The organism is Bradyrhizobium sp. RP6 (assembly GCF_003837805.1).
In the GTDB taxonomy this organism is placed as follows: Bacteria; Pseudomonadota; Alphaproteobacteria; order Rhizobiales; family Xanthobacteraceae; genus Bradyrhizobium.
In genome coordinates this window covers 608,113-723,215 of the sequence record NZ_RQIT01000001.1, presented here as the reverse complement: position 1 = coordinate 723,215, position 115,103 = coordinate 608,113, and the positions used below count along the sequence as shown (strand labels likewise).

Annotated in this window: 104 protein-coding genes and 2 tRNA genes (1 of these 106 running past the window's edge); 36 read left to right on the top strand and 70 right to left on the bottom strand. The window is 64.5% G+C overall.

Annotated elements, in window-relative coordinates; translation table 11 throughout:
- Positions 1-152 precede the first annotated feature (152 nt).
- Positions 153-2,885 carry a bifunctional diguanylate cyclase/phosphodiesterase gene (locus tag EHH60_RS03835; RefSeq protein ID WP_124158125.1) on the top strand — a complete coding sequence of 911 codons (2,733 nt, stop codon included), beginning with the start codon at positions 153-155 and terminating at the stop codon, positions 2,883-2,885.
- Between the two features lie 106 nt (positions 2,886-2,991).
- Here the strand turns inward: EHH60_RS03835 and EHH60_RS03830 are convergent, their stop codons facing one another.
- Positions 2,992-4,329, bottom strand: a complete 1,338-nt coding sequence (locus tag EHH60_RS03830; protein WP_124158124.1) for a S41 family peptidase — start codon at positions 4,327-4,329, stop codon at positions 2,992-2,994.
- Between the two features lie 303 nt (positions 4,330-4,632).
- Here EHH60_RS03830 and EHH60_RS03825 point away from each other — a divergent pair, with 303 nt between their 5' ends.
- From EHH60_RS03825 to EHH60_RS37385, 6 genes are all read left to right on the top strand, one after another.
- On the top strand, positions 4,633-5,766 hold the full coding sequence (locus EHH60_RS03825; RefSeq protein WP_124158123.1) for an alpha-hydroxy acid oxidase: 1,134 nt from the start codon (positions 4,633-4,635) through the stop codon (positions 5,764-5,766).
- Between the two features lie 29 nt (positions 5,767-5,795).
- On the top strand, positions 5,796-6,419 hold the full coding sequence (locus EHH60_RS03820; protein WP_124158122.1) for an HAD-IA family hydrolase: 624 nt from the start codon (positions 5,796-5,798) through the stop codon (positions 6,417-6,419).
- Between the two features lie 169 nt (positions 6,420-6,588).
- The gene (locus tag EHH60_RS03815; RefSeq protein ID WP_124158121.1) at positions 6,589-6,795 is read left to right on the top strand and encodes a hypothetical protein; all 207 of its coding nucleotides are present in this window, start codon (positions 6,589-6,591) and stop codon (positions 6,793-6,795) included.
- A 208-nt stretch (positions 6,796-7,003) separates the two neighbouring features.
- A complete protein-coding gene (locus EHH60_RS03810; RefSeq protein ID WP_124158120.1) occupies positions 7,004-8,215 on the top strand; it encodes a molybdopterin molybdotransferase MoeA in 1,212 nt (403 codons plus the stop codon).
- 176 nt (positions 8,216-8,391) lie between these two features.
- On the top strand, positions 8,392-9,093 hold the full coding sequence (gene lexA / locus EHH60_RS03805; protein WP_028177622.1) for a transcriptional repressor LexA: 702 nt from the start codon (positions 8,392-8,394) through the stop codon (positions 9,091-9,093).
- Positions 9,094-9,618: 525 nt separating this feature from the next.
- Positions 9,619-10,053, top strand: coding sequence for a hypothetical protein (locus tag EHH60_RS37385; protein WP_199751275.1), 435 nt, complete (start codon positions 9,619-9,621; stop codon positions 10,051-10,053).
- A 123-nt stretch (positions 10,054-10,176) separates the two neighbouring features.
- Here EHH60_RS37385 and EHH60_RS03795 read toward each other — a convergent pair whose 3' ends face one another.
- From EHH60_RS03795 to EHH60_RS03780, 4 genes are all read right to left on the bottom strand, one after another.
- Positions 10,177-12,456 (bottom strand): ComEC/Rec2 family competence protein, encoded by a 2,280-nt coding sequence (locus EHH60_RS03795; RefSeq protein WP_124158119.1) that lies wholly within the window; start codon positions 12,454-12,456, stop codon positions 10,177-10,179.
- Positions 12,457-12,552: 96 nt separating this feature from the next.
- A complete protein-coding gene (locus EHH60_RS03790; RefSeq protein WP_024341296.1) occupies positions 12,553-12,786 on the bottom strand; it encodes a DUF2171 domain-containing protein in 234 nt (77 codons plus the stop codon).
- A 188-nt stretch (positions 12,787-12,974) separates the two neighbouring features.
- Positions 12,975-13,361, bottom strand: coding sequence for a YybH family protein (locus EHH60_RS03785; RefSeq protein ID WP_124158118.1), 387 nt, complete (start codon positions 13,359-13,361; stop codon positions 12,975-12,977).
- A 7-nt stretch (positions 13,362-13,368) separates the two neighbouring features.
- Positions 13,369-15,045, bottom strand: coding sequence for a glutamine--tRNA ligase/YqeY domain fusion protein (locus EHH60_RS03780; RefSeq protein WP_124158117.1), 1,677 nt, complete (start codon positions 15,043-15,045; stop codon positions 13,369-13,371).
- Between the two features lie 155 nt (positions 15,046-15,200).
- On the opposite strand from EHH60_RS03780, the gene gltX reads away from it, so the two are divergent.
- Both gltX and gltA read left to right on the top strand, forming a co-directional pair.
- Positions 15,201-16,625, top strand: a complete 1,425-nt coding sequence (gene gltX, locus EHH60_RS03775; RefSeq protein WP_124158116.1) for a glutamate--tRNA ligase — start codon at positions 15,201-15,203, stop codon at positions 16,623-16,625.
- 144 nt (positions 16,626-16,769) lie between these two features.
- Entirely contained in the window at positions 16,770-18,074 is a 1,305-nt protein-coding gene (gene gltA, locus EHH60_RS03770; protein WP_124158115.1) for a citrate synthase, read from the top strand.
- 63 nt (positions 18,075-18,137) lie between these two features.
- Here gltA and lpxB read toward each other — a convergent pair whose 3' ends face one another.
- The 3 genes from lpxB to lpxA are packed head-to-tail and all read right to left on the bottom strand — an operon-like array spanning position 18,138 to position 20,981.
- Positions 18,138-19,316 carry a lipid-A-disaccharide synthase gene (lpxB, locus tag EHH60_RS03765; protein WP_124158114.1) on the bottom strand — a complete coding sequence of 393 codons (1,179 nt, stop codon included), beginning with the start codon at positions 19,314-19,316 and terminating at the stop codon, positions 18,138-18,140.
- Complete coding sequence (locus EHH60_RS03760) at positions 19,313-20,170, bottom strand: LpxI family protein (protein WP_158626710.1); 858 nt, start codon at positions 20,168-20,170, stop codon at positions 19,313-19,315. The genes lpxB and EHH60_RS03760 overlap by 4 nt, the downstream gene beginning before the upstream one ends.
- Before the next feature lie 19 nt (positions 20,171-20,189).
- The gene (gene lpxA / locus EHH60_RS03755) at positions 20,190-20,981 is read right to left on the bottom strand and encodes an acyl-ACP--UDP-N-acetylglucosamine O-acyltransferase (protein WP_124158112.1); all 792 of its coding nucleotides are present in this window, start codon (positions 20,979-20,981) and stop codon (positions 20,190-20,192) included.
- Between the two features lie 176 nt (positions 20,982-21,157).
- Between lpxA and EHH60_RS03750 the strand changes: the two genes are divergently transcribed.
- Complete coding sequence (locus tag EHH60_RS03750; RefSeq protein WP_124158111.1) at positions 21,158-21,481, top strand: KTSC domain-containing protein; 324 nt, start codon at positions 21,158-21,160, stop codon at positions 21,479-21,481.
- 25 nt (positions 21,482-21,506) lie between these two features.
- Here EHH60_RS03750 and fabZ read toward each other — a convergent pair whose 3' ends face one another.
- The 15 genes from fabZ to EHH60_RS03675 all read right to left on the bottom strand — a co-directional run bounded on the left by fabZ (position 21,507) and on the right by EHH60_RS03675 (position 42,338).
- Positions 21,507-21,968, bottom strand: a complete 462-nt coding sequence (gene fabZ, locus EHH60_RS03745) for a 3-hydroxyacyl-ACP dehydratase FabZ (RefSeq protein WP_024341283.1) — start codon at positions 21,966-21,968, stop codon at positions 21,507-21,509.
- The gene (gene lpxD / locus EHH60_RS03740) at positions 21,965-23,032 is read right to left on the bottom strand and encodes a UDP-3-O-(3-hydroxymyristoyl)glucosamine N-acyltransferase (RefSeq protein ID WP_124158110.1); all 1,068 of its coding nucleotides are present in this window, start codon (positions 23,030-23,032) and stop codon (positions 21,965-21,967) included. The genes fabZ and lpxD overlap by 4 nt, the downstream gene beginning before the upstream one ends.
- A gap of 124 nt (positions 23,033-23,156) precedes the next feature.
- Positions 23,157-25,697, bottom strand: a complete 2,541-nt coding sequence (gene bamA / locus EHH60_RS03735) for an outer membrane protein assembly factor BamA (RefSeq protein WP_124158109.1) — start codon at positions 25,695-25,697, stop codon at positions 23,157-23,159.
- Positions 25,698-25,872: 175 nt separating this feature from the next.
- Positions 25,873-27,024 (bottom strand): RIP metalloprotease RseP, encoded by a 1,152-nt coding sequence (gene rseP, locus EHH60_RS03730; RefSeq protein ID WP_124158108.1) that lies wholly within the window; start codon positions 27,022-27,024, stop codon positions 25,873-25,875.
- Positions 27,025-27,068: 44 nt separating this feature from the next.
- Positions 27,069-28,292 (bottom strand): 1-deoxy-D-xylulose-5-phosphate reductoisomerase, encoded by a 1,224-nt coding sequence (dxr, locus tag EHH60_RS03725; protein ID WP_124158107.1) that lies wholly within the window; start codon positions 28,290-28,292, stop codon positions 27,069-27,071.
- A 4-nt stretch (positions 28,293-28,296) separates the two neighbouring features.
- Complete coding sequence (locus EHH60_RS03720; protein ID WP_124158106.1) at positions 28,297-29,139, bottom strand: phosphatidate cytidylyltransferase; 843 nt, start codon at positions 29,137-29,139, stop codon at positions 28,297-28,299.
- Positions 29,136-29,894, bottom strand: a complete 759-nt coding sequence (locus EHH60_RS03715) for an isoprenyl transferase (RefSeq protein ID WP_124158105.1) — start codon at positions 29,892-29,894, stop codon at positions 29,136-29,138. The genes EHH60_RS03720 and EHH60_RS03715 overlap by 4 nt, the downstream gene beginning before the upstream one ends.
- Positions 29,895-29,994: 100 nt before the next feature.
- Positions 29,995-30,558, bottom strand: coding sequence for a ribosome recycling factor (gene frr, locus EHH60_RS03710; protein ID WP_027575609.1), 564 nt, complete (start codon positions 30,556-30,558; stop codon positions 29,995-29,997).
- A 67-nt stretch (positions 30,559-30,625) separates the two neighbouring features.
- Positions 30,626-31,342, bottom strand: coding sequence for a UMP kinase (gene pyrH / locus EHH60_RS03705; protein WP_124158104.1), 717 nt, complete (start codon positions 31,340-31,342; stop codon positions 30,626-30,628).
- Positions 31,343-31,402: 60 nt separating this feature from the next.
- Positions 31,403-32,326, bottom strand: coding sequence for a translation elongation factor Ts (gene tsf, locus EHH60_RS03700; protein ID WP_124158103.1), 924 nt, complete (start codon positions 32,324-32,326; stop codon positions 31,403-31,405).
- Positions 32,327-32,458: 132 nt separating this feature from the next.
- Positions 32,459-33,454, bottom strand: a complete 996-nt coding sequence (locus tag EHH60_RS03695; RefSeq protein WP_124158102.1) for a 30S ribosomal protein S2 — start codon at positions 33,452-33,454, stop codon at positions 32,459-32,461.
- 211 nt (positions 33,455-33,665) lie between these two features.
- The gene (locus tag EHH60_RS03690) at positions 33,666-36,302 is read right to left on the bottom strand and encodes a caspase family protein (RefSeq protein ID WP_124158101.1); all 2,637 of its coding nucleotides are present in this window, start codon (positions 36,300-36,302) and stop codon (positions 33,666-33,668) included.
- A gap of 461 nt (positions 36,303-36,763) precedes the next feature.
- On the bottom strand, positions 36,764-37,507 hold the full coding sequence (locus EHH60_RS03685) for a carbonic anhydrase (RefSeq protein WP_124158100.1): 744 nt from the start codon (positions 37,505-37,507) through the stop codon (positions 36,764-36,766).
- Between the two features lie 130 nt (positions 37,508-37,637).
- Complete coding sequence (gene dnaE, locus EHH60_RS03680) at positions 37,638-41,141, bottom strand: DNA polymerase III subunit alpha (RefSeq protein WP_124158099.1); 3,504 nt, start codon at positions 41,139-41,141, stop codon at positions 37,638-37,640.
- A 471-nt stretch (positions 41,142-41,612) separates the two neighbouring features.
- Positions 41,613-42,338, bottom strand: coding sequence for an outer membrane protein (locus tag EHH60_RS03675; RefSeq protein ID WP_124158098.1), 726 nt, complete (start codon positions 42,336-42,338; stop codon positions 41,613-41,615).
- A gap of 254 nt (positions 42,339-42,592) precedes the next feature.
- Between EHH60_RS03675 and EHH60_RS03670 the strand changes: the two genes are divergently transcribed.
- Positions 42,593-42,901, top strand: coding sequence for a DUF3551 domain-containing protein (locus EHH60_RS03670; protein WP_124158097.1), 309 nt, complete (start codon positions 42,593-42,595; stop codon positions 42,899-42,901).
- Position 42,902: 1 nt separating this feature from the next.
- The gene (locus EHH60_RS03665; protein WP_124158096.1) at positions 42,903-43,160 is read left to right on the top strand and encodes a DUF3551 domain-containing protein; all 258 of its coding nucleotides are present in this window, start codon (positions 42,903-42,905) and stop codon (positions 43,158-43,160) included.
- A gap of 51 nt (positions 43,161-43,211) precedes the next feature.
- Here EHH60_RS03665 and EHH60_RS03660 read toward each other — a convergent pair whose 3' ends face one another.
- Positions 43,212-43,850 carry an HD domain-containing protein gene (locus tag EHH60_RS03660; RefSeq protein WP_124158095.1) on the bottom strand — a complete coding sequence of 213 codons (639 nt, stop codon included), beginning with the start codon at positions 43,848-43,850 and terminating at the stop codon, positions 43,212-43,214.
- Positions 43,851-43,892: 42 nt separating this feature from the next.
- Complete coding sequence (locus EHH60_RS03655; RefSeq protein WP_124158094.1) at positions 43,893-44,354, bottom strand: carboxymuconolactone decarboxylase family protein; 462 nt, start codon at positions 44,352-44,354, stop codon at positions 43,893-43,895.
- 114 nt (positions 44,355-44,468) lie between these two features.
- Between EHH60_RS03655 and pdxR the strand changes: the two genes are divergently transcribed.
- On the top strand, positions 44,469-45,875 hold the full coding sequence (gene pdxR, locus EHH60_RS03650) for a MocR-like pyridoxine biosynthesis transcription factor PdxR (RefSeq protein ID WP_199751274.1): 1,407 nt from the start codon (positions 44,469-44,471) through the stop codon (positions 45,873-45,875).
- 244 nt (positions 45,876-46,119) lie between these two features.
- On the opposite strand, the gene EHH60_RS03645 is transcribed toward pdxR, so the two are convergent.
- Positions 46,120-49,269: a GAF domain-containing hybrid sensor histidine kinase/response regulator gene (locus EHH60_RS03645; RefSeq protein WP_124158092.1), complete on the bottom strand. Its 3,150-nt coding sequence runs from the start codon at positions 49,267-49,269 to the stop codon at positions 46,120-46,122.
- A gap of 275 nt (positions 49,270-49,544) precedes the next feature.
- Positions 49,545-50,318: a helix-turn-helix transcriptional regulator gene (locus EHH60_RS03640; RefSeq protein ID WP_124158091.1), complete on the bottom strand. Its 774-nt coding sequence runs from the start codon at positions 50,316-50,318 to the stop codon at positions 49,545-49,547.
- Between the two features lie 107 nt (positions 50,319-50,425).
- Between EHH60_RS03640 and EHH60_RS03635 the strand changes: the two genes are divergently transcribed.
- Entirely contained in the window at positions 50,426-51,505 is a 1,080-nt protein-coding gene (locus EHH60_RS03635; RefSeq protein ID WP_199751273.1) for a zinc-binding dehydrogenase, read from the top strand.
- A 93-nt stretch (positions 51,506-51,598) separates the two neighbouring features.
- Here EHH60_RS03635 and EHH60_RS03630 read toward each other — a convergent pair whose 3' ends face one another.
- The 9 genes from EHH60_RS03630 to EHH60_RS03595 all read right to left on the bottom strand — a co-directional run bounded on the left by EHH60_RS03630 (position 51,599) and on the right by EHH60_RS03595 (position 60,585).
- Positions 51,599-52,303, bottom strand: coding sequence for an ABC transporter ATP-binding protein (locus EHH60_RS03630; protein ID WP_061879531.1), 705 nt, complete (start codon positions 52,301-52,303; stop codon positions 51,599-51,601).
- A 7-nt stretch (positions 52,304-52,310) separates the two neighbouring features.
- Positions 52,311-53,591, bottom strand: a complete 1,281-nt coding sequence (locus EHH60_RS03625; RefSeq protein WP_124158089.1) for a lipoprotein-releasing ABC transporter permease subunit — start codon at positions 53,589-53,591, stop codon at positions 52,311-52,313.
- A gap of 73 nt (positions 53,592-53,664) precedes the next feature.
- On the bottom strand, positions 53,665-54,984 hold the full coding sequence (gene proS, locus EHH60_RS03620) for a proline--tRNA ligase (RefSeq protein WP_124158088.1): 1,320 nt from the start codon (positions 54,982-54,984) through the stop codon (positions 53,665-53,667).
- A gap of 104 nt (positions 54,985-55,088) precedes the next feature.
- Complete coding sequence (locus EHH60_RS38530; protein WP_283811792.1) at positions 55,089-55,220, bottom strand: hypothetical protein; 132 nt, start codon at positions 55,218-55,220, stop codon at positions 55,089-55,091.
- A gap of 194 nt (positions 55,221-55,414) precedes the next feature.
- On the bottom strand, positions 55,415-55,951 hold the full coding sequence (locus EHH60_RS03615; RefSeq protein ID WP_124158087.1) for a copper chaperone PCu(A)C: 537 nt from the start codon (positions 55,949-55,951) through the stop codon (positions 55,415-55,417).
- Between the two features lie 27 nt (positions 55,952-55,978).
- Positions 55,979-56,476 carry a TlpA family protein disulfide reductase gene (locus EHH60_RS03610; RefSeq protein ID WP_124158086.1) on the bottom strand — a complete coding sequence of 166 codons (498 nt, stop codon included), beginning with the start codon at positions 56,474-56,476 and terminating at the stop codon, positions 55,979-55,981.
- Entirely contained in the window at positions 56,473-57,684 is a 1,212-nt protein-coding gene (locus tag EHH60_RS03605; RefSeq protein WP_124158085.1) for a sialidase family protein, read from the bottom strand. The genes EHH60_RS03610 and EHH60_RS03605 overlap by 4 nt, the downstream gene beginning before the upstream one ends.
- A gap of 26 nt (positions 57,685-57,710) precedes the next feature.
- Positions 57,711-60,101, bottom strand: coding sequence for a TonB-dependent receptor family protein (locus tag EHH60_RS03600; protein ID WP_124158084.1), 2,391 nt, complete (start codon positions 60,099-60,101; stop codon positions 57,711-57,713).
- 94 nt (positions 60,102-60,195) lie between these two features.
- Positions 60,196-60,585, bottom strand: a complete 390-nt coding sequence (locus EHH60_RS03595) for a DUF2946 domain-containing protein (protein WP_124158083.1) — start codon at positions 60,583-60,585, stop codon at positions 60,196-60,198.
- A gap of 599 nt (positions 60,586-61,184) precedes the next feature.
- Here EHH60_RS03595 and EHH60_RS03590 point away from each other — a divergent pair.
- From EHH60_RS03590 to EHH60_RS03575, 4 genes are all read left to right on the top strand, one after another.
- Positions 61,185-61,433 (top strand): globin, encoded by a 249-nt coding sequence (locus EHH60_RS03590; protein WP_349629044.1) that lies wholly within the window; start codon positions 61,185-61,187, stop codon positions 61,431-61,433.
- Between the two features lie 141 nt (positions 61,434-61,574).
- Entirely contained in the window at positions 61,575-62,597 is a 1,023-nt protein-coding gene (locus EHH60_RS03585; protein ID WP_199751272.1) for a sugar ABC transporter substrate-binding protein, read from the top strand.
- A 21-nt stretch (positions 62,598-62,618) separates the two neighbouring features.
- On the top strand, positions 62,619-64,121 hold the full coding sequence (locus EHH60_RS03580; protein ID WP_124158081.1) for a sugar ABC transporter ATP-binding protein: 1,503 nt from the start codon (positions 62,619-62,621) through the stop codon (positions 64,119-64,121).
- 11 nt (positions 64,122-64,132) lie between these two features.
- Positions 64,133-65,158, top strand: coding sequence for an ABC transporter permease (locus tag EHH60_RS03575; protein ID WP_124158080.1), 1,026 nt, complete (start codon positions 64,133-64,135; stop codon positions 65,156-65,158).
- Positions 65,159-65,481: 323 nt separating this feature from the next.
- Here the strand turns inward: EHH60_RS03575 and EHH60_RS03570 are convergent, their stop codons facing one another.
- The gene (locus tag EHH60_RS03570) at positions 65,482-66,342 is read right to left on the bottom strand and encodes a LysR family transcriptional regulator (RefSeq protein WP_124158079.1); all 861 of its coding nucleotides are present in this window, start codon (positions 66,340-66,342) and stop codon (positions 65,482-65,484) included.
- Between the two features lie 286 nt (positions 66,343-66,628).
- Between EHH60_RS03570 and EHH60_RS03560 the strand changes: the two genes are divergently transcribed.
- The 3 genes from EHH60_RS03560 to EHH60_RS03550 all read left to right on the top strand — a co-directional run bounded on the left by EHH60_RS03560 (position 66,629) and on the right by EHH60_RS03550 (position 68,986).
- Positions 66,629-67,453, top strand: a complete 825-nt coding sequence (locus tag EHH60_RS03560; protein ID WP_124158078.1) for an oxidoreductase — start codon at positions 66,629-66,631, stop codon at positions 67,451-67,453.
- A 51-nt stretch (positions 67,454-67,504) separates the two neighbouring features.
- A complete protein-coding gene (locus EHH60_RS03555; protein ID WP_124158077.1) occupies positions 67,505-68,353 on the top strand; it encodes an alpha/beta fold hydrolase in 849 nt (282 codons plus the stop codon).
- Between the two features lie 102 nt (positions 68,354-68,455).
- Positions 68,456-68,986 carry a VOC family protein gene (locus EHH60_RS03550; protein ID WP_124158076.1) on the top strand — a complete coding sequence of 177 codons (531 nt, stop codon included), beginning with the start codon at positions 68,456-68,458 and terminating at the stop codon, positions 68,984-68,986.
- A gap of 243 nt (positions 68,987-69,229) precedes the next feature.
- Here the strand turns inward: EHH60_RS03550 and EHH60_RS03545 are convergent, their stop codons facing one another.
- Positions 69,230-69,931 carry an L-2-amino-thiazoline-4-carboxylic acid hydrolase gene (locus EHH60_RS03545; RefSeq protein WP_124158075.1) on the bottom strand — a complete coding sequence of 234 codons (702 nt, stop codon included), beginning with the start codon at positions 69,929-69,931 and terminating at the stop codon, positions 69,230-69,232.
- 45 nt (positions 69,932-69,976) lie between these two features.
- Positions 69,977-70,369 (bottom strand): RidA family protein, encoded by a 393-nt coding sequence (locus EHH60_RS03540; RefSeq protein WP_199751271.1) that lies wholly within the window; start codon positions 70,367-70,369, stop codon positions 69,977-69,979.
- Between the two features lie 128 nt (positions 70,370-70,497).
- On the opposite strand from EHH60_RS03540, the gene EHH60_RS03535 reads away from it, so the two are divergent.
- Positions 70,498-71,127, top strand: a complete 630-nt coding sequence (locus EHH60_RS03535) for a LysR family transcriptional regulator (RefSeq protein ID WP_124158073.1) — start codon at positions 70,498-70,500, stop codon at positions 71,125-71,127.
- A gap of 4 nt (positions 71,128-71,131) precedes the next feature.
- Here EHH60_RS03535 and mtnK read toward each other — a convergent pair whose 3' ends face one another.
- Entirely contained in the window at positions 71,132-72,421 is a 1,290-nt protein-coding gene (gene mtnK / locus EHH60_RS03530) for an S-methyl-5-thioribose kinase (RefSeq protein ID WP_124158072.1), read from the bottom strand.
- A 315-nt stretch (positions 72,422-72,736) separates the two neighbouring features.
- Between mtnK and EHH60_RS03525 the strand changes: the two genes are divergently transcribed.
- The gene (locus EHH60_RS03525) at positions 72,737-73,186 is read left to right on the top strand and encodes a YidB family protein (protein ID WP_124158071.1); all 450 of its coding nucleotides are present in this window, start codon (positions 72,737-72,739) and stop codon (positions 73,184-73,186) included.
- Between the two features lie 32 nt (positions 73,187-73,218).
- Positions 73,219-73,482 carry a GlsB/YeaQ/YmgE family stress response membrane protein gene (locus EHH60_RS03520; protein ID WP_036010147.1) on the top strand — a complete coding sequence of 88 codons (264 nt, stop codon included), beginning with the start codon at positions 73,219-73,221 and terminating at the stop codon, positions 73,480-73,482.
- 103 nt (positions 73,483-73,585) lie between these two features.
- Here the strand turns inward: EHH60_RS03520 and EHH60_RS03515 are convergent, their stop codons facing one another.
- The 23 genes from EHH60_RS03515 to EHH60_RS03405 form a co-directional block, all read right to left on the bottom strand.
- Positions 73,586-74,194, bottom strand: coding sequence for a class I SAM-dependent methyltransferase (locus EHH60_RS03515; RefSeq protein ID WP_124158070.1), 609 nt, complete (start codon positions 74,192-74,194; stop codon positions 73,586-73,588).
- A 133-nt stretch (positions 74,195-74,327) separates the two neighbouring features.
- On the bottom strand, positions 74,328-74,681 hold the full coding sequence (locus EHH60_RS03510) for a hypothetical protein (protein WP_124158069.1): 354 nt from the start codon (positions 74,679-74,681) through the stop codon (positions 74,328-74,330).
- A 101-nt stretch (positions 74,682-74,782) separates the two neighbouring features.
- The gene (locus EHH60_RS03505; protein WP_124158068.1) at positions 74,783-75,058 is read right to left on the bottom strand and encodes a DUF1467 family protein; all 276 of its coding nucleotides are present in this window, start codon (positions 75,056-75,058) and stop codon (positions 74,783-74,785) included.
- A gap of 9 nt (positions 75,059-75,067) precedes the next feature.
- Positions 75,068-75,472 (bottom strand): methylmalonyl-CoA epimerase, encoded by a 405-nt coding sequence (gene mce, locus EHH60_RS03500; protein WP_124158067.1) that lies wholly within the window; start codon positions 75,470-75,472, stop codon positions 75,068-75,070.
- 42 nt (positions 75,473-75,514) lie between these two features.
- On the bottom strand, positions 75,515-77,185 hold the full coding sequence (locus EHH60_RS03495; RefSeq protein ID WP_124158066.1) for a ribonuclease J: 1,671 nt from the start codon (positions 77,183-77,185) through the stop codon (positions 75,515-75,517).
- Positions 77,185-77,991 carry a biotin--[acetyl-CoA-carboxylase] ligase gene (locus tag EHH60_RS03490; RefSeq protein WP_124158065.1) on the bottom strand — a complete coding sequence of 269 codons (807 nt, stop codon included), beginning with the start codon at positions 77,989-77,991 and terminating at the stop codon, positions 77,185-77,187. Before EHH60_RS03490 ends, EHH60_RS03495 begins: the two co-directional genes overlap by 1 nt.
- 1 nt (position 77,992) lies before the next feature.
- The gene (gene nuoN, locus EHH60_RS03485) at positions 77,993-79,429 is read right to left on the bottom strand and encodes an NADH-quinone oxidoreductase subunit NuoN (RefSeq protein WP_124158064.1); all 1,437 of its coding nucleotides are present in this window, start codon (positions 79,427-79,429) and stop codon (positions 77,993-77,995) included.
- Between the two features lie 22 nt (positions 79,430-79,451).
- The gene (locus EHH60_RS03480) at positions 79,452-80,960 is read right to left on the bottom strand and encodes an NADH-quinone oxidoreductase subunit M (RefSeq protein ID WP_124158063.1); all 1,509 of its coding nucleotides are present in this window, start codon (positions 80,958-80,960) and stop codon (positions 79,452-79,454) included.
- Positions 80,961-83,063, bottom strand: a complete 2,103-nt coding sequence (nuoL, locus tag EHH60_RS03475) for an NADH-quinone oxidoreductase subunit L (protein ID WP_124158062.1) — start codon at positions 83,061-83,063, stop codon at positions 80,961-80,963. It lies immediately after the preceding gene.
- A gap of 8 nt (positions 83,064-83,071) precedes the next feature.
- Entirely contained in the window at positions 83,072-83,380 is a 309-nt protein-coding gene (gene nuoK, locus EHH60_RS03470) for an NADH-quinone oxidoreductase subunit NuoK (protein ID WP_008547737.1), read from the bottom strand.
- Positions 83,377-84,015, bottom strand: coding sequence for an NADH-quinone oxidoreductase subunit J (locus EHH60_RS03465; protein ID WP_061027048.1), 639 nt, complete (start codon positions 84,013-84,015; stop codon positions 83,377-83,379). Before EHH60_RS03465 ends, nuoK begins: the two co-directional genes overlap by 4 nt.
- 137 nt (positions 84,016-84,152) lie before the next feature.
- Positions 84,153-84,641: an NADH-quinone oxidoreductase subunit NuoI gene (nuoI, locus tag EHH60_RS03460; RefSeq protein WP_024341235.1), complete on the bottom strand. Its 489-nt coding sequence runs from the start codon at positions 84,639-84,641 to the stop codon at positions 84,153-84,155.
- 14 nt (positions 84,642-84,655) lie between these two features.
- Complete coding sequence (nuoH, locus tag EHH60_RS03455) at positions 84,656-85,723, bottom strand: NADH-quinone oxidoreductase subunit NuoH (RefSeq protein WP_124158061.1); 1,068 nt, start codon at positions 85,721-85,723, stop codon at positions 84,656-84,658.
- A gap of 10 nt (positions 85,724-85,733) precedes the next feature.
- Positions 85,734-87,809, bottom strand: coding sequence for an NADH-quinone oxidoreductase subunit NuoG (gene nuoG, locus EHH60_RS03450; protein WP_124158060.1), 2,076 nt, complete (start codon positions 87,807-87,809; stop codon positions 85,734-85,736).
- A gap of 5 nt (positions 87,810-87,814) precedes the next feature.
- Positions 87,815-89,140, bottom strand: a complete 1,326-nt coding sequence (nuoF, locus tag EHH60_RS03445; RefSeq protein WP_124158059.1) for an NADH-quinone oxidoreductase subunit NuoF — start codon at positions 89,138-89,140, stop codon at positions 87,815-87,817.
- A gap of 15 nt (positions 89,141-89,155) precedes the next feature.
- On the bottom strand, positions 89,156-89,362 hold the full coding sequence (locus tag EHH60_RS03440; RefSeq protein WP_124158058.1) for a hypothetical protein: 207 nt from the start codon (positions 89,360-89,362) through the stop codon (positions 89,156-89,158).
- Positions 89,362-89,973 carry an NADH-quinone oxidoreductase subunit NuoE gene (nuoE, locus tag EHH60_RS03435; protein WP_091885987.1) on the bottom strand — a complete coding sequence of 204 codons (612 nt, stop codon included), beginning with the start codon at positions 89,971-89,973 and terminating at the stop codon, positions 89,362-89,364. The genes EHH60_RS03440 and nuoE overlap by 1 nt, the downstream gene beginning before the upstream one ends.
- Positions 89,974-89,984: 11 nt before the next feature.
- Complete coding sequence (locus EHH60_RS03430) at positions 89,985-90,947, bottom strand: FkbM family methyltransferase (protein WP_199751270.1); 963 nt, start codon at positions 90,945-90,947, stop codon at positions 89,985-89,987.
- Positions 90,947-92,143 (bottom strand): NADH-quinone oxidoreductase subunit D, encoded by a 1,197-nt coding sequence (locus tag EHH60_RS03425; protein WP_124158056.1) that lies wholly within the window; start codon positions 92,141-92,143, stop codon positions 90,947-90,949. Before EHH60_RS03425 ends, EHH60_RS03430 begins: the two co-directional genes overlap by 1 nt.
- A 2-nt stretch (positions 92,144-92,145) precedes the next feature.
- Entirely contained in the window at positions 92,146-92,757 is a 612-nt protein-coding gene (locus EHH60_RS03420; RefSeq protein WP_124158055.1) for an NADH-quinone oxidoreductase subunit C, read from the bottom strand.
- Positions 92,758-92,768: 11 nt separating this feature from the next.
- Positions 92,769-93,350, bottom strand: a complete 582-nt coding sequence (locus EHH60_RS03415) for a NuoB/complex I 20 kDa subunit family protein (RefSeq protein ID WP_370140969.1) — start codon at positions 93,348-93,350, stop codon at positions 92,769-92,771.
- Entirely contained in the window at positions 93,347-93,712 is a 366-nt protein-coding gene (locus EHH60_RS03410; RefSeq protein ID WP_008136158.1) for an NADH-quinone oxidoreductase subunit A, read from the bottom strand. Before EHH60_RS03410 ends, EHH60_RS03415 begins: the two co-directional genes overlap by 4 nt.
- A 743-nt stretch (positions 93,713-94,455) precedes the next feature.
- Positions 94,456-96,702 carry a TonB-dependent siderophore receptor gene (locus tag EHH60_RS03405; protein WP_124158053.1) on the bottom strand — a complete coding sequence of 749 codons (2,247 nt, stop codon included), beginning with the start codon at positions 96,700-96,702 and terminating at the stop codon, positions 94,456-94,458.
- Between the two features lie 404 nt (positions 96,703-97,106).
- Between EHH60_RS03405 and EHH60_RS03400 the strand changes: the two genes are divergently transcribed.
- The 4 genes from EHH60_RS03400 (at position 97,107) to pepT (ending at position 99,425) form a co-directional block, all read left to right on the top strand.
- Positions 97,107-97,310: a hypothetical protein gene (locus EHH60_RS03400; RefSeq protein ID WP_124158052.1), complete on the top strand. Its 204-nt coding sequence runs from the start codon at positions 97,107-97,109 to the stop codon at positions 97,308-97,310.
- A gap of 161 nt (positions 97,311-97,471) precedes the next feature.
- Positions 97,472-97,548 (top strand) — tRNA-Asp (locus tag EHH60_RS03395).
- A 192-nt stretch (positions 97,549-97,740) separates the two neighbouring features.
- Positions 97,741-98,070 (top strand): HU family DNA-binding protein, encoded by a 330-nt coding sequence (locus tag EHH60_RS03390; RefSeq protein ID WP_124158051.1) that lies wholly within the window; start codon positions 97,741-97,743, stop codon positions 98,068-98,070.
- A 104-nt stretch (positions 98,071-98,174) separates the two neighbouring features.
- Complete coding sequence (gene pepT / locus EHH60_RS03385) at positions 98,175-99,425, top strand: peptidase T (RefSeq protein ID WP_124158050.1); 1,251 nt, start codon at positions 98,175-98,177, stop codon at positions 99,423-99,425.
- A 57-nt stretch (positions 99,426-99,482) separates the two neighbouring features.
- On the opposite strand, the gene EHH60_RS03380 is transcribed toward pepT, so the two are convergent.
- Positions 99,483-100,370 (bottom strand): hypothetical protein, encoded by an 888-nt coding sequence (locus tag EHH60_RS03380; protein ID WP_124158049.1) that lies wholly within the window; start codon positions 100,368-100,370, stop codon positions 99,483-99,485.
- Between the two features lie 367 nt (positions 100,371-100,737).
- On the opposite strand from EHH60_RS03380, the gene EHH60_RS03375 reads away from it, so the two are divergent.
- The 6 genes from EHH60_RS03375 to EHH60_RS03350 all read left to right on the top strand — a co-directional run bounded on the left by EHH60_RS03375 (position 100,738) and on the right by EHH60_RS03350 (position 107,943).
- The gene (locus EHH60_RS03375) at positions 100,738-100,977 is read left to right on the top strand and encodes a hypothetical protein (protein WP_124158048.1); all 240 of its coding nucleotides are present in this window, start codon (positions 100,738-100,740) and stop codon (positions 100,975-100,977) included.
- Between the two features lie 120 nt (positions 100,978-101,097).
- Positions 101,098-101,457 (top strand): hypothetical protein, encoded by a 360-nt coding sequence (locus tag EHH60_RS03370; RefSeq protein ID WP_124158047.1) that lies wholly within the window; start codon positions 101,098-101,100, stop codon positions 101,455-101,457.
- Positions 101,458-101,512: 55 nt separating this feature from the next.
- Entirely contained in the window at positions 101,513-102,787 is a 1,275-nt protein-coding gene (gene ihpA, locus EHH60_RS03365; protein WP_124158046.1) for a divalent metal ion exporter subunit IhpA, read from the top strand.
- Entirely contained in the window at positions 102,784-103,761 is a 978-nt protein-coding gene (gene ihpB, locus EHH60_RS03360; protein ID WP_124158045.1) for a divalent metal ion exporter adaptor subunit IhpB, read from the top strand. The genes ihpA and ihpB overlap by 4 nt, the downstream gene beginning before the upstream one ends.
- The gene (locus tag EHH60_RS03355; RefSeq protein ID WP_124158044.1) at positions 103,754-106,972 is read left to right on the top strand and encodes an efflux RND transporter permease subunit; all 3,219 of its coding nucleotides are present in this window, start codon (positions 103,754-103,756) and stop codon (positions 106,970-106,972) included. The genes ihpB and EHH60_RS03355 overlap by 8 nt, the downstream gene beginning before the upstream one ends.
- A 2-nt stretch (positions 106,973-106,974) precedes the next feature.
- On the top strand, positions 106,975-107,943 hold the full coding sequence (locus tag EHH60_RS03350; protein WP_199751269.1) for a cation diffusion facilitator family transporter: 969 nt from the start codon (positions 106,975-106,977) through the stop codon (positions 107,941-107,943).
- 26 nt (positions 107,944-107,969) lie between these two features.
- Here EHH60_RS03350 and EHH60_RS03345 read toward each other — a convergent pair whose 3' ends face one another.
- Entirely contained in the window at positions 107,970-108,830 is an 861-nt protein-coding gene (locus EHH60_RS03345) for a class I SAM-dependent methyltransferase (protein ID WP_199751298.1), read from the bottom strand.
- A 251-nt stretch (positions 108,831-109,081) separates the two neighbouring features.
- On the opposite strand from EHH60_RS03345, the gene EHH60_RS03340 reads away from it, so the two are divergent.
- On the top strand, positions 109,082-109,441 hold the full coding sequence (locus EHH60_RS03340; protein WP_124158043.1) for a hypothetical protein: 360 nt from the start codon (positions 109,082-109,084) through the stop codon (positions 109,439-109,441).
- A gap of 217 nt (positions 109,442-109,658) precedes the next feature.
- On the opposite strand, the gene EHH60_RS03335 is transcribed toward EHH60_RS03340, so the two are convergent.
- The 4 genes from EHH60_RS03335 to clpX form a co-directional block, all read right to left on the bottom strand.
- Positions 109,659-109,735: transfer RNA gene (locus EHH60_RS03335), tRNA-Val, on the bottom strand.
- Positions 109,736-109,798: 63 nt separating this feature from the next.
- On the bottom strand, positions 109,799-110,203 hold the full coding sequence (locus EHH60_RS03330; protein ID WP_124158042.1) for a GFA family protein: 405 nt from the start codon (positions 110,201-110,203) through the stop codon (positions 109,799-109,801).
- A 70-nt stretch (positions 110,204-110,273) separates the two neighbouring features.
- Positions 110,274-112,697, bottom strand: a complete 2,424-nt coding sequence (lon, locus tag EHH60_RS03325) for an endopeptidase La (RefSeq protein ID WP_124158041.1) — start codon at positions 112,695-112,697, stop codon at positions 110,274-110,276.
- A gap of 321 nt (positions 112,698-113,018) precedes the next feature.
- Entirely contained in the window at positions 113,019-114,290 is a 1,272-nt protein-coding gene (gene clpX / locus EHH60_RS03320) for an ATP-dependent Clp protease ATP-binding subunit ClpX (protein WP_008547851.1), read from the bottom strand.
- A gap of 179 nt (positions 114,291-114,469) precedes the next feature.
- On the opposite strand from clpX, the gene EHH60_RS03315 reads away from it, so the two are divergent.
- A complete protein-coding gene (locus EHH60_RS03315; protein ID WP_124158040.1) occupies positions 114,470-114,709 on the top strand; it encodes a hypothetical protein in 240 nt (79 codons plus the stop codon).
- Positions 114,710-114,735: 26 nt separating this feature from the next.
- Here EHH60_RS03315 and EHH60_RS03310 read toward each other — a convergent pair whose 3' ends face one another.
- Positions 114,736-115,103, bottom strand: partial view of an ATP-dependent Clp protease proteolytic subunit gene (locus tag EHH60_RS03310; protein WP_124158039.1) — the 3' portion only. 268 nt of this gene lie beyond the right edge of the window; only the last 368 of its 636 coding nucleotides appear in the window; the start codon falls outside the window, past its right edge; the stop codon is at positions 114,736-114,738.

The window sequence follows — 115,103 nt, the reverse complement described above, 5'->3', positions numbered from 1 at the left end:
TCTCGCGCGGCGCGCTTCGATTGCATTTGTGCGCCGCCCTTCATGTTGCGTTAACCGCGCTTCCTAACTTTGCCTCCACACCGTTCCCGTAAACCAACGGGTGTTTCCAGGGCCAAGCATTGATCCTGAGGTGTGCCCGGCAATGATCCAGCATGATGACGAAATTCGGCAGTCGCCTCTTTGAACAGGCATTCGTGCGCGGCGGACCGGTCCGCTGGCTGGTGATGGGCGGCACGCTGCTGATCGTGGCCATCGCCATCGGCTCGGTCCTGATGGCGCAGAACTTCCGTGAGCGGGCGCTGCGCAACTCCGGCCGCGAGCTGGAAAATACCGTCCTGCTGCTCGCGCATCATTTCGATCAGCAATTGCAGGATTTCGCGGTCATCCAGAAGGATTTCGTCGACCATGTCCGCACCGCCGGAATCACGACCGGCAGGGAATACCGCAAGCACCTCTCAGGCGAGGATGTCCACCGGATGCTGCGATCGAAGATCGAGGCGCTGCCCTACATGGGCGGCGTCAACATCATCGATGCCGAAGGCAATCTGATCAACTCGTCGACGGCATGGCCGGCTCCAAAGGTGAACGTTGCCGATCGCGCCTACTTCCGCACCTTCAAATACGATCCCTATTCACCTGACGTCCTGATCGAGCCGCTGCACAGCCGCATCTCCGGCGCATGGACCATTCTGGTGGCCCGGAGGATCGTCGCACCAAGCGGCGAGTTCCTCGGTGTCGTCGGACGCGGGATCGAGCCCGCCAACTTCGAGAAATTCTTCGCCTCCGTCGTGCTCGGCGAAGGCGCGACGATCTCGATGCTGCATCGCGACGGCACGCTGCTCGCCCGTTACCCCCATTCCAGCGAATTGATGGGACGTAATTTCAAGATCGGCTCGTTCGCCAATCAGAGGGTGTTCGGGCTCGATCATTTCGCCGGCCGCTTCAACAGCCCCGTCGACGGCGAGGACCGGCTGATCTCCTCCCGTGCCCTGCCCCACTTCCCGATCCTGATGATGGCCACCACGACGCGCGCGGCGGCTCTGGCGGACTGGCGCGAGCAGATCGGCATTCTGATCTCGATCGCCGTCTCTTCCGCGCTCGCCATCGCAGGCGTGCTGATAGCGATCGTGCGCAAGCTGCTGGAGCAGCACCGCCTTTCCCGGGAACGGCTGACTCTGGAGAAGCAGCGGCTCGACCGCGCCGTCAACAACATGACGCAGGGCCTCTTGCTGTTCGACGCCGAGCAGCGCCTCGTGGTCTGCAACCAGCGCTACATCGAGATGTACGGATTGTCGGCCGAGGTCGTGAAGCCCGGCTCCAGCTTCCACGACATCATCACCCACCGCAAGGCAACCGGCTCGTTCACCGGCGACGTCGACGCTTACGTCGGGCTCGTGCTGAAGGACATCCATGTGCGCAATTCCATGGTGGTCGATACCTCCGACGGGCGCTCGATCCACATCCTCAACGAACCGCTCGCGGATGGCGGCTGGGTCGCGACCCATGAGGACATCACGGAGCGCCGTCGCATCGAGGAGCGCATCACCCACCTCGCCCATTACGATGCGCTGACGGATCTGCCCAACCGCACCATGTTCCACGACCATCTGCGCGAAGCGCTGGCAGCGGTCCGCGACGGCAAACAGATCGCGGTGCATTACATCGACATCGACGAGTTCAAGGGCGTCAACGACGCGCTCGGCCATCTCGTCGGCGACGAGCTGCTGAAGTCGGTAGCGGCGAGCCTCCAGCGCTGTGCAGGCCCGGCGGACTTCGTGGCGCGACTTGGCGGCGACGAATTCGCCATCGTACAGAGCGCGGTGACGTCGCCGGACCAGGTCAATAAGCTCGTCGCGCGGGTCTTCGAAGCCATCCGCACGCCGTTCGATTGCATGGGCCATCATCTCACCACCGATGCCAGCATCGGCATCGCGCTCGCACCGGAACACGGCACGGTGCTGGACCAGATCCTCAAGAACGCGGACATGGCGATGTACGCGGCGAAATCCGCCGGACGCCGCACCTACCGCTTCTTCGAGCCGGAGATGGACGCCAGGGTCCGCGAGCGTCGCCAGCTCGAGAGCGACCTGCGCCACGCCATCGCCCAAGGCGGTTTCGAAGGAGGGCTCGAGGTCTATTACCAGCCTTGCCTTAGCCTGAAGGACGACCGCATCACCGGCTGCGAGGCATTGGTGCGCTGGCGCCATCCCGAGCGCGGCATGGTCTCGCCGGCCGAGTTCATCCCGATCGCCGAAGACACCGGCCTCATCAACGAGATCGGCGAATGGGTGCTGGCCACCGCCTGCCGGGACGCAGCCGCCTGGCCCGACGACATCCGCCTCGCGGTCAACGTCTCGCCGGTGCAGTTCAAGAGCGGCACGCTGGCGCTGAAGATCATGGCGGCGCTCGCCGCGTCGAACCTGCCGGCGAGCCGGCTCGAGCTCGAGATCACCGAGGCGGTCCTGATCCGCGACGACGATGCCGCGCTTGCGATCCTGCACCAGCTCCGCGCCATCGGCGTGCGCATCGCGCTCGACGATTTCGGCACCGGCTACTCATCCCTGAGCTATCTGCACCGTTTCCCCTTCGACAAGATCAAGATCGACCGCTGTTTCGTCGACGACATCGCCCGCCCCGACGGCTCCGCCAGCATCGTTCAGGCCGTCGTCAATCTGGCGGCCTCCCGCCGCATGACCACCACGGCCGAGGGCGTCGAGACCGAGGAGCAGCAGCGCCTGCTTCGCGCGCTCGGCTGTTCCGAGATGCAGGGTTATCTGTTCAGTGCCGCCAGGCCGGCCGACAAGATGCCGGAGCTGTTTGCACTGCATCGCAGCCGGCTCGCCCGGCGCGAAGGCAACGAGAGGCGTCGCCGCGAGGCCGGTTAGGGCTTCCGCCGCGATGGAGGGGATGACTCCGAGGGCGTTCCTAAAAAACATTCACCCGGGAGCGGTCATCCACCCCCGGGCGATTCATACCTGGAGATCGTAAGGTCTAGTTCGGAACCGCAGCCTTCGACGCGGGCTTCGAGGCGACGGCATTCGCGGTCACGCCGTGGAGGAAATCGTAGGCCGCATGCAGGGCCTTGTCGTCCTTCTCTTCCGGCGGGACATAGGACTGCGATCCGGTCTGCTCGGTGCCGTCGGAAGCCGACAGATGGCCGCGCATCTGGGATTCCGCCATGGTGTCCATCCGGCCCTTCAGCTCGGGCGGCACGTCCTGGAGGATCTCGATGTCGGGCGCGATGCCCTGAGCCTGGATCGAGCGGCCCGACGGCGTGTAGTAGCGCGCCGTGGTCAGCGCCAGCGCGCCGTTGCCGGAGCCGAGCGGAATGATGGTCTGCACCGAGCCCTTGCCGAACGAGCGCGTGCCGATCAGCGTCGCCCGCTTGTGGTCGTGCAGCGCGCCGGCCACGATTTCCGAGGCCGAGGCCGATCCGCCATTGATCAGGACCACGAGCGGTTTGCCCTTGGTGAGGTCGCCGCCATGCGCGGTGAAACGCTGAGTCTCGTCCGGATTGCGGCCGCGTGTCGAGACGACCTCGCCGCGCTGCAGGAAGGCGCTCGACACCGACACGGCCTGATCGAGCAGTCCGCCCGGATTGTTGCGCAGATCCATCACGTAACCTGCGAGCTTCTCCGCCGGGACCTGCTTGGAGATCGACGCGATCGCCTTCTTCAGGCCGTCGGTGGTCTGCTCGTTGAAGGAGGTGACGCGGATATAGCCGATGTCGCCGTTCTCGATGTGGAAGCGCACCGGACGCACATGGATGATTTCGCGCGTGATCGAAACGTCGAGCGGCGCATCGGCGCCCTTGCGCACGATGGTAAGCTTGGTCTTGGTATCGACGGGACCCTTCATCTTGTTGACGGCCTGTTCGAGCGTCATCCCCTGCACGGCCTCGCCGTCGATCTTGCTGATGAGGTCGCCCGACATGATGCCGGCCTTCGAGGCCGGCGTGTCGTCGATCGGCGAGACCACCTTGACGAGGCCATCCTCCATGGTGACCTCGATGCCGAGCCCGCCGAACTCGCCGGAGGTGGTCTCCTGCATCTCGGTCCAGGCCTTGGCGTTCATGTAGCGCGAGTGCGGATCGAGTGAGGTCACCATGCCGGTGATCGCGCCCTCGATCAGCTTGGCGTTGTCGGGCTTCTCGACATAGCTGGCCTTGACCCGCTCGAACACCGCGCCGAACAAATTGAGCTGGGAGTAGGCATCGTCCGCGGTCGCTGCTGCCCGTGCCGCCCATACGCCGCTGTGCGGGCCGGCTACCAGAAGGGTCAGACACGCTCCGGTGAGCGCGCCGAGGGGGAACAGCAGGGTTTTCCGCATGGATGAGGTAGCCTTTTGCTTGGCGGTTCTCTTGGGGTTGGGAGCGCCCTGGAAATGGCGATCCAGCCCACTTCTCACAATACCATTCCGGTTTCTTCAAGGCCGGGATGCCACGCTGGCGGGTATACGAAGAAATCCCTTCGCCTTGGCCTAAACTTTTGGCAACGTTCCGAAACTGTTTCGCGCGAAGCGCAAACCGGTCGGGCCGCCCACGCCTCGCAGCTATGCGATTTTAGGATGGTTTTGGAGGGCCGGACGCGATAGGCGATGACGATAAGAGTTCAAATTCTCGGGAGGACAACAATGAACGAAGCGCCCCGCATCCGGCCTGAAAGGAACGTCGAGCTCGGCGCCAGCAACGAGCCGTTCCAGAACCTGCACGAGTTCATCCGGAAAGCGCGCGCCAACCTGAACCAGAACGCCTGGGACTACATCGTCGGCGCGGCCGAGACCGAGACCACCATGCGCCGCAACCGGATGGCGCTGGACGAGATCGCCTTCCGCCCGCGCGTGCTGCGCGATGTCCGCAAGGTCGACGCAGGGGTCGATCAATTCGGCCGCAGGATGCGCCTGCCGGTGGTGCTCGCCCCGGTCGGCGCCCTCGAGATCTTCGATCCGGATGGGGCGGCAAGCGTGGCACGCGCCGCCGGTACTTTCGGTGCCGCGCACATGCTGAGCTCGGTCTCCGAGCCTGGCCTCGAGAAGACCGCCGAAGCCGCGCCCGATGCGCTGCGGCTCTATCAGCTCTATGTCCGCGGCGACGACGCCTTCGTCGCCGATGTCGTCAGCCGGGCCGAGAAGAACGCCTATGCCGCTTTCTGCCTGACCGTCGACACCGCCCATTACAGCCGTCGTGAGCGCGACATCGCCAAGCGCTACGTTCGCGAGAGCCGCCTGCGCGCCACCGGCGGCGATTTCCAGAAGGGCCTGGAGTGGCGGACCGTGAAGATGATCAAGGACAAGTTCAAAATACCGCTGATCCTCAAGGGCATTGCCACGGCAGAAGATGCGCTGATCGCGCTCGATCACGGCGTCGAGTGGATCTACGTCTCCAACCATGGCGGCCGCCAGCTCGACCACGGCCGCGGCGCCATGCACGTGCTGCCCGAGATTGTCGATGCCGTGAAGGGCCGCGCCAAGATCATGCTCGACGGCGGCTTCGGCCGCGGCACCGATATCGTCAAGGCGATCGCGGCGGGTGCAGACCTCGTCGGCATCGGCAGGCTGCAATGCTGGGCGCTGGCGGCTGCAGGCGAGGCCGGAGTCACACGGATGCTGGAGCTGCTGGAGGACGAGGTGCTGCGCTGCCTTGGCCTCCTGGGCGCCACCTCGTTCGCCGAGGTCGACAAATCCTGCCTGCATCCGGCGACCGCCACCAATGCGCCCAGCGTGTTCAGCGCGTTCCCGCTGTTCGACCACGAGCCCTATCGCTACTGACTTGCCGATACTGAAGTGAAAAGGACGCAATGACATCGCTCTTTCCCGGCAGCGCGGATGCGCTTCTGTTCGATCTCGGGCGCGTGGTGCTCGACATCGACTTCTCCAAGGCGATCGCCTGCTGGGCGGGACATGCCGGCTGTCAGCCCGAGGCCATCGTCGCGCGCTATGTGCGTGACGAGGCCTACCGGCTGCACGAGATGGGCAAGATCAGCGACGAGGACTATTTCGATTCGCTGCGTGCTTCACTCGGAATCGGCATTTCGGATGCGCAGTTCCTGGAAGGCTGGAACGCGATCTTCGCCGGCGAGATGCCAGATATCACCGAGCTGTTGCCGCGCGCGGCGAAGCAGATGCCGCTCTACGCCTTCTCCAACACCAATCGGCCGCATGTGGACTATTTCTCGAAGGAGTATGCCGGCGTGCTCGGCCATTTCCGCGAGCTGTATCTGTCGTCCAGCATCGGCCTGCGCAAACCGGATGCGGAGGCGTTCGACCACGTCGTCGCCGCGATCGGAGTGCCGGCCGGTCGTATCGTGTTCTTCGACGACCTCGCCGAGAACATCGAGGGCGCGCGGGCGCGAGGTTTGAACGCCGTGCACGTGACGTCGCCTGGCGACGTCGGGAACGCATTGAGGGCGCTTGGCATCTGACGACAACCGGGTGGCGCGAGAGGTCCGCCGAGCCCCTCGGTTCCGGAACTCAATTTGCTGAAGATGAGGAACCCAACGCCTCTGTGCATTTTTGTACGGAGTTCCGGGAACGGAATACCACCCTTCGGACTCATGAGTCGGTTGGGATTTCTACATCGGACGGATCGACGTGCTCGGCAAAACCTATCTCACCAAGCAAGCCTCTCTCCTGCTTGAATTCGCCAGAACCACCTCGGATTCTGATCTTTCCGCCAAGCTGATCAGCAAGGCGGCCGACCTGAAGTCCATGGCCGATCCGCTGCCCGACAAGGATCAGGATCCCAGAGCTCCCGACATCGCACTGGACGTCGGTCCAAGCGATCCGGCAGAACGTTGACCGATGTTGGCGGTGGCGCTCGTCATTCTCGTCCTCGCCATGGCTATCCTCGTACCGGTCTGTCTCGCCTTCCGGATCATGCCGCGGCGGACTTGAGCTCCCTGCTCCACGACGGAAATCGCGCCGGATAAATCATCCTGCGTGCTGCTTTGCCTCGCGCCTGCACTCGGCTAGAACTCTCGCCATCCATTTGCAGGAGTTTCCGCCCGTGGCCCTCATGCCCGTTTCTGACGCGCTTGCCGCGGTGCTGGCGGGTGCAGAGCCGCTGCCTGAAGAGATGGCTTCCCTCGATGAGGCCTACCATCGCGTGCTCGCCCGCGACGTCGCGGCGCGGCGCACGCAGCCGCCGCAGGCGATGTCGGCGATGGACGGCTATGCCGTGCGCGCCGCCGATGCGGCAACGGTCGACTCCAGGCTCGCGGTCGCCGGCGAGGTCGCGGCGGGTCGACCGTTCGCGGGAAGGGTTGGGCCCGGCGAAGCCGTGCGGATCTTCACCGGGGGCGTCGTTCCCGACGGCGCCGATGCGGTCGTGATCCAGGAGGACACCGTCGCGGAAGGCAAGCTCATCACGATCAAGGAAGCGGCGATTCCCGGTCGGCACATCCGCCCCGCCGGCATCGACTTCCGCGAGGGAGATGTGCTGCTCCGCAAGGGAAGCCGTCTCACGGAGCGCGATCTCGCGCTGGCCGCCGGGATGAACCACCCGCATCTTGCCGTCTGCCGCCGTCCAAGGGTCGCGATCCTCGCCACCGGCGACGAATTGGTGATGCCGGGCACCACGCCGGGTCACGGCCAGATCGTCTATTCCAACGGCTATGCCCTACACGCGCTCGCCCGCAGCGAGGGCGCCGAGACCATCGACCTCGGCGTTGCCGCCGATACCTTGGAGGCCACTTCCGCCGGCATCCGTCGCGCCCGGGAGAGCGGTGCCGACATCCTGATCACGACCGGTGGCGCGTCGGTCGGCGACCACGATCTGGTCCAGCAGGCGCTCAAGGACGAAGGCATCTCGATGGCCTTCTGGAAGATCGCGATTCGGCCCGGCAAGCCGATGATGCACGGACGACTCGGCGCAATGCGCGTGATCGGCCTGCCCGGCAATCCCGTATCCTCTTATGTGTGCGCCTTCCTGTTCATGGTGCCGCTGATTCGCGCCCTGTCGGGCCGATCAGTGATTCATCATCGCCGCGAGCTCGCCGTGCTGGGCCGCGATCTCGGTGCCAACGACCAGCGCGAGGATTATCTGCGTGCGCGCCTGGAACAGCGTGACGACGGTACGCTCGTCGCTCTTCCCGTGGGCCATCAGGACTCCTCTCTGCTTGCGAATCTGGCTGCAGCACAGGTACTTCTCGTGCGCGCACCGTTCGCGCCGAGGGCCGAGGCCGGCACGCCTTGCGAGGTGCTGCGCCTGCCCGCCTGAGCTGCACGGCCACACGCATCGCGCGAGCTTCGCTCTGTTCACCGTAAATTAAGCAGTTGCGGAACACATATCGAACATATAGTGTCCGTTCATGATTTGTTTCGAGGATGTAGCGGTTTATCGCCCGGCTTCCTCGTCTCGAATTGAACGACATCAACCGGGGGACTTTGGTCGAGATGTTGACGCGCAAACAATACGAGCTTCTGCGGTTCATCAGTGAACGTCTGAAGGAGAGCGGCGTGCCGCCGTCCTTCGACGAGATGAAGGATGCGCTCGATCTGCGCTCGAAGTCAGGCATCCATCGCCTGATCACTGCGCTCGAGGAGCGCGGCTTCATCCGCCGCCTGCCCAACCGCGCCCGTGCCATCGAGGTCATTAAGCTGCCCGAGCTGCAGGCCGCCGCCGGCAGCCGCCGCGGCTTCACGCCGAGCGTCATCGAGGGCAATCTCGGCAAGGTGCGCGCGACCTCCAGCCCGCCTGTGGACGAGGGCGAGCGTCCCGTCGCGGTGCCCGTGATGGGCCGCATCGCGGCCGGCACGCCGATCGAGGCGTTGCAGACGCGCAGTCACACCATCAGCGTGCCGCCTGACATGCTCGGCTCGGGCGAGCACTACGCACTCGAAGTGCGCGGCGATTCGATGGTCGAGGCCGGCATCCTCGACGGCGACATGGCGCTGATCCAGCGCAACGAGAGCGCCGACACCGGCGACATCGTGGTGGCGCTGATCGACGACGAGGAGGCCACGCTCAAGCGCTTCCGCCGCCGCGGCGCCTCAATCGCGCTCGAGCCCGCCAACGCCGCCTACGAAGTCCGCATTCTTCCGCCGAACCGCGTGAAGATTCAGGGCAAGCTGATCGGGCTGTACCGGAAGTACTGAGCGGTCCTGCGCTCGTTACACTGATTGGAGCGGGTCATTCTCCGCTCCGGCTGGATGGTCTTTCCGGTTCTGCTCAGACTATCCGGCCCCCTCCTCCGGCGCGACATCCTCGACACGCCGCGCGCAGCAGCATCGCTTCGCGGCCCGGGAGTTCGAGGAAACGTCATGCGCCAGCGCTGACCGCAACACCAGCGCGCCGCAAGCCGTTGCCACACAATCGCACCGCCAAATGCGAACGGAATTGGGCCAGCGAGCCGCAAGTGCGAAATGCAATCGCACAGCCTCTGCAATCGAGCCGGCAATTCACGTTGGTTGGCAGCCGCGGGGCGCTGACGCACGCGCCTTCCGAACACGCATGCATCGTCTTTGTTCCTATCGAATCCGGGAAAGATAATGTGATCGCGGCTTGCGGACGCAGCCGCAGATTTGCCTACAACAGAGCAGAGCGTTGCGTGCTTCCACCCTGATAGAGGCCTGCGCCTCCAAAGGAGGTGCGGGTCGCTATCTTCGCATGAGGAGCACCCGATGTGTGACTACAGCCTGCATGCCGTCGCGACACGCCCCGCCGAAGTCGGCGAGACGATCGTCACAACAACGTTCCGCGGCACCTCGACGCGCGGCTTCGCCTCCGAAGCCGATCTCTCGGTTGCGGTCTGCCTGCTGCCGGGAACGGAGCTCGCGTTCGCCGACAACGTCCGTTACGACAATCGCTGGATCTGGACGCGTACCGTCAATTCCCGCGTCGGCAAGTTCGGCAAGATCGATCCGCACATTCCCGATCGCCATCATGACGCGATCGAATTCCCCGACGGCAAATACGTGCTGGTGACACAGCTCGTCGAAGGCCAGCGCGCGACCGTGCTGCAACTGCCGGTGACCCAGCCGGTTGCCGAACGCGAGCACAAGCCGCAGATCGCTGCCGACACGCGGTCCACGATCACGCGCCTGCCGATCGGCTGACGTCGTCGCCCCCGGCCGATGGTCGTGGGCCAGGAATGAAATGCCATCGCCGGCCGAGGCCGGCGAGATGGTATGGTTTGCGTCCTGCGGATCCCGTCCGATCGACCTCCCCCGCATCGCTCCTCAATCGTCCGCCCGCAAGTCCGTCTCCGATGGCGTCGCGTCCCGGTTGCGGGGCACGGCCGTCTTCGGCGCAAGGCTGCCGTCGAAATCGCCCTCGCCGGCGCCGGCCGGCAGCCAGGGGCGGCTTGTGCCTCTCGCCCTCACTGCCTGAACCGAGAAGCCGTCACCGCTCTGCGTCAGAGCCAGCGCGCCCTGACTGGCGAGCCGCGGCCGATCGACAACCATCGCCGCACAATCAGGCGGCGCGGGCAGCGCCGTCACCACCAGCGCGGCGCGGCTGCAATCGTCGGCCAGTGCGTCGATGCGGAGCGCCAACGCGACCAGCCGACCGTCCGCGAGCGGCGTCACGCAGCCGGACTCGTCACACGACACACCGTTGGCCAGCGAGGCGTTGCCGGCATCGCGCGCATCGGCATCGGCAGCTAACCATTCCCTCAGCAGGAAGCCATCCTTGCTCGCACGGATCACATGCAGCTGCCCGTCCCTGCCCCGCGCGGCGACACTCGCGCCATCCCCGGCAATCAGGATATCGGGTTGCCGCACCGACAGCCCCCAGAGGATCGCTGCCAGCAGCACCAGGGCACCGGACCAGCGCAGGGGCGTGCGCAGCAGCCCCATCACGATGATCCCGAGGCTCGCCACGATCAGCGGCGCGATCCCGAACGCGGGAATGCGGCCGACCGCTCCCGGCAGTGCCGCTACCCAGCGCGAGACCGCGACCATCCAGTCGATGCCGATTCCCATCAGCCACCAGAACACGCCGTCGAGTCCGAACGGGGCTGCGAGCAACCCCAACAGCCCCGCCGGCATCACCAGCGCCGAGACCATCGGCATCGCGCCGAGATTGGCGAGCACGCCGTACGGCGTCACGCGGTGGAAGTGGAAGGCGGCATAGGGCGTGGTCGCAAGCCCCGCGATCAACGAGGCCAGGAACAGCATCGCGATCTCGCGGCCGCCCCACAACGCGATCCGCGCCGTTGTGGAATGATCGGGCGATGCGAGCAGGTTCGGCATGCCGATCTGCACCAGCGCCACCAGCCCGAGCGTTGCCGCAAAGGACATCTGAAAACTCGGATGAACCAGCGCCTCGGGCGCGACTGCGAGCACGATCAGCGCGGCCACCGCCAGCGTCCGGAACGTGATGGCGCGGCGGTCCACCATCACGGCGATCAATACCACCGCCGTCATGAAGAACGATCTTTGCGTCGCGACCTCCGCGCCGGACAGCAGCAGATAGAACGCAGCCGCAACAAGCGCCGCGGCTGCCGACCACTTCTTGATGGCGAAGCCGGCCGCCAGCCCCGGGATCAGCGCGAGGAGCGCGCGAACAGCGAAGAACACGACACCGGCGACGACCGCCATGTGATAGCCGGAGATCGACAGCACATGGCCGAGCCCGGAGACGAACATCGCGTCGTTGACGGGCGCGGTAATCGCGTCGCGCCGCCCCGTCAGCAGCGCGGTCGCGATCGCGCGATTGTCGCCTTCGAGCGTCGCACGGATGCGGGCATCGATCGCATCGCGCAGGCCCTGCATGAAAGCCGCGTAGCGCAGCCGCAAGCCGACGGCATCCGGCGGCGGCGCGGCCGTGATCGCGCCCATCACGAAGCCGGAGGCGCCAATGCCCTGGAAGAACATGTCCCGCGAGAAATCGTAGCTGCCGGGGCGCACCGGCGAGATCGGCGGCAGCAGCCGCGCCTTCAATTGCACGAAGCTGCCGACCTCCGGTGCCGAGCCCTTGCGCACCGAGAGGCGGACACGCTCGAGCTTGACGTCGCTGCGCTGCGCCTCCATCGCGCTGACGCGCAGCACGAAGCGATCGGTACGCTCACGGATGTCGCGCGCCTCCACGAACCCCGACAGCGACACCGAATAGAGCGGCTTGGCCAGCACGGCATGGGCGATGCGCGCCGTCTTCCAGGTCGCAACGGCAAAACCGGCCGCGACCGCCGCGATCATGATCATGGGAGCAAACAGCCGGCGCCGGCGCAGCAGGACCGCACCCAGCATGAGCGCGACAGCCGTTGCGACAACGACCCACAGCACCGGCTCGTGATCGGCGGCGAAATACAGCGCGATGCCCGTGCCGAAAGCGACGGGCACCCAAGGCAACAACCTCCCGGCGCCGGCCTCGGCGCGAGTCCATTCGCGCAGCGTTTCGACGATTGGCGGCCAGACACCAAAGCCCGCCGACGCAAAGCCGCCCGCCGGTTCGGCGCGGCCGACCGGCCACGTCCCCGCAACTCCCTGGGAGCGCACTGGCCGGCCCGGCTCCGCCATTCCCCTGCACCTTACGATACGCGACGGGAATGGAGGCTACCGGAACGCGCGACTGCGCGAATAGCGGCACAAATCAGGAACAGGCGGCGGAGCGCACTACTTTTCCTCTTCCATCGTCACCGCGACCGAGGCCTTGGCCGAGAGCCGGACCTTGTTGCCTTCGACGTCGGCAACGAGGCCTTTGTCGATGAAATGATGGTGCCCCTTGTGGCTGCCCTCGCCGCTGTCCTTCTTGGTCAGCTTGATGCGGTTGCCCTCGACACGGTCGACGGTGCCGACATGGACGCCGTCGGCGCCGATCACTTCCATATGCTCTGCGATGTTCTGCATGGCGGGATCCTTGTTTGGATCCCAGCCAACGCACCAGTCCCACGTTCGTTTCCGCCGCCCGATGACGATGCTGTGTGCGGCTAAAGCGCGATGCGATTAGGATGAATCGTCATCCGCTTTTGGTTGCTGTTCAAGCATGGTCTTTTCGGAAAACCGCTGCGCACTTTTCCGGATCATGCTCAGGCGCGTCAGATCAGCGGCGCCTGCGACGAAGCGTGATGATTGACGATCTTCCACTCGCCGTCCTCGCGGATGAGGACCCAGCTCATCTTGACGACGAGATCGGGGCGCTCCCCGGCGAGATCGAACGCGATGATCGCGGCCATGTTGATCAGATCGGGGCTGGCCTGCACAGCGTTCACCTCGGAGAAGGTCGCGCTGGGTTCGCGCCAGCGCGGCAACCCATTGAAATAGTCAGCGACGCCGCCCCTGCCCCGATAGAGTTTCGGATTGGAGCCGAAGAAGAACGCATCCTTCGCATAGAGCGACGACAGCGCGGCCGCGTCGAGCTTGGCAAAGCCGGCGCACCATTTCGCGATGACGGCGGAAACGATGGCGTCGGCTTCGGTGCTCATGTCTGCCTCAACCTTTCGCGACTTCCTTCGCGAACGTGTCGCGGAGGCCGATGGTGCGCGAGAACACCGGCTTGCCCAGGGTCGAATCCTTGTCGCGGACGAAGTAGCCCTGGCGCTCGAACTGCATCGGCTCGGTCGAATTGCTCTCCGCAACGGAAGCCTCGACCCGCGCCTCGGAGAGGATCTCCAGCGAATTCGGATTGAGATCGGCCGCAAAGTTCGAGGCATCCGGACTCGGATTGGCGAACAGCTGGTTGTAGATGCGGATCTCCGCCGGCTTCGAGGCCGCCGCCGGCAGCCAGTGCATGGTCGCCTTGACCTTGCGGCCGTCGGGCGCGTTGCCGCCCCTGGTCGCGGGATCGTAGGTGCAGCGCAGCTCCACCACCTCGCCCTTGTCGTTCTTGATCACGCCGGTGCACTTGACGAAATAGGCGTAGCGCAGCCGCACCTCGCTGCCCGGCGACAGGCGGAAGAACTTCTTCGGCGGGTTCTCCATGAAGTCGTCCTGCTCGATATAGAGCTCGCGGCCGAACGTGATCTTGCGCGTGCCGGCGCTAGCGTCGTCGGGATGGTTGATCGCCTCGAGCTCCTCGGTCTGCCCTTCCGGATAGTTCTCGATCACGACCTTGAGCGGCTTCAAGACCGCCATACGTCGCTGCGCCGTGCGGTTCAGCTCCTCGCGGATGCAGAATTCGAGCATGCCGACGTCAACCACGCTGTTGGCTTTCGCAACGCCGATGCGCTTGACGAATTCGCGCAACGCCGCCGGCGGCACGCCGCGGCGACGCATGCCCGCCATGGTCGGCATCCGCGGATCGTCCCAGCCCGCGACATGGCCGTCGCGGACGAGCTGGGTCAGCACGCGCTTGGACAGCAGCGTGTAGGTCAGGTTCAGCCGCGCGAATTCGTACTGGTGCGGTTTCGACGGCACCGGCAGCTTCTCGATGAACCAGTCATAGAGCGGCCGGTGGTCCTCGAACTCCAGCGTGCAGATCGAATGCGTGATGCCCTCGATCGCGTCCGACTGGCCATGCGCGTAATCGTAGCTCGGATAGATGCTCCACTTCGTGCCGGTGCGCGGATGATGCGCATGCAGGATGCGGTACAGCACGGGGTCACGCAGGTTGATGTTGCCCGCGGCCATGTCGATCTTGGCCCGCAGCACGCGCGCGCCGTTCGGGAATTCGCCGGCCTTCATGCGGCGGAACAGGTCGAGGTTCTCGTCCACGCTGCGGTCGCGGAACGGCGAGTTCTTGCCGGGCTCGGTCAGCGTGCCGCGCGAGAGGCGGATCTCCTCCTGGGTCTGGTCGTCGACATAGGCGAGCCCGTCGCGGATCAGCTGCTCCGCCCATTCATACAGGCGGTCGAAATAGTCCGAGGCGAAGAACAGGTTCTTGCCCCATTCGAAGCCGAGCCAGCGCACGTCGGCCTGGATGGAATCGATATATTCCTGCTCTTCCTTGACCGGGTTGGTATCGTCGAAGCGCAGATGGCAGCGGCCCGGAAACTCCTGGGCGATGCCGAAGTTGAGTGCGATCGACTTGGCGTGGCCGATATGCAAATAGCCGTTCGGCTCCGGCGGGAACCGGGTCACGATCTCCTTGTACTTGCCCTGATCGAGGTCGGCCTGAATGATGTCACGAATGAAATCGCGTCCAGCCTCAGCTGCCACCGGTTCTGTCATTACGAAAATCCTGCAGGGAAATCAGCGGTCCTTCTGCCAAATTCGCGCGGCCACGCCAAGAGCTTAAGCAAGGGCCGCCGGGTCCGCCGTCGGGCTTTAGTTATGCCCCGTTCCTGCTATACACCACCGCCTCAAATGCATAGGCCCTGCCAAGAATGCCCGATTCCGTCGTCACGCGCTTCGCTCCCTCGCCGACCGGCTTCCTCCATATCGGGGGTGCGCGCACGGCGCTGTTCAACTGGCTCTATGCGAAGAAGCACGGCGGCAAGATGCTGCTCCGGATCGAGGATACCGACCGGGAGCGTTCCACGGAGGCAGCCATCGCAGCCATCCTCGACGGCCTGAGATGGCTGGAGCTCGGCTGGGACGGCGAGGTCATCTACCAGTTCGCCCGCGCTGCGCGCCATCGCGAGGTGGCCGAGCAGCTGCTGGCCGACGGCAAGGCCTACCGCTGCTACGCCACGGCCGAGGAGCTCGCTGCCATGCGCGAGAAAGCGCGCGCGGAGGGGCGCACGCGCCTCTATGACGGCATGTGGCGCGACCGCGATCCCGCGACCGCTCCGAGCGACGTCAAGCCCACCATCCGCCTGCGCGCGCCGCAGACCGGCGAGACCGTGATCGAGGACCAGGTTCAGGGCCGCGTGGTCTGGCAGAACGAGAACCTCGACGATCTCGTCCTGCTGCGCGGCGACGGCAACCCGACCTATATGCTCGCCGTGGTGGTCGACGACCACGACATGGGCGTCACCCATGTGATCCGCGGCGACGACCATCTGATCAACGCCGCGCGCCAGAAGCAGATCTACGATGCGATGGGCTGGGCGCTGCCGAGCATGTCCCACATCCCGCTGATCCATGGCCCGGACGGCTCGAAACTGTCCAAGCGGCACGGCGCGCTGGGCGTCGATGCCTACCGCGCCATGGGTTACCTGCCGGCCGCGTTGCGCAACTACCTCGTCCGGCTCGGCTGGAGCCATGGCGACCAGGAGATCTTCTCGACCGAGGAGATGATCGCGGCGTTCGACCTTGCCAGCGTCGGCCGCGCCGCCGCCCGCTTCGACTTCGCCAAGCTGGAGAACCTCAACGGTCACTACATCCGCCACACCGACGATCAATCGCTCGTGAAGATGTTCGAGGACGTGCTCGATCACGTGCCCGGACGCAACGAGCTTAAGGCCAAGTTAAACGACACCACGCGCGCGCAGCTCCTCAAGGCCATGCCGGCCCTGAAGGAGCGCGCCAAGACGCTGATCGAGCTGATCGACGCCGCCCATTTCATCTTCGCCGACAGGCCACTGGAGCTCGATCCCAAGGCGCAGGCGCTGTTGACACAAGAGAACCGCAAGCTGATCGGCCAGCTTCATTCCGCGCTGGAGAAAGTCGAGACGTGGAGCGGCACCGCCACCGAAGCCGCGCTGCGCGCCTTCGCCGAGGAAAATAGTCTCAAGCTCGGCGCGGTTGCCCAGCCACTGAGGGCGGCGCTCACCGGACGGACGACGTCGCCTGGTATATTTGAGGTTTTGGACGTTCTGGGGCGCCAGGAAACCCTGGGCCGGCTTGACGACCAGTCTACGACGTAAGTCGACCAAGCGTGCGGCGATCTTGCAGCGCACATAGCAATAATATACCCATCTCCCCCGTACATTCTGGAACATCCGGCCTGCCCCATGATCTGCCTAGGGGCCTCCGGCTTCGGCCCGTTTCACCACACATCGGGGACTACGATGGACGCAAAACCAAGCAATAAGACCGCCACGCTGACGGTAGGAAACAAGAATTACGAGCTTCCGATCCTCAGCGGCAGCGTCGGGCCCGATGTCGTCGATATCGGCAAGCTCTACGGCCAGTCCGGCCTGTTCACCTACGATCCGGGCTTCACGTCGACCGCGAGCTGCCAGTCCAAGATCACCTATATCGACGGCGACGCGGGCGTGCTGGAATACCGCGGCTACCCGATCGAACAGCTCGCCGAGCATGGTGACTTCCTGGAGACCTGCTATCTCCTGCTCTACGGGAACCTGCCGACCGCCTCGCAGAAGAAGGATTTCGACCACCGCGTGACCCATCACACGATGGTGCACGAGCAGATGGCCCGCTTCTTCCAGGGCTTCCGCCGTGATGCCCATCCGATGGCGATCATGGTAGCGGCCGTCGGCGCGCTCGCCGCGTTCTATCACGACTCGACCGACATCAACGATCCGAAGCAGCGCATGATCGCGTCCATGCGCATGATCGCCAAGATCCCGACGCTGGCGGCGATGGCCTACAAGTACACCGTCGGCCAGCCCTTCATCTATCCGAAGAACTCGCTGGGCTTTGCCGAGAACTTCCTCAACATGTGCTTCGCGGTGCCCTGCGAGGATTACAAGGTGAGCCCCGTGCTCGCCGATGCGCTCGAGAAGATCTTCATCCTGCACGCCGACCACGAGCAGAATGCCTCGACCTCGACGGTGCGCATCGCCGGCTCTTCGGGCGCCAACCCGTTCGCCTGCATCGCGGCGGGCATCGCCTGCCTCTGGGGCCCCGCGCATGGCGGCGCCAACGAAGCCGCGCTCAACATGCTCTACGACATCGGCACGGTCGACAAGATCCCCGAGTTCATCGCCAAGGTGAAGGACAAGAACTCCGAAGTCCGCCTGATGGGCTTCGGTCACCGCGTCTACAAGAACTACGATCCGCGCGCCAAGATCATGCAGAAGATGTGTCACGCCGTGCTCAAGGAGACCGGCCATGGCGACGATCCGATGCTGAAGGTGGCGATGGAGCTCGAGAAGATCGCGCTCAGCGACCAGTACTTCATCGATCGCAAGCTCTACCCGAATGTCGACTTCTATTCGGGCATCACGCTGAAGGCGATGGGCTTCCCGGTCTCGATGTTCACCGTGCTGTTCGCGGTCGCCCGCACCGTCGGCTGGATCAGCCAGTGGAGCGAGATGATCGAGGATCCGCAGCAGAAGATCGGCCGTCCGCGCCAGCTCTACACCGGCGTGACCAAGCGCGATTACGTGCCGATCGGCGATCGCAAGTAAGTTCGGCCGTCCCGGCTTTCGAAACGGCGCCATCTCACGATGGCGCCGTTTTCGTTTGCGGGTTTACCGCCGGCCCTTGCGCATCGTCGCCAGCACGATGTCGGCGGCGAGCACGCTCGGCGATTTGTTGCCGGTCGACATGATCTGATCGAGCCGGGCGAATGCCGCGACCTGCTCTCGGCGGAGGGGCGAATCCGTCAGTAATTCGGCGAGCGCCGGTGCCAGCTTCTCCGGCGTGCACTCCTCCTGCAAGAACTCCGGAATGACATCCTTGCCGATCACGAGATTGGCGAGGATCACTGAGGAGACGCGGATGGCGCGGCGCAGGATGAAGGCCTCGATGGCACCGACGCGATACGCCGTCACCATCGGAATGCCCGACAGTGCGAGCTCGAGCGTCACCGTGCCGGATTTGGCCAGCGCGGCGTGCGCGATACGGAAGGCGGAACGCTTCTCGTTCTCGCCGATCACGATTTGAGGTTCGACCGGCCAATGCGCGATGCCCTCGCGGATGGTGGCTTCGAGATGCGGCATGGTCGGCAGCATCAGTTCGAACGCACAGCCCTCACCCCTTAAGCGGCCGAGCGTTGCGCCGAACACGTCGAGATGATGCCTGACCTCGCTGCGGCGGCTGCCGGGCAGCACCAGCAGCACCGGCGGCTCACTGTCGCGGCGCGTCTGCTCCTCCGCACTCGGCCGCAGCGAGCCCAATTGCTCGATCAGGGGATGGCCGACATAGCTGCAGGGCGGCCCGCCGAGCTTGCGGTATTCCTCGGGCTCGAACGGCAGCAGGCCGAGCACGTGGTCGACATAGCCGAGCATGGTCCGCGCCCGTCCTGGCCGCCATGCCCAGAGCTGCGGCGAGACGTAGTCGACGATCGGGATCGCGGGATTGCGCGCGCGCACGCGGCGGGCGACGCGATGGGTGAAGTCGGGGCTGTCGATGATGACGAGGGCGTCGGGCGCGGCCTCGGCCACCGCGTCAGCGGTGTCGCGGATCAGCCGCAGGATCTTCGGCAGTTGCTGCACCACCGCGGCAAAGCCGACGATCGACAACTCCTCGATCGGAAACAGCGATTCGAGCCCCTCGCGCGCCATGGTGCGGCCTCCGACGCCCAGGAACTGTACACCGTCGCCGAGGCGCTGGCGCAGCACCTTCATCAAGGCGCTGCCGAGCCGGTCGCCGGATTCTTCCGTGGCGATCAGGAAGATCTTGCGCATGGGATCGCGCCCCTGCATCACGCGGGCAGGCCGATGATGAAGAGATATTTTGCGTCGGCAAGCGCGATCATCGCTTGCGGCTCCGCGGCGATGGTGTTGCCGGCGATGACGGCGATGCCCGCAAGGCCGGCGGCCGCGACGCCCTCGATCGTGCGCGGGCCGATCGTCGGCAGGTCGAAGCGGAGATCCTGGCCGCTCTTCGGCGCCTTCACCAGCACGCCGCGACCTGTGGCGGCGCGGATACGGCCCTCCTCACGCAGCCGCGCGACGCGGGCGAGCAGCGCGTCGGTGCCCTCGATGTCCTCGACCGCCACGACATGGCCGTCGATCACCACCGCGGCCTGGCCGATGTCGAACGGACCGAGCGCGGTCAGCACCGCGCGCCCGCGCTCGATGTCGGCCTTGCTGGTGTCGCTGGGCCAGGCGCGACTGATGCAGCCCTCGGGCATCAGCAGATCCGGTGCGACGTCCTTGATGCCGACCATGCGAAAGCCGTCCTGCTCGAGCATGCGGCCGACACCGGACAACAGATGATCGTCGCCGCCGCGAAAGGCGCGGATGACATTGCCGAGCAGGCGGAGCGTCTTGACGTCGAAACGGATCTCCGACAGCGAGGGCCGCACCAGGGTGCCGATGAAGATCAGGTCGCGGCAGCCCTCCTCGCGAAACAGCCGCATCGCGCGGCCGAGCTGGCCGACCGAGATCCAGCGATGGCGGAATTTCTCCACCCGCACGGGATCGCAGGCCCCGCGCAGCGGAAACAGCACCGGCGTGATGCCGTGCGCGGCGAGCGACTCGGCGACTGCGAACGGCATGGCGCCGCCGCCGGCGACGATGCCGACCGGTGACGAAACCTGCGAAGCCGCCGATGTCATGCCCGCGGCCATCCCGGACTCACTTCGCGATGGCGGGAAGACAGAGCGGGCGCTTGCCCTTGCCGATGAAATCGAGGATTTCGGCGATCGCGGGATCTTCGCCTGCCAGCGGCCGCGCCGCCTCCAGACGCTCGGCGAACGTGCCGGGACCGTGGAAGAGCTTCTGGTAGAACGCGCGCACGGTCGCGAGCCGTTGCTTGGTGAACTTGCGACGCTTCATGCCGATCAGGTTGAGGCTCTCCAGCACTGCGTACTGGCCGTTGACGAGCCCATACGGGATAACGTCGTCGCGCACACCGCAGACACCTCCGACCATGACATAGGAGCCGATGCGGGTGAACTGGTGCACCGCAGACAGGCCGCCGATGTAGACAGCGTCGCCGATCTCGCAATGCCCGCCGAGTGTTGCTGACGTCGCGAAGATCACGTTGTCGCCGACCATGCAGTCATGGCCGACATGGCTGTTGTTCATGAAGTAGCCGCCGCTGCCGACGCGCGTCAGTCCGCCGCCCTTGATGGTGCCGACATTCATCGTCGCACCTTCCCGGATGGTGCAGCCCGAGCCAACCTCAAGCCGGGTCGGCTCACCCTTATAGCTGAGATCCTGGGGCGCACCGCCGAGCACCGCGAACGGCGAAATTACGCAGCCGTCCCCGATCGAGGTATGGCCGATGATTGTGGCCTGTCCGATCAACTTGCAATTCGCGCCGATCACGACATTCGGGCCGATGATGCAATAGGGCCCGATCTCGGTGCCCTCGCCGATCACGGCGCCGTCCGCGATCCGCGCGGTGGGATCAATCTTGCTCATCAAGCCAATCTTACTCGTCAAGAAGGTCTGGTTATGTGTTGAAGTCGCTTGGTTTTCCGGTGGTTAGCGCGACTATGCCCGATCTGTCCAGTGACGTATCATCTCGGCGTATTTCAAGTGCCGGATGAAGCGGTCCTGCCGGCCCATCAACACGTTCATACGGAGCTTCAGCTATCGTGGTCAGGGCCCTGGTCCTTTTGCTTGCGCAGCTCGCCGGTACACCGATCGTGTCCGAGACGGTCGAGACCGGTGAACGCCAGCTCATCAATCTCGGCACGTTCGAGTGCCGCGACATCACCAGGAGCACGGTGCTTCAGCGGGTCTGTTACGATCGCGCGCGGCAGGATCTCGTCGTCGCAGCTGACGGAGCCTATGACCACTATTGCGGCGTGACGGCTGACACGGTCGAACGCCTCCTGGGCGCGCCGTCCATGGGCCAGTTCTTCAACCGAAATATCAGGCGCGAGACGGCCGGCAGCCGTTACGATTGTCCCGCGTGAGGCCCCTGCGGCAACGCTTGTCCGCTCAGTCCGTCAGCATGGCGCCGACGTCAGCCTCCGCGACGACCTGCCCGTTGACCTTGGCGTCGCCGTGAAACCACCACATGGCCTTGCGGCGCCCGAGCGAGCGCATGTGATATTCGATGGTGTCGCCGGGCAGCACCGGCTTGCGGAACTTGCACTTGTCGATGGTGAGGAAATAGACCGCCCGCGGCTTCTCGGTGCCTTCGACCGACTTGATGCCGATCACGCCCGCGGTTTGCGCCATCGCCTCGATCATCATGACGCCGGGATAGACCGGGCGCTCGGGGAAATGCCCCTGGAAGGCCGGTTCGTTAAAGGTGACGTTCTTGATGCCGATGCCGCTGTAATCGGCCCGGATGTTGATAACGCGATCGATGAGCAGCATCGGAAAACGGTGCGGCAGGGTCTGGAGGATGGCGTTGATATCCACCAGCTCGAACTTAACAGGTGATTCCGCCGTCATTCCCGTCCCTCGTCCTTCGGCTCGGCCTTGCTGTCGCGTACCAGGCGCTCCACCGCGATGATCTCCTTGAACCATTGTTTGGTCGGCTTGGCGAAGTGTCCGCCCCAGCGGCCACCCGGCGGAATGTCGTCCTTGACCGCGCTCATGGCGGTGACCTGAGCCCCGTCGCCGATCTTGAGGTGATTGTTGATGCCAACCTTTGCTCCGAGCGCCACGTTATCGCCGATGGTCAGGCTGCCGGCGAGGCCGATCTGGGCCGCCAGCAGGCAGTGCCGACCGATCGTCACATTGTGGCCGATCTGGACCTGATTGTCGATTTTAGTCCCCTCGCCGATCACGGTGTCCCGCAGGGACCCGCGGTCGATCGTGGTGTTGGCGCCGACCTCGACGTCGTTCTGGATCAGCACCCGTCCGGTCTGCGGCACCTTCAGATGGCCCTCGGGGCCGAAGAAGATGAAGCCGTAGCCGTCCTGGCCGATCGAGCAGCCAGGATGGATCAGCACGTTGTTGCCGATCAGGGCGCACTGGATCGCCGTGCGGGCGCCGACATTGCAGTCCCGACCGATCTTGACGCCGGGGCCGATCACCGCTCCGACGCCGATCACGGTGCCGCTGCCGATCTCGACGTCCGGGCCGATCACGGCCAGGGGATCGACGATCACGCCGTCCTCGAGCCGGGCCGAGGGATCGATGATCGCCGAGGGCGCGATACCGTCATTGCCGACCCAGGATTGCGGCCGCAGCGCGTCCCCATGCCATTCCCGCGCGATCCTGACGAAGGCGCGGAACGGCTGCGCCACCCGCAGCACGGCCACATGGGCGGGTACTTCGGCCTCGAAGCGCGGACTGACCAGACAGGCGCCCGCCTTGGTCGCCCTGAGCTGGTCGGCGTATTTGAGGTTGTCGAAGAATGCCAGATGCATCGGGCCGGCTTCGTCGAGCGAAGCCAGGCCCGTGATGACATGGCCGCCCCTGTCGGGGTCGACCAGTTGCGCCTTGGTCAACGTGGCAATATCGGCCAACGCTGTGGCAGGCGGCTTTGTGAAGAAGATCGGCTGCGCCATTCCACCCCGTCGCGGTCCGGCTTCGGCATGAAGCGGTCGGGCCGCATCATGCCTCATGTCTTGGATTGGCGCGATCCCTTCGGAAACCGGCTCCAGTGATCCGGATCGTGCCGTGCTGATCGAACTAGAACGTGGTGCCGCCGCCGAACCGGAACTCCTGCGTGCGGTCGTACTTGCCCTTGGTGAGCGGCACGGCGTAGTCGAAGCGCAGCGGGCCGAACGGCGACTGCCAGATCAGGCCGACACCGACCGACGTGCGGACCACCTTGCTGTCGTCAAACACGAGACCGGTACAGGTACCCGCACTCGACGGATTGATGGTCGACGGGATACAGCCGGGCGCATTGACTTCGTTGGTCGCGGTCCAGCTCGTCGGTCCCTTGTAATCGTAGAGGCCGCCGGCATCGGCATAGACCGCACCCTTCAGGCCGACTTCCTTGGGCAGGAACCAGAACGGCATCTGCAATTCGAGCGAAGCGCCCCAGTACTTGGTGCCGCCCAGTGCGTCCTGCGTACCGAACGGATTCAGGTCGCGCGGGCCGATGCCGTTCGGGGCAAAGCCACGGACGAGGTTCGGGCCCATCTGGAAGTGGTCGAGCATGCGCAGGTCGCTGCCGATCTTGTTCAGCATGCCGCCCTGCAGGCGCACGAGACCGACGATGTCGGACACCAGCGGAGTGTAATACTTCGCATCGACCACCGACTTCAGATAGGAGACGTCGCCGCCGACGCCCGCGAAATCCTGCCGGAAGTCGACCAGCAGACCGTCGGTGGGGTTCTTGTTGTTGTCCAGCGTGTTGTAGGTGAGCGTGTAGCCGAGCGCCGAGGTCAGGGTCTTGCCGTTGGCGAGCTCCTTGCGCACCGGCAGCGAGGCTTCGCCGTCGTTGTAACAGCCTAGGCCGTTGGTCGACGCAAGGCTGATGCCGTTGGCATTGGCAAATGCCGGGCTCGGATTGAACAACGGATTCGCACTGCCATCGGGCAGGAACTGCACGTTGTTACAGTTCGCCAGGTAGCTCGGCAGCGTGATTTCCTGCTGGTAGATCGAATAGCGCAGCTGGAGCGCCAGATCTTCACGCAGAGAGAAGCCGAGGCGCGGCGAGAAGCCGAGCGTCTTGGTGCCGTAGGAGATGTAGCTGTTGGCCAGCTGCTGGCGCTGATAGAGGTCGAGGCCGAGCGCGACGCGGTAGTCGAGCAGATACGGCTCGACGAACGACAGCGAGTAGCCGCGGGCGTACTGACCATAGGTCACCGACGCCTTGGCGAACAGGCCGCGGCCGAGCAGATTGCGCTCGGAGACCGACACTTCGGCCAGCGCGCCGTCGGTGGTCGAGTAACCGCCCGAGATCGAGAAGTCGCCGGTCGATTTCTCTTCCATGTCGACGTTCAGGATGACGCGATCGCTCGACGAGCCCGGCTCGGTCGTGATCTTGACGCTCTTGAAATAGTCGAGGTTCTTCAGACGCCGCTCGGCACGATCGACCAGCGCGCGGTTGTAGGCATCTCCTTCCGAGATGTCGAACTCGCGGCGGATCACGTAATCACGCGTGCGGGTGTTGCCGCGCAGGTTGATGCGCTCGATATAGGTGCGCGGGCCCTCGTCGATGTTGAAAACGACGGACACCGTGTGCGCTTCGAAATTGCGGTCGCCGCCGGGCCGGACCACGGCGAAGGCATAGCCGCGGCGCGAGGCCTCGATCTGCATCTCCTCGACCGACTTCTCGACCGATTCGACGTTGTAGAGCGAGCCGACATTGACGCGCGAATAGGCGCGCATTGAGGACGGATCGAAGTTCGGAATGCTCGAGCGGAAGTCGACCGCGCCGACGCGGTACTGCGCGCCTTCCTCGATCTTGAAGGTGACGTTGAAGCCCTTCTTCTCCGGGTCGTATTCGGTGAGCGCGGCCACGACCTGGACGTCGGCGAAGCCGTTCTTGAGGTAGAAGCGGCGGATCAGGTCGCGGTCAGCTTCGACGCGGTCGGGATCATAGATGTCGCCGCTGGCGAGGAAGCTCAGCAGGTTCGATTCGCGCGTCTTGATGACGTCCCTGAGGCGGTAGGACGAGAACGCGTTGTTGCCGACGAACTCGATGGACTTGACGCCGGTCTTGGCGCCCTCCTCGATTGTGAAGATCAGGTCGACGCGATTGTTCGGCTGCTCGATGACCTCGGGCGTGACGCGCACGTCGTAGCGGCCGGACCGGCGATAGATTTCGGCGATTCGCAGCGTGTCGGACTGCACCATGGCGCGGGAGAAGGTGCCGCGCGCCTTGGACTGGACTTCGGCGGAGAGCTGCTCGTCCTTGATCTTCTTGTTGCCCTCGAAGGCGAGGCGCCCGATCACCGGATTTTCCACCACGGAGACGATGATCTGGCCGCCGGCGCCGCGGTTGATCCTGACGTCCTGAAACAGGCCGGTCTCGATCAGCGCCTTGAGGCCGTCGTCGATGGCGGCCTGATCCAGGCGGCCGCCCGGACCCGGCTTGAAATAGGAGCGGATCGTCTCGACCTCGACCCGGCGATTTCCCTCGACGGAAATCGACTGGACGGTCTGAGCGAATGCAGACGAAGACACGAAAACAGCCCCAACCGGGGCAATCACCGGCGCGCCGAACATGATCAGGGTTGCGAGCAAGCCCCCCCGGAGTCGCAGTCCAAACTTCATCGCGCAACGCGCCCTTATCATTCCCTGCCAGACCCAACCCCAACGCCGGTCTGGAGATTCCCCAAGTTCAGGCCGCTTGTAGCCAATTTCACCGACGGCGCAAACGGCCGAAAGCGCCGTGATTTCAATTTCATTCGGGACGTTGCTGAACAGCAACGCCACAAAAATGCCTCTATCAGGAGGCGGCCATCCGCAGGATGTCGTTGTAGGTCGCAAACACCATCAACATCAGCACCAAGCCCAACCCGATTCGGAACCCCATCTCCTGGGTTCGCTCGGACAAGGGCCGGCCACGGACCACCTCGGCCGCATAGAACATCAGGTGGCCACCATCGAGCAGCGGGATCGGGAACAGGTTCAGCAGGCCGATCGAGACCGACAGCACCGCGCAGAGATTGATGACGAACTGGAACCCGGCGCTGGCCGCCTGCCCCGACATCTTGGCGATGCCGAGGACGCCGCTGACCTCGTTCGGATTGCCCTGTCCGACGAACAGCGAGCCCAGGAACTTGAATGTGCTGGTGATGATGAACCAGACCTGCTCCACCCCGATCTTGAGCGCTTCCCCGACGCCGACCGGCGCGGTCGAGGCCTCACCGGCCTGCGACTTGTGCTCGATACCGAGCACCCCGAGACGATGGCTGTTCCCGAACGGATCCTTGCGCTCGAGCAGCGCCGGCGTCGCGTTCAGCGAGACGACGGCACCGTCGCGCTTCACCTGGAACACAAGCGTCGAACCCGCGTTCATCGCAACGATTCGCTGCATGTCGGCAAAGCTCTCGATCGGCTTGCCGTCGATCTGGATGACGACGTCCCCAACCTTGAAGCCGGCCGCGGCCGCCGCACCATCGGCAACCACACCGTCGACACGCGCGATTGTGCTCGGCTTGCCGTAGTAGAGGGCCATGCCGGCGAAGATCAGCGCGCCCAGGATGAAATTGGCGATCGGTCCGGCCGCGACGATGGCCGCGCGCGGGCCGACCTTCTTGTGGTGGAAACTGCCGGCGCGCTCCTCGGCCGTCATCGCCGCGAGCGTCTGGGCCGACGGTGTCGAGGCCTCGCTCTCGTCGCCGAAGAATTTGACGTAGCCACCGAGGGGGATCGCCGAGATCTTCCAGCGGGTGCCATGGCGGTCATTGAAGCCAACCAGCTCAGGTCCGAAACCGAGTGAGAAGGTCAGCACGCGAACACCCGCCCAGCGCGCGACCAGGAAATGGCCAAGCTCGTGGAAGAACACGACGATGGTCAGGACGAACAGGAAGGGAACCGCGTAGCCGAGGAGCCCATGGCTCAACGTATTGAAACTATGGACGAAAAAGTCGATCATCTATTTCCCTCATCCAGCGCCGCAAGGCCCTGGCACCGAACCAACTAGGATGCCTTTAAGGCAATTTGAGGCAATAGGGCGGCAGCCCTATTTCGCGCAACATGGTCAACGGAAATTGCATCGTCGGCGGATGTCAGGGGCGCCTGGTTCCCGCCCTTGATCCAGTCGTCGAGGGTCGCCTCGACCAGCCGGGCAATCGCGCCGAACCGGATCTTGCCCGCGATGAAGGCGGCGACCGCGACCTCGTTGGCGGCGTTGTAGACCGTGGTCGCCCCTTTCCCCGTCCGGAGCGAATCGTAAGCCAACCGAAGCCCGGGGAAGCGCTCGAAGTCCGGCGCTTCGAAAGTCAGCTGGCCGATCTTGGCGAGGTCCAGCTTGGCCGCCGGCCCCTTGATGCGATCGGGCCAGCCGAGGCAATGCGCGATCGGCGTCCGCATGTCGGGCGCACCGAGCTGGGCCACGACGGAGCAGTCGGAGAACTCGACCATGCCGTGGATGATCGACTGCGGATGAACGAGCACGTCGATCTCGTCGGGCGCGAGCGCGAACAGATAGGACGCCTCGATCACTTCGAGCCCCTTGTTCATCATCGAGGCGGAATCGATCGTGATCTTCTGGCCCATGCTCCAGTTCGGATGCTTCAGCGCCTGCTCGAGCGTGGCCTGCTCGATGTCGGCGGGCTTCCAGGTCCGGAATGGACCTCCCGAGGCCGTGATGATGACGCGGACGAGTTCGTCGCGATTGCCTGAGCTCAGCGCCTGGAACAGCGCATTGTGCTCCGAATCGGCCGGCAGGATGCAGGCGCCCGCCTTTGCCGCGCGCTGCATGAAGAAATCGCCGGCGCAGACCAGACACTCCTTGTTGGCGAGCGCGACATGGGCACCGCGATCGACCGCCGCCAGCGCCGGCTTCAGACCGGCCGCGCCGCTTACGGCCGCCATGACCCAGTCGGCCGGACGCGCGCCGGCCTCGATCACCGCGCTTTCGCCGGCGCCGCATTCGGTGCCGGTGCCCGCAAGAGCGGCCTTGAGCTCGGCGAGCTTGGAGGTGTCGGCGATCGCGACATAGCGCGCGGAGAACTCCCTGGCGAGCTTGGCCAGCGCCGCGACATTGCCGTTTGCCGTCAGAGCCTCGACGCGGTAGCGCTCGGGCGAGGCGCGCAGCAGATCCATCGTGCTGTCGCCGATCGAGCCGGTGGCGCCGAGAACCGTGACGCTGCGGACGTCGGACGCCGCAAGCCTGTTGTTACGCAATGGGACCGCGCTCATATCCTCACCAAACCATAAGACCGCTTCCGGCGCTATGCACACCGTGGCGGAGAAAGCCGATAATCCATGCCGCCAGGATGGCGGCGACGAAACCGTCCAGGCGGTCCATAAGCCCACCATGGCCGGGAATTAAGTGACTGGAATCCTTGACACCGAAGCGCCGCTTCACTGCGGATTCGAAGAGATCGCCGAGTTGCGATACCACCGACAGGACGGCGCTGACGAGCAGCAGTGGAACCGCCTTTCCGATCCCACAGGCGGCAAAGCCGGCCGCAACCGCAAGACTCGCCGCAAAGCCGCCGAGCGCTCCGGACCAGGTCTTTTTCGGGCTCACGCGGGGCCACAACTTCGGCCCGCCGATGCTGCGGCCGGCAAAATAGCCACCGATGTCGGTCGCCCACACCACGAGCAGCACGAATATCAGCGCAGCGAAACCGTTGACGAGATCCTGCCGCACCAGGATCGAGGCCAGCAGCGCCGCCGATGCATAGGCAAACCCGGTCGCCGCCCAGATGAACTTCTTCCGCGCAATCAGCGTCACGATCGCGCCGCCGATGAAGCCGCTGATGACTGCGGTCTTCAGGGCGCCGAAGGTCACGCAGAACCCCATGATGGCGATGACGATCGTCCCCGCCCCTGTCAGCGCGACAGAGCTCGCGCCCACGACCATCAGCCATTCGGCGAACAGTCCGATCGAGACCAGGGTGACGAGAAGTGCCCAGAGCCAGCCGCCGGCGTAGGCGAGCGCAATGGCGAGCGGCGCCAGCACCAGCGCTGCGAGGACTCGCAGCACGAGGTTGCTCTGGGCAGGCTGAGAGCCCGCCGGTGCGGCGTTGGGCTCGCTCACGAGGCGGTTTTCGCGACCAGGCCGCCGAAACGGCGCTCGCGCCTGGCAAATTCGGCAATCGCGCTTTCCAGCGCCGCCTTGTCGAAGTCGGGCCAGTGGATCGGCACGAACACCAGCTCGCTATAGGCGGCCTGCCACATCAGGAAGTTGGACAGGCGCTGCTCGCCGCTGGTGCGGATGATGAGATCGGGATCTGGAATGTCGGGCGCATCGAGATGCGCCCCGAGCGTCTCGGCGTCGATCGTGGCGGGATCCCGCTTGCCCTCCGCGACCTCGCGGGCCAGCTTCTGCGCCGCCTTCGCGATCTCCTGCCGCGACCCGTAGTTGAACGCGACGACGAGCGTCAGGCGCGTGTTGTCGCGTGTGAGCTCCTCGGCCTCGTTGAGAAGCGTGCAGATATCGCTATCGAGCCCCTCGCGCTCGCCGATGATGCGAACCTTGACGCCGTCGCGATGCAGGCTCGCCAGATCGTTGCGGATGAAGCGCCGCAGCAGGCCGAACAGATCGCCGATCTCGCTCGCCGGGCGCGACCAGTTCTCCGAAGAGAACGAGAAGATGGTGAGATAGCGAATGCCCAGCTCGTGCGAGGCGCGTACCACGCGGCGCAGCGCGTCCACGCCGCGGCGATGCCCTTCCGCACGCGGCAAGCCGCGCGCGGCCGCCCAACGCCCGTTGCCATCCATGATGATGGCGACATGCGCAGGCGCCTCGGACCGGTCGGGTCCTTCCGTTGCTGGCGCGGCGGCGTTGGACATTATGGCGGCCTCAAAGCATGATCCGGAAAAGTGCGAAGCGGTTTTCCGAAAAGATCATGCGCAAACAATAACCTAAAGCGCGATGACCATTCATCGTGCTTTAGACGGTGAGGATTTCTTTTTCCTTGGCGGCCAGCAACTGGTCGATCTCGGCGATGGTACCGTCGGTCGCCTTCTGCACCTCGTCGGCATGACGCTTCTGATCGTCCTCCGACATCTCGTGATTCTTCTCGAGCTTCTTGAGCACGTCGAGGCCGTCACGACGGACATGGCGCGCGGCGACCTTGGCGGCTTCGGCGTATTTGTGCGCGACCTTCACCAGCTCCTTGCGCCGCTCCTCATTGAGCTCGGGGATGCGCAGGCGCAGCACCTGGCCCTCGGTCGCGGGCGACAGACCGAGATTGGAATCGACGATCGCCTTCTCCACCGCCTTGACCATCGACTTGTCCCAGACCTGCACCGAGATCAGCCGCGGCTCCGGGACGCTGACGGTGGCGAGCTGGTTCAGCGGCATGTGGCTGCCATAGGCCTCGACCTGAACCGGATCGAGCATCGAGGCGGAGGCGCGGCCGGTGCGCAGGCCGCCGAGTTCGTGCTTGAGGGACTGGACGGCGCCCTGCATGCGGCGCTTCACTTCGTTGAGGTCGAAATTACCCGTGGCCATCACGTTTCTCCTTCAAAATCCCGGCGACCGCTCCGCGCCCTTCCCTCGGGGCGCGCAAGACGAGCCGTCAGCCGGCGACGATGGTTCCGTGGCCGACGCCACGCAGAATCGCGCCGATCGACCCCGGCTCCGCGATCGAGAATACGATGATAGGCAGCGATGTCTCGCGGGCAAGCGCGAAGGCGGTCGCATCCATCACCTTGTAGCCGCCCTCGATCGCCTGCGAATGCGTCAGGCGGTCGAACCGGGTGGCGGTCGGATCCGTCTTCGGGTCGGCCGAGTAGACGCCGTCGACATTGGTCGCCTTCAGGACCGCCTGCGCCCCGATCTCGGCGGCTCGCAGCACCGCGGTCGTGTCGGTGGTGAAGAACGGATTGCCCGTCCCGCCGCCAAGCAGCACGATCCGGCCCTCGGCCAGGTATTTGTGTGCCGCTGTGCGGGTAAACAGCTCGGAAATCTCCGGCATGACGAAGGCCGACAGCGTCCGCGCCGGAGTGCCCTTGCGCTCGATCGCCGCTTCCAGCGCGAGGCAGTTCATCATGGTGGCGAGCATGCCCATGGTGTCGCCGGTCGTGCGCGACACCCCGCGGGAGGAGACCTCGACGCCGCGGACCATGTTGCCGCCGCCGATCACGACCGCGACCTCGGTGCCGAGATGGCGGGCCGCGATCAGGTCGTCCACAACCCGGTCGACGGTCGGCTGATCGACGCCAAAGCCTTGCTGTCCCGCGAGATATTCGCCGGACAGCTTGATCACGACGCGACGATAGACCGGATCAGTCATGAGCACTTTCCTTGTCCGGGCGCCGCTTCCGGCGGCACGCCGGAAGGAACGTTCCGGCGCTTACTTCTTGCCGCTGGCGGCGGCGACCTCGGCCGCGAAGTCGCTTTCCTGCTTCTCGATTCCCTCGCCGAGAGCATAGCGCACAAAGCCCGCGATCTTCACAGCGCCGCCGACCTTGCCCTCGGCCTCCTTCACCGCCTGCGCCACCGACTTGCCGGTGTCGTGGATGAAGGCCTGCTCGAGCAGGCAGACTTCCTTGTAGTAGGTCTTGAGGCCGGACTCGACGATCTTCTCGATCACATTCTCAGGCTTGCCCTGCTGACGGTACTTGTCGGCGAGCACGTCCTTCTCGCGCTTGACCACGGCCGGATCGAGCCCGGACGGATCGAGCGCCAGCGGGTTGGCGGCCGCGACATGCATCGCGATCTGACGGCCAAGCGCGGCGAGCTCGTCGGCCTTGCCCGGCGATTCCAGCGCCACGATCACGCCCATCTTGCCGGCGCCCTCGATGACGGCGCCGTGGACGTAGTGCGACACCACGCCCTGGCTGACTTCGAGCTGGGCGGCACGGCGCAGCGTCATGTTCTCGCCGATGGTGGCGATCGCATCGTTGATTGCGGTTTCGATCGTGACGTCGCCGACCTTGGCGGCCTTGATCTTCTCGACATCGGCGCCGACGTCGAATGCGACCTGGGCGATCATCTTGACCAGACCCTGGAACTGGCCGTTGCGCGCGACGAAGTCGGTCTCGGAATTGACCTCGACCACGACCCCCTTGGTGCCCTTGGTGAGCGCGCCGATCAGGCCCTCGGCCGCGACCCGGCCCGACTTCTTGGCGGCTTTGGACAGACCCTTCTTGCGCAACCAGTCCTGCGCCGCTTCCATGTTGCCGTCGTTCTCGGTCAGCGCGGCCTTGCAGTCCATCATGCCCGCGCCAGTCGACTCGCGCAGATCCTTGACCATCGCAGCTGTGATCGTTGCCATCGTTGAAATCCCTTGTGCCTGCCGGTTTGCCGCAGCGTGGCATGGTAGCGCCCCGCCGCGGTCCATCTCAGCAATTCGCGTCAACTGAAATGGTGGCCGGATCCTATCCGGCCAACCCATCGCTCTTTTTGACTATTCCGCTTCCGCGGTCAGCGCCTTGGCCTTGGCGACCCAGGCATCCGCTCGGCTCGGCAGACCGACTTCTTCGCCGATCGTGTGCGCGGTGTCGTGGTCGAGCTCGGCGAGCTGCCAATAGTGGAAGATGCCGAGGTCGTTGAACTTCTTCTCGATCGCACCCGACACGCCCGGGAGCTTCTTGAGGTCGTCGGCGGTGCCGCGCGGACCGGCAAGGCCCTGGAAACCGCTAGAAGACGCCGCCGGCAGCTCTTCGGCGAGCGGACGGGTCGAAGCGCCGATGTCGATGCCCGAATCACCCTGGGCGCGCGAGATGCCGTCGATCGCCGCACGCGCGATGAGATCGCAGTACAGCGAAATGGCGCGGCCGGCATCGTCATTGCCCGGCACCACGTAGGTGATGCCCTTCGGGTCCGAATTGGTGTCGACGATCGCGGCGACCGGGATGTTGAGGCGCTGGGCCTCCTGGATCGCGATGTCTTCCTTGTTGGTGTCGATCACGAAGATCAGGTCGGGCAGACCGCCCATGTCCTTGATGCCGCCGAGCGAACGGTCGAGCTTGTCGCGCTCGCGCTGAAGCGTCAGACGCTCCTTCTTCGTGTAGGAATTGGCTTCGCCGCCCGAGAGCACGTCGTCGAGGTGACGCAGGCGCTTGATCGAGGCCGAGATCGTCTTCCAGTTGGTCAGCGTGCCGCCGAGCCAGCGCGAATTGACGAAGTACTGCGCGCAGCGCTTGGCCGCGTCTGCAACACCGTCCTGCGCCTGACGCTTGGTGCCGACGAACAGGATGCGGCCGCCCTTCGCAACCGTGTCGCTGACGGCCTGGAGGGCCTGGTGCAGCATCGGCACGGTCTGGGCGAGGTCGACGATGTGGATGTTGTTGCGGGTGCCGAAAATGAACGGAGCCATTTTCGGATTCCAGCGGTGAGACTGGTGACCAAAGTGCACGCCAGCTTCGAGCAGCTGACGCATGGTGAAATCGGGTAGCGCCATCGTTCTAATTCTCCGGTTGGTTCCTCCGGAAACGTGTGAGCAAAACGGAGCGTTCTCGCCCCGGTTGCCACCGGACGGCCTTGTGAGCCATGTTTCCGTGTGAGATGGCGCGCTATATAGCGCCATTTCGGCCAGAAGCAAGGAAATAACGGCCGTTGGGGACGCCTCTAGGCTGCCGTCGCATCCTAGCGTCCCCCGCCCCTTGAGCCTCCTAACACTTTGGCTGGCCCGGCGGGCAGCTCTTCGGTGGCGGGCCAGCCGGCCGCGGGGGCGCATGCGGCGCCGGATGCGGCGCGGCGGCCATCGGCGGCGGCGCCGGTCGGGCGACCGGAGGTGGTGGCGGCGGCGCTGGCCGTGCAACCGGCGGCGGAGGTGGTGCCGGCCGCGCCATCGCTGGCGGAGGCGGCGCCGGCCGGGCAACAGGTGGCGGTGGCGCCGGCCGCGCCACGGCCACGGGCGGAGGCGCCACTCGTGGCGGCGGAGGTGGCGCAACGCGCGGCGGAGGCGGCGGCGTCGGCCTTGCCAGAGCCTGGGGACGCGGCGGCGCAGCGGCGGGCCTGGCGGCCTGCGGCGGCGGTGGCGCGGGCCGATGATCCTGAACTCCGGACGGTGTCCGCGCCGCTACGGGCGGCGGCGGAGGTGTCGCGGGTTTGACCGCCGTCGGGGCGGCGGGCTTGCCGGCGGCCGCGCTCGGCGGCGGCAAAGCGCCCGGCTGGGGCCCGGCCGGCCTGCCGCGCAGGTCGGGCACAGGCGGGGTCGTCGTCCCCGGCGGCCTGGGCAGGGCCGCCGACGGGGTCGCCGCGTTTCCGGAAGCTGGCGGCTGATTGGGTGTTGTTGCCGCCTTTGGCTGCGCCGGCGGGACGTTGCCGCTCGGTGCCGTCGCGGTCGCGGCGGGCTTGCCAGGGGACGGGACAGTTCCGGGCGCAGCCCTTGCCCCAGCCGGCGGCGGCCCGCCGGGGGTGCCGGGCACCGGCAGCGTATTGGCCGGCGACGGCTTGGTCGGGACCAGCGCTTGTGGGGTTGCTGCAGCGCTGCCGGCGGGAGCGTTCGCGGCCGGACTGGGCGTGCCGCCGGGCGTCCCCGTCGCGGGCAGCGCTCCGGCCGGCGGGCTGCCGGGAGCTCCCGGCGCCGGCGCGATATTGGCCTGCGGCGGCTTGGCGCCTGCGGGCGGCGGCGCTGTCGTGCCAGGCGCGACATTGGCCGGAGCCGGTGTCGCGACACCCGGCCGCGCCGTCGGCTGGACGGTCGCGCTCGGCGGCATCGGCGCCTTGCCTTGCTGGATCAGCGCGGCGCGCTGCACGACTGCCTGCGGCACGGCGGGACCTGCCGGCGTGGCGCGGCCGGCCACCGCCGGCGCCAGATTGCCCGGACCGGGCGCTGGCCCCGCGGCCGGCGGCGGCGCCGGCGGGCGGTTGATCACCGTGTTGATGACGGTCGTGTTATGGATGTTCTGGTAGATGATGTTGTTCGGCGGCGGCGCGACATAGACCGGCGGCCTGACGAACACCGGGATCGGCACGAACACCGGCTGCGGCAGCACGAACAGGCCGACCACCGGGAGCGGCGGCGGCAGCACGACGAAATCCGGCGGCGGCGGCGGCAGATAATAGACCGGCGGCGGCGGTGGCGGCACGAAGCCGAAATCGGGATCGCTGAAATACAGCACCGGACGGTCGACATAGATCACCTCCTCCGGCGGCGGTGGCGGCACGTCGTAGTCCAGCATCGCGAAAGTCGGCGGCGGCTCGAGCGGCGCAGTCAGGATCGCGAGCCTGCGCCGGGCATCGCCCGCATGCGGCCCGCGCGGGTAGCGGCGCAGATACGACCAATAGGCGTCCGGCGTGTCGGCGCGATAGGTCCGCCGCCAGGTGATCGCTTCGCGGCGCGCCGCCACGATGGCCATCACACGCTTTGCGAGCGGGTCGTTCGGATAGGCCGCGAGAAATTCCTCATAGGCCGCCAGCGTGTCGCGCTCGAGCGCGGCGGCATAGGCATCCTGCACGCCGAGATCGCGGATCGGCTTGTTGCGGATCGCGGCGACCTGGTCGGGCGCAGCCTCCGGCGGCGGCGCGTCGGGCCCACGCTCGAAGAACGAGAATTGCGCCGATATCTTCTGCTCGTTCCAGGGCACCTGTGCGCCCTTGGAGGCCTCGTTGACGCGCAAGCGCACGCGGTCGAACACCTCGGGCAGCGGCAGACCGCCGGTGCGGATCATCTCGGCGAGCGACTGTGCGTAGATGCCGTACGGCCCCGGCTCCTCCGGCGCCACCGTGCCGGGCGCGGCGTTGAAGGCGATCAGCATGTTCGCCTCGGGCTCGACCAGCGCCAGACCGCTCGCGATCGGCTGGCCGCCCTCGATGAAGGGTTGCGCGCGCGCCGCGTCGAGCACCACGATGCTGGCCTTGAGCGGAATGGACGCGAGCTGGCGCGCGTAGTCGCTGATGCGCAGGGCCTCGGTCGGTATGTCGGTGTCGCGGGTGATGTTGGAATCGACCGGGATGAAATAGTTCTCGCCGGCAAGCTGCACGCCGTAGCCGGCGAGATAGATCATCGCGACGGTGCCAGGTCCCGACGCCTGGGCCTTCTGGATGAAATCGCGCAAGCTCTTGCGCAGCGTGTCGCCGTCGAGATCGCGCGCGCCGACCACGTCGAAGCCGGCCGCCTGGAGCGTCTGCGCGATCAGGCCGGCATCGTTGGCCGTCGTCGCCAGCGGCGATTTGGCGTAGGCGCCGTTGCCGACCACGAGCGCGAGGCGCTTTTCCGGCTGCTGCGCGGTCGCGGGGTAAGCCGCCGCAAGCAACAGCATCGGCAGCAGCGCGAAAATGAAGAATCGGTGAGTCCCACGCATGGCTTGTCCGCCGCTGTTTTGAAGCCCCCACCGTACACTAGGCGCGTGGCAGCCTGAACGGAATTTGAACGAAAAGCATTTGAATGCGGCAGCGGATGGCCTGGCCGAACGCCTGTTCTGCAGGCCACCTCACGCGAAGGTGGGAGGCGCACGACACGGCGAGCCGGAGCTGTGGGACGCTCGTCCGCACCACCGCGCCTGCCCCGCCTCAGCGATCCAATTTATTGCATTGCGGTCGCGTGGTCCGGCCCACGCCACTCCGTTTGACAGCCGCACAGCACCGCGGCCGCGGCGAGCAGCGTAACCACGCATCATCCAAGCGCCTGCCTGTCCGAGCGTGAGGCCAGCGCGAAGCAAGCCTCTGATTGCATCAGAGTCAGCATCGTTGCCCTGTGCCGAAATCCGCCGGCCTCTGAAGGAAAAAGAGGCGGGACCGCCAGGCCGCGATGCTTCGGGTGGGCTCAGCCCTGGGCAAGCAGCTCGACGCTTCCCGTGCTCAGCCGATAGATACCGCCGACAACCTTGAGCTTGCCCTGCTCGGCCGCTGCGTTGAGGATCGGGGCGGCCGATTTCAGCTTGGCGACGTTGTCGAGGACATTCTGGCGAATGGCGTTGTCGAGCGCGTTCCCGCTCTGCTGAGCCGCCGTCTTCACCGCCGGCGCGATCGCGGCGACGAGCGAGGGGATGTGCCCCGGCAACGGCTTGTCGTCCTTCAGCGACTTGATGGTCGCATCGACGGCGCCGCAATTGTCATGGCCGAGCACCAGGATCAAGGGCGTGCCGAGCACCGCGACGGTGTATTCCATGCTGGCGACGGTTTCCTCGCCCGCAAAGTTTCCGGCGACGCGGCACACAAACAGGTCTCCGCGTCCACTGTCGAAGGCATATTCGGGCGCGATGCGCGAATCGGCACAGCTCAATACGGCCGCGTAGGGATTCTGACCGCCGACCAGCGCCTCGCGCTCATGCTTGAAGTCGTGGCGGCGCGACACGCCCGAGACATAGCGCGCATTGCCTTCCATCAGCCGCTTCAGCGCCGCATCGGGCGACAACACGTTCTGCGGCTTCGGCGGCGCCTTCGCCTCCTTGGCCAGCGCGGACCCGCCAAAGGCCGCGGACGCAAATGCCGAACCGGCCAACAGCATCATGGCGCGCCGGGAGGGAGTAACGGGGTGATGCAGGTTGTCAGAGCATTGGTCGCACATGATTGTTGTTTTCCCTGGTTTCCCGCCCGAACGAGATTGTCGAGACGACAACTGATAGCTGCGCTCGCTCAAGCTTGAAACCACGTGCGAGGCAAATAGTTAAGCTTTGGTTTGCAGCGATACGGCAATGTCAGAGCTGCTGCACGTCCACCACGCCCGCGACCGCCTTGATCGCGCCCGCGATCTGGGGCGAGACCTTGAAACGGCCGGGCAGCTTCATCTCCACTTCCGTCTCGAGGTCGAGCATCATCACGAGCGAGACCTCGCCGTCGCCGTTGGATCGCGGTGCGATACCGGGACTGCCGACCTTCGGCGCACCGCCGTTGGAGCCCGCCATGTCGGGTCCGGCGAGACGCTTGGCGATCGAGTCCAGCGGCTTGGTGTCGCGCAGGAAGATGCGCAGGCCCTTCTGCGTCTTGGCCGCGGCGTCATCGAGCGGCTCGGCATGCAGCACGCGGGCGCGAACGTCCTCGCCCTGAAGCTCGGCCCCCAGCTGCAGCAGCACGGCCGCGCCCGGCTCCAGCACGTCGCGATATTGCGCGAGCCCTTCGGAGAACAGCACCGCCTCAAAGTGTCCCGTGGGATCAGAGAGCCCCATGATGCCCATCTTGTTGCCGGTCTTGGTGCGCCGCTCCATGCGCGAGACCACGGTGGCGGCGACCTTGCCGGCGGTCGCCCCGGTCTTCACCGCGCGCGAGAACTCGGCCCAGCTCTGCACCCGCAGCCGCTTCAGCACGGTGGCGTAATCGTCGAGCGGATGGCCGGACAGGAAGAAGCCGACGGCGTCGTATTCGCGGCGGAGCTTTTCGGCCGGCAGCCACGGCTCGACCTGCGGCAGCATGATGGTCGGCGCATCCGCCGACATGCCGAACATGTCGTTCTGGCCGATGGTCGCGGCCTCATGCGCGCGCTGGCACGCGGCGAGGATCGAGTCAGCACCGGCAAAGACGCGCGCCCGGTTCGGCTCCAGCGTATCGAAGGCGCCCGCGGCAGCGAGACTTTCGATGATGCGCTTGTTGATCGCGCGCGGCGAGACCCGCGCGGCGAAATCGGCGAGCGAGGTGAACAGGCCGCCTCTGGTCCGCTCCGCGATGATCTGCTCGATCGCCTGAATGCCGACGCCCTTGAGCGCTGCGAGCGCGTAGTAGATCGTCTTCTCGCCGACGTCGAAGGTCGCGCCCGACCGGTTGATGTTGGGCGGCTCGACCTTGATGCCGAGCCGCTGCGCCTCGGAGCGGAATTCGGAGAGCTTATCGGTGTTGTTGAGATCGAGCGTCATCGACGCCGCGATGAACTCCACGGGATAGTGCGCCTTCATGTAGGCGGTGTGGTAGGACACCAGCGCGTAAGCCGCCGCGTGGCTCTTGTTGAAGCCGTAGTCGGCAAACTTCGCCAGGAGTTCGAAGATGGTCTCGGCCTGCCCCTTCGGCACGCCGTTCTTCACCGCGCCCGCGACGAAGATGTCGCGCTGCTTGTCCATCTCGGCGCGGATCTTCTTGCCCATGGCGCGGCGCAGGAGGTCGGCGTCCCCGAGCGAGTAGCCCGACATCACCTGCGCGATCTGCATCACCTGTTCCTGGTAGATGATGACGCCGAAGGTCTCCTTGAGGATCGGCTCCAGCACCGGATGCAGATATTCCGGCTCCTCGTCGCCGTGCTTGCGCGCGCAGTAGGTCGGGATGTTCGCCATCGGGCCCGGGCGATAGAGCGCGACCAGTGCGATGATGTCCTCGAAACGGTCCGGACGCATGTCGATCAGCGCCCGCCGCATGCCCTGGCTTTCAACCTGGAACACGCCAACGACGTCGCCGCGCGCCAGCATCTGGTAGCTCTCGGCATCGTCGATCGGCAGCGTGGCGAGATCGACATGGATGCCGCGCGGCTCGAGCAGTTTGACTGCGACGTCGAGGACTGTGAGCGTTTTCAAGCCGAGGAAGTCGAACTTCACGAGCCCGGCGGGCTCGACCCATTTCATGTTGAACTGGGTCACCGGCATGTCGGATTTGGGATCGCGGTAGAGCGGCACGAGCTCGCTCAACGGGCGATCGCCGATCACGATGCCGGCCGCATGGGTCGAAGCGTGGCGCGTCAGGCCTTCGAGGCGCTGGGCGATGTCGAAGGCGCGCGCCACCACCGGGTCTTCGTCGCGAAACGCCTGGAGCTTCGGCTCGCTCTCGATCGCGGCGGCCAGCGTCACCGGTGCAGCAGGATTTTGCGGCACCAGTTTCGTGAGCTTGTCGACCTGGCCATAGGGCATCTGGAGGACGCGCCCGACGTCGCGCAGCACGCCGCGCGCCTGCAGCGTACCGAAGGTGATGATCTGCGCGACCTGGTCGCGGCCGTAGCGCTGCTGCACGTAACTGATGACCTCGCCGCGGCGGTCCTGGCAGAAGTCGATGTCGAAGTCCGGCATCGAGACGCGTTCGGGATTGAGGAAGCGCTCGAACAGCAGGCCGAACTTGATCGGATCGAGGTCGGTGATGGTCAGCGCCCAGGCGACCAGCGAGCCGGCGCCGGAGCCGCGGCCCGGCCCCACCGGAATCCCTTGCGACTTCGCCCATTTGATGAAGTCGGACACGATCAGGAAGTAGCCCGCATATTTCATGCGGGTGATGACGTCGAGCTCGAAGGCGAGCCGCTTGGCGTAGGTCTCTTCCGTCGTGCCCTGCGACAGGCCATGCACGCGCAGGCGGTTGGCGAGCCCCTCCTCCGCCTGGCGCTTCAATTCAGCCGCCTCGACTGCAGCGGCGTCCGAGCTCGACGCGGCGCCCACGGTGAAGAACGGCAGGATCGGCTTGCGCGTCATCGGCCGGAACGAGCAGCGCTCGGCGATCTCCACCGTCGAGGCCAGCGCCTCCGGGATGTCGGCGAACAGCACCGCCATCTCGGCGCGCGTCTTGAAGCGATGATCCGGCGTGAGCTGCTCGCGCTCGGTCTCGGCGATCAGCCGCCCTCCGGCGATGCAGAGCAGCGCGTCATGGGCTTCGTAATCGTCGGTCGCGGCGAAATACGGCTCGTTGGTCGCAACCAGCGGCAGTCCCTTGGCGTAGGCGATGTCGATCAGGCCGCTTTCGACGCGCCGCTCTTTCTCGGTATTGTGACGCTGCAATTCGACGTAGAGGCGGTCGCCGAACAGGCCGGCCAGACGCTCGCAGCGCGCGCCGGCGAGCTCGGCATGACCGCCCGCGAGCGCCAACGAGATCGGCCCGTCCGGTCCGCCCGTCAGTGCGATCAGGCCTTCGGTCTCGCCCTCGAGCCAATCGAACTTGATGAACGGAGCATGGCTGTCCGGCGATTCCAGGAACGCGCGCGAGTTCAGCCGCATCAGGCTGCGATAGCCGCGCTCCTGCGCTCCCAGCAGCACCACCCGCGACGGCCCCATCGCGTTGCGCGCATTCGGATCCTGATCGCCGAAATCGATGGCCAGCTCGCAGCCGACGATCGGCTGGATGCCGGAACTCGCCATCTTGTCGGAGAACTCCAGCGCACCGAACAAATTGTCGGTGTCGGTCAGCGCCAGCGCAGGCTGGTGGTCCTTCTTCGCAAGCTCGGCGAGCTTGGCGATCTTGATCGAGCCCTTGAGCAGCGAATAGGCCGAGTGAACGTGAAGGTGAACGAATCCGGCGCTCGGCATGGTCGCGTGACGGCCTCTTGCAGATGAAATGGAGCGGTCGCCAGCGCCGGGAGATGTCAGGCAGATCAAAGAGGATCCCGCATCGCCCGGCCGACTCGCCTCACAATGGTGGGGCGTCACTGCTCCAGAGTCCACGCCGGACCGGCGGATCGGCCAAGTCGTCCCGCTTTTCCCCAAGCGCAAGCGGCACGCTCACCGGCCTAGAGCTGCGGAATCACCTGCGCCCAGATCGCGATCATCCCGACGAACAGCGTGATGGACGCCAATGCGGCGGCTTCTTCCACGAAAACCCTGAACATGGCCTGCTCCCTTGCTGGAACGTATGAAGAACATTGTTCTCATTTTGTTCAGGGGAGTCAAGCGATCCGAGACCGCCGCGAAACGCGATGGTTAACTCGCTGAATGCAAACAACAAAAAAGCCCCGGCCGAAGCCGGGGCTTTCGTCAGCCGCTCGCGTTGAGCGAGCTGTCTTAGTAGCGAGCCATCAGCGGGCCGCCGAACTTGTAGTTCAGGCGGACGAGGCCCATATCGACGTCCTGCTTGATGCGGTTGACCGCACCACTGGCGAACGTGACATTCTGGTCGCCGAGGAAGATGTGGTTGTACTCGACACCGACCGTCCAGTTCGGAGCGAAACCGAACTCCAGGCCTGCGCCAACCGTGCCGCCCCAGCGGGTCTCGTCCGCGTTATCGAGGTTTGCACCCGTGGCAACGCTGTAGACGTCGTACTTGTTGCTGACGACAGCCGCACCGCCCTTCACGTAGAGCAGGACGTTGTTCCAGGCATAGCCAACCTGACCGGTGATGAGCCCAAATGCGTCCATCCTGGTCCGGTTACGATTGCCGGGGGCGATCAGGCTGATGTTGTCGCCCGAGAAGTCGGCCCAGTTGCCCTGGCCTTCCACACCGAAAACGAACTGGCCAGTCTGCCAGCGATAGCCGATCTGGCCACCGACCGTCCCGCCGGTCGAGTTGTGCGAACCTTCCGGACCGAAGTTGACGAGGTCCCACGACGTATCCGCCGAACCGCCGCCACCGTTGACGCCGATGTAGAAGCCGCTCCAGTCGTACACGGCTGCGATCGCCGCCGGCGGAGCTTTGGTGTAGGGCCGCGCCGCGAGGTCAGCAGCCATCGCCGGTGCAGCCGCGCTGAGCGCGACGAGGCTGACAGCGGCAAGCAACAAACTCTTCTTCATTTGATTCCCGTTCCAGTTTCTTCAGTAGGCCCCCGGGCCGTGCGCAATGTCTTAGCAGTGGACGACGGAATTGCTGTAACCGCGACGCAACAGTTAGGTCCAAAGGACCTCGCTGATTAACGAATGTTTATCAGCAGGTGTGCGGAAACCCTATGAAACAAGGGTTTTCACGAGTTCCAATGTCGACTAGAGGACATAAACTGCACGTGCGCGTACCGGCATCGCGCGCACATTCGCGTGATTGGAGAATCGAAATGCGCGGTCGAGTTCCGTTGCCCATTGTCGCCACATTTTCGCTCGCATTCGCCACATTTGCGTTCGCATCAGGTGCAAGCACCCCGGCGCACGCATTCGGCAAAAATCATCCATTCTGCCTCACCGGTGATGAATGGCCGGGACTCAGCAATTGCAGGTTCGACACGTACGCGCAATGTCAGGAGAGCGCATCCGGTCGCGCGCTGACCTGCATCGCCAATCCGTATTTCGTCGGACAAAGCGACGATCCATACGCGTATCAGAATCGTCCGCGCGCGCAGACGCCCGGCTATTTCCTGCCACGCTGAGATGCGCCGGGCCCGCCTCGCGCTCATCGCGATCGCCCAGCTCTTGGCCGGCGGACTTGCGCATGCACAGACCTACGATCCGAGCTATCCGGTCTGCATGCAGATCTACGGGCCCGTCGGCTATTTCGACTGCCGCTACGCATCGCTCGCGCAGTGCCGCTATCTCGCCGTCGGGCGCTCCGCGAGTTGCGTGGTGAATCCATATTTTCCGTCAAGCAAACCGGCGCCCCCTCACCGCCCGAGACGCCCCGCCGGATGATCAACCGTTTGGCTGATGCCAGGCATCCCGTGACGGGGCGGCTGCGTCGCCTCAACTTTGCCAGGGCGTGTTGCGGATGCGTGTGCACGCGTTCGGCTTGCGGAAGCTCGGATCGTGATCTTCGATGTAATCGAAATTGACGGTCCCGAACGTCGTCTGCGGCTTCTTCAGCGCTGAGCAGGTCTGCACCTTCAGGAACTCGTTCTTGAAGTCGCCGCGCGGGTACGCGGAGATCACCTGGTCGCGCTGCTCCGGCGTGTACTCGTCATATCCAATGCCCACGACGTCCACCAGGACGCCTGCGTTGGTGAGCGCGATCTCCGGTCTCATATATTGCGGAATGCCGGGGGTGGTGTGTAGCGCGATTGCTTCCCACACCAGGTCGGACTGCGGCTCGGCAATGCCGCGCGCCCGCAGAAAGTCGCGCGCGGCGTCGGCGCCGTCGACCTCAAATCGCTTGGTCTCGGTGTGGTAGCGATCGACGAGACCGAGGTCGTGAAACAGCGCCGCGACATACAGCAGCTCGGGATCGAACTTCAGCTTCTGACGCAGCCCCTTGATCGCGCCGAATATGTAGACGCGAACCGAATGGTTGAACAACATCTCGCCTTCGTAACTGCGCACCAGTTCGGCAGCCTCGCGCGCCAATTGACTGTCGGGAATTTTGACGCCGGAGATCACGCTCGTCATTTTCAGGCTCCTGCTTTCTGTTTCGGCCGATGTCATTCGTCGTCAGGCGGCACTCGCGAGCACGGCCTGCGGCGTTTTCCGGAAGCTGGTCGACATGCGATTGTATGCATTCATCAGGCTGATCGCGATCGTGAGATCGACGAGCTCGCGCTCATTGAAGATCTTGCGGGCGGCTCGATAAGCATCATCTGGAACGCTGGTCTCGGTGACGCGGGTGACCGTCTCGGCCCATGCAAGGGCGGCGCGCTCGCGCTCGTCGAAGAGATCGCCTGCCTCCGCCCACGCCTGCACCAGCGCCAGCTTTTCGATCTTCACGCCACTCTTGAGCAGGTCGCGCGTATGCATGTCGAGGCAATAGGCGCAGTTGTTGATCTGCGACACACGGAGATAGACCAGGGTGACCAGCGTCGCGGGAAGCCCGCTCTGCATGACGTAGCCGTAGACACCGCCCAGCGCCTTCGCGCCTGCCGGTGCAACGTGGTTGTAGTCGAGACGTTCACTCATCTGCTTGCTCCTTCACGATCGGAGGGACGAACACTCCCCGTTGCCCTTTAGGTGCCCCTGCTCTGGTCCACGAAAAAGCACCAAGAATGCACAAAAATCGTGTACCAAGCAGGCATGACCAAGCCGTTGCGCCTGGACCTGGATCGATTTGCGAAGACGCCGTTGGCCGAGCAGATCCACAGGGGAATCAGGGCCGCCATCGAGAGCGGCGTGCTCGCCCCGGGCGCGCGCCTGCCCTCCTGGCAGGATCTGGCCGCTCAGCTCGGCGTCGCGCGCGGCACCGTGCGCGTCGCATACGAAAAGCTCTCAGCCGCCCAACTGATCGTCGCAAGCCGCGCGACTGGAACACATGTCGCGGACCGGCCGCGCCTTCCGGTGCGGCGGGACAAGTCTCCTGCCCCGGGCTCGTTCATGGAGATGTACCAGGAGCTCACGGCTGGCCCGGCGATCTTCCAGATGGGCGTGCCTGCGCAGGAGACGCTTCCCGCGACGTTGCTGGCGCGGATACGCGCGCGGGCGGTCCGTATCGAGACGAGCGCACCGGCGATCTATCCTGATCCGCGCGGCGAGCCGGCGTTGCGGCGCGAGATCGCGGCCTACCTCGCGCTGGCGCGCGGAATCGAATGCGCGCCCTTCCAGATCATCATCACCGGCGGTTTCAGCGGCGGCCTTGGCCTGACGCTCCGCGTCCTCGGCCTCGAGCAGAAGAAGGCCTGGATGGAGGACCCGGGCTTTCCGTTCACCCGGCACGGCCTCACGCTTGCGCGATCATCGATCGTGCCGATCCCCGTTGATGCCGACGGCATCGATGTCGATTTCGGCCTGAAGCATGCTCCTGATGCCGCACTGGTGGTCGTGACGCCGGGTCAGCAGGCGCCGCTCGGAGCGACATTGTCGCTGGCAAGACGCTCACGCCTGCTCGACTGGGCCACGCAAAGCAAGGCGTGGGTGATCGAGGATGACTATCTGAGCGAGCTTCAGCTCGAGGGCCGGGCGACACCGGCGCTTGCCTCGCTCGACCGCGCCGGTCGCGTCATTCACATAGGAACTTTCAGCAAGACCGTGACGCCGGCCCTGCGACTGGGCTTTGTGGTTGCACCCGCCGCTCTGGCGTCGCGATTCGCCGAAGTTGCGGCGTGCCTCGCGCCTGCGCCTGGACGCGCGGTGCAGCTTGCGCTGGCTGATTTCATGAGCGACGGCCATTATCTCCGGCATCTTCGGCGCACCAAACGGATCTACGCAACGCAAGCCGATGGTTTGCTGAAATACCTGCGCCCGCGCACTGCAAACGTTGCGATTGCCGGATTGGCTGCGATCCTGCGCTTGCCGGAGGGAGCACCCGATCTGGCCATCGCCAGGGAAGCGGCACGGCTTGGCCTCGCGCCTACGCCGCTATCGCTCTGGTCTGCGACGCATGCTTCTGCGCGCCCGGGATTGTTGCTCGGCGTCGCAATGTCTCCTCTCAAGAAGATCGAGGCGTCCTGCGGTCGGCTCCTTCAGATCATCGATCGACTGACGTGATCAATGCGCGTCGGCATATTCCTCAAAGGTCTTCTGGCGAAAGCCGGGACAGCGCCCTCTGAAGGCGACATGCAAGGGGACATATCTATCCGAAGATCGTCGGGTACGAGCTTCACCGCCGGATCGACATCGCCGCAAAGCGCAATGGGATGAAGCTCGATGCCCGCGGCGATCGATTCAACCTGAAGCCATTCGCTTTGGAAGCCGGCGTGCTTCGAATCGAAGGGCGTCTGACGCGACGCTCTCAACTCTCGTCGAGCAGATTGCGAATTTTGGCGGCCAGGTCTTCGATCGCAAAGGGCTTGGACAGCAGATGCTTGCCGGCGTCGAGCACGCCGTTGTGGACGATCGCATTGCGCGTATAGCCGGTGGTAAACAACACCTTCAAGCCCGGATGTCGTTTCGACAGCTCTGCCGCGAGTTCAGCCCCGGTCATTTCGGGCATGACGACATCCGTGAACAGCAGATCCGGAATGGTGCCGTTTTCGATCGTCCTGATCGCCTCTCTGGCGCTCGCAGCTTCGATGACGCTATAGCCGAGCTCGCGCAGGCTTTCGGATGAGATGCTGCGGACACGCTCGTCGTCTTCCACGACGAGAATCGTCTCGTTCTGATGGCTTGCGCCTGGATGGATGACTCCGCGCGCGGAGTCCGCGATTGCCTCCTCGCCGATGATACGTGGAAGGTAGATCTTCACGGTCGTGCCGACGTCGACTTCCGAGTAGATTTTGACATGGCCGCCCGACTGCCGCACGAAGCCGTAGACCTGACTTAGTCCGAGGCCGGTGCCCTTGCCGACGACCTTGGTCGTGAAGAACGGATCGAAGACCTTTCCCAGCATCTCGGCCGGAATTCCCGTGCCGTTGTCCGTCACGGCAATCAGAACGTATTGCCCGGGTGCCAGGGCGTATTCGCGGGCATATTTTCGATCTATCGAAGCGTTGCTGGTTTCGATTGTCAGCCTGCCGCCCTTCGGCATGGCATCACGCGCATTCACCGCGAGATTGATGACCGCGCTTTCCAGCTGGGCGGGGTCGGCTTTGACGCGCCAGAGACCCGCAGCGAGGACCGATTCGAGGTGGACCAGCTCGCCAAGCGATCGCTCGAGCAACTCACTCATCCCGCCGACCATCCTGTTGACGTCCAGGACTTCCGGCGCAAGAGGCTGCTGACGCGAGAACGCGAGCAACCTTTGCGTCAAAGTGGCTGCGCGGTTTGCGCCGTCAATGGCACCCTCGATGAAGCGCTCAACACTGACCTCTCCTTTGCTGAGCCGCCGCTTTGCAAGATTCAGGCCTCCCAGTATCACAGCCAGCATATTGTTGAAGTCGTGGGCAATGCCTCCCGTCAATTGCCCGACGGCTTCCATCTTCTGCGATTGCCGCAATTGCTCCTCGGCCTTCATGCGCTCGCCTATCTCGTCGGCGACACGTTGCTCCAGTTCGGCATTGAGCGTCTCGAGCTTGGTCAAGAGCCGAGCGTTGTCTATGGCCGTCGCGGCATGACCGGCAATGCCGAGCAATGCGGCCTCATGCTCTTCGTGGAACTTACCTACCTCCGCGTGGCCGAAGAAAAGCCCACCGAGCACTTCGCCGCTTCGCGAGACCACGGGGACCGCCAGGTAGGAGCGGACCGGAAGATGGCCCTCGGGCATGCCTTTGCGCGGCGCATTCCTGCCATAGCGCGGGTCCTGCAGAATGTCGTCCGACCTCACCACGCCCGTGCCCTTGAACGTCGGCTCGAACACGGCGGTGTTGCGCGGCATTGGGAAGTTTTCGAAAGCGGATCGGGGTGCGCCGGACAGCGAGTACAGCATGTAGCTGCCGCCGTCCGCTGCCAGGACGTTGTAGAAGAAGGCTCCGAATTGAGCAGCCGTCAGCTCGACGCCGGCGTCTGTCACGATCTGAACGATCTTCTCGAGATCGCGCTCGCGGGCAACCGATGTCCCCGTATCGTTGAGGATCCTGAGATGACGTTCGGTTTTCTTTTGTGCGGAGATATCCAGCACCGTCCCAATGAAGCGCGTAGCCTGGCCTCCGGAAAAAATTGCGCGACCAGTGGCGGCGATCCAGCGCTCGACGCCGTCCTCAATACCAACAGTTCGGTATTCGATGTTGTAGCTCGCCGGAGAATGGGGCTTCAGGGCTGCCGATACGGCCTCATGGGCGCGCTGCCTGTCGTCGGGATGAATGCCCTTCAGGAACGACGCTTCATAGCTGACGTCGGCGTCCGGACGGAGACCGAACACCTCCTTGCAGCGGCTATCCCATCGGAGAACGTCGTTGAGTGGATCGTAGTCCCAGGTGCCGATGCCCGCCGCCCTGTTCGCGAGGACCAGCCGTTCGGCCGCTTCCCGGGCTGCCTGCTCCGACCGGACGCGCTCGATGTGCGCCCATGATCGCTCCGTCACCTCGGTGAGCAAAGCAAGCTCCCGTGGCGTCCAGAGATGCGGGCCCCGGTGATGTATCGCCATCAAGGCAGTCAGTCGCCCCTCCTTCACCAGGGGCATGCAAATCGTCGAACCTATGCCGATGCGCTGGAAAGCCGCGGCTTCCTCCGGCGCGATCTCCTTCAGATTGTCGTTGATGACGAGGGGCCTGCCGGCGCTCAGCTCTCGCACCGCCTTCTCACCGAAGTCAGCAAGGCTATAGTGCCCCAGGATGTGCATCGCACCGGGGGCTGCCCAGTCTCCCCGTATGGTGAAGCCGTCCTGATCAGGATCCATGTCGGCATAGGCGCAGTTCGAGACGCCGAGATGCTCACCGACCATTCTCGTCGTCACCGCCATCACGCCGTCGGCATCGCGGATCTTGGCCGTCTCCTTGTTGAGGGCGTCAAGGAAGAGCAGCCGGGCTTCGTTCTCGCGCACGGCCGTTTCCGCACGGCGGCGTTCGACCGCGGTGCGCGTGCGCTCGGCAACATCGCGGATGAGCTCCAGCTCTTCAGGGCTCCATTCGCGCGGTGCGGCATTGTTGAGGTACAACAGCGCCACGACCCCGTCGGGCTCGGAGATCGGCATGTTGACGAGCGCGCGTGCAGAGATCGCCTCGAGAGCTCGGGCGCGGTCGCCGATGCGAGGATCTTTTTCGGCATCGGCGCAGATGACCGTTTCGCCCCGCTTCAAATCCTCGATATAGCTGCCGTAGTCGCGAAAGCGCAGCACGCCGGCCAGGCTTGAGATCCCGGGAGCGTTCCAGTCGCGAACGATAGTGATCGTTTCGGCGGAGGTATCAACGGTGCCGTAACCTGCCCGGCTGACATTGAGGCTGCGGCCAAGCAGCTCAGCCGCGGCATAGGCGAGATCGTCGGGGTTGCCGATTTCTCGAATGTAGTCGCCGAGGGTGGCTAAGACGGCATTCCGGTCGGCCGAGCGCAGCCCGGTCGCTGTCGTCATCGGTCTTCCCCGGACACTTCCCTGCCTCCATTCAATAGACTGATGAAACTGTATTCCGCGTTGCGCAGTTCACTTCGATTCGGGGCAGGCCGACCTGACGTCGATGTCGACTGGCCGACCAATTAACCGCTGGGTGACACCTGGGTTCCCTGGCCCTTGGGATCCGGCTGAAGGCGCTCCACGTTCGAATTGTGCTCGGAACGAGATCTGCACCGGTCGTATTCGAAGGCCGGATTGGCTTCGAAGCGAGACGCTCTATTGAATCAGTCTCCGTCCTACACCGGCGTATAGATCACGAGCTTCAGCGCGGGATCGTCGTTGGCCTGGAAGCTGGTGTGCTCGAAGTGCAGCACGCCTTTGGCCGGATGGTTCATGGTCTTGCGGCCCGAGATGGTGCTGCGGATGTCGTGCGCCTCCCACCATTTGACGAATTCCGGACTGCCCTTGCGCAGTCGCGTGAGCAATTCCGTGAAGGCGGGATCGCCGGCCCAGATGTCGTGGGTTGCGCGAAACATCGCCACCATGGCCTTGGCGACGTCCGCCCAGCCGCCGCCGTAGGATTTTCGCGTCTGCTTGTTGGTCATCATGAGGAGCAGCGTGTTGCGATCCTGCTCGGGCAATCGCCCGAAGGCGAAGACGTCCTCGGCCGCGTCGTTCCAGGCCAGCACGTCCCAGCGCCGGCCGGTGACGTAGGCCGGCTGGTGCAGGCTCTCGATCATCCGCTGGATCGGCGCCGGCACGATTTCGCGCCTGAACGCGCGCTTGTCGCCGTCGCGCGCCAGCGCCTTCAGGTGCGCATGCTCGGTCTTGCTGAGACGCAGCGCGCGGGCCAGTGCGTCGATCGTGGTGACGGACGGGCTGACGGTGCGGCCCTGCTCGAGGCGGATGTACCAGTCGACGCCGATGCCGGCGAGCTGCGCGACCTCCTCGCGACGCAGCCCCGCGGTGCGCCGGCGCCGGCCCATCGGAAGCCCGACGGTCTTCGGCGACAGCTTTTCGCGGCGGGACCTCAGGAAGTCGCCGAATTCAACCCGGCGTGGATCGGCCATGACGAGCTCCTGCAATGGAGGGCCTGTAGAATGCTAGGATAATACCAGGCCTTCCTGTCCCCTCCAAGGCGGCGCATAGGGCTTCACCCGACCTTGAGGTGAACATCATGAAAGCTGCCGTACTCAAGTCCTTTGGATCGCCGCTCGTGATCGAAGACGTTCCGGACCCAGCCATCGGCACCGGCGAGGTGATCGTCGACGTCGTCGCCACGCGCGTGCTGTCCTACATGAACGAGGTCCTCGACGGGACGCGCAATTATGCGCTCGACCTGCCGATCGTGCCGGGCCCCGGCGGCATCGGCCGGGTCCGCGCGATCGGTCCGGACGCGACCAGGCTTGCCATTGGCGACTGGGTGTTCTGCGACCCGACTGTGCGCTCGCGCGATGACTCCGTTGCGCCCGATATCGCTCTGCAGGGGCTGACCGCCGCCGGGCCCGGCGGCATGCTTCTGCAACAGCACTTTCGCCATGGCTCCTTCGCCGAGCAGATGCGCCTGCCGACCGAGAACGTCAAACGCCTCGGCGCGATCACGTCGGAGGAAGCGACGCGTTGGTGCGCGCTGGGGACGCTGCTGGTGCCTTATGGCGGCTTCCTCGCTGCAAATCTTCAAGCCGGCGAGACCGTGCTGGTGAGCGGCGCCACCGGCAATTTCGGCAGCGCGGCAGTATCCGTTGCGCTGGCGATGGGCGCAGCCTGCGTGGTGGCGCCGGGCCGCAACGAAAAGATCCTCGCCGACCTCGTCCGTCGCTTCGGCGACCGCGTGAAGCCGGTCAGGCTCACCGGCAACGAGGACGACGACCGCGAGAGCATGAAGCGCGCCGCACCGGGCCCGATCGACTGTGTGTTCGACATCATGCCGCCTTCGGTGAGCCCGACCGTCGTGCGCGCGGCGGTCATGACGGTGCGCGCTTATGGCCGCGTCGTGCTGATGGGCGGCGTCGGCATGGCGGGCGGCGCGGGCCTAGAGCTGCCCTACCCCTGGATCATGCGCAACTGCATCGGCATCCACGGCGTCTGGATGTACCCGCCGGATGCGGCGAGTCGTCTGATCGCGCTGGTCCGCGCGGGGCTGCTGCGGCTCGACGCGTACGAGACCACGGCCTTCGACCTCGACCATGCCAATGCGGCGGTCGAGCACGCCGCCGCCAATGGCGGGCCGTTCAAATTGACCGTGATCAGGCCTTGAGCCCTCAGGCGGTGGCCGAGCGCCGTCGCCGATTTTTGCGTCAGTTCCGCCAAGCACTTGGCTACTGTGCATGGGGTTGTTTTCGCAGTTCTGCTAGTCGAGCTCGACCACCTGGCCGTTCGAGAGCGAGACGCGCCGGTCCATGCGGCCGGCGAGCTCCATGTTGTGGGTCGCGATCAGCATCGACACCCGCGTCGCCTTGACCAGCTGCATCAGAGCCTGAAACACGTGATCCGCCGTGTGCGGGTCGAGATTGCCGGTCGGCTCGTCCGCAAACAGCACGCGCGGCGCGTTGGCGACCGCACGCGCGATCGCAACACGCTGCTGCTCGCCGCCGGACAGCTCGGCCGGGCGGTGGGTGATGCGGTCGCCGAGGCCGAGATAGCCCAGGATCTCCTTGGCGCGCTTGACGCTCTCGGACTTCTTCAGGCCGCGGATCATCTGCGGCAGCATGACGTTCTCGAGCGCCGAGAACTCCGGCAGCAGCCGGTGCGACTGGTAGACGAAGCCGATGTCGGTGCGGCGAAGCTGCGTGCGCTCGATGTCGGGCAGCTGAGAGGTCGGCGCGCCCGAGACATAGACCTCGCCGGAATCGGGCGCTTCGAGCAGCCCCGCGATATGCAGCAGCGTCGACTTGCCCGAGCCCGACGGCGCCACCAGCGCGACGGATTGGCCTGCCCACAGCGCCAGATTGGCTCCGTCGAGGATCGTCAGCGGCACCTCGCCCTGCAGGTACTGCCGCTTTATCTCGTGGAGATAAATGACCGGTACATCTTCCGCCCCCTGCTGCTGCTCCATCAGCCCCTCACTCGTACCGCAGCGCTTCGACGGGATCGAGGCGCGCGGCGCGCCACGACGGATAGAGCGTCGCCAGGAACGACAGCGTCAGCGCCATGATGACGACGGCCGTGGTCTCGCCCACGTCGATCTCGGCGGGCAGTTTCGACAGGAAATAGAGTTCCGGCGAGAACAATTCGGTGCTGGTCAACCATGACAGGAATTGCCGGATCGATTCGATGTTGAGGCAGATCACCAGGCCGACGCAGAAGCCGACCAGCGTGCCGACCACGCCAATCGAGGCGCCCGTGATCAGGAAGATCCGCATGATCGATCCCTGCGAGGCGCCCATCGTGCGCAGGATCGCGATGTCGCTGCCCTTGTCCTTCACCAGCATGATCAGGCCGGAGACGATGTTGAGCGCGGCGACCAGCACGATCATCGTCAGGATCAGGAACATCACGTTGCGCTCGACCTGGAGTGCATTGAAGAAGGTCGAGTTGCGCTGCCGCCAATCGACCAGGAACACCGGCCGACCCGCCGCCTCCGTCACCGCCTTGCGAAAGCCGTCGATCTTGTCGGGGTTGGTGGTGAACACCTCGATCGAGGTCACGTCGTTGCTGCGGTTGAAATAGGCCTGCGCTTCAGCCAGCGGCATGAACACGAAGCCGAGATCATATTCGGACATGCCGATCTCGAACACGGCGACGATCTTGTACGGCTTGATCCGCGGCGTCGTGCCCATCGGTGTGACCGCGCCCTTCGGCGCCACCAGCGTCACGCTGTCGCCGGCATGCAGCGACAGCTGGTCGGCGAGACGCCGGCCGATCGCGACGCCCTGCCCGTCGTCAAAGCCTTCGAGCGAGCCCTGCTTGATGTTCTTGGCGATCGAGGTGAGGTTGTTGAGATCGTCGGAGCGGATGCCCCGCACCAGGACGCCCGAGGCGTTCCACGGCGATGATGCCAGCGCCTGACCATCCACGACGGGCGCCGCGAGGCGGATGCCCTCGACCTGACTGATGCGCTCGGCGACGTCCTTCCAGTCGGTCAGCGGCGATTCCAGTGGCTGGACCAGGATGTGGCCGTTGAGCCCCAGGATCTTGTCGAGCAGCTCTTTGCGGAAGCCGTTCATCACGGCCATGACGATGATCAACGTCGCAACGCCGAGCATGATGCCGAGAAAGGAGAACCCGGCGATGACCGAGATGAATCCCTCCTTGCGCCGCGCCCGCAGATAGCGCGCCGACAGCATCCACTCGAATGGCGCAAAAGGCGCAGTTTGCACGGTTTCGGTCATGGTCTCATCCATCGCTCGATAATCCCATGATTCGGGGTCAATTGTGGCCGGATTGGCGGCCGCGATCTCGGGCGATGAACAATATTCAGCCGACCAGCCGGGCAATCGCGTCGGCAGGCGACATGGTCTCGCGCGCGCCGTCGCTGCGTCGTTTGATCTCGACCTTGCCGTCGGCGAGCCCCTTCGGCCCGATCATGATCTGCCAGGGGATGCCGATCAGGTCGGCCGCGGCGAATTTGGCGCCGGCGCGCTGATCGGTGTCGTCGTAGAGCACGTCGACGCCCTTGGCCGTGAGTTCGACATAGAGCTTCTCGCAGGCCGCGTCGACGGCCGCATCGCCTTGCTTGAGGTTGAGAATCGACACGCGGAAGGGCGCGACGGCCTCCGGCCATTTGATCCCGGCATCGTCATGGCAGGCCTCGATGATGGCGCCTAACAGGCGCGAGACGCCGACGCCATAGGAGCCGCCATGGATCGGCACGTCGACACCGTCGGGGCCCGCCACGAGCGCCTTCATCGGCTCGGAATATTTGGTGCCGAAATAGAAGATCTGCCCGACCTCGATGCCACGGGTGTTGACCCGCTTGTCCGCGGGCACTTCCCGCTGGAAGCGCGCGGCGTCGTGGACGTCCTCCGTCGCCGCATAGAGCGAGGTCCATTGCTTGATGATCGGCGTCAGGTCGCCCTCATAATCGACATCCTCGCCCGGCACCGGCAGGTCGAGCACGTCGCGATTGATGAAGACGCCGGATTCGCCAGTCTCGGCGAGCACGATGAACTCGTGGCTGAGATCGCCGCCGATCGGACCGGTCTCGGCGCGCATCGGGATCGCCTTCAGCCCCATCCGCGCGAACGTCCGCAAATAGGCGACGAACATCTTGTTGTAGGCAACCCGCGCCGCGGCCTCGTTGAGGTCGAAGGAATAGGCATCCTTCATCAGGAACTCGCGGCCGCGCATCACGCCGAAACGCGGACGCTGCTCGTCGCGGAACTTCCATTGGATGTGATAGAGATTGAGCGGCAGGTTCTTGTAGGACTTGACGTAGGCGCGGAAGATCTCGGTGATCATTTCCTCGTTGGTCGGCCCGTACAGCAGCTCGCGCTTGTGGCGGTCAGCGATGCGCAGCATCTCCGGGCCATAGGCATCGTAGCGGCCGCTCTCGCGCCAGAGATCGGCGAGCTGCAAGGTCGGCATCAATACCTCGATCGCGCCGGATCGGTCCTGCTCCTCACGCACGATCTGTTCGATCTTCTTCAGCACGCGGAAACCGAGCGGCAGCCAGGCATAGATGCCGGCGGCCTCCTGCCGGATCATGCCGGCGCGCAGCATCAGTCGATGCGAGACGATCTCCGCCTCTTTCGGATTTTCCTTCAGGATGGGCAGAAAGAACCGCGACAACCGCATGGTAATACTCTGGGAATCAGTGATCGTCCGCAGTGAAACCGGATTGAGAGCGAAAATACAAGACCGGGAATGAGGAAAAGCCGCTAACGCAGCGAAATTCCTCGTCATTTTTCCGTCGGCTTCAGGTTCAGCTTGAGGCGTTGCTTGCGAAAGGCGGCGTTCCAGAGAGCGACCGTCACGAAAGCCGGCAGCGGCAGCCCGGCAAGATCGCGGCCCCCAAGGAATGAGCGCCGCATGCGCACCGCTCGCGAAGCTGGCAATGAAGAGCAGCGTCGCGAGCGCAGCGGACACCTCAGTCTTCTGACAGGAGATTCACGCCAGGCGCGGACGCCTTGACCTCACGCGAATGCCGGCCCTCTCGGGCGGGATTTCGATCCAGCCGCTGACGCCGGTCTCGCATTGCTTTGGCTCCGGGGAGCCTGGATCCGTCTCATTTCATCTTCATTCCCGAGTGATCCGGCATTTTCTTCATGTCCATGTGACCCGAGTGCCCGGCATCGCCGGGCGCCTGCGCGCCGACGCCCTGGACGTCGAGAGAAACGGCGACCTTGCCGGCTTTCTCGAATTGCAGCGTCACGGGCACCTTGTCGCCCTGCTTGAACGGGCCCTTCAGCTCCTGGAGCATCAGGTGATAGCCTCCGGGCGCGAACTTCACCGTCTTGCCGGGATCGATCGCGAGCCCCTTGTCGAGCGGACGCATCTTCATCACGCCGTTGTCCATCGCCATCTCATGGATCTCGGCCTTCCCAGCGATATCGGCGGAGACGCCGATCAGCCTGTCCGCCGCCGCGCCCTTGTTCTCGATGATGAGATAGCCGCCGGCGACCTTGGCGCCGCCCGGCGTCGCACGGCTCCACGCCTGCGAGATGACGAGATCGCCCGCCTTGACGTCGTCGGCGATCGCCGGTGCTGCGCAGAGTGCAAGAGCGAACGCAGCGAGCAGCACATCTTTCAACCTTGTCTTCATATCGGTATTCCCTTTGCAGACCGAACTTCAGTGTTTCGAGAGTTGCTGTGCCGACCATTGTTCCAGATCGGAAGTTTCGGCGGAGCCCTCGATGGTCGTGATGATTCCGTCGCGAGAGATGAGCATCGTCCTAGGGATGTCGCCCTGCCAGGCAGGATCGATCTCGAACCGCAAGCGCTCGACAAAGCCGTCGTTGAAGATGAAGTTCTCGGTCGACGACAGCCCCGCCTTGTCGAGCATCGATTGCGTCGCGGCCGGCAGGTTCGGCACGAGGTCCGCGCTGACCGTGACGACATCGATTTCGGGATGGTCCTTCGCAAATTTCCCGAGCAACGGCAGCTCGACCTTGCAGGGCCCGCAGGTCACACCCCAGAAATGCACGAGCGTCGGACGACCTGCATGCCCCCTCAGCACGCCTTGCCAGGTGCCGCGTTCGAACGGTTTGAGGCCAGGAGGCGATCCCAGGGCAGACGCCGATGCGACCAGGATACCCAGACCTAGAATAGCTGCAAATCGACGTCTCATGGTTGGTCCTCGATCGCTGTGAGGCGGTAGCCATCCGCTTTCGTCATCCATGACAGGTAGACCTGTCCGCCATTGGAGACGAGCAAGGGATGGTCGGAAGTGTCGGTCGTGCTCGATATCGCCTTCGGCGACGACCAGGTCTCGCCATCGTCCTGAGAGATCGTCATCTGGACCGTTGTCTTCTCGCCATCGAACTCCTTCCACACCATCACTGTCTCCGCCGGGCCCGCGAGCACGAAGGGACGCGTCGGATTGCGATCCGGCCGCCCCAACGCCATCGGCGCAGAGAACGTGCGACCTTCGTCGCGCGAGTGGGCGTAGAACAATCCCTTACGTGCCTTTCCGTTCGTGTACCAGGCGACGTGGTAGGCTCCGTTCGGCGTAACGGTGAGGCTCGGGCCGTGGTGCGGGCAGGCATTGATCTGCCAGTCGTCGTTGCTGACCCTATGGATTTTCCCTGGCGTCGAGACGTCGATGAACGTCATGATCGCGTGGTCGCGTACGCCCCCGTCGAATATGTTTCTGAAGATCACGGCCGGCCGCCCGGGCGCCGCGAACGTCAGCCCCAATCGGCAGCATTCGCAGGTGCCGTCACGTGCGAGACTGGCGTCGGCGTAGGTGGCGCCGCCATCGCGGGATGACGAAAAGAACAGCGCTGCTCCCTCATATTTCCGTCCCGCCTCTCTTGCGGGAACACGATTGCGCTTGTCGAGCCAGGCTGCGAAAACCGTTCCATCCTGATCGAGCGCCAGCGCTTCGAAACGCTGGCTCTCATTGCTTGCGGTGATGGGCTTCAGCTCCGCGAAGCTCTTTCCGCCATCGGTCGAACGCGTGTAGAGCACCTGGCCGTTGAAGGCTTCGTCCCTGAAGATCGAGAACGCAACGACAATGCCGCCCTTGCGATCGACCACGATCTTCGGCCGCGCATCCGGTCCCCAATCGAGGTTCAGCCGCTTCGTCGTGACCTGGACGGGGACCGAAAAATTGCGGCCCGCATCCTGCGAGCTCGCGACCGAGACCTGCCCTCCCGCCATCCAGACCAGCCACAGCGTTCCGTCCGGAGCAAATGCGGGCGTCGCCTTGGTTGCACAGCGCAGCGTCGGCTCCTCACACGCCGCTTCGGACGCATGCGGAGCCCGCATCTGTCCGAGCGCAGCACCTTGCAAGAATGCGAGTGCGACGATCCCGAGCAAGCCAGTTCGGATCATGGCCCTACTCCCTTCAAGAGCCCGGATCATTTGAACGCCACCTTCATACCTGCAACAAAGGTGCGCGGCGAGCCCGCATAGATCGATCCCGTGGTGTTTGCGAGCACACTCGCAGGATTTTGAAGGCCAGCCGCCGTCACCGTGTTGGCGATGTTGTTTGCCGAAGCGATGTAGGTGCGGTCGAATACGTTCCTGACCTCGAGAAAAAGATTTAGCGATCTGAAGGTGTCCGACACCAGATCGGCCTTGTAGTGAACGTTCAAATTGACCAGCTCATAGCCGGGCGCCTTCAGCAGATTCGCATTGTCCATGTAGAAGGAGTCCTTCCACTGGAGTTCGACAAAACCTCCGAGGCCCGCAAGCGGCCCGGCGAACTCGTCGTAGCCAATTCGAGCCGTCAGCTCGTTGGGGGAGATGCCAGGAATCTTGTTGCCTGCCCGGTTGAAGCTGAACACGGCGCCATTGGTGATGTTCTCGACATATTCGGTGTAGACCTCGTCGAGATAGGTATACGCCGCCATGAACCGCCAGCCTGGATAGAACTTCCAGTCGGCGGCCAGCTCTATGCCGCGGTGCTCCGACCGTGGCGCGTTGAACGTATAGGATATGCCGGAGATCGGTGTCGCCTGACTGACGATCTCGTTGCGGAAGAACTCGTAGAATCCGGTCGCGCTGAGCTTGAGCGTGTTGTTCGGAGTCCAATCGAAACCAAGGTCGTAGCCTAGATTCTTCTGAGTTTGGAGCTGCGTATTGTTGCCCGACAAACCCGTCGGAAGGACGAAGAGGTTCGAAACCTGCGGAGTGCCGTATCCCGTGGCAACTCGTCCGCGGAAGAGCCATTCGTTGTTGAGATTGTACAGAAGCGCCAACTCTGGCGCAGCATTTTGAAACTGCCGGTCCGCGGTCGTCAGGGTTGTCGTGGTGATGCCGGTCGGACCCGCGTATGCATACGCGGTGTTTGTCCCCTTCAGTAGGGTGGCCTCCCAACCAATGCCGGCGACCGCCGTCAGCGAGGTCGTCAGCCTGAGTTCCTCCCTGGCACGCACACCATAGTTGGTCGTTTCGCTGAAGAGATTGCTCGAGAGCCTGCCGAGGGTGGCATTGCCCCCCGGCATCATATTTCGCGTATCACTCGACGCCGTCAGGGTATTGTAGAAGGCGCCGAAGAACGCGGTCGACTCCATTCCGAGAATCTCGCCGCGCTTGGTGAGATCGCTCATGTAGTTGTACGACGGAAAATCTCCGATTGAGCTGGTCTGTCCGGTCGGCTGGCTGATGTTCCTGTCGTCGAACACGAACTGGTTGCGCCAGGTCATCGTGTTGTCGAAATCGTGCTCCCATCGACCGCCAACGATGGTGCGGCGATCGTTGCGGCCGAGCCCGGCCTGCAGGGCCGTCTCCGTGTCGGTTCCGGCAGTTGCGTTGAAGCCGTTGTTGAACAGCCTGACCGTACCGCATCCCGGCGCGGCGGTGGCACATCCCTGCTGGAACGGGTTGAGGTCGTACTGGTTCAGCGACTGCCGGATCGGCAACCGCGTGCTGAGATCATTGTTGATGATTTTGACCGTGAAACGATCGTCGGGCGTCGCCTTCAGCGTGCCGAGGAAGTTGACCGTCTGCGTATTGAACCAGCTGTTGCCGATGTAGCCGTCGCCCCGCACGTCGCTTGCGAACAGCGAGCCCTCGAAATTCCCGACCTTCTTGCCGGCCGCCATATAGTTGTTGAGGTAGCCGTAACTGCCGCCGTCGACGCCATACTCGACGCCATCGATCGTGCCGCCGGGCCGTGTCCGAAAATTGAGCGCGCCGCCGGTCGCGTAGTTGCCGTAGAGCGCCGACGACGGGCCGCGGATCACGTCGATTGCGCCATAGGCGTGGGGATCGATGAGGTCGCTCCGCGACAGGCCGTCCGGCTGCGTCACCGGGAAGCCGTCCTCGAAGATCACGAGATTGCGGATGGCGAAGCCGTTGCGGGCATTGGAGCCACGAATCGAGATTCCGAAATCACGGGGACCATTCCCCTGCTTGATTGAAATGCCCGGGCTGTCGCGCAAGACGTCACTGACCGAAAACGCCGGGCGATTGTCGAACTGGCTGCGATCGATGGTCGTCGCGGTCTGGCCGGCCGGCGACTGATTGAGACCAGCCCGCGCTGCGCCGGTAGACGCGGCCAGGTTTTGGGCCGGCGCGCCGGCGGTCGCGTTCTGCGCAACGCGTCTGGCTGCGCGTCCCGCCGAAGCTGAGCGCAGTCGCGACGGCCGGGTGATTGGTTTGGGACGCGAAGGCTGCGCCGCCTCAACGGTCACCGCGGGAAGCGCTTCCGACGCACCCTGGGCCAGCGCGTCTGAGCCGATCGAGGACACCAGCCCGCAAAGCACGGGCAAGCTCGCGCGGCTGATCGCACGAATGCGTAACATCTCTTGATTCCTGACATCCGGCACGTCGGCCGGTCCATTGAGCACGCCATCGGCACGGCAACGGCGCGCGCCAATGGTTCGATTTGTCGCTACGTCAGGAAAATTGAGGAGGTGCGCGAGCCTGGGCGCTCGAACCCTTGTAAGCGGCGATGGCGGACACATTCGCCGCGAGCCACACCACACGTTCGGCGTGACGGAAGGGTATGGCGAAAGCGACCCGCGGCTGCGAATCGAGCGTCGCGTTGGCCTGGGCCAGGCAACACAGGGCGCATGCGCCGGCATGCGCGATCGGCGAGCCGGTCGGATCGTTCGGTCCGCCGCCCTGCTCGCTCGCGCTGTGGCAGATGACGGCGGCGGAAAACGGATCGGCCATAGCCTGGCCGGCCGCCCAGCACGCGGCAATCGGCGCCAGCACCTGCATCACCAGGGCGAGCAGGACGATGGGTAGGAATTTCTGTAGCCGAGCGCGCATCCGCCGAACCATTCGTTCGTCAGTCAACTAAACACTGCGATCAGGGCCGAGTCGAGGTCAGTTCCGCCGCCTGCTTGGCCCAGCGCAAATTTCTCGAAGACTGTGGTCGGCGCGCTCCACCGCCGCCGGTTCGCGATTTGAGGCAGGGAGACCCATCCTGCCTGTCCAAAAATTTCTTATATTTGTCATATATTTAGGTAGCCTGAAGCTCGATCGTTTCTTCAATTGCTCGAATTTTGAACATTCGTTGCCGAAAATGATGACAAGTGAGAAAAGTTGATCTAGCATCCCCTTGCTCAGGCTCGCCGCGAGGTCGGAGTCTGGTGGTCCAAGTCTCGGGAGGAGCCCCTGGCGCGCAAAACGCAGCGTCGCCCCGTCAATCAAGAGCAAATCTTAGAATCGGGGATAATAGGGTCGACACAATTTTCGAGCGGGGCCAGGGCCCCGCTCTTTTTTTACCCGCGCGGCTGAACTGCCGATGAACGTGGCCTCTGATCAATCCTGGACACCGCGCGGCGATCACACCCCGCCCGCTTACCAACGTCTGTTCGAGCCGCATGCGCAAGCGCAGGCGATGTTCCGCTCGAAGCCAGCGAGTTGGCGAGGGATCGATGCTCGCATTGACGATCGAAGCGATCTTCGACTTCGCCGGTGAGCGCCGCGGGCATTTCTGGCCGATCGCCTGCGACGTCGCCTTGCATGATGCTTACGGCACGCCGCGCGAGCTGTTCATCGCGTTCTTCGCCGTCGTCAGGGATACGCTCCGCGATCTGCTTGACGATGAATGGACGCCCGAAATCGCGCAGGCCTGGGATAGAGTGCTCGCGGATATCGACGCATTCGCCGCCGCTCCGGCCTGACGCTTTGCGCTGCACCAACCCTGGCTTGCTGCGATCTCGCGGTTGATTGCAGATTGAGTGCCAACAACTCTTGTGAGAGACTTTCGGAGATCGGTCGCGCAAGCAATGACGCGCCGACGACAAGATACATGGGAGCGAGCGATGTCCGGGACGAAAGATTTCTCGACGACGAGGCGCGATCTTCTTCAGGCGGCAGCGACCGCCGGCGCCGCAACTGCCATGCTCGGCAGCATGGGCATAACCCCCGCACTTGCAGCCGCAGTCGGACGCAGCGAAAAGCCGCTGAAGGCGGCGTTCTCCAATGCAGGCCTCCAGGCCACCTGGTGCGCGCAGGGAAAGCAGGCCGCGGAGTTCTGGGGCAAGCTGTTCAACGTCGAGGTCACCTGGTTCGACGGCCAGCTTGATGCGGTGAAGCAGCGCGCGGCGATCGACAACATGGCCTCGCAGAAATGGGACTTCGTCGCGATCCAGGCCTTCGGCATCGGCACTCTCACCCAGCCCGTGCAAAAGATGATCGACGCCGGCACGCCCGTGATCGACATGGACACGCTGATCGCGCCGCTCGACCAGATCAACGTCCACTCCTTCCTCGCCCCCGACAACGAGTTCATGGGCGCCTCGGTGACGCAGGCGCTGTGCAACGCCATGGGCGGCAAGGGCAAGATCATCATGACGCAGGGCGCGCTCGGCCACACCGGCGCGCAAGGACGGGCCAAGGGCTTCAACTCGGTGGTCAAGCAATTCCCCGGCATCGAGGTGCTCGACACCCAGCCGGCCGACTGGGACGTCTCCAAGACCGCCCGCCTCTGGGAAACCTACCTGACGAAATACCCGCAGATCGACGCGGCGTTCTTCCACAATGACGACATGGCGCTCGCCGCCGCCAACATCATGAAGGCGCGGGGCCGCACCAACATCCTGATCGGCGGCGTCGATGCCATGCCGCCGGCGATCCAGGCGGTGAGCGAAGGCCGCATGTTCGCAACCGTGCGCAATCCGTCCTGCCGCATCCATGGCGGCGCCATCATCGCAGGCGTGTCGGCCGTGGTCGGCGGCGAGAAGAGCGGACAGGGCATCCCGAAGAATGTCGTCACCGACGGCCCGGTCGTGACCAAGGCCAACGCCGCCGGGATGCAGTGGATGCAGGATCACTTCCTGATCTGAGCCTCCAAGATCTGAACTTTCATGCCTGAGGGACAACAGCCCATCCTGGAACTTCAAGGCATCACGAAGAGCTTCGGCGGAGTCGAAGCGCTTCGTGGTGTCGACTTCGCGCTCTATTCCGGCGAGATCCACGGTCTCGTCGGCGAGAACGGCGCCGGCAAGAGCACGCTGATGAAGATCATCGCCGGCGTGCATACCGAATTCTCCGGGCACTTCCTGGTCGATGGCCAGGAGAGACATTTCCACTCGGCCCGCGATGCGCACGCTGCCGGCATCGCCATGGTGCATCAGGAGCTCAGCGTCGCGCCCGACCTGACCGTCGCCGAGAACGTCTTCCTCGGCAACCAGCCGATCAACCGGTTCGGGCTTGTGCAATGGCGGCGGATGGCGCGCGAGGCGGGCGAGCAACTCGCCCGCTTCGGCATCGATGTCGATCCGATGGCGCGTCTCGGCGACCTCCCGATCGGGCTGCAGCAGCTGATCGAGATCGCCCGCGTGCTGTTCTCCGGCGCCCGCATCGTCATCCTGGACGAGCCGACCTCCGCCCTCTCCCCGCCCGAGGTCGAGCGGCTGTTCGCCACGCTCAAGCGGCTGCGGCAGGGTGGCGCTGCCATCGTCTTCATCTCGCATTTCATCGAGGACATCCTGCGCGTCTCCGATACCGTGACCGTGTTCCGCAACGGCCGCAAGGTTGCGGAGACCGCGAGCGCCGCGACCAGCAAAGGCGCGCTGATCGAGGCCATGATCGGGCGCGGCGGCGAGGCGCTCGAGCACAGCTACACCGACGACCTGATGCTGCCGCGACCGAGCGACAGCTCGGTGATCCTGAAAGTCGACCAGCTGTCGCTGGCCCGCAGCCTTCGGGAGGTCTCATTCGAGGCGCGCGCGGGCGAAGTGCTCGGCATCTACGGCTTCATGGGCTGCGGCCAGCAGGAGCTGTCGCGCATCCTGTTCGGCAAGCTGAAGCCGGACGGTGGCACGCTTGCGGTCGAGGGCACGCCGAAGTCCTTCGCCAGCACGGCAGCCGCGCGGCGCGCCGGCGTGGCGCTGGTGCCGGAGAGCCGGCGCGACATGCTGTTTCACCAGGAGCCGGTCTACAAGAACATCTCGATCAGCATTCTGGACCGCATCTCGTCCCTGCTGCTCAAGCCGGCGCGGGAGCGCGACATCGCCAAGCGCCAGGTCGAGCAGCTGCAGATCCGGCCGCCGGTGGTCGGTCTCGATCTCGGCATGCTCTCGGGCGGCAACCAGCAGAAGGTCGCCCTGGCGAAATGGCTGACCTATCCACCGAAACTCCTGGTGCTGTGCGAGCCGACCCGCGGCATGGATGTCGGCGCCAAGAACGACGTCATCAACATCGTCCGCAACCTCCGCGCCAGGGGGCTCGCCATCATTGTGCTGTCGACCGAGCCGGAAACGGTGCTGTCGCTGGCCGACCGCATCCTCGTGCTCAAGCGCGGCGCATTGGTGCGGGAGTTCAAGAACGAGCCGGTCAGCAAGGACCGCCTGCTGGAAGCGGCGTGACGGAGAAGCACATGAGCAGCGAGACCGCTTTGGCGACAGGACGGAGGGCGCGGGGCTTTGCGCCCTTCCTGCGCTCGCAGATGCGCAACATCGCCCCATTCCTGACGCTGATCTTCCTGACCGCCTTCTTCGCCTTCGCCAGCCCCTCCTTCGCGACACTCGACAATCTCGGCAACATCCTGACGCAGGTGTCGGTCACAGGCATCATCGCGGTCGGCCTCACCTTCGTGATCCTCTGCGCCGAGATCGACCTGTCGATCGCCAGCATCGCCAACGTCACGGGCATCGCGGTCGCCTACTTCACGCTGCAGGAATCCTACGTCAACATCGCCAACGTCCCCCTGCCCGGCGTCGTCGCCATCATCCTGTCGATCCTGCTCTGCGCCCTGCTCGGCCTCGTCAATGCGCTCGGCCTGACCGTGATCGGCATCCCCTCCTTCATCATGACGCTGGCGATGATGCAGATCGCCGCCGGCATCTCCGCGCTGCTGGTGCGCGGCCAGATTGCCTACAAGGTGCCGAGCCTGATCACGACCCTGGGCTCCGGCTCGATCGGGGGCATCCCCTGGATCGTCATCGTCGCCGCGCTGATGCTGCTCGGCGGCCACCTGGTGCTGACCTACACGCGGTTCGGCCGCTACGTCTACATGGTCGGGGGCAATCGCGAGGCGGCCGAATATTCCGGCCTCAACGTCAAGCTCATCCTCGGCGCGGTCATGGTGATCTCGGCAGTCTGCTCCGGCATCGGCGGGATGCTCGGCGTCGCGCATTTCGGCAGCGCGCAGCAGAACGAGTTCGACACCTACCTGCTCGATTCCATCGCGGCCGTCGTGGTCGGCGGCACCAGCCTGTTCGGCGGCCGCGGCGGCATCGGCAACACCATCGTCGGGCTGTTCGTGCTCGGCGTCCTCAACAACGGGCTCGACCACGTCAACATCGACAGTTTTTTGAAGATCCTGATCCGCGGCCTGATCCTCTTGGCCGCATTGGTCATCAACGTCTATGCGCAGCGCTTGAGGGAAAAGGCGGCGGAGTAGACACGCTCAAAACAAAAAACCGCGAAAACAACCCCATGCACAGTAGCCGGCGCCAGTGGAATCAATGGCTTGCCCGCCACGTCGATGGATTGCTGATTTTACGAAGTAAATTTTGACACGTCGGGCAAAACAGGGGTATGCTGTCATCATGCCGGCGGCTTGGATGAGCCATAGCTTGCCTCGTCATTGCGAGCGCAGCGAAGCAATCCAGAGTCTTTCGGCGGCGGCAGTCTGGATTGCTTCGCTGCGCTCGCAATGACAACGATGGCTCTCAGCGATCTTGGAGCTTCTCCGGGAGCCTTGAGTCATTTCCGGGCCGCACATCATGCGGTTGCGTTCACGAGATGGTCCGATACCGTCGAGATGAACGCGCGAAGACGCTCGAGACGCCGCAGGTCCCGGTGGTATCCCATCCAAATGTCTCGCGCTGGCGGCGGCGTCGGCAGTTTCAGTCTGCGGATACCTGGGATCTGATTGCCGACCACGCGGGGCAGGACAGCGATGCCGACCCCTTGCCTGCACATGCGCCCCTGGACGTTGCGGTTGTTCGATCGCAGGACCAGTCTGGCGTTGGGGAAACTCTCGATGAGCCACGCGATGTCAGGGAAATTCCCCGTGGATGTGTCATGGGTGATCAGCCGGAAACCGGCTCCATCGCCATATTTGGGATCAGCCGCCTCCTCGGCGATGTAGACGCCGTACTCGAGCCTGAAGAGCCGCCGCTGAACGACATCGGCAGTGTCGAACGGAACGATACGAAAAGCGACGTCGGCCTCCCGTTGGGCAAGGTTGAACCGGCGCGTGCCGGTCAGGATCTCGACATCGACATTGGGGTAGGCTTTCGAGAAATCCGCCAGGACAGGTGGGAGGACATAGGCCCCAAACCAGTCCGCTGACGAAATGCGCAGACTGCCTTTGAGATTCTGCTCCTGCCCCGCAAGCCGGCGCTCCATGGCCAGCGCGCCTTCTTCCATCTGCTCGGCCAGTGCGACGATCCCGTGGCCCTCTTCGGTCAGAACGAGACCGTCCGCTGTGCGCTGGAAGAGCGTGTGACCGATCGCCTCCTCAAGTGCGCGAAGACGCCTGCCGACGGTCGGATGGCTTGTCTGAAGAGAACGCGCGGCGCCGCCGAGCGTGCCGGATCGCGCAATCGCAAGAAAGATTCTGACGTCACTCCATTCCATCGCGACCACCCACACAAAACTGAACGCCGAGAGTACAATTATGTCACTCAAAGAACAAATCTAAGCACCTAGATCCCTGCCATCGCCTGGAGGTGCGTTCTTCTGTGGAATTCCCCCGACCCATGAGGGCCGCCGCTTGGGTGACACTGGCTGTGAACGTGCACTTCCCGCTGTGCGGGAAACTAGGGACCTTATGGGCTGGTCAGCGGCCGCGGGTTCTTTCCGCAAGGTGATGGCGCCGGGCTAATCGCGGTTGGTCGTCTGAAAACAACTCGGAGAAGAAGCAATGAAAACTTGGCTCATCACAGGCTGCTCAAGCGGCTTCGGCGAGCGGCTCGCGCTTGCTGCCGCACAGCGCGGCGATCGGGTCATCGCGACGGCCCGCAATGTCAAGACGATCGCGGAAATGGCCGAGCCTTTCGGCGGCCGCATGATCACCTTGCCACTCGACGTGACCGATGCGGCGGCAGCCAAGGCAGCGGTCGCAAAGGCGGTCGAGACCTTTGGCGGGTTTGACGTGCTCGTGAACAATGCCGGCTACGGCCTGTTCGGCGCGATCGAGGAAGGCACGCCCGAGGAATATCGGCCGATGTTCGAGGTGAACGTCTTCGGTCTGATCGAAACCACCAGAGCCGCCCTGCCCGTCCTGCGACGTGCGGGCGGAACGATCGTCAACATGTCGTCCGGCGCGGGCATCGCGGGCGGCAGCGGCGGAGGTTATTACAATGCCGCCAAGTTCGCCGTGGAGGGGATTTCCGAAGCTCTCGCCGGCGAGCTGGAGCCGTTCGGCATCCGCGTGCTGATCGTCGAACCCGGGCCGTTTCGCACCGATTTCCTTGGCCGTTCGATCACGATGGCGACCAACGAGATGCCGGAATACGCCGCGACCTCACGCAAGCACTATCGCGAAACGAACGACGGCAATCAGGCGGGCGATCCCGACAAGGCGATCGCGGTGATCCTGCAGGCAGTGGACGCCGATGACGCCCCGCTTCATCTGCCGCTCGGCCCGATCGCGCACGCGATCGCCGAGCGAAAGCTGGCCGCCTTCCGCAGCGATATCGACGCCTGGCGCGATATCTCGATCGCCACGGATTTCGACCAGCGCTGAGCGCTGGTCGCGAGCTCTGTTTGAACGTCGACATCTGACCGGAAAGCGATCATGATCGCAACTTTGAAGGGGTTTACCCAGCAGCTGGTGCCGGTGAATGGCATCAAGATCAACGCCGTCACGGGAGGCTCAGGCCCGCCGATTCTTCTGCTTCACGGCTGGCCGGAAACTTGGTGGGAATGGCACCATGTGATGCCGCTGCTGGCCGAGCATTTCAGCGTGGTGGCCATGGATCTGCGCGGCGCCGGCTTTTCCGACTGCCCGCTCGACGGCTATGACAAGGCGACGATGGCGCGCGACGCGCATGAAGTGATGGTTGCCCTTGGGCATGAACGCTACGCCGTGTGCGGACATGACATCGGCGGAATGGTCGCCTTGCCGCAGGCCGCTCTCTATCGGGAGGCTGTTACCCACCTGGCCGTCCTCGACGTTCCGCTTCCCGGCTGGACCGGATGGGAGGCGACGACCGCAAGGCTCTGGCACTTCAGCTTCCATATGAACCGAGACCTACCAGAGCGCCTGATTCATGGCCGTGAATATGACTATGTTTCGACCTTCATGGCAGAGCGGTTCTACGATCACAGCACCTTCAATCCGGCGGACATCGAGATCTACGCCAAGGCGATGGCGCTTCCTGGCCGCACGCGTGGCGGCATGGAATGGTACCGCACCCTCGCCGCCGATCATGCGACTGCGCTCGAGTACAAGAAGCAACCGCTCGAGATACCCCTGCTCGGACTGGGTGGGGACCAGCGGTTCGGTGCGCAGATGGTGCCGATGCTCAAGGAGTTCGCCACCAATGTGAGGGGCGGCTCGATCGCGCGGTGCAGCCACTATGTCGCGGACGAGCGGCCGGATGAAGTCGCGGCCGCCCTGATCGAGTTCCTCGAGGCCAACTGAAACTCGGCGCCCGCGCCGTCGTGGGCCGGGCGGATCGCTAGGCTGCGGGAAAATTGCGCTGCAGAAACGCGATGGATCGAATCAACAGCAAAGGAGACTGTCATGACCGCACCCATCATTCGCGGCGTCAATCATATCGGCATCACGGTGCCCGACATCGAAGCAGCAAAATCGTTCCTGGTCGAAGCGTTCGGCGGCCAGGTGATCTACCAGTCCTTCGGACCGCAGGATCCGCCGCGGCAGGGACCCGACTTCGAGCGAGCCGTTGGCGCTTTTCCGGGAACGGTCGTGCGTGCGCAGGCAATGGTCAAAATCGGAACCGGACCCGATATCGAGCTCTTTGAAATGCACGGTCCCGAGCAAGCCAAGCCGATCCGGGCGAGCGACTTCGGCATCACGCACTTCGCTCTCTATACCGACGACATCGACGCATCGGTCGAGCGCTTCGAGAAGGCGGGAGGCACCCTCCTCACCGCGCCACGCGCTATTCCCTATGCAACCGAGAAAGGTCCTGGAAACAAGGTCTGCTACTGCCGCATGCCGTGGGGCACGACGATGGAATTCATCACCACGCCGGACCGCATGGCCTATCATGACCAGACGGATCTGCGCAGGTGGCAGGACGAGGACTGAGCAGGGCGCGAACAGGGACCCGCATCAGTTAGTCGCGGCGATGCTGACGCTGTCGGACGGTTCGGCGAGTGCGCAGCCGCGACGGCTGTCGTGACGGATCGACCGCGCCGGCGGTCAGCCCATCCGGGTGAGCCTGACCGTCTTCAGCGCCTGTCTCATGCCGCTATGCGCTGCGAGCGGCGAAGTTCGTACGACTTCAGCTCGCAACCACCATCGCCTTCTGGCTGTGAATGAGTCCGAGCCCTAGCTCCCGATCTTCCGGTCCGGCGGCAGCCGCGAGAAGCGGAAATTGCAGTGGCTGGCCCCTCCTGCCAAGGTCTGCGTCCTTTCCAGACGGATGCCTCGCGTGGCGTAGGCGTCGAAGTCGAGGCCGCAGATGTTGGGCAAGATCTCGGTCTCGCCATGTCGCGCCGCGAGCTTGCAGAAGCCGCAGGCCCTGTAGTTGATGCCGAACTCGAATTCATCGCCGGGACCCGGCTCGACGAAATCGTAGACGAAGTCCTCCGGAAACTCCTTCTGATGGCTCTCCGTGGTGCTCCGCGCGGCCTGCTCACGCAGCAACACCTGGTTCTCCGACGACATGAACTGACGTCCCAAGGCAAGGCGTTCCGCTTCCGGCTCGGTGAGCAATTGCGCCTTGTAGGTCTCCCGCTCGATCTCACCGATCACAGGCACCGGCACGCCGTGGCGCCGGAGCACCCGACTGATGGCCATGAAACCGGTCAGGCGCATGAAGAAATCGCTCATGCGGCTGGCTGCACCACCGACATAGGGCATCTGCGTGAGGACGATCCCGAATTCGTCCATTACTTCCTGCCTGATCCCATGGACATCGGAGAGGTGCGCGCGCTCGCGCAGCATCGGCTCGGCAATGTCGAGGCGGCCACGCATGGCGGCCTCCATTGCTTCCCGATGCGTCTGGTAGAAGGGATGGATCTCGGCCATTGGACACCTGATATGATTGGCTCTGCGACGCCGGCGGCGCCGGCTTCATTCCGCGGCGATCGCCTCGATCTCCAGCAGCCATTTGCTGTCGACGGTTTGCGCAATGATGACCGTGAGCGCGGGTTCGTGTCCCGCCAGCATCTTGCGCCGAACGGCACGATTGGGCACGACCTGACTGAGGTCGGTCAGGAAAGTGGTGACCTTGACCAGATGCTTGACGCCAAGGCCGGCGGCGGCGAGCACCTCGATGACATTGCACCAGGCCTGCTCGCATTGCGCTTCGAAACCTTCGGGCACACTGCCGTCGGATGTCTCCGGCACCTGGCCGCTGATAAACAGCAGGCGGCGATGCTGACTGACTTCAAGCCCCATGCTGTAACCACCGGCGGGAGCACGGACCGTTGCGGGATTGTGGCTGACGATGTGAGCTGGGGACATAGGGTCTCTCCGGATTGCGGCTTGACCGTATCCGGCGGCAGCGCCGCGCCGCAAAGCATCATTCCTGCGGTTCAGCGCAAGAAAATCTATTGCAAGGGCTCGCTCCATCAGTGTCAAACTGCATTGCGATGACCTACGCCCTTCCCCCGCTCAACGCGCTCCGCGCCTTCGAGGCCGCCGCCCGGCATCTCAGCTTCAAGCTCGCCGCGCACGAGCTGCACGTGACCCCGGCCGCCGTGGGGCAGCAGGTGAAGGCGCTGGAGGCCCGCCTCGGCGTGCAGTTGTTCGAGCGGCTGCATAAGCAGCTCATCCTCACCGCCGCGGGCCGGTCCTATCTGCCCGGAATATCCGAGGGTTTTCGCCACATTGCGGAGGCGACCTCGCAATTGAAACCGCCAGGTGCGGTGCAACTGCACCTGGGAGTCCACGGCGGCATCGACCTGCGCCGCCTGGGGCTGGCGGAGTTTCGCAGCGCACATCCGGACATCGGCCTGCGGGTGCTGCAACCCGCGGGCTTGCACGAACTCGTCGAGGGCAAGGTCGATCTGTTGATCGGCCGCGGTCTCAGCCACCATCCCGGTTATCGCTGCGACCGGGTCGATGGGGGATCGGGCCTCGGTGATTGGCTGGTTGCACCCGAAGGTACCGCGGATTGCCCGGAGATCGTCAGCTTCCGCGAATGGCTGCGCCCTCTGGCGGCCGACATCCCGCGCCCGAGCCAGCTTCGTCCTCGCCTAGTCGACGTCAGCAGGCGTTGAACTCTCAGCCAGACAGCTCCGGCATCCAGTCCCGCAGTTTTCGCGCAGCGCCGGTGACGTCAGCAATCGTCGGAAACGCCGCCGTTTCCACCATCATCGCCCGCGCCAGGCGCACTGCCCGGGCCTCACAGGTCGCGCGCGCCTGCGGGTCTTCGATCAGCTCGAAATCGATATTGTGAGCAAGACCGAAGATGCGGCGGATGATCTTGGCCGCGGCGAAGCCGACCGTGTCGGCGAACAGACGCCGCATGTAGGCCTGCCGTTCGGCTTCCAGCCGTGCTGCCCCCTTCTCGCCCGCGAAGAGCGAGACGGGATAGCCATCGCCTTCCGCGCCGGCGCGCCAGAGGTCGAGGAATTTGCGGGCGAATTCGTTCCAGACCTGCTCGACGGTCTCCAGCAGCCACGTCTCGAACGCGCGGCGATCGCCCGGCGCGCGCTCGTGGCCGCTTGATGCAAAGTAGGCCATCAGCAGGTTCGCCAGCACAGCGCCGACATCGAAGCCCATCGGACCGTAGAACGCAAATTCAGGGTCGATCACCCTCGTCTCGTTCTCCGTCACCATGATGGAGCCGGTGTGGAGGTCGCCGTGAAGCAGCGCTTCCGGGCTTGCCATGAACTTCAGCTTCAGGCGGGAGATCGCAATGTGCAGATCCATGTCTTCGCGCAGCTCAGCGGCCAAGCCGTCGAGATAGGGCGAAGTCCAGCGGTTCTGCTCGGCGATGCGGTACGGATCGGTGAAGATCAGATCCTCCGTGATCTTGCACAGCGCGTGGTTGCCGGCAAAGGCGGCGATGCCCTGCTTCTTCTCGGCTGCGGACAGCGCGAGGTCGGAGGTGAAGAACAAGGTTTGCGCCATGAAGGTGGTGATGTCGTCCACGAAACGGGGATATCGCGTCGCCGCAACCAGCCCCTTGCGCATGATGATGTGCGGCTCGAGCAGCTCCATCACGGTCAGCGCCAAGGCTTCGTTGTGATGCAGCAGCGCCGGCACGAGGCCGGGCGCGAGCTCGGCCTGCCGGGACAGAGCGAGATATTCGTAGTGGGCCCGCGACAGCGGCAGCGGCCAGCTTTCGCCGACCAGCCGGACATAAGGCAGCGCCTGCTTCACGGCGATGCCGCCGCGCGCGCCCTTGACGATGAAGACGAGGTTGAGATTGCCGTCGCCGACCTCGGTGATCTCCCAGGAGGACGGCTCGTCGCCGAGCAGCGCCTTGAGCTCCGAAACCCCTGCGAGATAATCCCGCAGGTCGGCTTCATGTAGAATCCGATAATCTCCTGCCCAGTCCCCGGTCATGACGATCCCATCCCACATATCGACCGGATCGTTACTCCCGACGCTGGGAAGCTCGAGCCGATCCCGGCCATTCTTTTGATCGGATCGTATTCGCAATCAACGCGGTCTGCCACCCGCCTGTCGGCTGGCGCACTCCCGGCGCAGCCACCGACCCAGCCCGCCCCCCGGATCGGCCCGGCAACGGCTCCGTGCAGCGACCCATCGACGGTCAGCGCCCTGGACGAGCTGGGACGCTTGGTCGCGAGCGTGCCGATCCAAGGAACACAAGCGGGCCGAGACAGTTTTGCGTGTCTGACCTTTTGAAGGAGCTGCCAGATGCGCCGCGGAATGCCCTCCATGACTGCCCTTCTGGCAATGCTGGCCATTGCCGGATATCAGAACCGCGACAAATTGGCTGAGCTGCTGAAAGGCGCAGGGAGCGGCTCGTCCGCGGGCGGTCAGCAACCGCTTGGGGGCGTGCTCGGCAATCTCGGCGGTATGCTCGGGGCGGGCGGAATCGGCGGCCTCCTCAATGGCGGAATTGGCGAGCTCCTGGAGCGGTTCAACCAGAGTGGGCAGGGTGACATCGCCGATTCATGGGTAAAACCCGGCCCCAACAAGGAGATCTCCTCGCCGGAGCTCAAACAAGCCATCGGCACTGACGTCCTGGATAAGCTCGCGCAGCAGACCGGGCTCTCTCAGGACGAGATCGTCGCGCGGCTATCCCGCGAGCTTCCTTCCGCAATCGACAAATACACGCCGGATGGGCGCCTGCCCGAGGCATAGAAGCAGCCGCTCAACTCAGAAGAGGTGTAGACATGAGCCTTCTTTGGACCATCATCATTGGCTTTCTCGCCGGCGTGATCGCCAAGTTCATCATGCCCGGCGATAATGAACCTTCCGGCTTCATCCTGACGACCATCCTCGGCATCGTCGGCGCGTTCGTTGCCTCCTATCTCGGGCAAGCGCTGGGTTGGTATCGTCCAGGCGAAGGGGCCGGCCTGATCGGTGCGGTGGTCGGCGCCATCATCGTGCTGTTTGTTTACGGTCTCTTCGCCGGCCGGCAACGCCGAGCGATCTAGTTTAGGACTGGCGAGAGCTGCTGGCAGGCCCGCTCTCAGCGGAATGCCTGCCGGATTGCTTGCTTCACGGCGATGCCGTTGCTGCCGCGACTTGGCGCGCCTCTCAAATGCGCTGGGCCAGCCAGATGGTGTGACCACCGCAATCGGGGTCCTCGACCACGTGCGACACCGTGCGGAATCCGTTGCGGTCGAGCAGCGATCGATACTCGGCCGGATCCAGGCTGGCATGATACAGCGGCTCACCGCCGAGCACGCCGATCGCCTCGCCCTCAGCCGGGCCGCTCGTGAACATCAGCGCCGCCTCAGGCTTCGCATGATCCCGGAAGATCGGGAACATGCGGCGCTGGTCGTCGAAACAGAGGTGAAAGAAGCTATCCCAGGCAAGGATGCCGCAAAATCGCCGACCCATCGCAAGCCGGCGCATATCGGCGACGATCCATTCCTGCTCCGGGAAACGTTGTCGGGACGCATCAATCATGGCCGGCGAGGAATCCACTCCCGTCACGCGATGATCAAGCCCGATCAGGTATCTCGCCATCGGCTCTGCCGAGCCGCAGCCGAGATCGAGGACGGAGCCGGCCGGCGGCAGCAGCGCACGGAAACGGCCGAGCCAAGCCTGTTCGAACAGACCGCTCCGTGCACGGCTGTCGATCCAGTCCGATGCCTTGCGCTGATAGAGATCGATGATGTGGTCGGCGGATTGCGATGCCATTCGAGAGCTCACACGCTGCGCTCGCGACTAGCTAAAGCGCGATGCTATGAGGATGAAATTGTCATCGCGCTTTAGGTCGTTGTTTGAGCATGATCTTTTCGGAAAACCGCTGCGCACTTTTCCGGATCATGCTTTAGAAGGTCTCCCGCTCGAGGAAGCTGGAGCCGATATCGGCCTTCCTCTTGATCGGATCGAAATCACAATAGACGCCGTCCGCCACCAGCGTGTAGCTGGCGCTGACAGTGTATTTGTCTGTTTTGACCGAGTTCAGGCCGATCACCGACGTGCTCTTGCCTCCGTTCCACCTGAACGGCGTCGAGCTCTTGGCCTGCTCGCAGGCCATCACCGCCTCGTTGAAGACAGAGCCCTCGACGAACGCCTTCAGGGTGCGGACCTGCACGGCCGTCTTCCATTGGAGATAGCCAATGCCGCCAAGGCCGCCGACGATCAGCACCAGAAGCGCGACGACGATACGCTGAAAAGTCATTCGTTCCCCCAAGAAAAAACGCAAAATTCTAGGCGAGTGACGCGATCAAGCAAAGTCTATCGCCGAGGTACTCCACCTCTCCCCGGCGGGAAGAGGTGAAACTAGAACGGCATTCCCATCAATTTCGACAGGCGCTCGATCGAGAGATAGCCGGCCTGATAGGCCGCCAAGCCGATGCCGTAGACCACCGCCGAGATGATCGTGGTCCAGATCAGCTTGCGGCCCATCCGCGTCAGGATCGGCGCGCCGGGGTCGGTGCCGGGTGCGCCGACGCCATCCTCGTGCTGGCTGCGCACGCCGAACGGCAGCGTCAGGAACAGCGCGACCCACCAGATGACGAAGTAGATCGCAAGCGCGGTCGATATCTGAATGGCCATGGGGCGGCCTTACGCCTGCTCGATCTCGACCAGCGCGCCGGAAAAGTCCTTCGGGTGCAGGAACAGCACCGGCTTGCCGTGGGCGCCGATCTTCGGCGTGCCGTCGCCGAGCACCCGCGCGCCTTCCTTCACCAGCGTGTCGCGCGAGGCGATAATGTCGACGACCTCGTAGCAAACATGGTGGATGCCGCCGTCGGGGTTGCGCTCGACGAATTTTGCGATCGGCGAGGCCTGCCCTAACGGCTCGATGAACTCGATCTTGGTGTTGGGGAGCGTCGCGAACACGGTCGTGACGCCGTGCTCGGGCAGCGGAACGGCTTCCGAGATCTGAGCGCCGAACGCCGCTCCGTAAATCTTTGCGGCCTTGACGGCATCCTTGGTCGCGATCGCGACATGGTTGAGGCGACCCAGCATGGTTCTTCTCCCTCAGCGCGTGATCCCGAGACCACGCCTAATCTACACTGTCAGTACGTGTACCAGACAGGGAGGCTTTTTGCCCCAATGTTCGTTGATCACGGCCCGGACGGCGCGTCGCACCGACTCGGCCAGGGCGTCGGGATCGCGGCGGCGCGCCTTCGGCAGGCCCTCGATGGTGGACATCACGGCGTCGAAGACGATGTCGTCGAAGAGCTCGCCGGCCCTGTTCTTCTCGGGGATGCCGACGAGATCGACCTCCGGATCGTCGGCGAGCTCGCCCTGCGCCGTCATGGCGATGGCGACGAAGGCGCAGCCGGAAAAGGCCATGCGGCGACGCTCGATCACCGCGCGCGACTTGGAGTCCTCCAGAATCGTCCCGTCCTTGTAGAGACGGCCGAAAGGCACCTCCCCGACGATGCCGGGATCGCCGGGGCCGAGCTTGACGAGGTCGCCGTCGCGGCAGACCAGCACGCGCGGCACGCCGGCGGCGCGCGCCAGTTTTGCGTGCTCGTGCAGATGCAGGGCCTCGCCATGGACCGGGATCAGGAGTTGCGGCTTCACCCAGGAAATCAGGTCGCGCAGCTCGTCGCGGCGGGGATGGCCGGAGACGTGGACCAGAGCGTCGCGGTCGGTGATGATCTCGATGCCCTGGAGCACGAGATTGTTGACGATCGAGCTGACAGCCTTCTCGTTGCCTGGAATGGTGCGCGAGGAGAAGATGACGCAGTCGCCCCGGTTGAGCGTGATCTCGGGATGGTCGTCGTTGGCGATGCGCGCCAGCGCCGCACGTGACTCGCCCTGGCTGCCGGTGCACAGGGCCAGCACCTTGTCCTGCGGCAGGTGGCCGTAGACCTCGGGCGAACGGAAATTCTGCACGCCGTCGAGATAGCCGGTCTCGCGGGCAACCTGCACCACGCGCTCCATGGCGCGGCCGACCACGACGACCTCGCGGTCGGCAGCCTTCGCCGCCTCGGCCACCGCCTTGATGCGGGCGACGTTGGAGGCGAAGGTCGTCACCGCGACGCGGCCCTTGGCTGACTTGACGAGCTCGATGATGGTCCGGGCGACCTCGGCTTCCGACGGCGAGCGGCCGTCGCGCACGGCGTTGGTGGAATCGCCGATCAAGGCAAGCACGCCCTGCTCGCCGAGTTCGCGCAGCCGCTTCTCGTCGGTCGGCGCCCCAAGGGTCGGAGTCGGGTCGATCTTCCAGTCGCCGGTATGCAGCACGATGCCGGCTTCGGTGTGGATCGCCAGCGCGTGCGCTTCCGGAATCGAATGCGCGACGGGAATGAACTCGACGTTGAACGGGCCGATATCGACGCGGCCCCCGGAGGGGATCACGGTGACAGGGATCTCGGGCGCATTGCGCTCGGCAGCGCATTTGGCCTCGAACAGCGCCGCGCTGAACCTGGTGGCGTAAATCGGGCATTTCAGTTTCGGCCAGAGATCGATGATGGCGCCGAAATGGTCCTCATGGGCGTGGGTCAGCACGAGGCCCATCAGGTTCTTGCGCTCCTTCTCCAGGAAGCTGATGTCGGGCATGATCAGGTCGATGCCCGGCAGATGCTCCTCGTCGCCGAAGGACACGCCGAGATCGACCGCCAGCCAGGCGCGCTGGTGGCGGTTGCCGAGGCCATAGATCGACAGGTTCATGCCGATCTCGCCGACGCCGCCGAGGGGTGCAAACACGAGTTCGTCGGGCCTTGCCATCACGCAGCTCCCACGGAGGCAACGGGGCCGAAGAACACTTCGCCCGCAGCCACGGGCACGAGGCGGCCCTCCGCGGTGCGGACGATCAGGCAGCCGGCGTCGTCGATGGTGTCAAAAATGCCTTCCAGCGTCATCGCTCCCGTGTGGATCGCGACCTTCTCCCCGAGGCCGGCAGCGCGCTCGAGCCAGAGCTTGCGGATCTCGGCAAAGCCGCGGCCATTGTCCCAGATCCCGCGGAACTCGACCCAGGCATCCGAGAGGGCCGAGAACAGCTCCTCCGCGCTGATCTGGACGCCGAGGGCGGCCAGCGACACCGCGGGCGTCGGGGTGCCCTCGGGCGCTGCGACCACATTTGTGCCGATGCCGACGACGACAGCGAGGCCGCCACTGACGGCTTCGGCCTCGAGGCCAATGCCGACCAGCTTCTGGCCGCCGGCCAGCACATCGTTCGGCCATTTCAACGCGTAGCGGGGGCGGCCCTCGCCGAGGCGCAGAGCGGCCTCGAGGCTGACCTTCTCCAGTGCCGCCTCCTCCGCCAGTCCGGCGGCAAAGCCGAGCGTGGCGGCGACGGCCGGGGCAACGTCCATCACTTCGAGGATGCTGGCGGCGAGATTGCCGCGCGGCGCGATCCAGGCGCGCTGGCGGCGACCGCGGCCGGCGGTCTGCTCCGACGTGACGAACCACATCGGGCCACGCTCGCCGGCCCTGGCGCGCTCGATCGCCTCGGTATTGGTCGAGCCGGTCCGCTCGAAAGCTGCGAGCTTGTAGCCCGCCGACAGTGCGCGAGGACCGAGCGCGAAAGCCATCCTAGAACAGCGACTTTGCCGCGGCGGAGGCGACGCTCACCACCGGACCTGCGAACAGCGCGAACAGGATGTTGAACAGGCCCGCCACCGCCAGCACCGTCCGCACTTCGATGCGCACCGGATCGACCTGGCCGGCCGGCTCGTCGAAGTACATCGTCTTGACGATGGCGAGGTAGTAATAGGCACCCACCACGCTGGTCAGCACGCCGATGACGGCGAGCGTGAACAGGTTCGCCTTGATGGCAGCGACGAAGACGTACCATTTGGCGAAGAAGCCGGCGAGCGGCGGGATGCCGGCGAGCGAGAACAGCAGCATCGCGAACATGAAGGCGAGCAGCGGATTGGTCCGCGACAGGCCTGCGAAATCGCTGATCTGCTCCACCGCCTGGCCGTTGCGCTTCATGGCGAGGATGATCGAGAACGAGCCGAGCGTCATCGCGACATAGATCACGATGTACATCAGGACGCCCTGCGCGCCCTCGACCGTGCCGGAGGCAAGGCCGACCAGCGCAAAGCCCATGTGGCCGATCGACGAATAGGCCATCAGGCGCTTGATGTTGGTCTGGCCGATCGCGGCGAAGGAGCCGAGCGCCATGGAGGCGATCGCCACGAACACCAGGATCTGCTGCCACTGCGAGACGATGCCGGGGAATGCCGTCAGCGTCACGCGGGTGAAGACGGCGAGCGCGGCCACCTTCGGCGCGGACGCGAAGAAGGCGGTGACCGGGGTCGGCGCGCCCTCATAGACGTCGGGCGTCCACATGTGGAACGGCACCGCCGAGACCTTGAAACAGAGGCCGGCGAGCAGGAAGACGAGGCCGAAGACCAGCCCGACATTCGAGACGGTGGCCGCCGCGGCGATGCCGGTGAAGCTCACCGTTCCGGTGAAGCCGTAGACCAGCGAGGAGCCGTAGAGCAGCATGCCCGAGGACAGCGCGCCGAGCACGAAATACTTCAGGCCGGCTTCGGTCGACTTGGCATTGTCGCGGTTCGAGGCGGCGACGACGTAGAGCGCCAGCGACATCAGCTCGAGGCCGAGATAGAGCGAGATCAGGTCGCCGGCCGAGATCAGCACCATCATGCCGAGCGTCGAGAGCAGCACCAGGATCGCATATTCGAAGATGCGGCGCGACGGGTCAGACAGGAACTCGGCCGACAGGACCAGGGTCACCGCCGAGCCGATCAGGGCCAGGATCTTCATGAAGCGGGCGAAGTCGTCGACGATGAAGCTGCCGCCGAAGGTCACCTGCTTGCCCGCAGGCTGCATGTAGACGAGCGCGCCGACCACGATCAGGAGCACCACCGCCAGCGACGTGACCGTCCTGGTCGTCTCCTGCCCGCGATAGGCTCCGAGCATCAGAAGCGCCATCGCGCCGACCGCGAGCACGAGCTCGGGCAGCACCGGCGCCAGTTGATAACCTGCAGACTCAAAGCTCATGGCGATATCCTGACCTGCCCGATCACTGGAGCAGTGCGGCGGCCTTCATGGCCGTCACAGCGGTGTTGTAGTTGTTGACGAGTTGCTGGACCGAGGCGGCCGACATGTCGAGCACCGGCTTGGGCCAGACGCCGAACAGGATCGTCAGCGCGATCATCGGGAACAGCGTCAGGCATTCCCGGAAGGTGAGATCCTTCATGCTCATCAGCGACGGCTTGACCAGGGCCCCGAACACGACCTTGCGGTAGAGCCACAGCGCATAGGCCGCCGACAGGATCACGCCGAAGCTGGCGAAGAACGCGGTCGGGATCGAGACCTTGAAGGTGCCGAGCAGCGTCATGAACTCGCCGACGAAGCCGCTCGTTCCGGGCAGGCCGACATTGGCCATGGTGAAGACCATGAAGGTCATCGCGTAGAGCGGCATCCGGTTGACGAGGCCGCCATAGGCCGCGATCTCGCGGGTGTGCAGGCGGTCGTAGACGATGCCGACGCAGAGGAACAGCGCGCCGGAGACGATGCCGTGCGAGATCATCTGGAACACGCCGCCGGCGACACCCTGCATGGTGCCGGCGAAGATGCCCATGGTGACGAAGCCCATATGTGCCACCGACGAGTACGCGATCAGCTTCTTCATGTCCTCCTGCATCAGCGCCACCAGCGAGGTGTAGATGATGGCGATGGCCGAGAGCGTGAAGATCAGCGGCGCGAAGTCGTGCGAGGCCAGCGGGAACATCGGCAGCGAGAAGCGCAGGAAGCCGTAGCCGCCCATCTTCAGGAGGATCGCGGCGAGGACCACCGAGCCCGCAGTCGGCGCCTCGACGTGCGCGTCGGGAAGCCAGGTGTGCACCGGCCACATCGGCATCTTCACCGCAAAGGAGGCAAAGAAGGCGAGCCACGCCCAGGTCTGCAGGGACCGCGGCACGGCCGTGTGCATCAGGGTCGGGATGTCAGTGGTGCCGCCGTTCCAGTACAGCGCCATGATGGCGAGCAGCATCAGGACCGAGCCGAGCAGCGTGTAGAGGAAGAACTTGAACGAGGCATAGACCCGGCGCGGACCGCCCCAGACGCCGATGATCAGGAACATCGGGATCAGACCGCCCTCGAAGAACAGGTAGAACAGCACGAGATCGAGCGCCGAGAAGGTGCCGATCATCAGCGTCTCCAGGATCAGGAACGCCATCATGTATTCGCGGACGCGGCTCGTGATCGCCTTCCAGCTCGCGATGATGCAGAACGGCATCACGGCGGTGGTGAGGATCACCAGCGGCAGCGAGATGCCGTCGACGCCCATATGATAGGTGATGCCGGTGGCGAGCCAGTTCGCCTTCTCGACGAACTGGAAGTCGGGATTGGACGGGTCGAAGCGCATGACCAGGATCACCGACACCGCGAAGGTGATCAGCGTGGTCCACAGCGCGATCCAGCGCGAGTTACGCTTGGCCGCCTCGTCATCCCCGCGGCTGAGATAGACGATCAGCGCGCCGACCAGCGGCAGGAACGTCGTGACCGAAAGAATGGGCCAGGTTGTCATTTACTGGCCTCCAAAGCCGAACATGAACCAGGTGATCAGGCCGGCGGCGCCGATCAGCATGGCGAATGCGTAGTGATAGAGATAGCCGGTCTGGATCTTGACGACGTTGCGGGTGACGTCCAGCACGCGGGCCGAGACGCCGTCGGGGCCGAAGCCGTCGATGATGAAGCCGTCGCCCTTCTTCCAGAGCTGATAGCCGATCCACTTCGCCGGACGGACGAAGATGAGGTCGTAGAGCTCGTCGAAGTACCATTTGTTGAGCAGGAACTGGTACAGCATCGGCTGCGTCTTCGCGAGCTCGACCGGCAGATAAGGCCGGCGGATGTAGAACAGGTACGACACCAGGAAGCCCAGCACCATCATCACCGTCGGCAGGAAGGCGATGGTCTGCGGGATGTGGTGCATCTCCTCGATGATGTGCGGGTTCATCTTCACGGATTCGCGGAAGAATTCTTCGATGCCGTGACCGGCGAACAGCTCCTTGAACGGAAGGCCTGCGACGAACGAGCCGACCGCGAGCACGCCGATCGGGATCAGAATCCAGAGCGGAGCCTCATGCGCCGCCTCGTAGTGATGCTCGTCATGCGGCTCGCCGTGGAAGGTCTTGAAGATCAGGCGCCAGGAGTAGAACGAGGTCAGGCCGGCGGCGACGATCGTCATCAGGAAGCCGTACACCGCAAACGGATTGTGCGAGGCATAGGCGGACTCGATGATCGCGTCCTTGGAGAAGTAGCCGGCGGTGAGCGGAAAGCCGGTGAGCGCCAGCGTGCCGACCACCATCACCGCATAGGTGTAGGGGATCTTTTTCCAGAGGCCGCCCATGTTGCGGATGTCCTGCTCGTGGTGCATCGCGTAGATCACCGAGCCGGAGCCTAAGAACAGCAGCGCCTTGAAGAAGGCGTGCGTGAACAGGTGGAACATGCCGACCGAATAGGCCCCTGCCCCCATCGCCACGAACATGTAGCCGAGCTGCGAACAGGTCGAATAGGCGACGATGCGCTTGATGTCGTTCTGGACGAGACCGATGGTCGCCGCGAAGAACGCGGTGGTCGCGCCGAAGAACATCACGACGGCCTGTGCGTTCGGGGCGAGCTCGAACAGCGGCGACAGGCGCGCCACCATGAAGACGCCGGCTGTGACCATCGTCGCGGCATGGATCAGCGCCGAGACCGGGGTCGGGCCTTCCATCGCGTCCGGCAACCAGGTGTGCAGCAGGAACTGCGCCGACTTGCCCATCGCGCCCATGAACAGGAGCAGACAGGTCAGGGTCAGCGCATCGGCGTGCCAGCCGAGGAAGTTGACGGTCTTGCCGGTGAGACCGGGCGCCGCGTGGAAGATGGTCTCGAAATCGGTCGAGCCGACCAGCATGAAGATGGCGAAGATGCCGAGCGCGAAGCCGAAATCGCCGACGCGGTTGACCACGAAGGCCTTTATCGCGGCCGCGTTCGCCGACGGCTTCTGGTACCAGAAGCCGATCAGCAGGTAGCTGGCCAGACCCACGCCTTCCCAGCCGAAGAACAACTGCACGAGATTATCCGCGGTCACCAGCATCAGCATGGCGAAGGTGAACAGGCTGAGATAGCCGAAGAAGCGCGGCCGGTTCGGATCCTCGTCCATGTAGCCGATGGAATAGAGGTGCACGAGCGAGGACACGGTCGTCACCACCACCAGCATCACGGCGGTGAGCGTGTCGACGCGCAGCGTCCACCAGACCTGGAGGTCGCCGGAGAAGATCCAGGGCAGCAGCTGGATCCTGTAGTCGTGGTGCATGAATCCGACATCGACCAGCGTCATCCAGGACAACGCCGCCGAGACGAACAGCAGCGCCGTGGTGATCAGCTCGGCGCCGCGCGAGCCCGCCGCTGGCGGCTCGACCGGACCATGGCCGTGATCGTCGTGCCCGTCGCCGGGCTCATGGTGCGTCGCGTGGATGACCGAGGCGTCCTCGTTGATCGTATCGGACGCATGAGCGTGCGCGTGACCATGGTCGCCGTGATGCTCGAGCTCGTCGCCCGAGGGATTGCGAGCATGCGCGCCCACAAGCGCGATCAGGCCGGCCAGAATGGCGCCCAGCAGAGGCAGGAAAACGATTGCCTGAACCATTTGAGAGCTCAGCCCTTCATCAGATTGACGTCCTCAACCGCGATCGAGCCGCGGTTGCGGAAATAGACCACCAGGATGGCGAGACCGATCGCGGCTTCAGCAGCCGCAACCGTCAGCACCAGCAGCGCGAAGACCTGGCCGACGATGTCGCCGAGGAAGGTCGAGAATGCGACGAGGTTGATGTTGACCGAGAGCAGGATCAGCTCGATCGACATCAGGATGACGATGATGTTCTTGCGGTTCAGGAAGATGCCGAGGATGCCGAGCGTGAACAGGATCGCTCCGACCGCCAGATAATGTCCGAGCCCGATCGTCATTTCACCCACTCCGCCGCATCGGCGTCCGAGAGCCCCTGCCCCGGCGCCACCTTGCGCATCGCCATCGCCATCTCGGGCGTGCGCGCGTTCTGAACGTTGATGTCCTGCCGTTTCACGCTCGCCTTGTGCCGGAGCGTCAGCACGATGGCGCCGATCATGGCGACCAGCAGCACCATGCCCGAGAGCTGGAAGTAGTGGATGTACTTCGTATAGAGCACGAGGCCGAGCGCCTCGGTGTTGCTGACATTGGCCGGGATCGCCGCCGTGATCGTCTTGGAGACGCCGGGATTGATGACCCAGAAGCCGACGGTGAGCAGCAGCTCGAACAGGAAGATGCCGCCGATCACGAGACCGACCGGCAGGTACTCGATGAAGCCCTCGCGCAGCTCGAGGAAGTCGACATCGAGCATCATGATCACGAACAGGAACAGCACCGCGACCGCGCCGACATAGACGACTATCAGCATCATGCCGAGGAACTCAGCGCCCATCAGCACGAACAGGCCGGAGGCGTTGACGAAGGCCAGGATCAGGTACAGCACGGAGTGCACGGGATTGCGCGAGACAATCACCATGACGGCCGAGGCGACGCAGACGCCGGCGAAGAGATAGAAGAACAGCGCGGGAAGGATCATCAGGCATTCCCCGTCATTCCGGGGCGTGGGCAAAGCCCGCGAACCCGGAATCTGGAGGTTGTGGCGCGAGATTCCGGGTTCGCGCTTGGCGCGCCCCGGAATGACGAGGATATGGCGGGAACGATCATGCTCTCATCTCACCGGTACGGCGCGTCGAGCTCGATCGCTTTCGCGATCTCGCGTTCCCAGCGGTCGCCATTGGCGAGCAGCTTGGCCTTGTCATAATAGAGCTCCTCGCGGGTCTCGGTCGCAAACTCGAAGTTCGGGCCTTCGACGATGGCATCGACCGGACAGGCCTCCTGGCAGAGGCCGCAATAGATGCACTTCACCATGTCGATGTCGTAGCGGACGGTGCGGCGGGTGCCGTCGTTGCGGCGCGGGCCGGCCTCGATGGTGATGGCCTGCGCCGGGCAGACCGCCTCGCACAGCTTGCAGGCGATGCAGCGCTCTTCGCCGTTCGGATAGCGGCGCAGCGCGTGCTCGCCGCGGAAGCGCGGCGAGATCGGGCCCTTCTCGAACGGATAGTTCAGCGTCGGCTTCGGCTGGAAGAAATAGCGCATGGCGAGGAAGAACGCCGAGACGAATTCCGACAGCAGAAGCGAGCGTGCAGTGGCGTTGATATTGATACCCATGACGGCCCTCACTTCGGCGCGATGCCGGCGAAATGCAGCACGCCGGCCACCACGATCACCATCACGAGCGACAGCGGCAGGAACACCTTCCAGCCGAGGCGCATCAGTTGATCGTAGCGGTAGCGGGGCACGATCGCCTTCGCCATCGCGAACAGGAAGAACATGAAGAACAGCTTGAGCGAGAACCAGATGATCCCCGGCACCCAGTTGAAGGGCGGCAGGTCGACCGGCGGCAGCCAGCCTCCGAGGAACAGGATCGTCGCCAGCGCGCACATCGTGACGATCGCGACATACTCGCCGAGCATGAACAAGAGGTACGGCGTCGAGCCGTACTCGACCATGAAGCCGGCCACGAGCTCGGATTCCGCTTCGACGAGGTCGAAGGGCGGACGGTTGGTTTCCGCCAGCGCCGACACGTAGAACACCACGAACATCGGGAACAGCGGCCAGACGTACCAGTTCAGGATCGTGAGCTGCGGCAACCCGATCAGGCTGGCGAAACCGCGCGCGTGCTGGGCCTCGACCACCGCCGTCAGGTTCAGCGTGCCGGCGCAGAGCAGCACCGTGATGATGACGAAGCCGATCGAGACCTCGTACGACACCATCTGCGCCGCCGAGCGCAGCGCCGCCAGGAACGGGTACTTCGAGTTGGACGACCACCCGGCCATGATGATGCCGTAGATCGACAGCGACGAGATCGCGAAGATGAAGAGGACACCGACATTGATGTCGGCGATCACCCAGCCGAGATTGGTCGGGATCACGGCCCAGGCGGCGAGCGCGAGCACGCACGAGACCAGCGGCGCCAGCAGGAACACGCCCTTGTTGGCGCCCGCAGGAATGATCGGCTCCTTCAGCACGAACTTCAAGAGGTCGGCAAAGGACTGCAGCAGCCCCCACGGGCCGACCACGTTCGGGCCGCGACGGATCTGCACCGCCGCCCAGATCTTGCGGTCGGCAAGCAGGATATAGGCGATCGCGACCAGCAGGACGACCAGCACGAGGACACTCTGCGCGATCATGATGATCAGCGGCCAGAGGAATCCGGTCCAGAATGCGCTTTCGAAGAATTCCATCAGATCACGCTCACTCCGCTGCGGTCAGCATGTGCCCGGAGGCGAGGCGCGAGCATTCCGCCATCACGGCGGATGCACGCGCGATTGGGTTGGTCAAATAGAAGTCCTCGACCAGGGGCTTGAAGGGCGCCTTTTCGGGCGAGCCGCCCTTCCCCGCCAGCTTCTTGATCTGGTCGGCAGAGGCGGCCTCGATCTGGCCGAGACGGATCAGATGCGGCACCGCTTTGAAGATCGCCTGGCGCAGCGCTGCGAGCGAGTCGTAGCCGAGCTTCTTGCCGAGCGCTTCGGACAACGCGCGGATGATCGCCCAGTCCTCGCGGGCTTCGCCCGGTGGAAATGCGGCGCGGCCGGTCATCTGCACGCGGCCTTCGGTGTTGACGTAGATCGCGGACTTCTCGGTGTAAGCTGCGGCCGGCAGGATCACGTCGGCGCGATGCGCGCCGCGGTCACCATGGGTGCCGATATAGACGACGAAGGTGCCGTCCGGCGCCTTGATCTCGTCGGCTCCTAGCAGGAACAGCAAGTCGAGCGTGCCGAACGTCGTCATCTGCGCAGCGTTGAGCCCGCCACCCGTGGCGGAGAAGCCGATGTCGAGCGCACCGACGCGCGAGGCGGTCTCGTGCAGCACGCCGAAACCGTTCCAGCCGTCCTTCACAGCGCCGACGTCGAGCGCGAGCTTGGCGGCGGCGGCAAGGATGGCCGCGCCGTCGTGACGTGCGGCCGCGCCCGCACCGACCAGGATGATCGGTTTCTCAGCGTTCTTCAGCACGTCCATGAAGGAATGCTTGCCGGCCGCGAGCTCGGCGAGCGTCTCGGTGCCTGCGCCGAGATGGTCATAGTCGTAAGTGAGATCGGCCTTGGGGCCGATCACGCCGACCTTGAAGCCACCGGCACGCCAACGCTTGCGGATGCGGGCGTTGAACACGGCCGCCTCCTTGCGCGGATTGGCGCCGACGACGAGCAGCGCGTCGGCCTGCTCGACGCCCGCGAGCGTCGGGTTGAAAATATAGGAGCCACGGCCAAGCGCCGGATCGAAGGCATCGCCGCCCTGCACCGCCAGGTTGGCAGAGCCATATCTGGCGAGCAAATCCTTCAGCGCGAACATCTCCTCGACACCGGCGAGATCGCCCGCGATCGCGCCGATGCGCTTGCCGTCGGTGCGCGCCGCCTTGGCGGCGATTGCGGCAAAGGCCTCGGGCCAGGTTGCCGCGCGCAGCTCGCCGGCCTCGCGAATATAGGGCCGGTCGAGCCGCTGGGTGCGCAAGCCATCAACGACGTGGCGGGTCTTGTCGGAGATCCACTCCTCGTTCACGGCCTCGTTGATGCGCGGCAGGATACGCATCACCTCACGGCCGCGAGTATCGACGCGGATCGCAGATCCCAGGCCGTCCATGACGTCGATCGACTGGGTCTTGCCGAGCTCCCACGGACGTGCCGCGAAGGCATAGGGCTTCGAAGTCAGCGCACCGACCGGGCAGATGTCGACGAGGTTGCCCTGCAGTTCCGACGTCAGCGCGTGCTCGAGATAAGTGGTGATCTCCATGTCCTCGCCGCGGCCGGTGGCGCCCATCTCGGGGGCGCCGGCGACTTCCGCCGAGAAGCGGACGCACCGCGTGCACTGGATGCAGCGGTTCATCGAGGTCTTGACCAGCGCGCCGAGATATTTGTCCTCGACCGCACGCTTGTTCTCGGCGAAACGGCTGGTGTCGACACCGTAGCCCATCGCCTGGTCCTGAAGGTCGCACTCGCCGCCCTGGTCGCAGATCGGGCAATCCAGCGGATGGTTGATGAGAAGGAACTCCATCACGCCTTCGCGCGCCTTCTTCACCATCGGCGAACGGGTGGAAATCTCCGGCGGCTCGCCCTTGGGACCCGGACGGCAATCGCGCACGCCCCAGGCGCAGCTCGCGACCGGCTTCGGGCCGCCCTTCACCTCGACGAGGCACATCCGGCAATTGCCGGCGATCGACAGCCGCTCATGATAGCAGAAGCGCGGAATCTCGGCGCCGGCCGCCTCACACGCCTGGAGCAGCGTGTATTCGGCGGGGACGTCGATCTCTTTGCCGTCGATGATGAGCTTGGTCATGTCTCTTACTCCGCCGCGACCATGTTCACGGGATCGCGGACGCCGATATCGTCGATGTCGGCCTTGTGCGAATACTGGTCGATGCGCGCTTCGATCTCGTGACGGAAATGCGCGATCAGGCCCTGGATCGGCCATGCCGCCGCGTCGCCGAGCGCGCAGATGGTGTGGCCCTCGACCTGCTTGGTCACCTCCAGCAGCATGTCGATCTCGCGCTTGTGGGCGCGGCCCTCGGCCATGCGGGTCAGGACCCGCCACATCCAGCCGGTGCCCTCGCGGCACGGCGTGCACTGGCCGCAGCTCTCGTGCTTGTAGAAATAGGAGATGCGGGCGATGGCGCGGATCAAATCGGTGGACTTGTCCATCACGATCACGGCCGCGGTGCCAAGGCCCGAGCGCAGCTTGCTCAAGGAATCGAAATCCATCGGCGTGTCGATGATCTGCTCGGCCGGGACCATGCGTACCGACGAGCCGCCGGGGATCACGGCCTTGAGGTTGTCCCAGCCGCCGCGAATGCCGCCGCAATGCTTCTCGATCAGCTCACGGAACGGAATGCCCATGGCTTCTTCGACGTTGCAAGGCCGCTCGATATGGCCGGAAATGCAGAAGAGCTTGGTGCCGACGTTGTTCGGGCGGCCGATGCCGGCGAACCAGGCCGCGCCGCGGCGCAGGATGTCCGGCGCAACCGCGATGGACTCGACGTTGTTGACGGTGGTCGGGCAGCCGAACAGACCAACATTCGCCGGGAACGGCGGCTTCAGCCGCGGCTGGCCCTTCTTGCCTTCGAGGCTTTCGAGCAGCGCGGTCTCCTCGCCGCAGATATAGGCGCCGGCGCCGTGGGCGACGTAGATGTCGAACGGCCAGCCGTTGACGTTGTCCTTGCCGACGAGCTTGGCCTCGTAGGCCTGGTCGATCGCGGCCTGGAGGTGCTCACGCTCGCGGATGAACTCGCCGCGGACATAGATGTAACAGGCGTGCGCGTTCATCGCGCAGCTGGCGATCAGGCAGCCCTCGATCAGGAGATGCGGATCGTGCCGCATGATCTCGCGATCCTTGCAGGTGCCGGGCTCGGATTCGTCGGCGTTGACGACCAGATAGCTCGGCCGGCCGTCGGTCGATTCCTTCGGCATGAACGACCATTTCAAACCGGTCGGGAAGCCGGCGCCGCCGCGGCCGCGGAGCCCCGAGGCCTTCATCTCGTTGATGATCCAGTCGCGGCCCTTGTCGATGATGTTCTTCGTGCCATCCCAGGCGCCGCGACGCCGCGCGCCCTCGAGCCCCCAATCGTGGAGGCCGTAGAGGTTCTTGAAGATGCGGTCCTTGTCCTCGAGCATATCAGTGCTTTCCGATCAACGATTGGACTGCTTGTAGGCAAGTCCGGCGGCGCAGATGCCAAACGTCAGCGCCCAGAGCAGACTGGATTCCAGCGGCGCGTTCAGGCCGAAACGCTGAAGCAGGAAGATGAAGGCGGCGGCCACGACGGCGTGCATCGCGATGAAGCCCCACTTCTTCATGGCACCGCCCCCCTGCATTGCCGGCGACGAGAGATCACGCATCAGGTGATCTCCTTCAGCGTGGTCGGCCCGGTGATCGGCGCCGAGAACTGGCGGCCGTTCTGCGGACCCGGCTTGGGCGGATTGCCCGACGCAAAGCCATCGAGCACCTTGCCGAAGCTTTCCTTGGTCAGGTCCTCATAGGTATCCTTGCCGATCAGCACCATCGGCGCATTCACGCAGGCGCCCAGGCACTCCACCTCTTCCCAGCTGAAATTGCCGTCCTTGGAGAGATGGAAGGGCTCATGATGGATGCGATGCTCGCAGACATGGATCAGATCCTCGGCGCCGCGCAGGCGGCAGGGCGTGGTGCCGCAGACCTGGACATGGGCTTTCTTGCCGACGGGGGCGAGTTGGAACATGGTGTAGAAGGTCGCGACCTCCAGCACGCGGATATAGGGCATATCGAGCATGTCGGCGATGACGCGGATCGCGGCCTCCGAAACCCAGCCCTCGTTCTGCTCCTGCGCCCGCCACAGGATGGCGATGACGGCGGAGGCCTGGCGGCCGGCCGGGTACTTCGCGATCTGCTGCCTGGCGAATGCGAGGTTCTCCTCCGTGAACGCAAAGCTCGCGGGCTGGACTTCCTTCGGTGCTAATCGGCGAACGGACATCTCTCAATCTCTCACTGCATACGGCGCGCGGTTTTAGCATTCAGGGCATCGATCCTGTCCTGCCAGAATGCGCTTGCGGTGCCGAAAACGTTGTAGCCGACGTGGGTCGAGACCTTGATGCGGTCGAGGATCGACAACTCGGTCACCGTCTCCATCCGGTTGCTGCGCGGATCGAACACGATCAGCTTCAGCGGGGTCTGTTCGAGGATGAAGCGCGACACGGCATGAGAGCGGTCGCTGCCGTGCTCCTCGCACATGATGACGCTGTCGGCCTCGAGCAACCGGGCGCCGCCCTTGATCGCCTCGATCTCGACGCCCTCGACGTCGAGCTTGATCAGGTATTTGCCGGCGGGCGCGATCTTGCCGTCGTCGATGAGGTTGTCGAGCGCGATCACGGTCACTTCTTCACCGCCAGCCGACGGATTGCCGGCGATGCTGAAGGCCTCGTGCTTGGTGCCGGACAGCCGCGCAGTGCCGCGGGTCGCGCCGATGGCGCATTTCATGGTCTCGAAGCGGTTGCCGTTGACGCGGGCGTTGTTGGCGAGCTTCGGATAGTTCTGCCCCGACGGCTCGATCGCGATCGCCTTGTGCGAACCAAAGGGCTTGCTCGACACCAGCACCGACCAGTAGCCGTAATTGGCGCCGCAATCGAGCAGCGTGTAGTCGACGTCGATGGAGTCGGCGAACAGCAGCTCGAGCTCGTCTTCGTAGTTGTAGGAGCGGTTGAGCAGCTTGCTCCAATAGCCGTCGCCGTAGGGGAATTCGAACACGGCGTCGGGATTGAGCCTGATCGCGATGTTGCGCTCCGGCAGCGTCTTGCGCAGCAGATTGGCGCAGGCGATGTAGCCCATGTGCGAGAAGTGCGACGAGATCTTCGATCCCGTCACCAGCGCCAAGGCAGCCGTCCGCTCCCACAGGTTGGCCCCTTCAAGGGCCCCCGAGGCGCGGTCAAACTGGATTGGCGCCTGCGCCATCACCGATCGACCTCTCCGAACACGATGTCGAGCGAACCCAGGATCGCCGAGACGTCGGCCAGCAGATGGCCGCGGCAGATGTGATCCATCGCCTGCAGATGCGCAAAGCCCGGCGCGCGGATCTTGCACTTGTAGGGCTTGTTGGTGCCGTCGGAGACGAGATAGACGCCGAACTCGCCCTTGGGCGCCTCGACCGCGGCATAGACTTCGCCGGCCGGCACGTGGACGCCCTCGGTATAGAGCTTGAAGTGGTGGATCAGCGCTTCCATCGAGCGCTTCATCTCGCCACGGCGCGGCGGAGCGACCTTGTTGTCCTCGACGACGACGGCGCCCTTGCCGTCAGGCGCGTTCAGCTTCTGGATGCACTGCTTCATGATGCGCACGGACTGGCGCATCTCTTCCATGCGGATCAGATAGCGGTCGTAGCAGTCGCCGTTCTTGCCGATCGGAATGTCGAAATCCATCTCGGCGTAGCACTCATAGGGCTGCGACTTGCGCAGGTCCCAGGCCGCGCCCGAGCCGCGCACCATCACGCCCGAGAAGCCCCACTCCCAGGCTTCCTTGAGCGGCACCACGCCGATGTCGACGTTGCGCTGCTTGAAGATGCGGTTGGCGGTGAGCAGGCGGTCGAGGTCGTCCACGACCTTCAGGAACGGGTCGCACCAGGCCTCGATGTCGTCGACCAGCTTCTGCGGCAGATCCTGATGCACGCCGCCGACGCGGAAGAAGGCTGCGTGCATGCGGCTGCCCGAGGCACGCTCGTAGAACACCATCAGCTTCTCGCGCTCTTCGAAGCCCCACAGCGGTGGGGTCAGCGCGCCGACGTCCATCGCCTGCGTGGTGACGTTGAGCAGATGCGAGAGGATGCGGCCGATCTCGCAATAGAGCACGCGGATCAGCTGGCCGCGGCGCGGCACCTCGATGCCGAGCAGCTTTTCAGCGGCGAGGCAGAAGGCGTGCTCCTGGTTCATCGGCGCGACGTAGTCGAGCCGGTCGAAATACGGGATCGCCTGAAGGTAGGTCTTCTGCTCGATCAGCTTCTCGGTGCCGCGATGAAGCAGGCCGATATGGGGATCGACGCGCGCGACGATCTCGCCGTCCAATTCGAGCACGAGACGCAACACACCGTGGGCTGCAGGATGCTGCGGTCCAAAGTTGATGGTGAAGTTACGGAGATTTTCAGGTTGCTCGTTCATGATCAGACCTTCGGCCCCGCCTTCTCGTCACCGGGCAGCGGATAGTCCGCTCCTTCCCACGGCGAGAGGAAATCGAACTTGCGGAATTCCTGGTTGAGCCGCACGGGCTCGTACACCACCCGCTTCTCCTGGTCGTCGTAGCGGACCTCGACGAAACCGGTGAGCGGGAAATCCTTGCGCAGCGGATGCCCCTCGAAGCCGTAGTCCGTGAGGATGCGGCGCATGTCGGGATGGCCGACGAAGAACACGCCGTAGAGGTCGTAGGCTTCGCGCTCGAACCAGTCCGCGCCCGGGAACAATTCGATGAGCGATGGCACCTGCGTGGTCTCGTCCGCCTGGGCCCGGAGCCGGATCCGCGTGTTCAGCGTCGGTGACAGGAAGTGATAGATCACGTCGAAACGCTTCTCGCGATCGGGATAGTCCACCGCCGTGATGTCAGTGATATTGACGAAACGGCAGTTCGGATCGTCGCGGAGGTACTTGACCACCTCGACAATCCTGGCGGCCTCGATATCAACCGTGAGCTGGTTGAAGGCCACCGAATGACCGGTGGCGGCGCCCGGAAGCGCGCTAACGATCGTCTGCCCCAGGGCGTCGAGCTTGGCGTCGTCCATGACGTAAAACCTTAGCGTTCGATGGTGCCGGTGCGCCGGATCTTCTTCTGCAGCAGCAGCACGCCGTAGAGCAGCGCTTCCGCCGTGGGCGGGCAGCCCGGCACGTAGATGTCGATCGGCACGATGCGGTCGCAGCCGCGCACGACCGAGTAGGAATAGTGATAGTAGCCGCCGCCATTGGCGCAGGAGCCCATCGAGATGACGTAGCGCGGCTCAGGCATCTGGTCGTAGACCTTGCGCAGCGCCGGCGCCATCTTGTTGGTCAGGGTTCCCGCGACGATCATCACGTCGGACTGGCGCGGCGAGGCGCGCGGGGCGAAGCCGAAGCGCTCGACGTCGTAGCGCGGCATCGACACCTGCATCATCTCGACCGCGCAGCAGGCGAGGCCGAAGGTCATCCACATCAACGAGCCAGTGCGCGCCCAGGTAATGAGATCGTCGGTCGCGGCCACGAAGAAGCCCTTGTCGGACAGCTCGTGGTTGACCTCGAGGAAGAACGGATCGTTGGCGCCGACCGGCCTGCCGGTCGACGGATCCAGAATGCCCTTCGGGGCCGGCGCAATGACCGGACCGGCGGACGGTGCAGGGTTCAATCCCATTCCAGTGCTCCCTTCTTCCACTCATAGGCGAACCCGACCGTCAGCACGGCGAGGAACACCACCATGGACCAGAAGCCTGTCGCGCCAAGCTTGCCGAACGCCACCGCCCAGGGAAACAGGAACGCCACCTCGAGGTCGAAGATGATGAAGAGGATGGCGACCAGATAGAAGCGGACGTCAAACTTCATGCGGGCATCGTCGAACGCGTTGAAACCGCACTCATAGGCCGACAGCTTTTCCGGGTCCGGCTGCTGGAACGCCACGATGAAGGGCGCGATCAGCAGCACCAGGCCAATGAGGCCCGCTACCCCTATAAAGACCACGAGTGGAAGATAGTTCTGAAGAATGCCGCTCATTGACGAGCCCTTTTTCCCGCAGCCTCGGGACAGCCACGGATTCGTCCGATTTGGAATTATTCTGAGCCTTAGCGCAGTGCACCAATGGGCGCAAGACACGCTCTTTTCAGGCCCTTTGCCGCTCCCAGAACGGTGAAAATCCCGGAATCACCCCGCGGCTGGTATGGAGCAGATCGCCAGACCCAGCAAGGGCAGTCACGGCTTCCCAGGTCAGCAGTTCTGAGATTGCGGCGCAGGGCACAAGGCAGCTATCGGCTGCGCCTTGACCGCGCAAATGTACGGTTTTCCCGGTGCGGCGGAGCGTCCAAACCCCGGCAACGACCGGCGCAGGCACCCTCCGCCGCCTCGTGACATAATTGCCGAGAGCCCTTTTGCCAGGGGTCCACAGAGCAGTGCAGCCAAGGAGCCATTGAGGGCGCTGCCGCGATCAGGCCAGGCACAACAAGGCGCACCTATCCACAGCTGCAAACGATCACAGAGCCATGCGCCACGAAGGGGCCGGGGTTCGTCTGGCGAATGCGTCGGCGGTCAATTCCAAACCGGCCGGCGAGCGCGGCGGCGGCGACTTGCTGGTTGGTCGCTCGCGCCGCGCTCGGATGAGCTTCGGGCGGGGGGCATAACCGATGAGCTCATCGATCTCCTGAAGGAAGATCAGTGGAGGTCCGGCCAGGCAAAGCAGATGATCGTCGCAATCGGCCGGCCCCAGAGCCGGCCCGGCACGACGGCCCTGCCCTCGCCCGTTCTCACCACTTGTAGGAGACGCTCGCGGTGATGCGGCGACGGTCGCCGTAGTAGCATGAGGTTACGACCGCGCAGCTCGCGACGTAGATCTTGTCCGTCACGTTCGCGACGTTGAGTGCAGCGCGCCAGTGGTTGTCCCATTCGTAGTGCACGGCGAGATCGCCCAGCACGAAGGACGGAACGAGCGCCGTGTTCGCGGTGTCGGCAAAGGACGAGCCGACGTAGCGCACGCCGCCGCCAAGGCCGAAGCCCCGCAGCGGGCCGTCGCTGAATGTATAGTCCGTCCAGACCGCGGCGAACTCCCGAGGAGTATTGGGCGGAGCGGTGCCGATCAGCGCGGAATCGAGGTCCTGGCTCACGAACAGATCGTAATTGGTGTAGCTCGCCACCAGCTTGAAGTCCGGCGTGATGTTCGCCACCGCCTCGAGTTCCACGCCACGCGAAGTGACCTCGCCGTTCTGGGTCTGGAACAGCGGATTGTTCGGATCGGTGGTCAGCGCATTCTTGCGCTTCAGATCGAACCACGCGACGCTGAACCGGGCGTTGAGCCCGACCGGCTCGTACTTCACGCCGACCTCGGTCTGCTCCGATGTCTCCGGCAATTGCAGCCGTCCGGCCGCATTGACGCCGATGATCGGATTGTAGCCCGTCATGTAGGAGACATAGGGCGCGACGCCAAAGTCGAGATTGTAGATCGCGCCGACGCGGCCGGAGAACTTGCTGTCTTCGCGGCTTTGATCTGGGCCGAGCCGGTTGTGGTTGACGAGATCAACCCAGTCCTGACGGCCGGACAGCACCACCGTCAGCCGATCGAGCTTGACCTGATCCTGGAGATAGACCGCGGCCATGCCCTGAGTGAGATAGGCGTCCTGATACAGCGCTCCGTTGAACGGCGCGTTGACGCCGTAGACCGGATTGAGCACGTTAAGATTGGTGCCCGCGCCAAAGCCCTGCCGGTCGTCGAGGGCGTAATGCTTGAGGTCGACGCCGAGCAGCGCCGTGTGTTGCAGCGCGCCGGTGGCGAAGCGGTACTCGAGCTGGTTGTCGAGGTTTAGCTGGTTGGCGACGCCGCGGGCGTAGAAATTGCCGCGCATGATGTCGGCGGCCGCCGGCGTCGTCGCGTAGCCCAGCCCGTAGAGACCGGTGTAGAAGACGTCGACATGCCCGAAGCGCGCATTCTGGCGGAAGTCGAGACTGTCCGTGATGTTCTTCGCGAACTGGTAGCCGAGCGTCTCCTGCTCGCGGCGAAACTGGTCGGCGCGGGGGTCGCCGGCGAACAGGCTGGTGGGAATGCGGCCGAACGGTGCGTTGGTAACAGTGCCGACATAAGGCAGGAAGTTCTCCGCCCTGGTGTTGTTGTGCGCAGCCGTGGCGTAGACGGTGAGCTTGGTGTCGGCGTCCGGCCGCCAGGTCACCGACGGAGCGAAGAAGAAGTTGTTGTCGTAAATATAGTCGGTCTGAGTGCCGCCGCCCTGCACCTGGCCGACAAACCTGTACAACATTTGCCCGTTGCCGGACTGCGGGACCACGCCGCCGATGTCGAACGCCGTGTAGGCGTTGCCATAGTTGTTGATGCCGACCTCGAGATAGCGCACCGGCTCGGCGAGCGGCAGCTTGCTCACCGCGTTGACGAGACCGCCCGGCGCCGAGCCGCCGTAGAGGATGCCGGCCGGCCCGCGCAGCACCTCCACGCGCTCGAGGTTGAATGGTTGCAGCTTCCAGCTCGCATACGAGGTGTAGAAGAGCTGCAGGCCGTCGAGGAACAGTGACTCGTTCTGCGCGGGGAAGCCGCGGATCAAGAACCAATCGTTGCGGAAATCGGCGCCGTAGGTGCCGCCGATCACGCCGGGCGTGTAACGCAGTACCTCGTCGAACTTGCTGACGATCTTCTGGTCGCGGATCTGCTCGGCGCCGATCACGGACACCGACTGCGGCGTCTCCATGATCGGCGTATTGGTCTTGGTGCCCGAGGAGCTGCGGCCGGCGACGTAGCCGTTCACCGGGCCACGCGGCGTCTCGACGAAGCCGACATTGCGTTGCGGCTGCGGTCTGTTCCTGTTGGCGGTCTGCACAGACGATCGAGGCGCGCGGCGCTGAGGGGTCGCAGCCGCGCGGCGCCGCACTTCCCGCACGGTGACCGTCACCGACGGCAGGTTCTGCGCGTCACTCTGCGCGGAAGACTGTGCGAGCGATGGCTGCGGCATCAAGACCCAAGCGGATGCGGTCGCCAACACGGCCGACCGCAGCATTCCAAAACTGTTCAACGCGCCCCCCAAAGCTGCATGTTCGATGCATCATGCCGCCTGTCCCGGAACGGCATGTGCGTGACGGCGACGCTTATGTGAGGGTGCGCGAATCCCCTAATTGAAAGCCTCTTAGAAAGACTCTTAGAAGCGCTCCAACGTTTCCGCTGTTGCAGCGAGATCGGCGCACATTCTTCTCGCTCTCGAGCATCTCGGCGTCGCTCGCCGTGAGCTGACCGACCTGCCCCTGCATGGAATTCGTCTGCGCTGAGGCCCGCCGCTCCCGTCTCCGGACGAAACCGGCCAGGCGGAGAGATGAAACCATTTTACGGAACCCGCGAAACCATCCGGAAACAGATCGCCCTTAAGACAAAGCCATAGACGGCGGCAAAGCCCGTCGGGAGGCTCAGATGAACCACTCATTTCACTCTGCTGATCGTGCGACCCACCTGAAAATCGTGGTGGTGGCGCTGGTTGCCGCCATCGTCGTGGCCGGCTTCGGGATCGCGGCCCGCACCAATGCGGACTATAGCCAGACGGCCCAGTCGACGCCCGTGATCAAGGCCGGCAAGCCGGTGGCGGTGACGAGTGCGGCGAGGTCGGAGATCCGCTAATAAAGTCGCTCTTCCGGGCTGACAATGGCCGCCCACGGGCGGCCTTTTTCGTTTTCCAGTGCAACGCTTAGCCGAGACAGACCGGTAAAGCGCAACGTCCTTGACTTCACCATGTCCCCCCTTTAAGTCCCCCCTCGTTCCGCGCGCTTCGAGCGAACCACGCGGGAGTAGCTCAGTTGGTTAGAGCGCCGGCCTGTCACGCCGGAGGTCGCGGGTTCGAGCCCCGTCTCTCGCGCCATTTTGGCAATCCCTTCATAGCCTTAACCCGAATTTCTCGACTCTTGTCGCATCTGCGCCAATGATGGCCGACGTCCGGAGGGAACTCCGGCCATAGTCAGCCCACGCCCGAATCGTCTACGCCTTCCGAGACTTAGAGGGATCCCGACACTTTTCCGGGGCTTTCCTGTCAGTGGAATCGAGGAGGCCAGTCATGGCTAAGAAGGATTCGGCTAAGAAGGATTCGGCGAAGAAGGCAGCCGCTCCCGCGACCATCACGCTCAAGCACCTCGCCGCGGACATCGCGGAGCGCCAGGACCTCTCGAAAAAGCACGCCGAAGCCGTCCTGACCGACATGGTCGACCTGATCACCAAGCACCTCAAGAAAGGCGACCGTGTCCGCATCGTGGGGCTCGGCATCCTCCAGGTCCGCAAGCGCGCCGCCCGCACCGGCCGCAATCCCGGCACCGGCGAAGCGATCCACATCAAGGCCAGCCGGAAGGTCGCGTTCCGCCCGGTGAAGGAACTGAAAGAGGCGATCTAGCGCTTACGGTTCACTAGCCCTGATCGGAGTTCGTTCGGGCCGCATCGTGGCCGGCTTTTCTGATATACCGCCTGCTTCCCTCAATCTCGGCGGTTCGACCAGAAATGTCCTCCCTCACCTTTTCGCATACCGTGACCGAGCGCTTCCTGCGCTATGTCACCATCGACACCCAGTCCGATCCGGAATCCCCCAGCTCCCCCTCGACCGAGAAGCAGAAGGATCTCGGCCGCGTGCTCGCCGCCGAGTTGAAGGCCATGGGCGTCGAGGACGCGCATCTCGACGATTATGGCTACGTCTATGGAACGATCCCGGCCAACACCGAAAAGAAGGTGCCGGTGATCTGCTTCTGCTCGCACATGGACACGTCTCCCGACGTCACCGGCAAGGACGTCAAGCCGCAAATCGTGAAGAACTATCGCGGCGGCGACATCGTGCTGCCCGGCGACACCAGCCAGGTGATCCGCTTTGCCGAGCACCCGGCGCTGAAGAACCAGATCGGCAACGACATCATCACCACCGACGGCACCACGCTGCTGGGGGCCGACAACAAGGCCGGTGTCGCCGAGATCATGGATGCCGCGCATTTCTTCATCAACAATCCCGATGTGAAGCACGGAACCATCAAGATCCTGTTCACGCCGGACGAGGAGATCGGCCGCGGCGTCGACAATGTCGACCTGAAGAAGCTGGGCGCCGATTTCGGCTACACCATGGACGGCGAAAGCGCCGGCTGCATCGAGGACGAGACCTTCTCGGCCGACGGCGCCACCATCACCATCAACGGCGTCAGCGCCCATCCCGGCTACGCCAAGGGCAAGATGGAGCACGCCATCAAGATCGCCGCGGCCATCGTCGAGCGTCTGCCGAAGGAAGGCTGCTCGCCGGAGACGACCTCGGGCAAGCAGGGCTTTCTGCATCCGATCGGCATCGAGGGAGCCCTGGAACAGGCGACGCTCTCCTTCATCGTCCGCGACTTCACCGAGGAAGGGCTGAAGGAGAAAGAGGTTCTGCTCGAGACCATCGTCGAGGACGTGATGAAGGACTATCCGCGCTCGACCTACAAGTTCGAGGTCAAGGAGCAGTACCGCAACATGAAGCAGGTGATCGATCGGCACCCGCATGTCGTCGAATATGCCGTCGAAGCCATCCGCCGCGCCGGCCTGCGCCCGATGCGCACTGCCATCCGGGGCGGCACCGACGGCTCCCGCCTGTCCTTCATGGGCCTGCCCTGCCCCAACATCTTCGCCGGCGAACACGCGTTCCATTCGCGGCTGGAATGGGTCAGCCGGCAGGACATGGAAAAGGCGGTGCAGACCATCGTGCATCTGGCGATGATCTGGGAGGAGAAGGCCTGAGGCTTCTCGACGGCGTCCGTTATGGCCGGGCTTGCGCCCGGCCATTTGTTTTCGAGCTTACGGCACCGGCATCGCGCGCGGACTGCGATGGAAGCGATTTGAGCTCGCCATCCAGTTCGGCAACGGTTCTCCGTCGCGATGCCGGCCGCCGGCGACGGCCGCAGCCCACGCCACCGCCGCGCCAATCAGGGTCGCGGCGGCGATCGAGAACGCCACGATGATCGAGTTGCGCCGCGCCCGGTTGATGGCCGTCCTGGACTCCGCGATCAGCGCGTCGACCCGTTTTTCGGAATCGGGCGCCGCCAGACCTGTGAGCGCGGCCACCTGCTGCACGAGATAGGTCCTGTCGTCGGTGGTGACGCCACTGTGGCTGGACGACGTCATCAGGATGCGTCCCGCTTCAGCCCGTGCTTCCCTCAGATCGACATTTGGCGCGCGGCGCGGCGCGCGGAACAGCTTGTCGAGCTCATAGCTGAGCAGAGGCTCGGCCGCGGACGAATTGCTGGCCGAGCTACGCATCGGCGAACGGTCAACCGCAGATGCCCCGAGCAGGGCGAGCAGAGCCGCGCCGGCCAGTACGGCCAGGGCCCAGGACGTCAGCCCATGCAGGCCGTCCCGCCGCTCGCCATCGTCTTCGATCGTCGCCAGCGCGGGCGCCGGACGCGTCGTCCGGCCGGCGATGTAACCGCCGAAGCCGAAGCTGATGATCGCCTGGATGATCAGATACAGCCCGGAGAGCAGCGCCAGGGCTGCCGAAGCATCGCGCCATGTCGGCGAGGCCGAACTGACGCCGAGACCGATGGCAACGCCAAAGCCGATCAAGATGAACGACATTGCGCCGGCGGCGAGAGCGCCGGCGAACACCGAGCTCCACCGGATGGTCCGGCGGTCGTCGGCAGTCGCCGCGCCGCCCTCCATCACGTCTTCCCGTACGAGAGTTTCCATTGTCGTTCTCTCAGCGCAGGCCGAAGAACGACAGGATCGCCATGATCACGACGATCAAGCCGATCAGATAAATCAGTCCGTCCATTGTCCGTCCTCCTCAGTTTCTTCTGGTCGCTAATCGCGACGTATGAGGAACGTTCCAAATTCCAGCGATGCGCGGGAACGAACCGGCGAGATGCGAATTATCTGCGGGAGTCCCGAGGATGAAGATTGTGAGCACAACGGGCCTCAGCCGGTCATTCCGGCTGGGGCCCTTCCGCATTTGCTGAGACCTGATCGCTCCCCACTCCTGTCCTATGTTAACGACGCCGGCTTCGGGATCATCAAAGATGCGATCGGGGCGGGACCTCCAGATCGGGAGAGGCGCGTGGATCGCAGAACGGCGTGCCTGCATCAAGCCGACGCATTCCGGGAGAAGGCCCTCGCCGATCCCGAGCACCACGACCAGTGGATCGATGAAGCCATCAAATGGCTGGAACGGGCGATGGAGGCGAGTTGTCGCGCCGTCATTACCGTGGCGGAAGACGGCAACGACGTTCCGGAGCCGGCCCCGACGACCGCCATCGAAGCCATGGCCTCGCACCGGCGGGTCATTACCAGCCAGTGAGAGGCGCTGGCGATGCAGGCGCCGCGGCGGCAATTGTTCCAGCGACGCAACAATGTTGCGGGTCGACACTGTTCCCGCGCCCATGCTAGGCCGGGCATAGACCGCAACCAGAGTGACGTCGTGCTCGCAAACCGCCAGCCCTCAGGATCTTGCCGCCCGCGCAACTGGCGCGGGTTGCTGGCTGTGCTGATCGCGGCGGTCTATCTGCTCGCGAGCGCGTTGCACGGCTCGCACGGCATCGACGTCACCACGCCCGGCGGCGGCTCGGAGATCGCGGCCCTGGATAGCCCCGCAGGCCACGGCGACCACAAGGTCATCGGCAGCCATCATTGTCATGGCTGTTTTTCGCTGACGGTCACACAGCCGGCGCCGTCGACCGCATCGGTCGCGCTTGTTTCCGCAGCGAGCCCACAACATGCGCCCCGGCTCGCCGGAATTGTCCTCGACACCGACTCCCCGCCTCCCAAACATATTGCCTGAACGGATTGGTCGGGCGTCCCGCGCCCATTGGGTTCATCCTTTACAGGTCGACTTCATGTTCTCCAGAGGAATGGCCGCGCGCCTGGCGTGCGTGGCGGCGTGTCTGATTGCCGGACTCGCGATTGCGCCGACTCACGCCCAGACTTTGACGATGCGGAGCGCGTTGTCGCGCGCGCTGGCCGCAAGTCCGCGCCTGACGGCGGCCGAGCGCGACGTCGGCATCGCCACCGGCCAGCGCATCCAGGCGGGCGCCCTCCTCAACCCGGAACTGTCCTACGAACAGGATGATTCTTTCGGCTCGGGCAAATATCGCGGGACGCGATCGGCCGAGACCACGCTGCAGATCAGCCAGGCCTTCGAGCTGTTCGGCAAGCGCGATGCGCGGATTGCCGCAGGCGTCGCCGGCGTCGAAGCCGCCGCGATCCAGCGCAAGGCCGTCAGGCTGGAGGTGCTGTCGGAGACCGCGATCGCCTTCCTCAGCGTGCTCGGCGCACAGCGGCGCATTCAGATCCTCGACGAGCAGATTGCCGCCATCGACCGCTTGACGCCGCTCCTGCGCCGCCGCGTCGAGGCCGGCGCCTCCTCGCCCGCCGAGACCGGCCGCGCGGAGGTCGCCTCCGCCCTGGTGAAAGCTGACCGCGAGCGCTTCAAGGCGACGCTGGCCAGCGCCCGGCGCGAGCTTGCGGTGCTGATGGGCGATCCAGCCGTGAAATTCGGCGAGGTTTCCGGCCGGCTCGACACCACCGGACGGCCGCCCGCCTTCCAGGCGGTTGTCGCCGCCATCGATGCCAATCCGCAACTGGTGCGCTGGACCGCCGTTTACGCGCAGCGCAACGCCGAGCTGCTGCTGGCACGACTCAAACCCTATCCCGACGTGCGTATCGCCGCCGGCTGGCGCCACTTCAACGAAACGGGCGACGATGCGGCACGCCTGACCGTCTCCGTGCCGATCCCCGTGTTCGACCAGAACCAGGGCAACATCCTCTCGGCGCAGGAAAGCCTCGCCAAGACCAGGGCCGAGCGCGAGGCGAATCGCAACACGCTGATCGTGATTGCCGGCCGCGCCTATGACTCGGTCCAGGGCTCGCTGCGCGAGCTCGCCGTGCTGCGTGAGACCGCGATCCCCAAGGCCGTCGAGGCGTCCGAGGCGATCTCGCAGGGTTACGGCCAGGGCCGCTTCACCCTGCTCGAGGTGCTCGACGCGCAGGCGAGCGTCACCCAGGCGCGGTTGCGCGAGCAGGAGGCGCTGCAGAATTTCCACGCCGGCGTTGCGATCATCGAGGGCCTCGTCGGCAATCCCTTCACGCTGGCGCGGGAGAGCGCACGATGAAAACTTTCTCCACCCTCCTCGTCGCCATTGTTGCCGCCGCGCTCGGCGCTTACGGCTATTCCCTGCTCGCCCCGGCCAAGCTCGCACACACCGAGCACGCCGAACATTCCGAACAGAAGAAGCCGAACGACCATGTCGAGCAGGACGAGCACGGCGCCGACCGCATCCGCATCTCCGACGTGAAGCTGGCGGCTGCGGGGGTAACCCTGGCGGAGGCCGCGAGCGCAACGCTGACCGACACGTTGTCCTTCAACGGCATCCTGCGCGCCAACCAGGAAGCCGTGGTGCAGGTGACGCCGCGCTTTCCGGGTGTCGTCAAATCCATTCTGAAGCGCATCGGCGACAAGGTCGCCAAGGACGATCTGCTCGCCGCGATCGAGAGCAACCAGAGTCTCACCGTCTACGAGCTCAAGGCGCCGATTGCCGGCACCATCATCGAGCGGCAGATCTCGCTCGGCGAATACGCCACCGAGCAGAAGCCGGCCTTCGTCGTCGCCGATCTCACCACCATCTGGGTCGATCTGTCGATCTACCGGCAGGACTTGAGGCGCGTCCGTCTCGACGACGAGGTGCTGATCGATCCCGACGACGGCCGCGGCGAGATCAAGGGAACGATCTCCTACATGGCGCCGATCGGCAGTAGCGAGACCCAGACCGCGCTGGCGCGCGTGGTGCTGCCAAATCCGGACGGACGCTTGCGTCCCGGCCTGTTCGTCACGGCGCGGCTGATTCTCGCCGCGCGCAACGTCGCCGTTGCCGTGCGCCGCAGCGCGATCCAGACATTGGAAAACAGAACCATCGTGTTCGTGCGCGAGGACGGCGACAAGATCGAGGCGCGCCCGGTCGAGCTTGGGGATTCCGATCCGAGGTTCGTCGAGATCAAGGCCGGTCTTGCGGCCGGCGAGCACTACGTCGCGGAGAACAGCTTCGTCGTGAAGGCGGAGATGGGCAAGGGCGAGGCCGAGCATGATTGAGCGCATCCTCGCCTTCTCGCTCCGCCAGCGCTGGCTGGTCCTGCTGCTCGCGCTCGGCGCCGTCGCTTTCGGAGCCTGGAATTTCCAACGCCTGCCGATCGACGCGGTGCCCGACATCACCAACATCCAGGTCCAGATCAACACCCGCGCGCCCGGCTATTCGCCGCTCGAGACCGAACAGCGCATCACTTTCCCCGTCGAGACCGCGATGGGAGGCCTGCCCAAGCTCGACTACACCCGCTCGCTGTCGCGCTACGGCCTCAGCCAGGTGACGGTCGTCTTCAAGGACGGCACCGACATCTATTTCGCCCGCCAGCTCGTCGGCGAACGCATCCAGCAGGTGAAGGACCAGCTCCCGGCAGGCGTCGAGGTCGCGATGGGGCCGGTCTCGACCGGGCTCGGCGAAATCTTCATGTACACGGTCGAGGCCAAGGCGGGCGCCAAGACGCAAGGCGGCCACGACTATTCGCTGACCGATCTGCGCACCGTGCAGGACTGGATCATCAGGCCGCAGCTTCGCAACGTGCCGGGCGTGGTCGAGGTCAATACCATTGGCGGCTTCGAGCGGCAATTTCACGTGCTGCCGGACCCGGGCAAGTTGATGGCCTACCGGCTCGGCTTTCGCGACGTCATGACGGCGCTGGCCGCCAACAACGCCAATGTCGGCGCGGGCTATATCGAGCGCAACGGAGAGCAATACCTTGTCCGCTCGCCCGGCCAGGTCGGCAACGTCAAGGAAATCCGGGACATCGTGATCGGCTCACGCGGCGGCAATCCGGTCAGGATCAGGGACGTCGCGACCGTCATGGAGGGCCGCGATCTGCGCACGGGCGCAGCGACGCGGGACGGCGAGGAAACCGTGCTCGGCACAGCGATGCTGCTGATCGGCGAGAACAGCCGCAGCGTCGCCCGACGGGTCGCAGCCCGCATCGAGGACATCGCCAAATCGCTGCCCGAAGGCGTCGTGACGCGGACCGTCTACGACCGCACCGACCTCGTCGAGGCCACCATCCGCACGGTCAGGAACAATCTGCTGGAGGGCGCGGCGCTGGTCGTGGCCGTGCTGTTCCTGATCCTCGGAAACGTCCGCGCCTCGCTGGTGACGGCCTGCGTCATTCCCCTGTCCATGGCCATGACGATCACCGGCATGGTCGAGACCAAGGTCAGCGCGAACCTGATGAGCCTGGGTGCGATCGACTTCGGCATCATCGTCGACGGCGCCGTCATCATCGTCGAGAATTGCCTGCGCATGCTGGCCGAGGCCCAGCGCGAGAAAGGCCGCCTGCTCACGCTTTCGGAGCGACTGCGGGCGATCCAGCACGGGTCGAGCGAGGTCATCAAGCCGAGCCTGTTCGGGACGCTGATCATCGCCGTGGTCTACCTGCCCGTGCTGACGCTGACCGGCGTCGAAGGCAAGATGTTCACGCCGATGGCGCTGACGGTGCTGATGGCGCTCGGGGCGGCCGTGCTGTTCTCCATCACCTTCGTACCGGCGGCCGTTGCCATCTTCGTCACCGGCAAGGTGTCCGAACACGAAAACCTGTTCATGCGGGCCGCCAAGCGCGCTTATCTCCCCCTGCTCCGCTTTGCCATCGACAACCGGGCGGCAGTCGCCGTCATGGCTGTCGTCGTCGTGATCGCAAGCGGCATCGCCGCCACACGCATGGGCGGCGAGTTCATTCCGAGCCTGGACGAAGGCGGCGTCGCGCTGGCGTCGATCCGGATTCCCGGCACCAGCCTCACCCAATCGCTGGACCTTCAGAAGGCGCTGGAGAAGCGCCTCATGCAAATCCCGGAAGTCAAGGAATTCTTCACCCGCATCGGCACTGCAGAGATCGCGACCGATCCGATGTCGCCGGCACAGACCGACGGCTACATCATGCTGAAGCCCCGCAGCGAATGGCCTGATCCGGACAAGCCGAAATCGGAGGTGATCGAGTCGATCGACCATGCGGCGGACGAGATTCCCGGCAGCGCCTATGAAATCTCCCAGCCGATCCAGTTCCGTGTCAACGAGCTGATCTCGGGCGTGCGCACCGACGTCGGGGTCAAGATCTTCGGCGACGATCTCGACATCCTGCAAGGCGCTGCCAGGCAGGTCGAGGCTGCGATCCGGGGGATCCGCGGCGCCAGCGATGTCAAGATCGAGCAGGTCGCGGGGCTGCCGATCCTCACGGTGCGGCTCGACCGCCAGGCGCTCGCCGGCTACGGCCTCAGCGTCGCCGAGGTGCAGGGCATCGTCGAGATCGCCATCGGCGGCAAGTCGGCCGGGAAGCTGTTCGAGGGCGACCGCCGCTTCGACATCGTGGTTCGCCTGCCGGAGCATTTGCGCGGCAATCTCGAGGCGATCCGGGCGATCCCGATCCCGCTCCCGCCCGGTGACGAGGCCACGGCCAACATGCCGCTCCGAACGGCACTATCCGCCTCTCCCCTCGCCCAGATGCGCTACGTGCCGCTGTCGTCGGTGGCAACCGTCGATGCGACGCCCGGACCCAACCAGATCAGCCGCGAGAACGGCAAGCGGCGGATCGTCGTCACCGCCAATGTCCGCGCGCGCGATCTCGGCTCCTTCGTGGCCGAGGCCGAGGCGGCCGTGGCCGAGAAGGTCAAGCTGCCGCCGGGTTACTGGATCGGCTGGGGCGGCCAGTTCGAGCAGCTGGTCTCGGCCACGAAGCGGCTCACCATCGTGGTGCCGGTGGCACTGCTCCTGGTGTTCCTGCTGCTGTTCATGGGCATGGGATCGGTGGCCGATGCGGCTCTCGTCTTCTCCGGGGTGCCGCTGGCGCTGACCGGCGGCGTTGCGGCACTGCTGCTGCGCGACATTCCCCTGTCCATCAGCGCCGGCGTCGGCTTCATCGCGCTGTCGGGCGTTGCTGTGCTCAACGGGCTCGTGATCATCGCCTTCATCGAGCGTCTGCGCAGTGAGGGACGATCCGTTGCGGAGGCCGTGCGCAAAGGCGCCCTGACGCGGCTACGGCCGGTGCTGATGACGGCCCTCGTCGCCTCCCTCGGCTTCGTGCCGATGGCACTCGCCACCGGCGCGGGCGCCGAGGTGCAGCGGCCGCTCGCGACCGTGGTGATCGGCGGCATCATCTCGTCCACGGTGCTGACGCTCTTGGTGCTGCCGGCGCTCTATGTCCTGTTCCGTCGTGACGTCGCGCGGGAAGCGCCTACAATGGCGCCGGACTTGGCAGCTTCCGGGGAGCGCTAGAGGTGGGAAGCCACGACCATCACGGTCATCACCACCATGACCATGCCGGCGACGCCCATGATCATGGCCATGGTCACGGCCATGCCCATGTCCATGCGCCCGCCAGTTTCGGCATGGCATTCGCGATCGGCATTTCGCTCAATATCGCGCTGGTCGTGGCCGAGGCGATCTACGGCTATGTCGGCAACTCCACTGCCCTGCTGGCGGACGCAGGTCACAATCTTTCCGACGTACTCGGCCTGGTCGTGGCCTGGGGGGCCTCGATCGCAGCGCGCCGCGCGCCGAGCGGCCGCTTCACTTACGGCCTGCGCGCCTCCACCATCCTCGCGGCACTTGCGAACGCGGTGTTCCTGCTGGTCGCAACCGGTGCGATCGGCTGGGAGGCGATCCTGCGCCTGCAGCAGCCCGAGCCCGTCGCAGGCGTAACGGTGATGGTGGTCGCCGGCATCGGCATCCTCATCAACGGGTTTACCGCCATGCTGTTCGCGCGCGGGCGCAAGGACGACATCAACATCGAGGGCGCGTACCTGCACATGGCGGCCGACGCCGCGGTCTCGCTCGGCGTCGTGGTCTCGGCGGCGCTGATCATCTGGACCGGCTGGCTCTGGCTCGATCCCGTCGCCAGCCTCGTCATCTGCGCTACCATTCTCTGGAGCACGACCAGCCTGCTGCGCGGGTCCATCGACATGTCGATGGCGGCGGCGCCCAAAGGCACCGACCTTGCCGCGATCAGGGCGTTCTTGCTGGCGCGGCCGGGCGTGTCCGCAATCCACGATCTCCACGTCTGGCCGATCTCCACCACCGAGACGGCACTGACTTGCCACCTGGTCATGCCCGCAGGCAGCGGCGACGCATTCCTGATGGAGACGGCGCAGCTGCTGAAGACGTCATTCCGCATCGGCCACACCACGCTTCAGGTCGAGACGCATCCCGACAACGGCTGCGCGCTGGCGCCGGATGATGTGGTGTGACGGGGCCTGCGCGGAGAGAGCGGCGCTTACGCCGCCTTCGCCGTCACGATCCAGATCGCGCCTTGCAACTCGACGGTCTGTCCCTTGAGGAACGGCGCGAGCGCTTCGCGGATCGAGGCTTTTGCGGCCTCATAGGTCTCCGGCGGATGGCCCTGAAGCGCGCGGCTGGCCGGGCCGATCTGGAGCGAGCCGTCGACGGCGGCATCGAGACCACCGCCGATCGCGATATCCATCGCGAGATTGTGCGGCTCCATCGCCATATCGACGAAGCCCGCGCCTTTGAGGATGCGCGTCACGCGCTCCTCCGATGCGAAGGCGAACGGGCCCGGCTCCTCTGGCCCGACCGGCGGCATCTTCGGCACGTGCTTGTAGACCGCCATTAGCGGCGCCATCATCCAGGGATTTTCCTTCGGCTCGCGCCAGCAGACGAAAGCAAGCCCCCCTGACGGCTTCAGCGCGCGGCGCAAATTGATGAAGGACGCAATGGGGTCGGCGAAGAACATCACGCCGAAGCGCGACGCGAGCAGATCAAAGCTCGCCGGCTCGAACGGATGGACGGTTGCATCCGCCAGCACGAAATCGAGCGGCAGCCCCTTCGGCGCCGACGCACGCGCCTGCGACAGCATCGGCTCGGACACATCGAGCCCGAGCGCAAAGCCATCCGGCGCCACCGCCTTTGCGATCGCCACCGTCGTCGCACCGGAGCCGCAGCCGACGTCGATCACGCGCTCGCCCGGCTTCAAGCGGGCACGGTTGATCAGGAGATCGGCAATGGGCCCGAGCAGCTTCTCCTGCACCCCGTGGCGCTCGGCCCAGCGCTGCCCGCTCGGGCCGTTCCAATAGGCGATCTGGTCGGCGTTGAGTTCGTGTCCGCTCGGCTGTTCCATCCGGTCTTTGATCCCTAGCATTGTCGATCCGCCGTTCCCGCAATTGCGGGGTTCACCCTGCGTCGGGTCCCTGGCCGGATCGTAACGCAGTATTCTGCGAGGACCACAGCCGCTGCTGCCGAGAATGGCTGCGGTTCCGGCGGGAGAAGCTCGCATTGTGGCCGCATAGCTTACACTGAATGGCCGCATCCGAAGCAGACGACAACCAGATTTCGTGGATAGCATTTTCAGGTTGCTCACCTTGGAAAGGCATGACCATGCGCAGCATCGTGGCACCCCTCATTATCGCAACCCTCTCCTTCGGGACGCCGACTTTCGTGCAGGCGCAGGGAACATCGTCGCAGCCGGGAGCAGAATCGCCGCCCGCTCAGAGCACCGTCATCCGCCAGATCCAGGTTGTCGACATCAAGGACTTGCAGCCAGCAGTGCGCTCGAAGGTCGACGAGATCGTCGCACAGACAAGCGATGACGATATTCAATCGCTCCGGAAGACGATTGACGCCACTCCCCAGGCGGCATCCGCGCTCAAGGCGAAGGGTCTGACCTCGGCGCAGGTCGTTGCGATCAACATCGCCGAAGGCGTCCTGACACTATTCACCAAGACGGCCTGATACGTCCATCAGGAATGACGACGCGACACTGTGGGGCAGGTGACCGCTCCACGGTGACTGTCGGCATGCCCGGTCGCGGGTTGCAGGGTCGGGTGGCGGGGTGATGTGCCCTTCGAACGAACCAGCCAGCTCCGACCGAATGGAGGCTTTGCGCTGATGCCATGCACCAATTGGTCTCCCAGGCATGGCAGCCTGCTTGGCCCGGCAAATCGAAAAGTGGTGGGCGGTCACGGATTCGAACCGCGGACCCTCTCGGTGTAAACGAGATGCTCTAACCAGCTGAGCTAACCGCCCTCGCCGCCTCTTTAGCCCTACGGGCCCCGAACCGGCAAGACCCCAACCCCAGCGAGTTGGACCTCAATCTTGCGGCCTGCCCGGCAGCAACGGTACGGCGTCGATCCACACCGCCGCCGACTGGCACCAGATCTGCCGCACCGGTCGCAATTGATCGCGTCGCCGGATGCTGCCCCAGCGGATGCCCCAATCGTCGGCCTGGTCGCCCTCGCCGCTGGTGAACAGCGGGGAACCGCAGTCGGCGCAGAAGTGCTGGAAGCGCATCCGGCCGTTGTCGCCGCGCTTGCCGTAGATTTTGGGCGTGCCGGCGGTCAGGCGGACATCCGCCGCGGAACAGATCGCGGTGACCCGGAACGGCGAGCCCGTCAGCGTCTGACAGTCCCGGCAATGGCAGACCGAGACGGCCTCGGGGTCGATCTCGGCTTCAAAGGTGATCTGCCCGCAATGGCATTGCCCGTCGATGTGCATTGCCTCCTCCCCTTCCCCCCAAAACAAAAACGGCGCCCGAAGGCGCCGTTTTATCATCCTTTGCAAAATCTCAGTGAGCGGTCAGGCCGCCGGCGGCCTCGTCGCCATCCGGCTTCACCGTCACCTTGGTGTCCTCTTCCCAGACGATCGGCACAGGCTTCCTCACCAGCGCCTTGGCGACGACGTCGTCGAGGCGCGAGACCGGGATGATCTCCATGCCGCCCTTGATCGCATCGGAAATCTCCGTGAGATCCTTGGCGTTGTCCTCGGGGATCAGCACCGTCTTGATGCCGCCGCGGGCGGCAGCCAACAGCTTCTCCTTCAGGCCGCCGATCGGCAGCACGCGACCGCGCAACGTGATCTCGCCGGTCATCGCGACATCGTGGCGGACCGGAATGCCGGTCATGACCGAGATGATCGCGGTGGCCATGGCGACACCGGCGGACGGGCCGTCCTTCGGCGTCGCGCCTTCCGGCACGTGCACGTGGATGTCGCGCCGGTCGAACAGCGGCGGCTCGACGCCGTAGTTGATCGCGCGCGAGCGGACATAGGACGCCGCCGCCGAGATCGACTCCTTCATGACGTCGCGCAGATTGCCCGTGACCGTCATCTTGCCCTTGCCGGGCATCATGACGCCCTCGATCGTCAGCAACTCGCCGCCGACATCGGTCCAGGCGAGGCCCGTGACGATGCCGACCTGCGGCTCGCTCTCGATCTCGCCGAAGCGGTACTTCGGCACGCCGAGCAGCTCTTCCAGAGTCTTCTCGGTGACCTTGACCGACTTTTTCTTGGAGATCATCAGCTCCTTCACCGCCTTGCGGGCGAGTGTCGAGAGCTCACGCTCCAGATTGCGCACGCCCGCTTCGCGGGTGTAGCGGCGGATCAAAAGCAGCAACGCATCGTCGTCGATCGAGAACTCCTTGGTGTCCAGGCCGTGCTTGGACACCGCGTTCGGGATCAGGTGCTTGCGCGAGATCTCGACCTTCTCGTTCTCGGTGTAGCCCGCGATCCGGATGATCTCCATGCGGTCCATCAGCGGCCCGGGAATATTGAGCGTATTCGCGGTCGTGATGAACATCACGTTGGACAGATCGTAGTCCACCTCGAGATAGTGGTCGTTGAAGGTCGCGTTCTGCTCGGGGTCGAGGACCTCAAGCAGCGCCGAGGACGGATCGCCGCGGAAGTCGGCGCCCATCTTGTCGATCTCGTCCAGCAGGAACAGCGGATTGGACGACTTCGCCTTGCGCATCGACTGGATGATCTTGCCGGGCATCGAGCCGATATAGGTGCGGCGGTGACCGCGAATCTCGGCCTCGTCACGCACGCCGCCGAGCGAGACGCGCACGAATTCGCGTCCCGTCGCCTTCGCGATCGACTTGCCGAGCGAGGTCTTGCCGACGCCGGGAGGTCCGACGAGGCACAGGATCGGCCCGGTCAGCTTGTTGGCGCGCGACTGCACGGCAAGATACTCGACGATGCGTTCCTTGACCTTCTCCAGCCCATAGTGATCGGAGTCCAGGATGGCCTGCGCGGCCTCCAGATCCTTCTTCACCTTGGACTTCTTGTTCCACGGGATCGACAGCAGCCAGTCCAGATAGTTGCGCACGACGGTCGCTTCCGCGGACATCGGCGACATCTGGCGCAGCTTCTTCAATTCATGCTGCGCCTTCTCGCGCGCTTCCTTGGACAGCTTGGTCTTGGAGATCTTCTCTTCGAGGTCGGCGAGCTCGTCGCGACCGTCATCGTCGCCGAGTTCCTTCTGGATCGCCTTCATCTGCTCGTTGAGATAATACTCGCGCTGGGTCTTCTCCATTTGTCGTTTGACACGAGAACGAATCCGCTTCTCGACCTGCAGCACCGAGATCTCGCTTTCCATCAGGCCCAGCACCTTCTCCAGGCGCGTGGTGACGGACAGCGTCTCCAGGATGCCCTGGCGATCCGCGATCTTGACGGCGAGATGCGAAGCAACCGTGTCGGCGAGCTTGGCGAGATCGGTGATCGCCTGCACGACGCCGACGACCTCGGCCGAGATCTTCTTGTTGAGCTTCACATAGCTCTCGAAGTCGGACACGACCGAGCGCGCCAGCGCCTCCGCCTCGACCGACTTGGCATCGGTGTCGGCGAGCGCAACGGCAGTCGCCTCGTAATAGTCGGCGCGATCGGTGTATTTTGCCACGCGCGCACGCTCGAGCCCTTCGACCAGCACCTTCACGGTGCCGTCCGGAAGCTTCAAGAGCTGGAGCACGCTGGCAAGCGTCCCGGTCTCGTAGATGGCATCGGGCGCCGGATCATCGTCAGACGCGTTCTTCTGCGTCGCGAGCATGATCAGCGCATCGTTCTTCATCACCTCTTCGAGCGCGCGGATCGACTTCTCGCGGCCGACGAAGAGCGGAACGATCATGTGCGGGAAGACGACGATGTCGCGCAGCGGCAGCACGGGATAGGCGTGCGTTTCGCCATGGACGATGGTTGGCCGGGGTTTGGGATTGGTCATGGCCTTTTCCTTTTGCTTTGCCCCCTTGCACGCAGCCCGCTGATGATGCGCAACCGCCACAAGGTGCCGAGGTGATCCGCAGAACCGATCGGTCCTCTACAGGTTGGACCGGCTGGCCGGATGGAACTGAGGCGAATCTTGAAGAGAATTTTCGCTCGCCGCCGACATTAGGTGGCTATCGACCCGGGGGGTGTCAAGTCATTGAAAAACGCGCGCCATCAGGCGCTTACGCACGCAAATAAGCGACGCAACACGGGCTGCGGAGATACAGTTCCGCAGCCCATCTCGAGGAGACGATTGGATCGATCCAGCGCCGCCGGATCAGGCGCTGGCGTTCTCGACGGCGCGATCGGACCGATCGGCATAGATGTAGAGCGGACGCGCCGTTCCTTCCACCACTTCCCGGGAAATCACGACTTCTTCCACACCTTCCAGGCCCGGCAGGTCGAACATGGTCTCGAGCAGGATCGCCTCGAGGATCGAGCGCAATCCGCGCGCGCCGGTCTTGCGCTCGATCGCCTTGCGGGCGACCGCGCCAAGCGCCTCGTCGGCGAAGGTCAGTTCGATGTTCTCCATCTCGAACAGCCGCTGGTACTGTTTCACCAGCGCGTTCTTCGGCTCCGTCAGGATCTTCTTCAGCGAGGTCTCATCGAGGTCCTCGAGCGTCGCCACGACCGGCAGACGGCCGACGAATTCGGGGATGAGGCCGTACTTCAGGAGGTCCTCAGGCTCGACGTGACGGAAGATCTCGCCGGTACGGCGGTCCTCCGGGGCGAGCACCTGGGCGCCGAAGCCGATCGAAGTCGACCGCCCGCGTGCGGAGATGATCTTCTCGAGGCCGGCGAAAGCGCCGCCGCAGATGAAGAGGATGTTGGTGGTATCCACTTGCAGGAACTCCTGCTGCGGATGCTTGCGGCCGCCCTGCGGCGGGACCGAAGCCACCGTGCCCTCCATGATCTTGAGCAGCGCCTGCTGCACGCCCTCACCGGACACATCGCGCGTGATCGAGGGGTTGTCGGACTTACGACTGATCTTGTCGATTTCGTCGATATAGACGATGCCGCGCTGGGCGCGCTCGACATTGTAATCGGCGGCCTGGAGCAGCTTCAGGATGATGTTCTCGACGTCCTCGCCGACATAGCCGGCCTCGGTCAGCGTGGTCGCATCCGCCATCGTGAACGGCACGTCCAGGATGCGGGCCAGCGTCTGCGCGAGCAGCGTCTTGCCCGAGCCGGTTGGACCGATCAGCAGGATGTTCGACTTCGCGAGCTCGACGTCGTTGTGCTTGGTCTGATGGTTGAGGCGCTTGTAGTGGTTGTGCACCGCCACCGACAGGACCTTCTTCGCATGGCTCTGGCCGATCACGTAATCGTCCAGCACCTTGCAGATTTCCTTCGGCGTCGGAATCCCGTCGCGCGACTTGACCAGCGAGGACTTGTTCTCCTCGCGGATGATGTCCATGCAGAGCTCGACGCACTCGTCGCAGATGAAGACCGTGGGACCCGCGATCAGTTTGCGGACTTCGTGCTGGCTCTTGCCGCAGAACGAGCAATATAGCGTGTTCTTGGAGTCGCTCGTGCCGACCTTACTCATTCCTGTCTCCGTCCGCGGTTCGATCCCGTTCCGCTCGATCGCTCCATTCCGACACGATGGCCGGCATGAAGCTTAAGTAGAGCAAATTCCGTACCAAAAAAGACCCTACGCATTACATCCCGTGCGAATCACGGTCACTCGATTCTCCCGCGATCATAGCCGATCAATCGTAGCCAACCATGCTGTCACCCGACTATCAAGAATTCGCTAATCGGACGCCGCCGGCTACCCGTGACAATACCGTGATTTCCGGTCTTGGCACGGACGAAGTGATCGAAATCACCCCGGCGTTGCTGGATTGCCACGAAAAGAGCACGAAAGCGGAACTTTCTGCTTGTCGCAGCGCGCAAAACCGCGTTTTGCGACGCGCGCACCCGCACCTAACGTGGACGCACCCCGACAGGTCCACGGCGATCTGAGGGACCGCCGCGAAGACCCCGTAGTGCTACGGGGTCTTCGCTTGCGCCGGCTCCTCGGCACGCTTGTCGATGACCTTGTCGACCAGGCCGAACTCCTTGGCGTCGTTCGCGGTCAGGAACTTGTCGCGTTCCAGCGCATCCTCGATCGACTTGTAGGTCTGGCCGGTGTGCTTCACGTAGATCTCGTTGAGCCGCTTCTTCAGGTTCAGGATTTCCTGGGCGTGCAGCATAATGTCGGTGGCCTGGCCCTGGAAGCCGCCGGAGGGCTGATGCACCATGATGCGCGCGTTCGGCAGCGAGAAGCGCATGTCCTTCTCGCCGGCCGCGAGCAGCAGCGAACCCATCGAGGCCGCCTGCCCCGTGCACAGCGTCGACACCGGCGGGCGGATGAACT

Coding starts and splice junctions, on each gene's coding strand:
- EHH60_RS03690 (WP_124158101.1), bottom strand. CDS start 36,302: ATGCGTGGGACTCACCGATTCTTCATTTTCGCGCTGCTGCCGATGCTG.
- EHH60_RS03425 (WP_124158056.1), bottom strand. CDS start 92,143: ATGAACGAGCAACCTGAAAATCTCCGTAACTTCACCATCAACTTTGGA.
- EHH60_RS03560 (WP_124158078.1), top strand. CDS start 66,629: ATGAAAACTTGGCTCATCACAGGCTGCTCAAGCGGCTTCGGCGAGCGG.
- dxr (WP_124158107.1), bottom strand. CDS start 28,292: ATGAGCGCGGTCCCATTGCGTAACAACAGGCTTGCGGCGTCCGACGTC.
- EHH60_RS03615 (WP_124158087.1), bottom strand. CDS start 55,951: ATGAAGACAAGGTTGAAAGATGTGCTGCTCGCTGCGTTCGCTCTTGCA.
- gltX (WP_124158116.1), top strand. CDS start 15,201: ATGCCCGATTCCGTCGTCACGCGCTTCGCTCCCTCGCCGACCGGCTTC.
- EHH60_RS03400 (WP_124158052.1), top strand. CDS start 97,107: ATGAACCACTCATTTCACTCTGCTGATCGTGCGACCCACCTGAAAATC.
- EHH60_RS03330 (WP_124158042.1), bottom strand. CDS start 110,203: ATGCACATCGACGGGCAATGCCATTGCGGGCAGATCACCTTTGAAGCC.
- EHH60_RS03535 (WP_124158073.1), top strand. CDS start 70,498: ATGACCTACGCCCTTCCCCCGCTCAACGCGCTCCGCGCCTTCGAGGCC.
- EHH60_RS03645 (WP_124158092.1), bottom strand. CDS start 49,269: ATGACGACAGCGACCGGGCTGCGCTCGGCCGACCGGAATGCCGTCTTA.
- EHH60_RS03345 (WP_199751298.1), bottom strand. CDS start 108,830: ATGGAACAGCCGAGCGGACACGAACTCAACGCCGACCAGATCGCCTAT.
- EHH60_RS03595 (WP_124158083.1), bottom strand. CDS start 60,585: ATGGTTCGGCGGATGCGCGCTCGGCTACAGAAATTCCTACCCATCGTC.
- ihpA (WP_124158046.1), top strand. CDS start 101,513: ATGTTCTCCAGAGGAATGGCCGCGCGCCTGGCGTGCGTGGCGGCGTGT.
- frr (WP_027575609.1), bottom strand. CDS start 30,558: ATGGCCACGGGTAATTTCGACCTCAACGAAGTGAAGCGCCGCATGCAG.
- fabZ (WP_024341283.1), bottom strand. CDS start 21,968: ATGACGGCGGAATCACCTGTTAAGTTCGAGCTGGTGGATATCAACGCC.
- clpX (WP_008547851.1), bottom strand. CDS start 114,290: ATGAGTAAGGTCGGCACGAGCGACTCCAAGAACACGCTATATTGCTCG.
- pdxR (WP_199751274.1), top strand. CDS start 44,469: ATGACCAAGCCGTTGCGCCTGGACCTGGATCGATTTGCGAAGACGCCG.
- EHH60_RS03520 (WP_036010147.1), top strand. CDS start 73,219: ATGAGCCTTCTTTGGACCATCATCATTGGCTTTCTCGCCGGCGTGATC.
- EHH60_RS03600 (WP_124158084.1), bottom strand. CDS start 60,101: ATGTTACGCATTCGTGCGATCAGCCGCGCGAGCTTGCCCGTGCTTTGC.
- EHH60_RS03795 (WP_124158119.1), bottom strand. CDS start 12,456: ATGGCGGAGCCGGGCCGGCCAGTGCGCTCCCAGGGAGTTGCGGGGACG.
- lexA (WP_028177622.1), top strand. CDS start 8,392: ATGTTGACGCGCAAACAATACGAGCTTCTGCGGTTCATCAGTGAACGT.
- EHH60_RS03495 (WP_124158066.1), bottom strand. CDS start 77,185: ATGGCAAGGCCCGACGAACTCGTGTTTGCACCCCTCGGCGGCGTCGGC.
- EHH60_RS03825 (WP_124158123.1), top strand. CDS start 4,633: ATGAACGAAGCGCCCCGCATCCGGCCTGAAAGGAACGTCGAGCTCGGC.
- EHH60_RS03465 (WP_061027048.1), bottom strand. CDS start 84,015: ATGATCCTTCCCGCGCTGTTCTTCTATCTCTTCGCCGGCGTCTGCGTC.
- EHH60_RS03540 (WP_199751271.1), bottom strand. CDS start 70,369: ATGTCCCCAGCTCACATCGTCAGCCACAATCCCGCAACGGTCCGTGCT.
- gltA (WP_124158115.1), top strand. CDS start 16,770: ATGGACGCAAAACCAAGCAATAAGACCGCCACGCTGACGGTAGGAAAC.
- EHH60_RS38530 (WP_283811792.1), bottom strand. CDS start 55,220: ATGCGGCGCTCATTCCTTGGGGGCCGCGATCTTGCCGGGCTGCCGCTG.
- EHH60_RS03610 (WP_124158086.1), bottom strand. CDS start 56,476: ATGAGACGTCGATTTGCAGCTATTCTAGGTCTGGGTATCCTGGTCGCA.
- EHH60_RS37385 (WP_199751275.1), top strand. CDS start 9,619: ATGTGTGACTACAGCCTGCATGCCGTCGCGACACGCCCCGCCGAAGTC.
- EHH60_RS03640 (WP_124158091.1), bottom strand. CDS start 50,318: ATGGCCGATCCACGCCGGGTTGAATTCGGCGACTTCCTGAGGTCCCGC.
- EHH60_RS03585 (WP_199751272.1), top strand. CDS start 61,575: ATGTCCGGGACGAAAGATTTCTCGACGACGAGGCGCGATCTTCTTCAG.
- EHH60_RS03575 (WP_124158080.1), top strand. CDS start 64,133: ATGAGCAGCGAGACCGCTTTGGCGACAGGACGGAGGGCGCGGGGCTTT.
- EHH60_RS03605 (WP_124158085.1), bottom strand. CDS start 57,684: ATGATCCGAACTGGCTTGCTCGGGATCGTCGCACTCGCATTCTTGCAA.
- EHH60_RS03515 (WP_124158070.1), bottom strand. CDS start 74,194: ATGGCATCGCAATCCGCCGACCACATCATCGATCTCTATCAGCGCAAG.
- EHH60_RS03670 (WP_124158097.1), top strand. CDS start 42,593: ATGCGCGGTCGAGTTCCGTTGCCCATTGTCGCCACATTTTCGCTCGCA.
- EHH60_RS03390 (WP_124158051.1), top strand. CDS start 97,741: ATGGCTAAGAAGGATTCGGCTAAGAAGGATTCGGCGAAGAAGGCAGCC.
- EHH60_RS03780 (WP_124158117.1), bottom strand. CDS start 15,045: ATGACAGAACCGGTGGCAGCTGAGGCTGGACGCGATTTCATTCGTGAC.
- EHH60_RS03480 (WP_124158063.1), bottom strand. CDS start 80,960: ATGACAACCTGGCCCATTCTTTCGGTCACGACGTTCCTGCCGCTGGTC.
- EHH60_RS03570 (WP_124158079.1), bottom strand. CDS start 66,342: ATGGAATGGAGTGACGTCAGAATCTTTCTTGCGATTGCGCGATCCGGC.
- EHH60_RS03430 (WP_199751270.1), bottom strand. CDS start 90,947: ATGGCGCAGGCGCCAATCCAGTTTGACCGCGCCTCGGGGGCCCTTGAA.
- EHH60_RS03580 (WP_124158081.1), top strand. CDS start 62,619: ATGCCTGAGGGACAACAGCCCATCCTGGAACTTCAAGGCATCACGAAG.
- EHH60_RS03440 (WP_124158058.1), bottom strand. CDS start 89,362: ATGCGTGATCTCTCGTCGCCGGCAATGCAGGGGGGCGGTGCCATGAAG.
- bamA (WP_124158109.1), bottom strand. CDS start 25,697: ATGAAGTTTGGACTGCGACTCCGGGGGGGCTTGCTCGCAACCCTGATC.
- EHH60_RS03635 (WP_199751273.1), top strand. CDS start 50,426: ATGAAAGCTGCCGTACTCAAGTCCTTTGGATCGCCGCTCGTGATCGAA.
- EHH60_RS03405 (WP_124158053.1), bottom strand. CDS start 96,702: ATGCTGCGGTCGGCCGTGTTGGCGACCGCATCCGCTTGGGTCTTGATG.
- EHH60_RS03685 (WP_124158100.1), bottom strand. CDS start 37,507: ATGTGCGACCAATGCTCTGACAACCTGCATCACCCCGTTACTCCCTCC.
- nuoK (WP_008547737.1), bottom strand. CDS start 83,380: ATGACGATCGGGCTCGGACATTATCTGGCGGTCGGAGCGATCCTGTTC.
- nuoF (WP_124158059.1), bottom strand. CDS start 89,140: ATGCTCGAGGACAAGGACCGCATCTTCAAGAACCTCTACGGCCTCCAC.
- EHH60_RS03785 (WP_124158118.1), bottom strand. CDS start 13,361: ATGAGCACCGAAGCCGACGCCATCGTTTCCGCCGTCATCGCGAAATGG.
- nuoE (WP_091885987.1), bottom strand. CDS start 89,973: ATGTCCGTTCGCCGATTAGCACCGAAGGAAGTCCAGCCCGCGAGCTTT.
- EHH60_RS03835 (WP_124158125.1), top strand. CDS start 153: ATGATGACGAAATTCGGCAGTCGCCTCTTTGAACAGGCATTCGTGCGC.
- EHH60_RS03630 (WP_061879531.1), bottom strand. CDS start 52,303: ATGGAGCAGCAGCAGGGGGCGGAAGATGTACCGGTCATTTATCTCCAC.
- EHH60_RS03555 (WP_124158077.1), top strand. CDS start 67,505: ATGATCGCAACTTTGAAGGGGTTTACCCAGCAGCTGGTGCCGGTGAAT.
- EHH60_RS03545 (WP_124158075.1), bottom strand. CDS start 69,931: ATGGCCGAGATCCATCCCTTCTACCAGACGCATCGGGAAGCAATGGAG.
- EHH60_RS03340 (WP_124158043.1), top strand. CDS start 109,082: ATGACCATGCGCAGCATCGTGGCACCCCTCATTATCGCAACCCTCTCC.
- EHH60_RS03695 (WP_124158102.1), bottom strand. CDS start 33,454: ATGGCGCTACCCGATTTCACCATGCGTCAGCTGCTCGAAGCTGGCGTG.
- EHH60_RS03830 (WP_124158124.1), bottom strand. CDS start 4,329: ATGCGGAAAACCCTGCTGTTCCCCCTCGGCGCGCTCACCGGAGCGTGT.
- proS (WP_124158088.1), bottom strand. CDS start 54,984: ATGCGGTTGTCGCGGTTCTTTCTGCCCATCCTGAAGGAAAATCCGAAA.
- EHH60_RS03505 (WP_124158068.1), bottom strand. CDS start 75,058: ATGGCCATTCAGATATCGACCGCGCTTGCGATCTACTTCGTCATCTGG.
- rseP (WP_124158108.1), bottom strand. CDS start 27,024: ATGATCGACTTTTTCGTCCATAGTTTCAATACGTTGAGCCATGGGCTC.
- EHH60_RS03655 (WP_124158094.1), bottom strand. CDS start 44,354: ATGAGTGAACGTCTCGACTACAACCACGTTGCACCGGCAGGCGCGAAG.
- dnaE (WP_124158099.1), bottom strand. CDS start 41,141: ATGCCGAGCGCCGGATTCGTTCACCTTCACGTTCACTCGGCCTATTCG.
- EHH60_RS03660 (WP_124158095.1), bottom strand. CDS start 43,850: ATGACGAGCGTGATCTCCGGCGTCAAAATTCCCGACAGTCAATTGGCG.
- EHH60_RS03790 (WP_024341296.1), bottom strand. CDS start 12,786: ATGCAGAACATCGCAGAGCATATGGAAGTGATCGGCGCCGACGGCGTC.
- nuoH (WP_124158061.1), bottom strand. CDS start 85,723: ATGGAATTCTTCGAAAGCGCATTCTGGACCGGATTCCTCTGGCCGCTG.
- EHH60_RS03380 (WP_124158049.1), bottom strand. CDS start 100,370: ATGGAAACTCTCGTACGGGAAGACGTGATGGAGGGCGGCGCGGCGACT.
- EHH60_RS03420 (WP_124158055.1), bottom strand. CDS start 92,757: ATGGACGACGCCAAGCTCGACGCCCTGGGGCAGACGATCGTTAGCGCG.
- lon (WP_124158041.1), bottom strand. CDS start 112,697: ATGACCAATCCCAAACCCCGGCCAACCATCGTCCATGGCGAAACGCAC.
- mce (WP_124158067.1), bottom strand. CDS start 75,472: ATGCTGGGTCGCCTCAACCATGTCGCGATCGCGACCAAGGATGCCGTC.
- pyrH (WP_124158104.1), bottom strand. CDS start 31,342: ATGACTGATCCGGTCTATCGTCGCGTCGTGATCAAGCTGTCCGGCGAA.
- EHH60_RS03550 (WP_124158076.1), top strand. CDS start 68,456: ATGACCGCACCCATCATTCGCGGCGTCAATCATATCGGCATCACGGTG.
- EHH60_RS03355 (WP_124158044.1), top strand. CDS start 103,754: ATGATTGAGCGCATCCTCGCCTTCTCGCTCCGCCAGCGCTGGCTGGTC.
- ihpB (WP_124158045.1), top strand. CDS start 102,784: ATGAAAACTTTCTCCACCCTCCTCGTCGCCATTGTTGCCGCCGCGCTC.
- EHH60_RS03820 (WP_124158122.1), top strand. CDS start 5,796: ATGACATCGCTCTTTCCCGGCAGCGCGGATGCGCTTCTGTTCGATCTC.
- EHH60_RS03715 (WP_124158105.1), bottom strand. CDS start 29,894: ATGTCCAACGCCGCCGCGCCAGCAACGGAAGGACCCGACCGGTCCGAG.
- pepT (WP_124158050.1), top strand. CDS start 98,175: ATGTCCTCCCTCACCTTTTCGCATACCGTGACCGAGCGCTTCCTGCGC.
- EHH60_RS03410 (WP_008136158.1), bottom strand. CDS start 93,712: ATGAGCGGCATTCTTCAGAACTATCTTCCACTCGTGGTCTTTATAGGG.
- EHH60_RS03315 (WP_124158040.1), top strand. CDS start 114,470: ATGCTGTCACCCGACTATCAAGAATTCGCTAATCGGACGCCGCCGGCT.
- EHH60_RS03625 (WP_124158089.1), bottom strand. CDS start 53,591: ATGGATGAGACCATGACCGAAACCGTGCAAACTGCGCCTTTTGCGCCA.
- EHH60_RS03510 (WP_124158069.1), bottom strand. CDS start 74,681: ATGACTTTTCAGCGTATCGTCGTCGCGCTTCTGGTGCTGATCGTCGGC.
- nuoG (WP_124158060.1), bottom strand. CDS start 87,809: ATGACCAAGCTCATCATCGACGGCAAAGAGATCGACGTCCCCGCCGAA.
- EHH60_RS03760 (WP_158626710.1), bottom strand. CDS start 20,170: ATGACATCGGCGGCTTCGCAGGTTTCGTCACCGGTCGGCATCGTCGCC.
- EHH60_RS03490 (WP_124158065.1), bottom strand. CDS start 77,991: ATGGCTTTCGCGCTCGGTCCTCGCGCACTGTCGGCGGGCTACAAGCTC.
- tsf (WP_124158103.1), bottom strand. CDS start 32,326: ATGGCAACGATCACAGCTGCGATGGTCAAGGATCTGCGCGAGTCGACT.
- EHH60_RS03525 (WP_124158071.1), top strand. CDS start 72,737: ATGCGCCGCGGAATGCCCTCCATGACTGCCCTTCTGGCAATGCTGGCC.
- EHH60_RS03590 (WP_349629044.1), top strand. CDS start 61,185: ATGCTCGCATTGACGATCGAAGCGATCTTCGACTTCGCCGGTGAGCGC.
- lpxD (WP_124158110.1), bottom strand. CDS start 23,032: ATGGCGCAGCCGATCTTCTTCACAAAGCCGCCTGCCACAGCGTTGGCC.
- EHH60_RS03675 (WP_124158098.1), bottom strand. CDS start 42,338: ATGAAGAAGAGTTTGTTGCTTGCCGCTGTCAGCCTCGTCGCGCTCAGC.
- nuoN (WP_124158064.1), bottom strand. CDS start 79,429: ATGAGCTTTGAGTCTGCAGGTTATCAACTGGCGCCGGTGCTGCCCGAG.
- nuoL (WP_124158062.1), bottom strand. CDS start 83,063: ATGGTTCAGGCAATCGTTTTCCTGCCTCTGCTGGGCGCCATTCTGGCC.
- mtnK (WP_124158072.1), bottom strand. CDS start 72,421: ATGACCGGGGACTGGGCAGGAGATTATCGGATTCTACATGAAGCCGAC.
- EHH60_RS03665 (WP_124158096.1), top strand. CDS start 42,903: ATGCGCCGGGCCCGCCTCGCGCTCATCGCGATCGCCCAGCTCTTGGCC.
- lpxA (WP_124158112.1), bottom strand. CDS start 20,981: ATGAGCAAGATTGATCCCACCGCGCGGATCGCGGACGGCGCCGTGATC.